Genomic DNA, 115,343 nt, shown 5'->3' with positions numbered 1-115,343 from the left:
TAAGTATCGATCTCGGCCTGATCGGCCATGTACCAGCGCGGGAAGAAGGTCGTGAGCGCGAGCTCGGGATAGACGATAAGATCGCAGCCATTGGCGTGCGCCTGGCGCATCAAGGCCGTCAGCCGCGCGACGACCGCGTGGCGCGGCTCGCTTCTGGCGATGGGGCCGAGCTGGCCGATGGCGACGTTGACGAAGCGCGGCATGATCGGTTCCTCATGTCGGAACTGAGTTGTTGTTCTGGGCGCGCAGCTCTTGCACTGATCATGCCATGGAGCGGCGCCCGCGCAAGCGATCTCATTCGCGCAGGCCCGGCGCGTAGCCGAACGCCACCGCCGGTTCGGCCGCGGTCTCGACCCATACGCTCTTCACCTGCGTATATTCATACAACGCCTCGACGCCGGAGGAGCGGCCGTGACCGCTGTGATGATAGCCACCGAAGGGTGAGGCGACGTTGATCGTCTTGTAGGAGTTGATCCAGAACGTGCCGGCCTTGACCTGCGCGGCCACGCGATGCGCGCGCGCGACATCCCTCGTCCACACCGCGCCGGCGAGGCCGAACTCGCTGTCATTGGCGATGGCGATCGCCTCCTCTTCGGTCTCGAAGCGGATCGCGGCGACGACGGGACCGAACACTTCCTTGCGGGCGATGCCCATCGCGTTGGTGACGTTCTTGAGCACGGTCGGCTTGACGTAGTAGCCGCCGGGCGTGCTCTCGCCGTTGCTGCCGGCGACGATCGCTGCGCCCTCGTCCGCGCCCTCGCGGATCAGCGACAGCACGTGATCATATTGCCTGACGTTGTTGATGGGACCGATCTCGGTCTCGGCCGACAGCGGATCGCCGCATTTGATCTTGGCCGCGCCCTGCGCGACCAGATCGACGAAGCGGTCATAGACCGCGCTCTGCACCAGCAGCCGGGAGCCCGCGACGCAGCTCTGCCCGGCGCCGCCGAAGATCGCCGCCTGCGCGCCGATGGCGGCGCGTTCGAGATCGGCATCGGCGAACACGATATTGGCCGACTTGCCGCCGAGCTCGAGCACCGACGGCAACAGCCGCCGCGCCGCAGCCTCGCCGATCAGCCGCCCGGTCGGCACCGAGCCGACGAACACCACCTTCTTGACCGCAGGCTGCGCCAGCGCCGCCTGCCCCGTGCTGTGGCCGAAGCCGGCGAGCACGTTGACGACGCCTTTCGGCAGGCCGGCGCGCTCGGCAATCAGCGCCAGCGCCAGCGAGGTCAGCGGCGTCAGTTCAGAGGGCTTGAGGATGACCGCATTGCCCATGCTGATCGCAGGCGCGATCTGCCAGCCGGCGGTGAAGATGGGCGCATTCCAGGGCGTGATCTGCAGCACCACGCCCATGGGCTCGCGGCGGGTGTAGTTGAGATGGCTCGAGGGCACCGGGATGACCTCGCCGTGGAATTTGTCGGCCCAGCCGGCATAATATTCGAACATCTCCGCGACCTTGGCGACCTCGCCTCGGGTGTCGCGGATCGGCTTGCCGGCCGACAAGGATTCCAGCTGCGCCAACGGCTCGGCGGAGGCGAGGATCGCGCGGGCGATCGCCTGCATCACGCGGCCGCGGCCGGCCGCCGTGAGGCGCGCCCATTCGGCCTGCCCCGCCACGGCCGCCGCCACGGCCTTGGCCGCCACGTCGGCGCCGGCATCCGCATAGCTGAACAGCAACTGGCCGGTGGCGGGATCATTGACGGAGATCGTCGCGCCACTGCCGATGACGAGATCACCGGCGACATGCGAGCCGATGCTCGCGACGCCAGGCCAGAACGGCCGCGCGGCGTCGCGCAAGCGGGGATCGATGAAATGAGTCATGGCTGCTCTCATGGCTTCGCAATCGGACCGAGCTGCAGCTCGACGATGCGGTTGAAATCCTCGGGATCGCCGATGCTGGCGGCGCTCTCCGCCCAGATGCGCGCGGTGTCGGCAGCCATGGGCAGAGCCAGGCCCAGCTCGCCGATGAACTGCGCCGCGAGCCGGACATCCTTGCGCATCAGCTGCATGGTGAAGCCGGAATCGAAGGCGCCGTTGAGAATCCAGTTGGACACATTGACCAGCGTCACGCCTGATCGCCCCGAGCCGGCATTGAGCCCTTCGAGCAGCCGCCCAGCATCGACGCCGGCGGCCTTGGCGATGCGCAACGCCTCCGCGGCGGTGAGCAGATGCGCCGCGCACAGCAGGTTGTTGACGATCTTGGCGACGTTGCCCGCGCCGACACCGCCGACATGCACGCGCTTGGCGCTCATGCGCTCCAGCACCGGCAGTACACAAGTGAGATCGGCGTCGTCGGCGCCGATCACCATGGTCATGGTGCCCGTCGCGGCGCCCTTCGGTCCGCCGCTGACGGGCGCATCGACGAAGCCCATACCGCACGCCTTGAGCAGGGTCGCCAGCCGGCGCGAGGTGTCGGGATGCGAGGTCGAGGTGTCGACGATGACGACACCGGCCCGCGCATGCGCAAGAATGCCGCCGGCGCCTTCCACCACGCGCTCGACGATCTCGGCGGTCGGCAGCGAGAGGATCACGATATCCGCCGCGGCGACCACCGCGCCGATACCGTCGGCGATCGCGATGCCCTCGGCCGCCAGCGTCTCCCGCGTCGCCGCGGCTGCGTCATAGCCGCTCACGGGAAAGCCCGCGCCCTTGAGCGTCAGCGCCATGCCCCGCCCCATATTGCCTAGTCCGATGATGCCGACTGCGGTCACGACGCCTCCTGCCGAGATTGCCTGCGAAGCGTAGCCGCCTCGATTTGCGGCAGACATCAGCGGCGCGCCGCGCTAGTGTTGACTGCAGGTCAACACTCTCGACGCATCATGTCCGCTGTCCTGCTCGACCATCATCGTCTGCAATATCTCCATGAAGCGGTGCGGCTGGGCTCGGTACGCGCCGCCGCGGAAGCGCTCGACATCAACGCCTCGGTGGTCAGCCGGCAGATCGCGCTGTTGGAGAAGGAGCTGGGGCTCAGCCTGATCGAGCGCCTCAGTCGCGGCATTCGCGCCACCGAAGCCGGCGCGCTGCTGGTCGAGCGTTTCCGGACATGGCAGGCCGACCAGGCCGACACGGTTGCAAAATTGCGCGAGTTGCAGGGGCTCAGACGCGGCCATGTCGACATCGTGCTCGGCGAAGGCTTTGTCAGCGACCTGATGTCGGGCCCGCTCGGCCGCTTCTGGCAGCGCCATCCGGACCTGACCATGGCGTTCGATCTCGCCGGCACCAATGAGGTCGTCAACGCCGTGGCGGAGGACCGCTATCACATCGGCCTGGTGTTCAACCCGAGCGCCGATCCGCGCATCCGCGTCGCCACCGCAAGCCGGCAGCCGCTCTGCGCCATCCTGCCGCCCGGCCACGCGCTGGCCGGCCTGAACCGTCCCTTGCGGCTGCGCGAGCTCGCCGACCACCCGCTCGGCCTGATGCATCCGAGCTATGGCACGCGGCAGATCGTGGCCATGGCGGAAGCGGCCGAACGGATCGCCCTCTCACCCAAGCTCACCACCAGCTCCATCAATGTGCTCCGCCATTTCGTTAAGAGCGGCCTCGGCCTGACGCTGCTGCCGGCGTTCTCGATCGCCGCCGATCTCGCCGACGGCTCGCTTGCAGCGATCCCGATCGACAACCGCCTGCTGTCATCGAGCGAAGCCTGCGTCATCACCCGCCGCGGGCGCGAGCTGCCGCATGCCGCGGGTCAGCTGCTGCGCTTCCTGAGCGGACAGATGCGGGCCTTCCAGGCCGGCGAGCCGGCCGCCAAGATGAAGCCGCGCACCCGCCGCCGCTGACAGCGGCTGCCGACCGTTTTTCTGTTGCGCGCTCGCCGAGGTTGCGTTTTGATGCCGCAATCCAAGGAAATTCCTCGATGCGCCATGTTCTCGCGATCGCCGTCAGCCTGTCGATGACAACCGCGGTCATGGCGGAGAATTGCCAGCTGCTCGGCCATCAGATCATTTGCGACAACGGCGTTTCCGGACAGCGGATCGGCAACAACACCTATTGGAGCGACGGCTCATCGTCGCGGGAGATCGGGCCATACACCTACAACAGCGATGGCTCCAGCTCGCAGCAGATCGGCAATCACACTTATTACAGCGATGGCGTGTCATCCCAAACGATCGGGAATACGACCTATTTCAGCGACGGCCGGACCTGCCGGCGGATCGGCAACAACATCTATTGCGATTAGCCGGCCGAATGGCGGACTCGTAGCCGAATGCCCCTCCGACGACGGAAGGGGATGGAGCGGGTGAAGGGAATCGAACCCTCGTATTCAGCTTGGAAGTCGGAAAATTTCCGGAATGTTTTCAAGAACCCTTCCGACATTTCGCAGCTTTCTGGGCGATTGAGATCGCTACGGAATTTCTCTTTGTCGGAATGGTGGTTGCGAACCCCATAAACGTCCATTTCAAGCCATTTGTCGGAGGCTACAAGCTGATCAAGAGTCAATTTGGGATCGATCAAGAATCAATCGGGCGGACTCGATTCCCGAATAATTACAAGCATTGAACTTTCGCCACCTCGCCGCCGCGCAGAACTTATAGCTGGCATCGATGACTAGCCTTTGCTTTGAGAGCGTCCGTCGTAAACCCAGTCAACCTCATCGAGAGGTTTTACCCTTTGTCATGGCAGACATCTCATGAATCGCCCCAGCAACTCAGTCTGTCCCGCAGCGGTCTCGGGGCCTTGCTGAACCACCCGACCTCCCTGGTGAGCGAGCTGCAAAAATGGAGTCATGGCCGACTTGGTTACGACGTCTGCGACGAGCGCGTCGGCCCGGATTGTCGCGATCGCTAGCGCCGGGATTGGCAATTCCTCTACTCCTTCCATGCCTATCGGAGATGCATTGGCGACGAGGTCGAAGCGACTGAGATTGTCATCGGCCGCAGCAGTGACAGCAACACGCGGAAATGCCGCCCTAGAACGCTTGCCAACCAGGCGGCACGTTCAGGATCAACATCCGTAACCGTCAGGTGCCGGATACCGTTGTCGCAGAGGATCCATTGGCCGCGCTCGATCCGCGCTGGACGGTGGACGACTTGCTGGAAGAGCCGCTGCGTGTCCATCGGATCGGCACGCGCGCCGAGCGGCGGGCGCGGGTCGCCGATCTGCTCGACAAGGTCGGTCTGTCGCAGGACGCCGCTCGGCGCCATACGCACGAACTCTCCGGCGGCCAGCGTCAGCGTGTTGGCATCGCCCGCGCCCTCATGCTCGGCCCAAAACTCGTGGTACTCGACGAGCCGGTGTCGGCGCTCGACGCCTCCGTGCAGGCGCAGATCCTGAACCTGCTGGTCGATCTGCAGACCACATTCGACATCGCATTCCTGTTCATCAGCCACGACCTGTCGGTGGTCGAATACGTCTCGCACCGGGTCGCGGTGATGTATCTCGGTCGCATTGTCGAGATCGCGGATCGACGGACGCTGTTCCAGGCGCCGGCGCACCCGTACACCCGCGCCTGCTTGATTATGTACAAGCCTCCCACATCCACATAGCGGTCGTGCGGCTCTGAGAATAATTAGGCAGCTTGATCGACGTCGGCGCGAGAAAAAATCTGTCAACGTAACCCGTTAATTCTGGGATGGTACGCGGTCTCTGACATTTTCGCTCTATAGAGGCTCTACAGCGTCATTCTCAATTCCGCGGCTTCACTCCTGAAGCGAGTGATCGACAATTCCATCAATTCCTGGGTTCGCGGATCATTGTTGACGCTGTGGGAATACAGGATCGAGGCCCCGCGGGACACCCGCAGCATCTTGCAATCAATGCTTGTCGCGCGATCGGCCCCAACGAAGGTCTCAAGCCGTTGAGGACTGACACCGAACTTCTCGCGCATCCATTCATGGACAGACGTTCCGCTGAAGCCCTCCATCAGCCACTGCGCATCAAGCCCGAATAGCAAATGCCGGATCCAGCAAACGGGCTCGTCATCCACATACCGAACGGTGGTGATCTCGCCGGTCGCGTCCCTTTGCAGCACGCGGCGGCAGATCTGGAGTGAGGTGCGGGACGGAAGATCCGTTGCCGAAATCAACTCAGTCCTTGGAGTAACGCCTGCTGCCAGTGCGGACGCGGTGAAGCTCGTATTGAAGGTGATACGATGATTGAGCCGCTTCTTCGTCACGACACTTCGGGCGCCCCAGGTCGTCGAGATCGTGCCAGCCCTGTTCAGCGCTTCGATCGCCCGCCGGATCGTGTTCCGGTGCACCTTGAACTCAAGCGCCAGGGCGCGCTCTGACGGCAATCGGTCGCCCGCATTGTAGGAGGTGCGGATTTGCTGCTGGAGCTGCCTAACGATGTGAAGATACACACTGCGGTCTTCATGATCTGACCGTCGTCGGATCTCTTGCTGTTCGCTCATGTTGATGCCATGTGCCGGCTGACAACGCTGGGAGCCCGGCTCCTGTCGCGCTGGAAAGGATTCGAAATTCCCGAGAGGACGGACTGTTGGGCTTGCCTACCGTAACTGAATATTTTGTGCCCGGCATTTGTCCCGCCGCCAAGGCATTTTGCAACTAGCGACATCAGCTCGAAATTGCAACTGGTCTAAGCCAATCGCGCCGCAACGGATCCACTTGCATCGAATCTTTCGGCGCAAGAGCGATTGTCTTTTGCTTGTAACAAACAGTACACATGCCTGTCACCGCATCGGACTAACACCGCCAAAACCTCAATCAGGTGACGGCGTGTCGCAACTCAACATCGTTCAACTCACGAAATCGTTCGGCCCGACGCAGGTTCTGCGTGCGGTCGATTTGAGAGTGGAGCGCGGGGAATTTATCACCCTGCTCGGCCCCTCCGGCTGTGGCAAGACAACGCTGTTACGCATTATCGCCGGACTGGAATCGCCCGATCAGGGCGATGTGCTGGCGGATGACATTTCGATCCTTGGTACGGACGCCAAGGACCGAAATCTTGCCATGGTTTTCCAGAACTACGCGCTCTATCCGCATTTGACCGTCGCTCAGAATATCGGCCTGCCGCTAACGATGCGGCGGCTCACGCGGTTGCAGCGGATGGCCGGACGCTTCGGCATCAGCAGGACTGCGAGAGAGGTGCGAAGGCAGATCGGCGCCGACGTCGGGCGGGTGGCCGACAGCCTCCAGATCGGCAGCTTGCTGAACCGCCTTCCTTCGCAATTGTCGGGCGGTCAGCGCCAGCGGGTCGCGCTCGGCCGCGCGATGGTGAGAAACCCCCGGATCCTGCTGCTGGACGAACCTCTTTCCAATCTCGATGCGCAGCTTCGCGTCCATATGCGGATGGAGCTGACGGCCCTTCACAGACAATCCGGCGCGACCTTCATCTTCGTCACCCACGACCAGTCGGAGGCCATGACGATGTCCGACCGGATCGCCGTCATCCTCAACGGCAGGGTGGCCCAGGTCGCTACGCCCGGAGAGCTCTACGACAATCCGGCGTCGCTGGACGTCGCACAATTCGTCGGCACTCCGAAAATCAACAGCATCGATACTCACATCGGACCGGATGGCTGGCTCCTGTTCAAGAACCAGCCGCTTTGTCCCTTGAATGGCGCTCTTGCCTATGCCGGCCAGCCGGTGACTGCAGCCATTCGCCCGGAACACATCGTGTTGACACGCGGCATCCACGGCAACGTTCCTGTCGGCGAGGTTGTCGCTGTCGAGAATCTGGGGCCCGAAAGTCTTGTACACGTTCAGCTCAAGGGGCTTGGCCACCCTCTCATCGCCCGGATGAACGGCGAGCAAAGCCACCTGCCTTACCGCGGCGACAGTGTGGGCCTCAAACTGGATCCCCAGAAAGTATTGCTCTTCGATGACACGGGAGACCGCCTGACGTTGCATCACGGCCGCCAGCCGGTCCCCTCCTATGCATAGCCTCGCGATCGCCGCACCCACGCGCACTCGCGCGGTCAGCCGCGCAAAACGCGATCGGCGGTGGGCAGCCGTGTCGATGGTCTTGCCGGCGTCGATCTTGCTGGTATGCCTGATCATCGTGCCGCTGATCGCGGTTGTGGTGATCGCCTTCACCAACTGGCAAATGGGATCTTCACGGATAGCCTTTGTCGGTTTGAGTAATTTCATCGAATTGCTCTCGGACCGCCAATTCCAGACCGCGCTTCTCAATACGCTGATCTATGTCGCCACCGTTGCACCGCTGACGGTCGGGATCGGGCTGGCCGTGGCGCTGTTGATCGCCGGCAGCCGGATCGGTCAGAACTTCTACCGCACCATCTACTTTCTGCCGACCATAGCGACCCTGGCTGCCGCGGCCGTGGCCTGGCAAATGCTGCTGCATCCCACCAGCGGTCTGTTCAACCAGATGCTCCGCGCCATCGATGTCTCCGGCCCGAACTGGCTCAAGGACTCCAACTGGGCGCTGCCAACCCTGGCAATGATCGGTGTGTGGGAGCGCATCGGCTTCAACACTATCTTCTATATGGCTGCCCTTCGGGATGTCCCTCAGAGCCTGATGGATGCAGCCAAGATCGATGGCGCCGGCGGCTCATGGGATCGATTCTGGCTTGTCGTGTGGCCCCAGCTTGGTCCGATGACGTTGTTTCTCGTGATCACCGCCGGCATCCACGCGTTTCAGGCCTTCGAAACGGTGGCGATCCTGACTCAGGGCGGCCCCCAAAAGGCGACCCAGCTGCTGCTCTATACAATCTACCAGGAAGGCTTCGTGTTCTTCCGCACCAGCTATGCGGCAACGGTGACCGTCGCCTTTCTGCTGATACTGATGGTCTTTAGCGCCACGCAGTTCAGATATGTCAGCCGCCGGGTGCATTACACATGAAGATCCGTGCAGCCTTCACCGAACTACTGCGCCATCTGGTGCTCTGCGCCGGTGCGCTTCTGATCCTGGCGCCGTTTGTCTGGGCGATTGCGGTATCGGTTCGTGCGCCCGAGGAGATATTCACCAAGGACCTGCATCTGTTGCCCCAGACATGGGCTGCGGCCCGGAACTACGGATTGGCGCTGACCCAGATGCCGCTGATGCTGTTTCTGTGGAACGGTCTGATCGTCTGCACCGCCATCCTGCTCTGTCAGCTGGTTATCCTGGTCCCGTGCTCCTATGCCCTGGCCAAGCTGTCTTTTCCGGGCCGCACGACGCTTTTCGCGCTGGTCATCATCGGGATGATGGTTCCGTCGACCGTGCTGTCATTGCCGCTTTTCCTGATGGTCAGCAGCGCCGGGCTGATCGACAGCTACACCGCACTCGTGCTGCCTTGGACAGTCTCGGTCCTCGGCATCTTTCTGGTTCGCCAGGTCTTCATGAAAGTGCCCGATGAGATCATCGAGGCGGCGCGGCTGGACGGACTAGGCGAAGGTGAGATCCTTCTCCGTATCATGCTGCCGATGGCGCTACCGGCAATCGGCGCCTTCAGCATCTTCTCGTTCGTTCGTCACTGGAACGATCTGCTGTGGCCGTCCGTGGTTGTGCGCTCGGTCAGCATGGCTACGCCACCCTATGGCGTGATGCTCTTTCAGAGCGAAGAAGCCGGCTCCGACTACGGGGCGCTGATGGCCGGAGCGGTCGTCATCGCCATTCCCATGATCATCGCATTCTTCATCGCCCAGAAGCGCTTCCTGCAAGGCGTGTCACTGGGCGCGGCCGGGTAACAGCAAAGGACACAATCATGCGCAGACTTCTCCTCGGTGCCTCCCTGGCGATGCTGGTCGGCTGCGGCGCCGCAGCCGCCACGGAGATCAATGTTCTGTACGGACTTCCCTGGCTGTTCAAGGAAACCCAGGAAACGATTGCCCGGGAGTTCATGGAAGCCAATCCCGGCATCAAGGTAAACTTGCTCGCGCCGGCAAAATCCTACGAAGAAGTGACAACCGCCGTCATGCGCGGCGCGATGGCGGGTTCAATCCCGGACGTCGCCTTCTGCGGCACCAATCTGATGGGTGTGATGGTCGACCGCGGGCTTGCGGAGCCGCTCGACCGATTCATCAAGGATGAAAAAGACTGGAGCAGCAACGGCTATATTCCCGGAATGCTCGCGACCAGCCAGGTCGACGGCAAGCAATACGGTATGCCATTCGCGCTTTCGACGCCGATCGCCTACTACAACATCGACATTATCAAGCGCGCCGGCGGCGACCCAAATAACCTGCCGAAGAATTGGGAAGACATCTTTGCGTTGAGCGACAAGATCAACAAGCTCGGTGACAACACCAAGAGCTTGTTCATCCACTGGCAGACCACAGGAAACTATCTGTGGCAGGCGATGCTCTTTACCCACGGCGGCAAGCTTCTGACCGACGACAAAAAGAGAGCGGCCTTTAACTCTCCCGAAGGCATGCAAACCCTGACGTTGCTGCACGATTTCACTGCCCGCGCAAAAATGCCCAACTACACCCGCGAGCAGGGGCGCCAGGACTTTACGGCCGGACTGCTGGGCATGCAGTTTTCATCGTCTGCCGAGCTCGCCCTGGTCACCAAACAGATAGGTTCGAAATTTGAGCTGCGCACTGCGCCGTTCCCCACACCTCGGCTGGACACCAAGATCGTGTCGGGCGGTGCCACCGCCATGATGTTCGCCAAGGACCCGGAAAAACAGAAGGCCGCGTGGGCCTACATGAAATACATCAGCGGGGCAAAAGCCCAGGCCCTCATGGCGCGCCTGACCGGCTACATTCCCAGCAATCAGATTGCGATCGATACGCCGGCGATGCTCGGCGACTATTACGCAAACTCCCCCAATGCGCGCACCAGCCTGCAGCAATTGCCGCGGGCCACTGCCTGGGTCGGATTCCCCGGCGACAACAGTATCAAGATTGTCGACGTCATCACCGACAATCTCGAATCCGTGGTCGCGCTGCGGGCCGAGCCGAAGGACGCGATGGCTCGAATGGAAACCGAAGTCAACGCACTGCTGCCGAAGTAACAAGAACCTCAAACAGCGAAGGATATCTAATGTTGGACGTAATTGAAAAAGCAGGAAAGACCGAATACGCCCCTGGGCCGGTGGGCGGCTCCGTTTGCCTGGAAGTCAGCCGACCTGCAGAAGGACGAGCGCTGGATTCATCGGCTGAACGACGAAGACATCGCCGAAATTGAGGAAGCGGCCGCGGTCTCGCGCCAACGCGGGTTGGATATCATCGACATAACGAGGGATGATTTTCCCCTCCCCAATCTGACTGCCAAGATCCAGCTGATGCGCAAGGATATCTTGGAGCATATCGGCTTTGCCTATCTCCGTGGTCTGCCCGTTCGCAAATACGACCGCGAAACCTTGACCCGTATCTACTGGGGTTTGTCGCGGCATGTCGGAGATCCGGTTGTGCAGAATCGCAACGGCCATATGCTGGGGCATGTTATCGATATCGGAACCTCGGTTAATGACTACAATAAGCGAATCACTCAGACCTCGGCCGAGCTGCAGTTCCATTCCGATGCCTGCGATGTAGTCGGCCTGGTGTGCATCAATACGGCGATGGAAGGCGGCGAAAGCACGCTGGTCAGCGCCGCTGCGGTCCACGACGAGATGTACCGGCGCCGTCCGGAATTGTGCCATGCGCTTTACCATCCGCTGACCATCGACCGCCGAGGTGAAATCCCGGCTGGAAAGCACCCCTGGATGAGCGTCCCGGTATTCAATTGGCACAAGGACTCGTTGATCGGGTACGCGCCGCTCAAGACCTATGTCGAGTCGGCGGAGCGTTTCGAGGATGCTCCCAAGTTGACTGAGGAGCAGCGCGAGGCTTTTCGGCTGTTCCTCGAGATCTGCAACGACCCGGAATTTTCACTGCGGATCCCATTTGAACCGGGTGACTTCCAGTACCTTCATAATCACGTGGTCTTCCATTCCCGAACCGCCTTCAAGGACTGGCCGAATGCACCGGAAAAGAAACGCCACCTGATGCGTATCTGGCTGTCACTTACCGACGGTTTCGATCTGCCTGAGGCGATTGCCGACCGCTGGATCAATATCGAACTCGGGACTGTACGGGGCGGCGTAAATATCCCAAATCGCAAGAATTTAACGATCGCGCTGGAGCCAGAAACTCCCGCTTTCGACTGAGTGCTCAGGCCCCCTCGCGATCAAGCGTGGGGGCCTTGCCTGTTCTTGCATCAGACCAGATTCGCGTTGGCTCGCACGCTCTGAAGCAGCGCATCGCTCAGCGAACGGTATTTTACTGCGAAGATATCGAGTAAGTCTCGCAGGGCCTGCTCGGAACAACAGCTCCGGACATTGTCGATAAACGCGGACTCTTCGGTCTTGGAAAAGATGGAGAAGCCGTCGATTCTTAGGTTATTCCGAACGAGCGTTTCAAAAGCCGCTTTCTGGTCGGCCAACAACGTCTGACCAGACGTTGTCGTCCAGAGGGTACTGTAAGAGTCATCGCTCGGCGTCCCGGAGAGTTCCGGGGGATGGGAGGCTTCTGGCTGATTATCGGTAGACCGATGCATGCCTTGCAGGAGCGAACGAAAAGCCTGGAACTCCGCGGACCTCTCTACGGATTTGGCATTGAAGCCAAGTCCTCGCCGGCAAAGTTCTGCAACGAATTCGAGCATCGCGAAAATAGCCACTGTCACTTATGTGAAAACGATATCAAGGAAATACTTCGCGGCGATGACAAAACGACAGTTCGCGGATTCTGATAAATTTGGTAAAGATATCTCCATTCCACGCAAGTGAGTGCGTCCATGACTAATATCGAATTCCGTCTCGCTGCTCTCGGCCTGGTTCTGTTGTCAACCCTTTGTCTATTGGCGTGCTTATTCATAGATCGGTACCAAACGTTGGATTCCGCTCTTCTTCTGAGCTATGAAGCGAACGCATTGTTTTAGATCGAGTAAGGTTATCTTCGCCCGTCACTCGGATTAGAATGCGTTGCGTGTACTGCTCTCTTCACTCGCTGAACAAGATGCTCGTCGTTCGACCCGATCTGGTAGAAGCCTGCAATACATGACGAAGCAACGCTATGCCCCGCTTGAGGGAAATCTTAGTGCGCAGCGAATGCTGCGTGCGTCGAGAATAGTGGGTCTACATTCGGTCTGACCTCGGAAGACAGGTATTGGGTAAGAAACGGGTCGTTGCCAACTCCGAAGGAGTGCCCGCTATCTAGAGACTAGCTAGTAGCTCAGCCAATCTGGTTATGATGGCGCTGCCGACACCGCCCAGCGCGCCCGCTACGAGAACTGTCCTCATCGTGAAATCCTTCTCCGGGAGTTAACCTATTTTGCGAGAAGCGCATTCGATTGGCTCACAGCCAGTGACAGCGCCTTGGGCGGGTCGAGTTTTTTTTCGAAACCACTCCCTCAAGGGCGTAGATGGCATCGACGATCTTGATTCCATTGTCGCCCGGGAAAGCCTTGCCACTGTGTTGCACAGGGGAGCTGGGCGAGGTTCGTCCTCGCATTTGCGTTGCGCCGATAGAAATCGGCGAGTGTTGCTGGGCAATAGCGCGTCAGGTCAGACCGTCCCTCGCCTGGTAGTCCGCGCCTGCGGGGCGCACGGCAATCGGGTACACTTTTGTTCCGACCTGCCGATGCTAAATCACTCCGCCGTTCGAGTGCGGGCGGAAGGTGGGCGAACACCCGCGGCATGTTGCCGAATGGACCGCACCCCGCCTGCGCGCGCTGATAGATCGTGCGCGCCTGGCCGGAGAGGTCCGTCGCTTCGAGGTCGGTCATACGCGCCAAATTATCCTCGCTGCTGGTGAAACGTGGTGCCGTCGTCCGCAACGACGGTTTCAGCCAGATGGCAGCTGGCCTGGTGGCCGTCGGCAAGGGTCCGCAGCCGCGGCTCCTCATTGCGGCACCGAGCGATCGTCAGCGGGCACCTGGTATGGAACCGACAGCCAGGCGGTGGCGCATAGGGGCTCGGCAGGTCGCCGGTAAGCACGCCACAGCGCTTCGCCAACTTTCTATCGATCCGCGGCACAGCATCAAGCAATGCGCGGGTGTACGGGTGCGCCGGCGTCCGGAACAGCGTCCGCCGATCGGCGATCTCGACGACGCGACCGAGGTACATCACCGCGACCCGGTGTGAGACGTATTCGACCACCGACAGGTCGTGGCTGATGAACAGGAATGCGATGTCGAATGTGGTCTGCAGATCGACCAGCAGGTTCAGGATCTGCGCCTGGACGGAGGCGTCGAGCGCCGACACCGGCTCGTCGAGTACCACGAGTTTTGGGCCGAGCGTCAGGGCGCGAGCGATGCCAATACGCTGGCGCTGGCCGCCAGAGAGTTCGTGCGGATGGCGCCGAGCGGCGTCCTGCGGCAGGCCGACCTTGTCGAGGAGATCGGCGACCCGCGCCCGCCGCTCGGCGCGCGTGCCGATGCGATGGACATGCAGTGGCTCTTCCAGCAAGTCGTGCACCGTCCAGCGCGGATCGAGCGAGGCCAACGGATCCTGGAACACCATCTGCACCTTCCGCCGGTCGGCGCGCAGTCTCGCCCGCGAACGGCCGGTTAATTCGACGCCGTCGAGTACCACCGAACCGTTCGATGGCTCGACTAGGCGGACGATGGCGCGGCCGAGGGTCGACTTGCCGCAGCCGGATTCGCCAACGATGCTGAGGGTCTCGCCGGGAGCGACCGCGAGGGTGACACCATCGACGGCCTTCACGGTGCCCCGAAAGGTTGCGAAGCGCACCGTGAGGTTCTCGACAGCGAGGATCGGGTCACGTCCCGGTAACGGTCTAGGCGGGCTCTGATGGAACACGGAGATCTCCGATGCGAAGACAGGCGGCATGGCCGCCCGAGCCGAATGGCAACAGCGGCGGCGGCTCCAGCCGGCAGACATCGACAGCGAAGCTGCAGCGCGGCGCGAAGGCGCAACCGGCCGGTATGGCTCGCAGCGACGGCACCACGCCCGGGATCTCGGCGAGCCGCTGACGCCCTTCGGCGGTCGCCTCGAGCCGCGAACGCGCAGCGATCAGTCCACGTGTGTAAGGATGCAGCGGCTCGGCGAACAGCGCGTCGACTGGACGCTCCTCGACCTTGCGGCCAGCATACATCACCAGCACCCTGTCGGCATGCTCGGCGACGACGCCGAGGTCGTGGGTGATAAGCACGACGGCGGTGCCGCTGTCGCGCTTCAGCTCGTCGATCAATTCCAGGATCTGCGCCTGGATGGTGACGTCGAGTGCGGTCGTCGGCTCATCGGCGACCAGCACGGCGGGCTCGCAGGCGATCGCCATGGCGATCATCACCCGCTGCCGCATGCCGCCCGAGAGCCGATGCGGGTAATCGGAAAACCGGCGGACCGGATCCGGAATTTGCACCCGCTCCAGCAGCGAGAGCGCTCGCTTCCGCGCGGCGCGGGCGCCGATCGGCTCGTGTGCGAGGATGGCCTCCCCGACCTGCTCGCCGACCGTCAGCACCGGATTGAGCGCCGTCATCGGCTCCTGGAAGATCATTGCGATGCGGTTGCCCCGCAGCCGGCGCAACTCTTCGCCCGCCAGCCGCAGGATATTCCGCCCCTCCAGCCGGATGGCGCGGCCATCGACCCGGCCGGGCGGCGGGCACCAGGCCGAGCAGCGAAAGGGCGGTCAGCGACTTGCCGCAGCCGGATTCCCCGACGATGGCCAACGTCTCGCCGGCCGCCACTTCGAACGAGAGATCGCGCACCGCATGCAGGCCTTCGCCGCGCGCGACGAAGCGAACGTTCAGGCCCTCGACCGAGAGGACGGGGTCACGTACCATCAGCGTGCTCTCTGCTTGGGGTCGAGCACGTCGTTCAGCGCATCGCCAAGGAGATTGAGCGCGAGTACGGCAGCGACGATCGCGAGACCAGGGCTCGTGGCGATGTGCCAGTCGGTCCTGACCACCTCGCGGCCCGCTCCGACCATGCCGCCCCAGCTAACGACGTTGGGATCGCCGAGGCCGAGAAAGGCGATGCTCGATTCGGTCAGGATGGCGCTTGCCACCATGATCGACGCCGAGACGATGACCGGCGCCAGCGAGTTCGGCAGAATGTGCAGCAGGATGATGCGGGCATCGGATGCCCCGATGGCGATCGAGGCCTGGACGAGTTCACCGTGGCGCAGCCGCAGTACCTCCGCCCGCACCAGCCGGGCGAGGGCCGGCCAGGCCGTAATGCCAATGGCAACAACGATCGTAGCGATCGACGGCTGCAGGATCGCGACGATGGCGAGCGCAAACAGGAACGGGGGAATGGTCTGGAACAGCTCGGTGACGCGCATCACGGCGTCGTCGATCCAACCGCCGTAATAGCCGGCGACCGCGCCGATGGTCACGCCGATCAGGATCGAGACCAGCGTCGCAACCGCCCCGATCAGCAGCGACACTCGCGCACCGTAAAATATGCCAGCCGCGAGATCGCGGCCCAGCATATCGGTACCGAGTGGGAATGCCGGGTCCTGCCCCGGCCACACGAACGGCTGACCGACCATGTCGAGCGGATCCGCCGGAAACAGAACAGGGGCCAGCACCGCCATGGAGATGATCGCCAACAGCAAGGTCGCGCCGGCGATCGCCGATGGCCGGCGCAACAGTCGCACCAGCAGGTGTCCGCGGCCGGGTGCGGACAGGGCTAGAGACGTCGGCGAGATGTTGAGCAGAGCCATGGTCAGGACAACTCGATGCGCGGATCAATCCAGGTGTAGATCAGATCGACGGCGAGATTGACCACAACCACCACCACCGACGAACACAGCAGAATGCCGAGAAGCAGGTTGAGATCGCGTTGGCACAACGCCTCGAAAGCGAGTCGCCCAAGACCCGGCCAAGCGAAGACCGTCTCGACCAGAATCGCCCCGCCGAGTACCGAGCCCATCTGTACGCCCAGCATGGTGACGACCGGCAGCAGCGCGTTGCGGAAGATGTGCCGGATCGCGATCCGGCGTGGTCGTACGCCCTTCGCCTGAGCCGTGCGGACAAAGTCCTGGCCGGAAGCCTCCAGCATTGCCGCCCGCATTAGCCTTGTATAGATCGCGAGGTAGAACAGACCGAGCGTTACCGTCGGCAGCACCAGATGGCGAGCGACGTCACCGATCAGGGCGAGACCCTGATGCCCGGCCTCGATGCTTGCCATGCCCCCGACGGGGAACCAGTCGAGCCACACCGAGAATACGACGATCAGCATGACGCCGATCCAGAATACCGGCGTGGCGTAGAACAGGAGCGCAGCTGCCGACACGGCGGCGTCGATAATCCGCCCTGCCTCCCGCGCAGCAATGAACCCCAGGAGACATCCGAACCCGACCGCGAGGCTGATGCTGGCACCCATCAGCAGCAGCGTCGGCAAGAGCCTTTGCCCGATCAGCGCTGCCACCGACATGCCGTACCGGAACGACCAACCCAGGTCGAGCGTCAGGACGTTCTTCAGGTAGGCGAGGAATTGCACCAGCAGCGGCTGATCCAAGCCGAACTGCTTGCGCAGCGCGGCCATATACTCAGGCGTCGCCGAACCTGACTCGCCGGCGATGACCTGGGCGGCATCACCCGGTGCCAGATGCAATAGGAAGAAGTTCACGATCGCAATGCCTAGCACCACGAAGGCGATCTGCCCCAGCCGGCGGCGCCAGAACCGGAAGTTGCTCGCCAGAGCGCTCAATTCTGCTCCGCCTTCGCTATCCAATAGTCGCGGAACGAGCCGAAGACCTGATCGCCGTGTGGCCGCGGATGCTTCAGGCTAGCGGCCTCGACGGTGAAGAACTTGAGCTCGACCAGCGGCAGCGACGGCAGATCGGTCATCGCGATCTTCTGGAAGGTCTTGAAGATCTCGATCCGCTTCTTGGAATCAGGCTCGCCCTGGGCGTCCGCGATCAATTTATCGACCTCCGGATTGCGGTAGCCCGAGCCGTTGGTCCAGGGCACATTCTTTCCTATCAACCCCGACCAATAGGCCCGGGTAACGCCGATCTGCGGATCGGAAAGAGCCGTGAACCACGTGATCGAGATATCGAAGTCGCGATCGCCGTAGATCCGCTTGGTGAAGGCCGCAGTGTCTTGGCTCCGGATATTGACCTCGACACCGATACGCTTCAGCGCCTGCTTGATGTACTCGCCGGTGCGCTTGTAGTCATCGCCATAGGGAAGGTAGTCGAGGTCGAGGGCAAACCGCACACCGTCGGCGCCACGTTTGAAGCCGGCATCGTCGAGCAGCGCCTCAGCCTGCTTTGGGTCGAAATCGTATTTCGGAACGTCCTTGTCGTGGAACTGGGCAACCGAAGACGGCACCGGACTTGTCGCCGGCGTGGCGAAGCCGAGCCAAACGACATTGGCGATCGCATTGCGGTCGATTGCATGCGCGAGCGCCCGGCGGACCCGCACGTCCTTCAAATACGGACGCTCAACGTTGAAATCCGCGAATAGCCAGGGCGAGAGCCACTCGTAACCCTGGGTGTGGACCCGTACGTTCGGCAGCTTGCCAAGCCGCTCGGCTTCCTTCAGTGGCACCGGGCTTAAGACGCCATATTGCACCTCACCCTTCTCGAATGCTGCGGAACGCGCCCCGGCGTCCGGGATCACCTTGAAGATGACACGGTCGAGATAGGGCTTACCCTTGTCCCAGTAGTTCGGGTTGCGCTCCAGCACGATGTAGTTGCCCTTGCTCCATTCCTTGAAGACAAAGGGACCGGTGCCGACCGGCTTGTTGTTGTAGGGATTGCTCAGGATGTCAGTGCCCTCATAGAGGTGCTTTGGCAGCACCTGGGCGCCGTTGGAATTGACCGAGCTCAGGATCGCGATCGACGGCTCGCTGAGCCGTAAGATCACGGTGTGATCGTCCGGCGTGTCAACGGCCGTGACCTTGGCGAAGGTCGCCTGGTTGCGTGGATGAAGCTTCTTCCACACGTTTTCCAGGGTCCACTTGACGTCGGCGGCCGTGAACGGCTTGCCGTCGTGCCAGCTGACGTTCTTGCGCAGATGGAACGTGATGGTCAGGCCATCCGGCGCCGTCTCCCAGCGCTCGGCGAGCGCGGGAATCGGTTTGAGATCGCCATCGTAGTCGATGAGGCCGTCGAATATGTTGCCCGTGACCGTGCCGGTCGGCGCTGCCGTATTCAGCGCGGACGTCAGGATCACCGGCTCGGGCTGGATAATGGCGGTCAGCGTGCCGCCGCGCTGTGGTGTCTCGGCAAAGGCTGAGCCGCAGGCGAACGCCGTAAGCGCGAGCGCATTGGCGACGAGTGATACGAGCTTCATGGCAACAAGGCTCCATGTTGGGGATCTGAATGTTGGGGATCTGAAAGGTAGTCGAGGTCGAGGGCTAACCGCGCACCTTCGGTGTCACGCTTCAACCCGGCCTCGCCGTGCATCGCCTCGGCCTTCTTCAGGGCGAGTTCGTATTGTCGCTGGTGGTTCATACCGCCGCCCAGCCTCCGTCGATGCTGAACATCGAACCAGTAATTGAGGATGCACGTTCCGACGCCAGGAAGGCGGCCATTTCGGCGATCTCTTCGAGCGGGATCATGCGACCATTGGGTTGCTTCTCCTCAACCAGCGCGCGCTTGGCATCGCCCAGCGAACCGCCGGTCGACTTTGCCTTATCGGCGAACTCGCCCTTGATGTTCATATTCGTGTCGACCCAACCGGGACAAATGGCGTTCACTGTCACGCCGGTCTCAGCCACGTCGAGAGCGACCGCCTTGGTGAAGCCCACCAATGCGTGCTTGCTCGTCACGTATCCAGAGCGGTTTTTCGAGCCCACGAGCCCGACGACCGAGGAAATGTTGACGATACGCCCCCAGTCGTTCTTGAGCATTCCGCCGACGACGCCCTTCGTCAGCAGATAAGGCGCGGTCGCATTGACCATCATCTGTTCATCCCAATCATCATCGTGGTGATCGAGGATGTGGGCGCGATGTATCAAGCCCGCATTGTTGACCAGGATATCGACCGACGAATATCTGCCGAGGATGATCGCCATCAGATCGATGACATCCTTGCGGTTCCGCAGGTCGCATGGGATGTATTCCTTGATGGTCTCCGGCTGGAAGGACGTGGCAATGACGCTTTCGGCCTGTTCGGCAGGAACCCTGTCGGTCGCGATGACTGTGTTGCCGAGCTCCGCCAATCTGGCGATGATGGCGTTTCCGATGCCGCCCAGCGCGCCCGTTACGAGAACTGTCCTCATTGTGAATCTCCTCTCCAGGATGGATCTATTTCGCGAGAAGCGCGTTCGACTGGCTCACCGCCTGCGATAGCGCTTTGGATGGGTCGAGTTTTTTCGAAACCACTATGGCCATCACGGCAAGCACGTCGATGCTCGGAAGGAACGCATCTGCACTCGCAGTTTCGCGTCCAGACTCTATCCTCGGCGTCGGTATCAAGGATGGAAACGTCATCCGCCAGCATGTCGCCCTGATCGGAAGATTCCAGCCCGGCGATAATGCGCAACAAGGTTGTCTTGCCGCAGCCGGAGGGGCCGCGCAGCGTGATAAATTCCCCGCGTTCAACCCTCAGATCGACCGCACGCAGGACCTGTGTTGCGTCGAACGATTTCGAGAGCTGAACGATGCTGAGCTGAGACACACGCCAGAACCTTATTTTTTCCGGTTTCGACGGTGTTAGTCCGGCGCGGTGACAAGCGCGTGTATTGTTTGTTTCAAAGATAAGACAAGCACTCTAGCGTCTAAAAAATAGGATGAATTTGAAGCGTTGTTGCACGACTGGCTTAGACCAGTTGCATTTTTGTCAGAGTTTGTTGGCGGTTTCGCTCGAAGCGGCGCACGAGGCGCGATGCATGGGCATGACCGTGACGATGATAAACGTCGTTTGTGGAGGATCGCCGAGTGGAAATCTGCATGCATTGAAGCGATCAAGGCGGGCGTACTCAACGCCCTTTGCGCCGATTACTACATACCGTCTTTGATCACCGCTGTTTTTCGCCTCGTGCGCTGGACCGAAGGCGCCTTGATTGGCAAGGCTGGAGGACCCCGGAAAATTCCAGCATCAGCTGGCCTAGTTTTGGGGAGCACTTCAAGCTGCGGATTTACTTGCGCAAAGCGCGGGGTGGTCACGTGGAGGCGCTCCAATTCTACCGCTCAGCGCTGACTTTTTACGAAGGGGCACCCAACGGCGAGTCCGATCGTCACGCGACGCTGTATCTGATAGCAAAGTTGGAAAGATATGACCCACCGGCCCAGTCCCCGTGAATACGGAGGATACTAGATCTCACTGTTTTTCGAGGATTGCATCGATGTTGCCCCGCTCTAATTAAAGGCTTCTATGAAGGGCTTGGTCCAATGCATGGCACGCAGACCGCCGTAAAGCATTGAAATGCTTAAGAATACCTTCGGCGGGGGTTGGAGGATTCCTTATTGACATCATGAAACCGTCCCAGACTACGAATCTGGGAGGCAGGAGTTCGAATCTCTTCGGGCGCATGCAATTGGAATTGCCGTATAATTCCGAAAGCAAATTTGGGCTCGATTCTGTAAGGATCGGGTTTTGCGTCACAGTTGGGCAGTCAGGGCCCCGCAGTTGCACCTACGCATCCCCAATGCATATAAACCGTCGCTGATCCAGGAAGACACCGGCGGCCGCCCGTTCAATCTGGGTGAGATGTTTGTTTCCGAGGCTCACATGCGGGTCTCAGGCGAGCCTGCCCAACATGATGACGTGGCAATGTCAATGACATGTTGATTGCGATCCTCAGCTTGGCCCGACCGTCTTGCGGCAGGCCGCATTCTCGGGTTTGATGACTTTCCTACCTTTCGTCATCTCCGGCGCCTCGACGACGGCAGATGAGCCCGAAGGTTAGAGCGGCCTGGGAAATGACACTGACAACAGCCTCTCGCGCTACCTCGCTCGCGAACAGTCATCGCTGGCAGGACATCAAACAGAAGCTAGAAGAAGCGATCGTTTCAGGCGAGATCGTTGAGGGCGATCGCCTGCCGAACGAGCACGCGCTTGCGGCATCGTTCACTGTGCACCGTCACACCATCCGGCGCGCGCTGGCGGAGCTTGCCGCCGACGGCCTTGTGCGGATCGAGAAAGGTCGCGGCACCTTCATCGAGACCGAACAGCTTGAATATCGCATTGGGCGGCGGACCCGATTTAGCGAAAATGTGTTGCGGTCCGGCTTGGAGCAGCACGCACAATTGCTGAACTCAGCGCAGGAGAAGGCAACGGCTGAAATTGCCGGGGCTCTCGGCCTCAGGCGCGGTCAGCAGGTGATCGTGCTGCATACGCTGCGCCATGTGAACGGTCGCCCCACGAGCTACGCTTCTCACTACGTTGCGCGCGATCGCTTCGAGGGCATGCGGGAAAGATTCCTGATGACGGGATCGATTTCCCTCGCGCTTAAGGAGTTTGGGATCGAGGATTACCTCCGAAAGACGAGCCGCGTAACCTCACGTCTACCCTCCGGGGACGAAGCGCGGATATTGAGCCAACCGCGCAGCCAACCGATCTTGGTGATCAACAGTATCAACGTGGTCCCTCAGGGGGCGCCCATTCTTTTCAGCATTGCGCGGATGTCGGCGTTGAGAGTTCAATTGATATTCGATATTGACGATCGCTGATTATTGTGCCGCAGCTCAGGAGGGGCACCACAGAGGTGATGCCATCTTGTCGGTGATCGCCTCGAAGAGAGGTCTGCAGATTGGCCTCGAGCACATCACACCAACAACGGCTCACCGCGGAATAAACACCTCATTCTTCGAGTTTTCAGCGGGCCGCTTGTGGTCTCCCGACGCCGATCCGCGCACCTTCGATCTCAAAAGGTGACCTCCATTCCATCCTCCGCGGCTTCGGCTCCATCCACCGGCAGGCGATCGAGCATGTCGCGCGACATGTGGGTGAGAATCGTTCGCCGGGCACCGACCAACGGTAGTTTCCGCTTGAGCGTCCACCAATTGAGATGATTGGGGATCTCGCGATCGAATGTATAAGCTTCCGCAATAAACAAGTCGGCCGAGCGTGCTGCATCGATCAGCGCATCGACCCATCCAGTGTCGCCGGAATAGCAGAAGATCCTGTCGTCAACCTCGATCCGAAGTGCAAGCGCGGGAGCGCCGCTCGGGTGCTGGACTTCATGTCCGGTGACTTTCACGCCAGCCAGCGGTGTCGTCTCATGGCCCGGAATGAGTTCGATCACCTCGACGTCGAACTTCCTCTGGACCTTCGAAGAGCCGGGAAACATGCTTTCCATGGCATCACGCAGGCGTCCGCCGAGAGACGGAGGCCCGACGATGACGAGCGGCTTCACACGAGCGCTGATCACCTGCGCATCCAAAATGTAGATTGGCAGTCCGCCGAAGTGATCGCCGTGAAGGTGTGAAATCAGGATTGCATCGATGCTGTTGGGGTCGATGTCGAACCGGCGCATGGAAACGAGCGCGGTCGCACCGCAATCGATGAGCAGATTGGAACCCCCGTCTCGGCCGAGCATAAAGCAGGTATTGAGCCGTCCGCCACTACCGAACGCATCGCCGCAACCGAGTACTTTCAATTTCATCGAGACTTCTCCCTGTCCGGCTGGTGTCGGCACTTCATACGGCTGCCCAGCCCCCATCGATGCTGAAGATCGAACCGGTGATCGAGGACGCGCGTTCCGACGCCAGGAACGCAACCATCTCGGCAACCTCTTCGGCGGGGATCATGCGACCATTGGGCTGCTTCTCCCCGAGGAGAGCGCGCTTGGCATCGTGCAGCGAGCCGCCGATTGCTTTGGCCTTGTCGGCGAACTCGCCCTCGACGTTGAAATTGGTATCGACCCAGCCCGGACAGATGGCGTTGGCCGTCACCCCGGTCTCGGCCACGTCCGCGGCGACTGCCTTGGTGAAGCCCACCAGAGCATGTTTGCTGGCCACGTATCCGGAACGGTTCTTCGAGCCGACGACGCCGATGACGGAGGAGATATTGACGACGCGCCCCCAATCGTTCTTCAGCATCCCGCCGACGATGCCCTTCGTCAGCAGATAAGGCGCGGTCGCATTGACCGTCATCAGTTCATCCCAATCGTCGTCCTGGTGATCGAGGATATGGGCGACGTGCTTCACGCCTGCATTGTTGACCAGAACATCGATCGACGAATACCTGTCGAGGACGATTGCCACCAGATCGAGAATTTCCTTGCGGTTCCGCAGGTCGCACCGGATGTATTCTCTGATGGTACCGGGCTGGAAGGATCTGGCGATGGCGCTTTCGGCCTGCTCAGCAGGAACCCTGTCAGTTGCAATGACTGTGTGACCGAGTTCCGCCAGCCTGGCGATGATGGCATTGCCTATGCCTCCCAGCGCACCCGTCACGAGAACTGTCCTCATGGTAAAACTCCGCAGCTTGTGTTCGCCGTTCTATACCGTCGTGACGCGCACTCAAAATACGACGACCGAGCGCCGTACATCTATTTTCACCTGGGGACCCTGCGTCAGGGTCGCTTGAGCAAGCCAAGCGCGACGCCTGCCTCCTCAATGAGAGCGAAGTCGCTGTCCTTGGTGGGCGCGAATCCGGTGTAGTGTTCCGGCATGAGCGCCTTGGCTTGCTCCTCGCTCAGATCGAGCAGGAGCTGCCGCACGGTATCCACGATCGAAGGATCGAGATCAGCCCGCGCGGCGATCAAGGAGTTCGGGATCGGATCCGACCGCCAGACAATGTTCGAGGCCTCCGGCTTCAATATGCCCTTCTCAATCATCAATTGCCGGTTGCGATCATTGTCGGTGGCGACATCCACCTGGCCATTGGCGACGGCTGTCTCGTTGGCGGCGTGCGTTGCTCCGTCCCGGTATTGGAAATAACTCTTGGGATCGATGCCGCGTTGCTTGAACCAATAAGCGGGAATCAACCAACCGGATGTCGACGCCATGTCGGCGAAAGAGATCCGCAGCCCTTTTGCGTCTTCTGGCCATTTGGTTATGGACAACCCTGGTCGCGCCACGACGATCGCGTGATAATAGGTAAGTCCATCCAATTTCAGCATTGCCAGCGGGATGGCACCGCCCTCGCGCTTGGCAAGCACGTAGCCCCACGGGCCGACGAAGGAAATATCGACCTGTCCGCTGGCCAGGGCCACAGCAGTCCCGGCCCAGTCGGTGGTAGCGGCAAGCGTGTAGGGCCGGCCAAGCTTTTCTGCGATCTTCTTGAACAAGGGGTCCCAAGCGCGCCGCGAGTCGTCCGGTGTGGGTAGCGTGGGACCTACGGCAAATCGAATCGGCTCGCGCGACGACGCGGCCCGGGCTCGCGCCGTCAGCAGCGATCCGGCCGTCGCGAGGAGTCCGAGATGAACGGCGCGCCGGGAGATCGCCGTGCGTTTGGAACATGATTGGCGCACGGGGACGAACCTGATCGCGTCATGCGGATTGTCCGCGCCGCTGTGGCCGCGGGTTTCGGCGGGAGCGTTGCTCGGAAGGGACATCTGCTTCATCGCTTTCTCCATGCGTCGCATTCAATGAGAGGTGGCCAGGATGGCTTGTCCGAATTTCGGACGCGGTGCCGATCGCGAGGATGGTTGGCGGACAGGCTTGCCGTAGATTGCATCAAGCCAGCCGGCGTTCACGTCGCAAACGGGAGCATCGATGACGACACGTCCTTCGCGCAGGCCGATGACGCGATCGGCATGGTCCAGCGCGAGGTCGGTCTGATGCAAGCTGCACAGCACCGCCAGCCCGCGGTCGTGGGCCACGGCACGAAGCGTCTCAAGCACATTACGGGCCGATTCCGGATCAAGGCTTGCGACAGGTTCGTCGGCGAGGATGAAGCGGCACTCCTGGGCCAGCGCCCGCGCGATCGCGACGCGCTGTTGCTGCCCTCCGCTGAGGCAATCGACACGTTGATGACGAAAGTCGGCAAGACCGACCTCATCGAGCGCCGCTTCGGCGCGGGCGATGTCTTCCGGCAGGAAGTGCCGCAACAGCACGCGCCAGGTGGATGTATAACCCAATCTCCCGACGAGAACATTTTGCAGGGCGGTCATACGTTTGATCAGGTTGAACTGCTGAAAGATGAAGCCGATCTCGCGCCGCACCTCGCGCAGCGCGCGGCCCTCCAGCTCGTCGAGGCGCGCCGCGCCTGCAAAAGTGAGCTGCCCGGCGTCCGGCGGCACAAGGCGGGTGATCACCTTGAACAAGGTCGTCTTGCCGGAACCGCTCGGACCGAGGAGCACAACCAGTTCACCGGCTCCGATGGAGAAACTCAGATCCTCGATAACTCGCCTTTCGCCATAGCGTTTCGAAAGGTTTTCCACCTGGAGGATCGGCGCCCCCATGGTCGTGGCAGTTGCGGCTCTCATAACATCCTCCGGCGGATCCAGGCGCTCAGTTGATCGACGACCGTGACCATGGCGAGGATGATCACGAGGATCGTCAAAATGCGGGGGAAGAAGAGGAGATCGACGCTGTTCTTCAGCTCCTGACCGATCCCGCCGGCGCCAACGAGACCCAATACCGTTGACGACCGGATATTGAATTCGAGGGCATAGAGGGCAACCGACGTGAGGCTCGGCATGATGTCCGGCAAGAGCGCGTAGGACATGACCTTGACGCGGGTGGCGCCGGAGAGAGCGGCGGCGTCCAACGGTCCCTGTTCGACGCCCTCGATCGCCTCGGACCACAGCTTTGCGATGACGCCGGCGGTATGGATACTAACGCCAAGCACACCGGCGAATGGGCCGAGGCCGACCGCGACGACGAACAGAATTGCGAAAATGAAGGAGTCGATCCCGCGCAACGCATTCAGGAGCCACCGTGCAGCGAGATAGAGCCATGCGAGCGGGTTGAGGTTGCGCGATGCCATGATGCAGAGCGGAGCGGCAATGACCACGCCCATGGTCGTGCCCACCAGGGCCATCGCCGCTGTCTCGGCGGCGCGCAACAACAAGAGGTCAAGACCCTTGAGGTCGGGAGGCCACGCCCTTCCCACCCAGGACAGCATTCGCGGAATGCCTTGGGCGAGCCTCGGCAAATCAAAATCGACGAGGTCGAAACTGGCCCAATAGAGCGCGACGATGCCGACGCCGATCGCAAGCCGGCTCAGACCGCCACGAAAGCGGCTGCGGTAGCTCGAGGATGGACGGAGCGCCAGTGATGCGGACTCGTCAGACATGGTGATGGCTCGCATGCGACAGGGAAACGGCAGGCAGTGCGCCCCTTCGTCGGGCAGCCTTGTCCGCGGCACAAACTTGATGAGATGAACGACCCATGCGCTCAGGCCGGAATCGGCGGCGTGCCTTTGGTTGTGATTCTATACATCCGTCGAACCTCCGTGCCCGGCAGCTGGTCGGTCGTCGCGCGATGGTTGGTGCAGCGGTTGTCCCAGACAACCACGTCGAACGGCTTCCACACATGCCGATAGACGTATTTCGGACTGATGATGTGCTCACCGAGTTCTTCGATGAGCGCCAACCCCTCGCTTTCGTCCATGCCCTCGACGCCCTTCAGGCCCGCGAGCAGGCAGGGCGCGATGAACAGGGACTCGGCGCCAGTCTCGGGATGCCGCCGCACCAGCGGGTGGAGCACTTCGGGCGTGGCCTGTTGCTCGGACTCCGTCAAAACGTTCCAGCGCGCGCCCGGATGCGTGCGATCAGGCATCCATCGATGCTGGTGGCACACCCGGAAACGTCGCAACTCGGCTTTGCGCGTCTCGGGAAGATCGGCAAATGCCGCCGTCGCGTCCGCAAACAGCGTGTCGCCGCCATGGCTCGGCACCTCTACGCCGAGGAGGAGCGTCGCAGCCGCAGGAATCGCCTTGTATGAATAATCCGAGTGCCAGCCGGAGCCGAGTGTCTTCAACTGCGGATTGCGGCCGATCTCATCCTGGTTCGATACGATGGTGAGTTCAGGCTGGTCCGGATGACGCATGGCGACGATATGATGCGGATCTGCCTCCCCGAAGATTGCGCCCAAGGCTGCGAACTCGGCCGTCGTCATGCGCTGATCGCGCAAGACGACCACTCTGTGTTCGAGATAGGCCCGATAGACGGCGTCGCGGTACTTAGCAACCGACGCCTCGGAGATCCGGAAATTCTCAATCTCGCCGAAGAAGGTCCGGCCGAGACGGCGAACCGGGAGAGCACTGATAACGTCTGGCAAGGAGCACCTCTTGCTTGCGGGTGGGAGTCGTCCAGACAGCACCATCGCTGATAACATGTCTGTACATCTACCCGAGACCTTAGTGGGCTGCGGTGAAGCTTTAATGACATAACTATAACTGGCGTTATGATACGCCCTTCAGCGCCGCCAAGTCCACTTTGCGGGAGCTTTCCTTCCATTTACCGCGATGATGTCTAGACACCATGACGCAGCCTCCGGCTCACTCGGGATCAAAAATGTTGACGCTAGCTGACATCGATAGCGAATCGATGATTGCTGATCGTCGCAGCCGAATAACCTCTCGGATTGCATCTGCATCATTCGCTTACCGGAACGATCGGCATTCAAAATTCCTGCCGATTCAGAAGTTGCGGCTGAAGGTCAAGGCTGCACTGATGTACGATGGCTGTGTCGCCGGCGACAAATTGCGGATAGTCATGCCCTTAATCATGCGATGGTACAGAGGGCTTATCGAGGCCATCTAGAACACCCCTGTCTAAGAGTGGCTGAAAACGCCAGCATTCTCTCGGCCAAGAAGCCGTCTATGGACCTCGCCGTTCACGACACGACAGTGGCCTCGTTCAATCCCCTAGCTGTGAACAAGCCCTAGACTAGTTGCGTCTTCATCTTGATTTCCGCAGCCATCTTGGAACCCGCTTCTTCAGAGAAACTGCCGTCCCACGACCCAAATGTTGCGGATCACGGGCACACCTTCGATGACACGCACGCGGAGAAGGTCGGCGCGCAGGCCCGCAGCGATCCGGCCGCGATCAACAAAGCCGAGCAGATTGGCCGGGTTGGCCGTTACCATAGCGACGGTCCGTGCAAGGTCGAAGCCTCTTTCCGCAAGAGCGAAGGCGGCATGCAGGAGGCTGCCGGGGACATAGTCCGACGTCAGGATGTCGAGAAGTCCCTCTTCGGCAAGCTCCAAAGCGCTGACATTTCCGGAATGAGAGCGCCCTAGAATGACGTTCGGCGACCCCATGGCGATCTTCATCCCGAGCTGACGCGCGCGGCGTGCGGCTGCAACGGTGGTCGGAAACTCGCTGATGGTGATGCCGTGAGCGTGGGATTCATCGACATCGGCGACCGTGGTGTCGTCATGGCTTGCGGTGGGAATACAACGCTCCTGGCAGAGCTGGCCAATTCTAGTCCGGCTTGGCGGAACGTGCCGGCGCTGACGATCACGGCGTTCGGCGAGGTAAAGCGAGAATTCATCATCCGTCCAAACTCTGGCATTCCTCTTGCGCCGGAACTCGCGAAAGAGCTTCAGGTCGTGCCATTGGCGCTGACCGGGCGTGTGGTCCATCAGGCTGACCAGCCGCAAGCCCGGATTGTTCATGTGGCGCTCGACGATAGGGAGCAACACCGGGTCTGATAATTCGCAACGCAAGTGGAGATAATGATCCGCCTTGAGAAGCCCTTCCGAACGTGCGTGGCTCAAGCCGTCGATCGCGGCGTCAAGCATTGCCGTGCGTACTCCGCCGCTGTCGGCATCGCCGAGCGAGAGTGCATCCAGCACGGTGGTAATGCCACTGCCCAGCAATTGCCAGTCATGAGCTAGCACTGCAGCGAGCATCGACGGCCACCTGACACCTGGGCGCGGCTGAACGTAGTGCTCGACATCGTCCGTATGTACGTCGATGAGACCTGGAACGAGAAAGTCGCCCTCGCAGTCCAGTACGTGGGTCGCGACATCTGGGGCTTCGCCGACGTCTTTGATCACGCTTCCCAAGATGGTCAAATCGCCTTCGACGACGCGGTCTTCGCGAACAATCCGCGCATTGACAAGACGTGTGCTCATTTGCCTTCCACGTTCGGCAGACCCATCGTTCCCAGCTTCCTGCTCTCTTCGTGGCTGAGCAGGAGCACCGCGACGTCCGCCTTTTCCAGCCTGCGCGGAAACATTCTTCACCGTCGATTAATTTGCCATTGATCAAAGCGCAGATCGGGTGCCTGTGCGCGCGAGATCGTCACCCCCAAGATTGGGGAGCAACTCGCTAGCGGCGGTTATATTGGCCACCTCGCTCGTCCGGAGCGCGATATCCCGGTCGATGAGTGCCGTGACGTCGGCGGGGTGGTGAAAGACGCCGAGCATCGCGACGCCTTCGGCTTTCAACTGCTCAAGACGGCGCACAAGCGCGCGGCGCGCAGTTGTGTCGAGCGAGGCGGTCGGCTCATCGAGAAGCAGAAGGCGGCGCGGCATTATAAGCTCGCGGGCGAGGTTCACCTTCTGCTGCTCTCCGCCTGAAAACGTAACCGGATAGGCCGCCCATAGTTCAGGTTTCACGCCGAAATCAGCCAGCCTCCGTCGCGCCTCATCGCGCGCCTCCGCGGCCAAGCGTCCGGCCCGGCGCAGCGGCTCGGCCACCAGGTCTTCAGCGGAGACCCGCGGCCGGGCGGAAAGGAACTGCGTCACGAAGCCGATGTCGCGGTTACGAAGCCGCGCGATGTCCACATCCGCGGCGGTCGCGAGGTCGATGTCGCCAAAGGAAGATCGGAACCGCGCCGTGCCGCCGAGCGGCCGGTAGGTTCGGTAGATCGTTCTGAGCAGCGTGGACTTGCCCACACCATTTGGACCGGTCAGCAACAGGAATTCCCCTGCAGAAAGGTCGAAGTCGATGCCGGCAAACGCATCGATCCAGCTGCCGAGATGATGGACCGCAAAGCCCTTGACGAGGCCGCGGACCGAGAGGAGCGTTGAGTTGTTCATTTCTTGATCAGAGCTTGGCGAAGACGAGTTGCTGGGAATAGGGGTGCTGTGGGTCCTGAAAGACCTGGTCGGTGAGGCCGCGCTCGACCACCCGACCGTTTCGCATGACCATGACCCGATCGGCGAGCGTCCGGATGACGCCGAGATCGTGGCTGACGACGACCATGGTAATGTTCCTTTCCTGCTGAAGCCGCTTCAGAGTATCAAGCACGAGAGCCTGCACTGAGACGTCGAGCCCGGTCGTCGGCTCGTCGAGCAGGAGAAGGGCCGGCTCCAACGCAATTGCCTTGGCAAGCTGGACGCGCTGCTGCATGCCGCCCGACAGCTCCATTGGCGGCGCATCGATCCGGTCGAGCGGAAACTCCGATGCAGCAAGCGCTTCCCGGGCCCTTCCGCGCAGCACCGCAAACCTCCGCTCGCCGGCGACAACGAGGCGTTCGGCCACGTTGCCGCTGCTTGAATGGCGCATCAGGAGTCCCTGGTGCGGGTTCTGATACACTATGCCGATATGCCTGGCGCGAAGCATGCGGCGGGCGAAGCGGTCGAGCGCGAAGAGGTTACCATCGTCGCGACCGGTCAACCGCATCCGGTAGTCGCCCGTATCCGGCAATTCCTCGAGGTTGAGCAGGCGCATCAGCGTGGACTTGCCCGAGCCGCTCTCCCCGACGATCCCCATCACCTCGCCGGGATAAACGTCGAAGTCTACGTCCGCGAGTGCGCTCACCCGCCCGAACGTCTTCGAGACGCTCCGGACGGTGAGAAGCGGTGGCTCCGTGGTCAGAACCGGTTGATCGAGCGGCATAGCTTCGCGTGTCAAGGTTCGAGCCTCCCATTCTTGTACCAGGTGTCCCCGATCGTGACCGGATGGCCGTCGCGTGCGTTGATGCGCTTCACCGCATAGTCGGAATCGGAGAGCTCGTGCGCCGAACTCCCGTCGTCGAGTGGTATTTCGTTCATGAAGAACCCGGAGACACCCGACCGGTGGCAGACGAGGCCGGCATGGTCCTCGACTTCGTAGGGCACATCATCGAACACCAAGGGCTCGACACGGGTGAAGGGCGGCACGGCATAGATCCGCTTCTCCCGGCCCGCGGAGAGGAAGGTTAGATTGTGCGCCATGTTGAGTTTCTGCACGTCCCAGCGGGGGATTGGCGAGGGGCTGATGATGTGGCGCCCGTTTACGAGCGAAGGGTAGGACGCGCCTTGAGTAATCCGGCCGGAGAGGACGATTTGCTCGTAGAGCCTCAACCACATGCGACCGTAGTCCGCGTCCCCGTGCATGATCCGGGCAGTCGAGATGTCGGGCTCGACACGGCGCAGCGGTTCGGGGTCCGGCACCTGGAGGACCAGCACCTGGCCGGCGGCGAGCCGCTCCTCCGGGATACGGTGGCGCGACTGGATGATGTCGGCCAACAACGCATCGGTCGTCTCCGCGACCGACGCGACGCGCGCAACGAACCTGCGAAGGTTTACCGCGTTCACGCTGTCGTCGGCGCCCTGGTCGATGACCTTGAGGGCAAGATCGGGCCGGACCAACGTCAGCGTGACCTGCAGCCCGCCCGTGCCCCAACCGCGGGCGATCGGAACCTCGCGGCTCGCATATGGGACCTGATAGCCGGGAATTGCGATAGCCTTGAGGAGCGCGCGACGGATCTCGCGCTTAGCGCTCTCGTCGAGAAAGCCGTAGGAGACGGCGACCCAGGGTTGGACAAGGTTTGCGAGGCTCATCTGGATTCCTTCTCCGCGCGAGCGGTGCGGACGGCAGCTTCCCGGGCCACGTCATCCGCGGTCAGCCGACCAGTCTCGGTGTCCGGGCGGACGATGCCGCGCAGGGCATCGAGACTCGACTGGAACGTCACGTAGTGAGGCAGCTTCAGGTGGATGCAGAACCCTGAACTCTCCACCGGCTCCGTGTGATAAAGTACGAATTCTTGCCGCTCGGCCGGCTGCTCGCCCCCGAACTGTGAATTGAGGTCGAGTGTGGAACCGGCGATGACCTTGACCTCGTTCCAGCCGAGCGTCGCCGCGAACCCGAGGTGCAGTGCCTCATCAGCTCCGTCCTTAGTGACCGATTTGGCTATCATCTCACAGGTCGACACTCGTACCCGACCGATCGAGAACTCGGTGCCGCAGGGATGGGCGACGCGAACCTCCGCCTCGCCGAGCCGAAGCTCGTTCACCGTCGGGTGCGCGGATCCATATCCGCGCAGGAGAGAGTAGCCCAGGGCGAGAAGCCCGCCGGTGTCGGCCCTCGCGATGCTCTGGAGCCAATGCGCCCGCGAGGCTGGAAACAGCAACGGCTCGCGCGTGATGTCAGGAATGTCGTCGAGTGCAACCTCTTCGGGTGGAGGAGACGGCACCAGACCTACAGTCTTCTGCCACGCGGCCAGCGAAGGAAGGGTGGGAGCCACCACGTCCTCGGTGATAGCGACAGTCGCCGGCGCAACTATCACAGTGAGCGCCTCCGTCTGAAGCATCCGATGCGAATAATCGAGCGTCGCGCCAAGGATCTGGCCACCGGGGATGTCCTTGAAGGCGGCCGAAATGCGCCGATGGGTCCGGATTACGTCCGGCGCCAGTGGGCGGGCAGTGTGAAGACGCGGCTGGGTCGTGCGCCAGGCGCGAAGCAGAAGCACCGCCTCGTAGAGATCTCCCCCTGACTGCGCCAGCGCGAGAGCGGCAAGCTCGGGCGAATGGAGCGAGCCTTCGCCGATCACGCGATCGATAAGATACGGCATCGTCGTCTGTATCGTGGTAATCCGCTCCGGGTCGAGCGGCGGCAGTCCGTCGCGATAGAGGCGCTCTGCCTGCTCGATCGCATGCTCGCCTCCACGGGTTGCTACATAAGCCATCAGATCACGTTCACCTTGGTGGATCGGGGAAGGGCAAGCACGACATCGTCGTCGACGAGCACGATATCGAATCCCAGCGGATAGGCGATGCGCTCTCTTCTAGCTGCCCAGACGGCAGGATTTACGCCACCAAAGGTGACTTCGCGCATTCCGTCGATCCCGGGTCCGGTGAGCCGCAGCCGCGCTCCCTGCTTGCCGATCCGTGCTGGCGCGAACAGCGTCGCGCCCGTGTCGGGATAGGCCAAATCGCCGATCGAAATCCGCGCGATCAGCCGATCGGAATCGACCGCCCCGAGGTCGGCGAAAACAAATCCGGCGGTCTCGACCGGCAACGGCCGCGCGCCAAGGGCGAGGAGCCGGCGGCTCATGTCGGCGTCGTCGGCGTGGACCGTACATCCGCGGTCGACCAGGGCCTCGGCGACCACGAGGACACCCGGCGCGGGAAGGCAGCGGGTCTCGCCCGGATGAGCGAAGGCCCACATCGTCGCGTCGAAGGCGGCGGCCGTGCGGGATTCCGCAGCCGTCGGCAATATCACCCTCTCCATCAGAACGTCTCCATCGCAACACGCGTCGCCGCAACCTTGCGCATAGCCTCGCGGTCAGCCTTGGTCTGCTCGGCCTTCTCCGCCTCCAAAAATACAGCTATCTGCTCCGATCTAACCTCGAGTGCGCCAGCGAGATCGACGACTGCCATCGCCATGGCGTGTTCGAGATCGCGGCCGATCACCAAGCCGTATCCCTCGAACTCATCTCGCGCCCCGGCACGACGGATCCGCGCCTCGGCGACGAGCACCTCGCCAAGGTGAAAATCCGTCCCGCGCACCGTATCGGTCATCGGCAGCAGAACGAGGCCCGTACGGCTTTCGAGGACATCGAGGGGCTCGAGTTCAAGCAGCACTGCCTCGGCAAGCACGGCGAGACGGTCGGGGCGTGCCCGGGCGACGATGCTGAGCGCCGCACCATGTTCCCAGCCAGCAATGGTGCGCGGTCTCGTCATGAAGGCGCCCCTCGGAAGTCGTCCGGTTGCCGGGCAGACAGCTGCTGCTCCTTCTGTCGCATTCCTGGATCCCCTTTTCATTTTAGCGCAGTAAGCGAGCCGCGCGAGGCGAGTCGGACGTCTTCCGGACGAACCCCGACGCGCAGCTTGGTGTCAACGGTTTGAACTTCCACGCCGGTTGGACACGGTCCGATAAAGACCCGTGATCGATTGTCTCTTTCCGCTGCGAGTAGATTAATCTGCGGGGCCCCGACGAAGCCGGCATGTCGGCGGTCTCTGGATCGCGGTAGATATCGCGTGGTGGCGCGATTTGCGCAATTTCTCCCTCGATCATCACCGCGACCCGATCCGACATCGTCATCGCTTCGACCTGGTCGTGGGTGACATAGACAAAGGCCGTCCCTGGCCGGCGGTGGAGGGCGACGATCTCGGAGCGCATCTGCACCCGCAATTTCGCGTCCAGATTCGAAAGCAGTTCGTCCATCAGGAACAGGCGCGGCTCGCGGATCATGGCGCGAGCGAGCGCGACACGCTGGCGTTGACTACCGGAAAGTTCATGTGGTCGTCGATCAAGCAGCGACCCGATCGCTAGGATGTCGGCCACGGCTTTGACTTCACGAGCAATATCCAAGCAAATTCGCCGCGCACGAGAAGTGAGGCGGAGCGGTGGGAACGCTCGCGCCAGCCGCGTTAGGCGGCGCACTCGCAAGGGCATCGCAATATCCTGAGCGACCGTCAGGTGCGGATTGAGAGCATAGGATTGAAACACCATGGCAATGTTTCGTCCGGCTGGACCGATGTCGCCCGCAATCCCTCCGTCGATCAGGACTGAACCGGAATCGGGTCGCTCAAGCCCGACAGCGGTGCTCAGCAAAGTGGATTTACCGCATCCTGAGGGGCCACGAATCGTCAGAAACTCTCCGTGTCGAACATCCAAAGAAATATCCTTGGGCACCTCTGTCTGGCCAAAGCGCTTGCTGACGGAACGAAATTCGAGACTGTGCATCGTGCCCGCCGCTCTTCTAGATATCGAACACGGTAAGAGAAATGGCAATCAATGCGCCCCTTCGTCAGGTGGCTTTGCTCGCGTTCTCACACAAACTTTGCTAAAATTGATAGTTTGTACGCTAGGCCGGAATCGGTGGCGCGCCTTTGGTCGTGATCCGGTACATCCGACGCACTTCCGTGCTCGGCAGTTGATCGGTCGTCGCGCAATGATTGGTGCAACGATTGTCCCAAACCACCACGTCGAACGGCTTCCACACATGCCGATAGACATACTTCGGACTGATGATGTGAGCGCCGAGTTCTTCGATGAGTGCCAAACCCTGGCTCTCGTTCATGCCTTCGATGCCCTTCAAGCCCGAGATCAGACTGGGCGCGATGAACAGGGACTCGGCACCAGTTTCGGGATGTCGTCGCACGAGCGGATGGGTTACCTCTGGTGTGGCCCGCTGCTCGGATTCCGTCAAAACGTTCCAGCGCGCGCCGCGATGCGAGCGATCCGGCATCCACCTATGTTCGTGGCGCACTCGGAAGCGCCGCAACTCGGCTTTGCGCGCTTCAGGAAGATCGGCGAACGCCGCCGTCGTATCCGCAAACAGCGTGTCGCCACCATGGCTCGGCACTTCTGTGCCGAGGAGAAGCGTCGCAGCCGAGGGAATCGCCTTGTATGAATAATCCGAGTGCCAGCCGGCGCCGAAAGCCTTCATCTGAGGATTGCGGCCGATCTCATCCTGATTCGACAGGACAGTGAGCTCAGGCTGATCCGGATGACGCATGGCGACGACATGATGCGGATCCGGCTCTCCGAAGATTGCGCCGAAGGTTGCGAACGTGGCTGGCGTTATGCGCTGATCGCGCAACACGATCACTTTGTGATCGAGATAGGCCCGATAGATGGCGTCACGGTGCTCAGCAACCGACGCCTCGGAAATCTGGAAATTCTCAATCTCGCCGATGAACGTCGGGCCAAGACGACGAACCGGGAGAGCACTGTTAGCGTCTGGCAAGGCGCACCTCTTGCTTTTGGATAAGAATCGTCCAGACAGCGCCATCACTGTTAACTTGTCTGTACATCTTGGCGGGACGTTAGTGGTTCGTCATGAAGCTTTTATGACACAACAATAACTAGTATTGTAAGACGCCATTTAACGCCATCTGATTCCACTTTTCGGTGGACCTTTCTTCACCTTATCGTAATGATGTCTAGACATCTTTACACAGTCTCCAGCTCGCTCGGGATCAGAAATGCTGACGCCAATTGACGCCGACAGCGAGTCGATGATTGCTAAACAGCGCGGGGGCGAGCAGTGAAGGATAATGCCTGCAAGTCGAAATATGCCTCTCTCCCCAACAGAGCATCTTCCGTCGATCTGCAGCATCTTCGATACGCTGTGGCGGCAGCGGATTGCGGTAGCTTTCGACGAGCGGCGGAGGCTTTGCTGCTCCGGCAATCCACACTCAGCCGTTGTATTCGTCAGCTCGAACACTCGATTGGTATGACTGTCTTCGAGCGATCAAGGAGCGGTGTTCAAGCGACCCCGTTCGGTCGCGACTTCCTTCGGGCGGCCCGGTCGATTCTCGATCAACTGGAGACGCTGGTGACCAATTCACACAACGCCGGTCGCGGAGAAGCCGGCCGTCTGGTGATCGGGTTCTATACATCGCTTTCGGCCGGGAATCTGCGTGCCACGCTTATCGAGTACGTGCAAAGATTCCCGCAAATAGTCATCGACATGATCGAGAGCGCTCGAGTGCGTCTAGTCACAGAACTCCGGAACGGAGCAGTAGACCTCGCGATCGTCACAGGAGAAGCGCCCCTTCTTGACAACAAATCTATGCCACTCTGGAGCGAGCGCGTCTTGATCACATTACCTGAAGGCCATCGACTGGCTGCCAGCGAGACCATCTATTGGACTGATCTGAAAGGCGAAACGTTGTTGTTGAGCCGGCTTGATCCGGGGCCAGAAATTCAAGACCTCTTGGTTGCTAAGCTCGCATCGCCCGAAGACCGGCCGAAAGTCGTGACTCATGATGTAAGCAGAGAGAGCATCAGAAGTCTCGTTGGAGCTCGCTTCGGCATTGGCCTCACAATCGAAGCATCTCTCGGTGCCAATCTCGCCGGCGTGACATATCGAGAGGTACGGGACGGTACCGGACCGAGCCGGATCGGCTATTCGGCGCTTTGGAGAGCCGACAATGACAATCCAGCTCTTGCAAGCTTCCTGAAGCTTCTGGGAGAGCGCTATCCCTTGCCTGCAGCTTGATCCATGCAGCGAGCCTTTCTGAAGGCGCGATCAGTCGCCATGAACCGCGCCAGCATCGGCGCGATGAGTTTCGAGGGCTCAGATATCGGCTGCCCGGTTTCCCGTGCGAGCACCTCGCATAAGAAATCAAATCACGATGCACGCCTATGGGAAGCTCGACAGTCAGCTCCACCAGCTATAGCTCCAAGCTTCAGCTTTGCGATGAGCGGCCCTAACCTTTGTAAGGCTCCAGCACCAGATCGCGATTGACGACGACCCGCACCGGAAATCCCGGACGGATCGTCAGCGTCGGCTGGATGTTGAGATTGCGTTGAACGACTTTCTGTCCGGTCTGATTCAAGCTTTCGCTGGATCCATGACGGAGCGCCCGGAGAACATCGCTATTGCTTCCAGTACCGGTCGTGGATCCGAGTTCACTACCGACCCCAAGCAGGGTCGATAGAGCTGCCGCCTTGAACAGGGGGCCCCAGTGGTTATCGACCTCGTCCTGAAGGCCGGCATAACCTGATGTATCGGCGCCGGTCTGACGCTCCAGCACGATGGAACGACCGTTCGGCATGATCAGGCGCGTCCAGACCAGCAGCACACGCGATTGCCCGAACGCAACCTGGCTATCGTAGACGCCCATGAGTCTTGACCCTTGGGGAACAAGCAGGAAGCGCCCGGTTGGGCTGTCAAAAACGCCCTCTGTTACCTGCGCCGTAATTTGCCCGGGCAAATCTGACCGGATACCTGTTATCAGCGCCGCCGGAATGATGTTGCCGGCCTGCACGACGTAAGGCGATGCCGGTGCCGCGACGCGATCGGGATTCGTGGTGCGGCGATCGACCGAGGCGTTGACGAAGGCAAGTTTGCGGTCCTGACGGTTCTGAACGAAGGTATCGTCGGGTGCCAGCAGCACTGGCTCGTTCGCCAAGTTTGGCGCGCTCGAGGAGGCACCAACAGGAACAGCCTGCGCAATCGAAGACGCCGCCTCCCGAATACCAGTCGATGCAAACAACCGGCTCAAGTGAGCTGCTTCGGCTTCCTGCCCGAGACGTTGCTGCTCGGAACCAACTACGGCTACACCTATCGATGAGGCGTTTTGCGCGTTCAGTATCGGACGTCCGAGATCGCCTGGCAGCGCCGGTCCAAGCGGCGGCACCTGTCGAGGCACACCCGCATAGTCGCGCGGCAGGCCGGCCAAGCCGTCGGCCACATTGCGATGGTCGGTCGTGTAGAGTTCGGCGGGGGCTGTCGATCGCGACCGGTCGTTCTGCAGCGCCCACAGCACTGCACCCGATATCGCGACCAATCCAATCGCCGCCCCGCCCGCCAGTACCTTGCGCGACAACCTCGTTACACGCGGCCGCTCCGCGCGCAAACGCATCGATGCCACCCGGTCTGGTACATCGTCGCGCCCCGGGCGAATGTCGGGTTCTGGCTCCATGCTCACCGCGCTCTCCCATCGGTGCGGTTGATCCGAACAGTCTGCTGGTGCTCGCCACCCATGCGCAGTTCGGCCGCGGCAAACAGGCGGTCGACGATGTAATAATTCTGCCGCACGCGATAATTGACGAGCTGGCCGTCGCCTTCGGGGCCGATGACGAACAGCGGAGGCGCCTCACCCTGCGCGATACCACCGGGCATTTCGATGTAGACCTTGGAACCGTCATCGAACGCGGAGACTGGCCGCCATGGCGGATTGTCGCCTTCAATCGCATAGCGGAAACGCAACCGTGAGATATCGACACCGGTGACGATAGGGGTTGCGGCCTCCGCGCTCGTATTCTGCCGGCGCAACGCAATCAATTGATCTTCTGGATACTGCCAAGAAACGGAAGCCATATAGGTCTTCTCCGCGGAGCGAAGTTCGAGTAGATAAGTCCGGCGGTCCGTATTGATCACGAGGTTTGAAACGAGTTCAGGTCGTGTCGGCTTGACGAGGATGTGGATACGCTTGCTTGAGCCTGTTCCGCTTTCGGTGTCGCCGATAATCCAACGCACGGTATCCCCGGCGGCAACCGGTCCGGAGCCCACGAGTTGCTCGCCTTCCTGCAAGGCCACGTCGGTCACCTGCCCCGGCGCGGCATAGACCTGATAGAGTGCCCCCGGCGCAAACGGATAGACCTGAACGGCATTGATGTAGCCATGGCGGCTAGGCTGTATGCGGGCCGCAGCGTTGGCTTTCTCAACGCGTTTGCGCGGATCTGCGGATTCCGGCTTAGATTTTGCTTCCCGCAGCGGCTTGAGCTGACCGGGAAGCGGCAACAGTTTTGGCATTTCGACGACTTCGACCGGCTTTGGCGGATCGGCAAGCAGTACGGCGGGCTGCGCCTCATCGTCATAGGAAATCTGCGGCGGCGGCTTTAGCGGAATGGCGCACCCGGCAATCGTGGAAACAAAGAGCAGCAGAACCGACATGGCGGCTTTGCGGTTGCACGACGGCTTCATTGTCCCAACTCCCTGGACCAGTTGATGGCGTTGACGTAGACCCCAAGGGGATTTTTGCGCAGGCGGTCAGCATCGCGCGGGGTGTCGATCACGACGGTAAGGATTGCCGTCCATCGTTCGGTCGCGCTCAGGCTGCCGTTCTCATAGGCCCGCTGAATCCAGGCGACGCGGAACGATGTCGGCGAAGCCCGGATGACGCTGGAGACCTCGACCGAAATCTGCTGCTTGCCTAGATTGGCGAAGGGATCATTGGTGCGCGCATAATCGTTGAGTGCCGCGGCACCTCGATCCGTGGTGAAATCATAGGCACGCAGCCAGTTCTGCCGCAGCACGATCCCGTCGGCCGACAATCCCCTGACATCCTCGATGAAGCGCGCGAGATGGAATGCAATCTGCGGATCGGTCGGCTGATAACTACTGTCAGCAGGTGCCACGGCCTGGGCCTGACCGACGTGATCGACCTGCACCACCCAGGGCGTCACCGTGCCCCGGACAGACTGCCAAACGAGACCAGAGGCGAGACCACCAGATAACAGCAGGCAGCCGAACGCCATCAGCCGCCAATTGCTGGCTTGAACGCGGGCCGAACCGATCCGCTCGTCCCAGACTTGCGATGCTTTTTGATAGGGAGTTTCGGGTTCGGGGGTGCGACCGTAGCGCACGGATGACCTCTTGAACATCAGCGTTCACCCTCGGAGAGATCGACGGAGGCGCCGCCGCCGCCATGATCGGCGGAACGGACCGCATGGGTTGCCACGGAGGCCCCATGGCTTGCGGTTTGCGAACGCTTCATGCGCGCCGCCCATGCCGGTGGTTCGGCGGCGGATGACGAACCGGGTGAAGCCGCGCCCTGCCCGGCATTCGCAGCATTCGATGCCGCAGCACCAGCGGACCGACGGAGCGAACCCGCGATGGCAGAACCTCCGGCTTGCGCAACACCCGCAATCCCACCTCCGCGGTAAGCGGCAGAGGCACCGGCGGCAACCGAAGCGCCACCTCGGGCTGCACCGGCGAGTGCGCCGGTCGCGGCCCCTACCCCCATGCCGGCGCCGCCCGCACCGGCGGCGACAATGCCGCCCGCCGCAAGACCAGTCCCAACGGCGGCGCCGGCGCCGAGTTGGGGACCGCCGGATACAATGCCGTTGGCGATGCCGGGGCCGAAGATGCCGAGACCCAATAGCGATAGCGCACCCAGCACCAAGGCCATGGCGTCTTCGATAGTCGGCTGGTTGCCGCCGAAGCCGGCCGTGAATTGTGCAAACAAGGTCGAACCGATACCGACAACCACGGCCAGCACCATCACCTTGACGCCAGAAGAAATGACGTTGCCGAGCACACGTTCGGCGGCAAACGCCGTCTTGCCGAAGAGGCCGAACGGAATCAGCACGAAGCCCGCAAGCGTTGTCAGCTTGAACTCGATCAGCGTCACGAACAGCTGGATCGCCAGGATGAAGAAAGCGAGCAGCACCACGATCCAGGCGAACAGCAGGATGGCGATCTGAACGAAGTTCTCGAAAAAGCTGATGTAGCCCATCAGCGCCGCGATCGAGTTCAGGATTGGGCGTCCGGCATCGATGCCGACCTGAGCGACGCGGCCGGGACGCAGGAGATCGGCTGTGGACATGCCGGTGCCGGAAGCTTTCAGGCCAAGGCCTGCAAAACTCTCAAAGACGATGCGAGCGAGATTGTTCCAGTTACCGATCAGATAAGCGAAGACGCCGACAAACAAGGCCTTTTTGGCGAGCCGGGCAATGATGTCCTCGTCAGCCGCCCAACTCCAGAAGATGGCTGCGAGGGTAATGTCGATAGCGGCGAGCGTGGTGGCGAGGTAGGCGACCTCTCCGCCGAGCAGGCCGAAGCCCGAGTCGATGTAGCCCGTAAACACCTCGAGGAAGCGGTCGATGACCCCGGTGCCGCCCATCAGCGCACCCTGGGTTGGCCGACGTCAAGCGACGGGACACCATACCGCGCCGCCCCCGGTCCGAGGGGAACATAGGGGGCCGGCGCCGCTGGTGACGAAGGCGATTTCGTCGATCGGAAGAAGTGCAGACGATTATCGGCCCATATGTGGCGGCAGAACTCGAGTAACCCGAAATCATCGGGCAAAATCGTCCGGCAACGCGCAAGTCCGCGCTCAAGCACATCTGCCTTGCCAGTCTCCGTGGGCATGAGGCCGGCCGCGTCCCCGCCGCGCCGGCTCCGCAGCACGGCCACAGCGATGGCCAATACGACAAGGGCCGTCGCCGCGGCCCGTGCGAATTGTCGAGGAGTAAGGTATGACTTCATCAGTGAAACATCCGAACGCTTGCGGGCTGATAACCGGTTCCAGGTGTCAGGAAACGCCGAAGCTGCTCCCTGCCCTGGTCTTGCGCGGTGGTACGTTGGGCTGCTTCCAGACTCCGAGCGCGACCCTCCGCAGCAACCGTTGCTGTCAAGTCAGCGAGTTGCTGGGCCTGCAGCGCGATGAGCTGATTGCCAGCTTGCGTCGCCTGCAGCGCCCCTGTTGCCGATTGGCTTGACGTCACCAGCATCGACGTTTGGATACGATTGGTATCGAGATTGCCGACCACGCCGGCCTGTACCCTCAAGGTATCCTGCAGCGCCGCGACGGAGGTCTGCCAGCGCGCCTGCGCATTCGCGATCAGCGCCTGGTCCGTTGTTCCTGCGGATGCCGGGGCATAGTTCGTCGAGAACGCGCGGTCGATCTGCTGCACGTCGTACGCGATGCGCTGGGCCTGGCCGAGAGCCTGCTGGGTACGCTGGATCGAGGCTTGTAACTGCTGCAGCGACGAATATGGCAGGCTCGCGAGATTCCGGGCCTGATTGGTCAACATCTGCGCCTGATTCTGTAGCGAGGTGATCTGGTTATTGATCTGCTGCAGCGCGCGAGCGGCGGTCAGGACGTTCTGCGCATAGTTGTTGGGATCGAACACGACGAGCTGTGCCTGACATGGCGCCGGGAAGCCGATCAAGACGGCGACCGCACTCGCGGCCGCGAAGCGACGGATAGCGTTCATGACTTCTCTTTCTTGGCGGGAAGATCGGGAATGATGTCGGCGGCCCAGGCGAGGCCGCGATGCCTCAGCCAGGCGGCGACAAACCCCTCGCGACCACACGCAGCAAGAACTTCGGCAATCGCCGATTGGTCCGATTTCGAGGATGCCGCCGTAAAGGCGAGCGCGACGTCGCCGAGACCGAGTTCGAACAGCCGGTTGCCGCGCCGCGATTGGCAGTAATAGTCGCGTTTTGGGGTCGCGCGGGCGAGGATCTCGATCTGGCGATCGTTGAGGCCGAAGCGCCGGTAGATCGCCATGATCTGCGGCTCGATCGCGCGCTCGTTTGGCAGGAACAGCCGGGTCGGACAGCTCTCGATGATAGCGGGCGCAATCGCCGAGCCATCGATGTCGGACAGCGACTGGGTCGCGAAGATCACCGACGCGTTCTTCTTGCGGAGTGTCTTCAACCATTCCCGCAATTGGCTCGCAAAACCCTGGTCATCGAGCGCAAGCCAGCCCTCATCGACGATCAGCAATGTCGGCCGGCCATCGAGCCGGCCTTCAATGCGATGAAAGAGATAGGCCAGCACCGCAGGCGCAGCGGAGGTGCCGATCAGGCCTTCGGTCTCAAAAGCTCCGACTTCCGCCGCTCCCAAGCGCTCGGCTTCGGCATCGAGCAGACGGCCGTAGGGTCCGCCAAGACAATAGGGTTGCAGCGAACGCTTCAGCGTCTGCGATTGCAACAGCACCGACAGACCGGTCAGGGTCCGCTCAACTGGGGGTGCCGATGCAAGCGAAGTCAAAGCCGACCAGAGATGATCCTTAGCCTCGGGGGTGATGACGATGGTTTCGCGGGCCAGGATATTGGCGATCCATTCCGCCGCCCAGGCGCGTTCCGCGGCATCGTCAATTCCGGCAAGTGGCTGCAGCGCGACCGGCTCGGCCGCATCATCCGACAAGGCGCCACCGAGATCGTGCCAGTCGCCGCCCATGGCAAGTGCCGCCGCGCGGATAGAGCCACCAAAATCGAAGGCAAGGACCTGCGCACCCGGATAACGGCGGAACTGCAGCGCCATCAGCGCCAAAAGCACTGATTTGCCAGCGCCGGTCGGCCCCACCACCAGGGTATGGCCTACGTCTCCGACATGCAGCGAAAAGCGAAACGGTGTCGCTCCTTCCGTCCGCGCAAAGAATAATGCCGGCGCGCCCAGATGTTCGTCCCGCGCGGGGCCTGCCCAGACCGCGGACAGCGGGATCATATGGGCGATATTGAGGGTGGAGACTGGCGGTTGCCGTACATTGGCGTAGACATGGCCGGGCAGCGATCCGAGCCAGGCCTCCACCGCATTGACGCTTTCCACCATGCAGGTGAAGTCGCGTCCCTGGATGATCTTTTCGACCAGCCGCAGCTTCTCATCGGCAACTATGGGATTTTCATCCCATACGGTCACGGTGGCCGTGACAAATGCTTGCCCGATCGCGTCCGACCCGAGTTCTTGCAAGGCGGCGTCGGCATCGATGGCCTTGTTGTGGGCGTCGGTGTCGAGCAGCGATGACGCCTCATTGGTCATCACCTCCTTCAGGATGGCTGCCACCGATTTGCGCTTGGCGAACCATTGCCGCCGGATTTTTGTCAGCAGCCTCGTCGCATCCGTCTTGTCCAGCATGATCGCGCGGGTCGACCAGCGATAGGACATGGGAAGCCTGTTGAGCTCGTCCAGGATCCCCGGCGTGGTCGCCGTCGGAAAGCCGACGACGGTCAGCGCCCGCAGATGGGAATTTCCCAGCATCGGCTCGAGGCCGCCGATCAGGGGTTGATCCGCCAGCACGGCGTCGAGGTACATGGGAATCTCGGGAACACGGACGCGCTGACGCCTGGTCGAGACGGTAGAATGCAGATAGGTCAGGGTTTCCTCATCATTGAGCCATCTGAGCTCGGGCATAAAGCCTTCAAGCAATCCCAGCACGCGGTCGGTGCGGTCGACGAATCCGCGCTGGATTTCGTGGGCATCGGTATCTCCGCTGCGGTCGCGTCCTTCGTAAAGAAGCCGCTCGGCTCGCCCCACTTCTTCCGATGGCGGCAAATAGAGAAAGGTCAGGAAATAGCAGGACTCGTAGTGCGCGCCCTCCTGTTCGAACTGGGCGCGACGCTCGACATCGACCAGGGCTGAGGCCACATCCGGAAAATGTCCTTCCGGATATTGGTTGGCCTGATACCGCTGTGCCTCGACAAAGACGGCCCAACCGGAACCCAGCCGCCGCAACGCGTTGTTCAATCTCCCGGCCACGCCAACGAGTTCGGCCGGCACCGCCGAATCCAGATCCGGCCCCCGAAACCTTGCCGTCCGCTGAAACGAGCCATCCTTATTGAGGACGATGCCCTCATCGACCAGCGCCGCCCATGGCAAGAAATCCCCAAGCTGCGTATTCGAGCGGCGGTATTCCCTGAGATTCATCATCGCTTCAAACTCCGAGATAGCTTTGGATGCGCAGATGCCGGCGCACGACCTCGACGAATTGAGGGTCACGCTTGGCGGCCCATACCGCGGCGGCCTGGCCGAGAATTCCGAGCAGGAGACCGGCAAGCCATAGCCGTAAGCCAAGGCCGAGCGCCGCGGCCAGGGTACCGTTGAGGATCGCGATTGCCCGTGGGGCACCACCCAACAAAATCGGCTCGGTCAGCGCGCGATGCACGGGAACGGAGAAGCCGGGGATGGAATCAATATCTTCCATCACACCACCACCCCGCCGCCGAAGGAGAAGAACGACAGGAAGAAGGAGCTGGCCGCGAACGCGATCGACAGGCCGAATACGATCTGGATCAGCCGGCGGAATCCGCCTGAGGTGTCGCCGAAGGCGAGCGTCAATCCCGTCGTGATGATGATGATCACAGCCAGAATCTTGGCGACGGGACCCTCGACCGATTGCAGGATCTGATTGAGCGGCTGCTCCCAGGGCATGTTGGAGCCGGCAGCCCGAGCGGGGCCGGAGACGAGCACCTGAACGCCCACAGCGACGGCCAGAACGACGTCCCGCCGAAAGAGGAATCCCAGTCTTGTCATGGCCGATCTCCGGTCGCGCGAAGAACATAGTTGCCTTGGGAATCAAGCCCCTCGACACAGGCGAGCTCAGCGAGCCGCCGATCGGAACCTCGGCCTGCCAGGACCGCAATGAACTGGATGGTCTCGGCGATCAGGGCACGCGGTACCGTGACGACGGCTTCCTGGATCAACTGCTCCATCCGGCGGAGCGCGCCGAGTGCCGAGCCTGCATGGATGGTGCCGATGCCGCCGGGATGGCCAGTGCCCCAGGCCTTCAGGAGATCGAGCGCTTCGGCGCCCCGGACTTCACCGATCGGAATGCGATCCGGCCGCAGCCGCAGCGCGGAGCGAACGAGATCGGAGAGCGAGGCGACGCCGTCCTTGGTGCGAAGTGCGACCAGATTGGGTGCCTTGCACTGGAGCTCGCGCGTATCTTCGATCAGAACAACGCGATCGGTAGTTTTGGCCACTTCCGCCAGCAGCGCATTGGTCAGCGTGGTCTTGCCGGTCGAGGTGCCGCCGGCGACCAGGATATTGCGGCAGTCGGCAACGGCCGCGCGCAGCGTTTCGGCCTGAGAGGAGTTCATGATCCCAGCGGCGACGTAGTCGTCCAGGGTAAATACGGCGACCGCAGGTTTGCGGATCGCGAAGGCTGGCGCTGCCACGACTGGCGGCAGCAAACCCTCAAAACGCTCCCCGGTCTCGGGCAATTCAGCCGATACCCGCGGCGAACCCGAATGCACGTCCGCGCCGACGTGATGCGCGACAAGCCGCACAATGCGCTCGCCATCGCTGGGCGACAAACGCTCGCCGGTATTGATGAGACCGCCTGCCAGCCGATCGATCCAGAGCCGGCCATCGGGGTTGAGCATGACCTCCACGACGGAGGAATCTTCCAGCCAAAGCGCTATTGCGGGCCCCAACGCAGTACGCAGCATGCGTGCACCGCGCGACGTAGCCTCTTGATTGAGGTGATGGATCGCCACTTTCGTCCCCCAGCGCGACGACTGCTAATTGCGGTCGTGATGTCGGGGATCAGTAGAAAAGGCAGGATGTCCGACCACGCAACAAGATCAGATCAGGCGTAGCGCTCCGGCGTAGAAAGACCGGCAAGCGGCGAAGCCGTTCATGAAGAGCCGTCGATCTGATCAGATGTCCCGTCCTTGGGAATCACGTCCCGGGAAATCTCCTGAGCCAGGCTTTGTCCTTTCGCCAGACGCCGCCCCAAGGCCTCGAGAAATCCGTCGTAACGCTCCCTTCCCTTGGCTTGAGCGGCGGGTTGCGCGGTATCGGGTAGCACCGGGGTGACCGTAAGCCAGAAGCGGACAAATAATGCGAGCGCTTCGTTCGATATCGTGACGTGGCGTTCCAGCCGTTCGACCTGTCGCGTCAGCCGGTCGAGCCGGCGTCCAAGTGCAGCTTCCATTCGTTCCGAATTATCCGGCGACAGGAACGATGACAGCGCGGTCTCGACCACCAACGCCTGAGGCACGCGCTTGCGACCGGCGTAATCGGCGAGTTGTCCGGCAAGGTCGGGCGGCAGGCGAAAGGTGTGCTTGGTCCGCATCGGCTACTCCCCGAGTTTCATGCCATCGCCAGGATCCATCGCCACCTGACGAACGAGACTGCGGCCTTGTTGTCGCAGTGCTCGGGCACGTATGGCATCGTCGTCGGGGTCTTCCTCTCCGAAAATAAATTCCGGCGTGACCTTCGCCTGCTCCGGAACGATTTCCTCATGTCGGGGCAATTCCGGCTCCCGGCGAATGCCGCCGTTCGCGGGATCGCCGATCCGCGGGCTGCCGGGCACATTCTGTTTTCCGTTTCGATCAACAGCGACGGGGGCAAGCACGGTGGGAGCAGGCAATTGGCTCCAATCATCCGATGATGCGGGCTTGGGATGATGAGCGATCGGTTGGGCTGGCGGCAGTATCCGCTCCGCCAGCCTGATATCTTCGTAATATCGCGCCTTCCTGGCCCGGATCGGCGGGACACCGGAAACAAGCACCAATTCATCCGCGGGCGGCAGCTGCATTACTTCGCCCGGCGTGAGCAACGGCCGCGCTGTCTCCTGGCGCGAGACCATGAGGTGGCCGAGCCAGGGGCTGAGCCTGTGGCCGGCATAGTTCTTCATGGCGCGCATCTCGGTGGCGGTGCCGAGCGCATCCGAGACGCGCTTGGCGGTCCGCTCGTCATTGGTGGCAAAGGACACGCGGACATGGCAATTGTCGAGGATGGAATTATTGGCGCCATAGGCCTTTTCGATTTGATTGAGGGATTGCGCGATCAGAAAACTCTTCAGGCCATAGCCGGCCATGAACGCGAGTGCCGATTCGAAGAAATCGAGCCGGCCAAGTGCCGGAAATTCGTCGAGCATCAGCAACAGACGATGCCGACGTCCCTTCGCGTGCAGGTCTTCCGTCAGACGCCGGCCGATCTGGTTAAGGATCAACCGCACCAATGGCTTGGTCCGGCTGATGTCGGAGGGCGGCACGACCAGATAGAGTGTCGCGGGCCGCTCGCCTTCGACGAGATCGCGGATACGCCAGTCACAATGATGGGTCACCTTCGCGACCACGGGGTCGCGATAGAGCCCGAGATACGACATCGCGGTGGAGAGCACGCCGGAGCGCTCATTCTCACTCTTGTTGAGCAATTCTCGTGCAGCGGAGGCGATGACCGGATGCGGCCCGGCTTCCCCAAGATGCGCTGAGGTCATCATGGCGCGAAGCGTCACCTCGATCGGACGTCTTGGGTCCGATAGGAAACTTGCAACACCGGCGAGTGTTTTGTCCCGCTCGGCATAGAGAACATGGAGGATAGCGCCGACCAGCAGCGCATGGCTGGTCTTCTCCCAGTGATTGCGGCGTTCCAGCGACCCTTCCGGGTCTACCAGCACATCCGCGACATTCTGCACGTCGCGCACCTCCCATTCGCCGCGGCGAACTTCCAGGAGAGGATTGTAGGCTGCTGAGCCCGCATTGGTCGGATCGAACAGCAACACGCGGCCGTGTCGGGAGCGGAATCCTGACGTCAGGGTCCAGTTCTCACCCTTGATGTCGTGGACGATGCAGCTGCCCGGCCAGGTCAGAAGGGTCGGCACCACAAGCCCGACACCTTTGCCGGAGCGGGTCGGCGCGAAACAGAGCACATGTTCGGGCCCATCATGCCGCAAATAATCTCGCTCGAATCTGCCGAGCACGACGCCGTCAGGCGAGGTCAGACCGGCGGCGCGAATTTCCTTTGCCGAAGCCCAGCGGGCTGAACCATACGTCGCCGCTATCTTGGCTTCGCGTGCCCGCCAAACCGACATGCCGATGGCAACCGCAATGGAAAGAAATCCACCTGACGCAGCGATGTAAGCGCCCTCGACGAAGACATGCGGCGCATAGGCGTCGTAGGCGTACCACCACCAGAAAAACGACGGTGGCAGATAAATGGGAACCCCAGAGCCCAGCTCGAACCATGGCCGCCCAAGCTGCGGTTGGAAACCCAGCTTCCAGGCCACCCATTGGGTCGCCGCCCACATGGTGATGAGCACGACCATGAAGACAACGACGATCTGGCCCCAGTTTATTTTGGTCGCGGACATCGAGTTGGAGCATCAGGTGGTATCAGCCCCGAGCGCAAGCGCACTCCTATGCCAGGCGTACATACGGCGGCGGCCGGCCAGGAATCGGACGGAGGTGGGCGGCTTTTCCTCGATGAAGGAACCCTCGTGGCATCACAAACCATATCCACGCGGCGATTTGGAATATCAGGTTGACGGCAAAGGCGGTCTGATAGGCAATTGCAGGATAATGCCCCGCTTCAAGCGTCCATTGATGGACCACGACGCCGGTCCCGTATTGCACGGCGAAAGCCATGCCGATGTGGAATAGATTCAAGGCTCCGTTGGCACGCCCGGCCAGCTCCCTTGGAAAATAATCGGCCAAAATCGCAAAACTGAGCACGGTTGCAGCTCCCACCGCGGCCACCACCGTCCACGGAAAGAACGATGGCACGGGCACACGGAGGATCAGCGCCAGTTGAGCTGCAATAAAGACTATCGCGACAAGTCCCAGCAACATCTCCGGTCCAACACCGCGCTTGCGCAACCGACTGGCAATCGTCCCGAGCAGGATCGCACCGAGGCCAAGCGCAACCGCCATGGCAAACAGATGCTGGACCACCCCTTCCCTTGCGAAGCCATCGACGCCGGTCCCGTATTGCACGGCGAAAGCCATGCCGATGTGGAATAGATTCAAGGCTCCGTTGGCACGCCCGGCCAGCTCCCTTGGAAAATAATCGGCCAAAATCGCAAAACTGAGCACGGTTGCAGCTCCCACCGCGGCCACCACCGTCCACGGAAAGAACGATGGCACGGGCACACGGAGGATCAGCGCCAGTTGAGCTGCAATAAAGACTATCGCGACAAGTCCCAGCAACATCTCCGGTCCAACACCGCGCTTGCGCAACCGACTGGCAATCGTCCCGAGCAGGATCGCACCGAGGCCAAGCGCAACCGCCATGGCAAACAGATGCTGGACCACCCCTTCCCTTGCGAAGCCATCTGGAATAGATTCAAGGCTCCGTTGGCACGCCCGGCCAGCTCCCTTGGAAAATAATCGGCCAAAATCGCAAAACTGAGCACGGTTGCAGCTCCCACCGCGGCCACCACCGTCCACGGAAAGAACGATGGCACGGGCACACGGAGGATCAGCGCCAGTTGAGCTGCAATAAAGACTATCGCGACAAGTCCCAGCAACATCTCCGGTCCAACACCGCGCTTGCGCAACCGACTGGCAATCGTCCCGAGCAGGATCGCACCGAGGCCAAGCGCAACCGCCATGGCAAACAGATGCTGGACCACCCCTTCCCTTGCGAAGCCATCGACGTCGGCAAGCCATTGCGCCGCCCAAAGTCCCTGAAGCGCCCAGGCCGTTCCGATGCAGGCAGCCGATAGCGGCGCCACACGCCAGAAGCGCGGATCGGCGTAAACCTTCCTTAAGCCGTCCGGAATCGCGCCACTTGTCATCCTCTCCTTCTCGGGCACGACCATATAGACCAGTACCGCGGCGGCGACACTTAGCGCCGCAAACAAGCCAAACAGCTCTCGCCAGCCGATCGAGGCAAGTAACATGTCCGCCGGCAATGTCGCGGTTACCGCACCCAGCGCACCGAGCATGACCATCAGTCCGTTGAGGAGCGGCACGCGTTCGCCGGGAAACCAGAGGACGAGCGCCTTCAATCCCGCGGTCAAGGCAGAGGCGACCCCGAGACCGATCAACGCCCGGCCGGCCAGAAGCAGCCAGAATTGCTCCGATATCGCGAACAGCGCAGAACCGAGCGCCGCCACCAACAATAGCGCACTCTGAATCCGCCGCGGACCATATCGATCGAGTAGAATTCCGATCGGTATCTGGGCTGCCGCAAAGGTCAGGAAGTAGACGGATGTGAGCAAACCAAGGTCGTCGGCACCCAGTCCCAATTCCGCGGCCAGTGGCGCGGCCATGACCGCATTGATGGTCCGGAAGAGGTAGGCGATGTAATAGCCGGCGACGAACGGCAGGAAGACGCGCAGGATCAAGGATCGGCGTTCAACCTGCTCTTCTATCCGCTGTCTCGGTGCCGTAAGCCAGGACGGCACAGGTCGTCGCGAGGTTTCCGCCGCCTCGCCTTTCTCCTCAATGGAGTGCGCCGCCGGTCCGTTCGGGAAAGCCACTGCTGCTGCCGTCCTCCCGGACGGCAGCAATATGCGTGGATGCTTCGTCAACCGACATCGATGAGCGGACATCTCGTTCGCGAGGGGGAGATCCGGGGCTTGACGGATCGCCATCCGCGGGATCGCTAGCCAGAGCATCCGCCCTTCTCGCGTCGACCCTCTCGATCGTCTCCTCGACAAGAGAGACCCCGAGGTCGACGCGCCGTCCGACCTGCGCGGCAAATTCTTCAAACCGCTCTGCTCCGAGTTCGCATGCGGCGCCTTGCGTGGCGGCCGGCAATATCGGGGTTATTGCCAGATGAAACCGCGCATGAAGTGCTGCTGTCTCATTGGCAATCCTGAGATTGCGGTCGAGTTGCTCGATCTGGCGGCTCAATCCGGCGAGGTGGTGTACGACCGTAGCCTCATCCCCGACATCATCGTCGGAGCCAAGGAAGCGATCGAGGGCTGCCTCGACGAGCGCCGATTTTGTCGCACCGGGACGCCTCGCCGCCTCCGCCAGCCGTGCGGCCATGGCTTCACTGAGATAAATGCCAACTCGGGGTTTCATGGTGGCAACTCGTTTGAAATCGTTATTCGCGAGAACGATTGGTGGTCTCAGCCGTGTCGCACTTGAAGTTCCTGATCCTGATCCTGATCGAGCCTGTCGGCTGAACTATCCTTACAGGAGGACCGTTGCCTAACGGATTCAGGAGCGCCTCGGCCCGGCAGATATCGCCGGCGCCAGCTTCCGCGCTCGACGGCATTGAGAAAGCTTGCGACCTGGGCGTTGAAAGTCGCGGGCTCTTCCAGATTGATCGCATGGCCGGTGTTTTGGCTGATCCAGAGTCCGGCATTGGGGAGCGTGGAATTTGAGGAGCAGGTTGGGCTCCAGGCAGCGGGCATCCTCATCGCCCACGGCGAGCAAGACCGGAATTGTCATCTTTGAAAGCTGGTTGCACATTTCATCGAGTGAAGGCCGTAACGCCTGACAGCGCGCCATGGTGTTCGACATTCCCTGTGGCGAATACCGACGCAAACGCTCGATAAATTCCTGCCAGCCTCTCGGGTCCTTGTACCTGAGCTGGATGCGGGCCGGACCTCGCGCCATCCGCTCGGCCAGGGAGGCCATTCCATGCTCGCTGAAGAGGCGTGCGAGAACGGACGTCTCCTTCAACCAGGCGTCGCGGTGGGAGAGATGCGAGCCGGACCCGACGGAGGCAGCGACAATCGCGTTCACCTTGTCCGGATGGCGCAACCCGAACTGCAGGGCGGTATAGCCGCCCATGCTCAGGCCAACCAGATGGGGGCGCTCGATTTCAAGCCCCCGCATCAGGGCCGCGACATCGTCGACCGCAATTTCCCAACCATAGGATAAGAGATTTTCGGGCACATCGCTCGGCGGATATCCCCTCGCATTGAAGGCGATGCAGCGGTAACCCCGGCAAAAGCGGCTGACCTGGGCATCCCATCCGCGCATGTCGGATGCGAATTCATGGATGAAAATGATAGGATAGCCGTAACCGCTTTCTTCAAAATAAAGCCTTGCGCCGCTTGCTTCGATATACGGCATCGCTTCTCGCCTCCATCCTCGATTGTGCGTGTCCGTGTGCAGAGACAGAAAAGCTAATTCCGTTGCAACCGCTCAATCCCCGGCCTCGTGTGCAGGCGTAGTGTGGCGTGGAATCACCGATGCCCACCGAGATCATCCTGCCGATAGAGCTCTGTCACCAGATGTCAGAGCTCGAGCCCACGCTTTCGACCAAAACTCCAGTCGACCCCGCCGCTCGGCAACATGACGCCGGAGACGTGACGGCTAAGCTGCTGTTCGAGTGCCGGGCGCCAGGGTACGAGTTGAAAGCCGAGGCCGTCATCGATCATGGCGAACCGGCCGGAACTCAAGGTGACCCGCTGCCGGAAGATGCCGGCGACGTGTTCCCCTTCCGCCGACGCCCGATAGACAAGCCCGGTCTCGGTGGCGATCTTGCCGGCTGCATCGTTCAGTTCGCGCCTCCGCAGGGTATCGAGCAGATCGCGCACGAAGATAGTCCGCTGGCCCTGCCGGCGCGCAAGCCCCTCACCGGCGAGATGTTCCACGCGACGGTCCATGGCTTCCCGAACCTCCGCGCCAAAGCCGCTGCCCGTCGCGACAGGCTCACGCGCAAGAAGCTGACGGTCCAGCCACGTTGCACCTGGAGCTGCGATCTGCTGCTGCAGGGAAAGGTCCGACCGGATCGCGAGCGAGAGCCGCTTCCGGCCCTGCGCATCCTCATAGGCGCGCGCCTCGACGATCGCACCTGGCGCGGCATCGCCTGTCAGCTCAAGATCCGAGAACTTCAGATGATGCGTCCTGCCGTCGACCCCTCCGACAATGGCATAGGCGGACCCCGTCAACTCATCATGCAGACCACGCTGTACCAGGCGGCCGAGCACGGGGTCTGCGGGGTCGTCGCCGTGAAGGGCAAAACCGGAAATATCCGGCTCGCGCCCAGCTCCGGTCATGGCCCGGTGCATCGTCTTGATGATGTCGCCGCGATTCTCGAGTTCGCGAAGCGTTTGTTCGAGGCCAGGCGTCAGGGCGAAGCAGGCCGGTGCCACCCGTTCGGCCAGGCCAAGGCGCTCGAGTTTAGCGGCTCGACCGAGCATGAGGCGGCGCAACTCGGCATCCGTGTCGGGCGAGCCAGGACGTAGATCGGCAATGCCGGCGCCTTCGTCCGCCATGTGGCGCAATGCACGGTCAAGGCCGGTCCAGCGTTCGGCTTCGACCTCCTTCTCCATGGCGGACTGGATCTCATGCTCGCTGCGCGGCCCGAGCTCAAGGGTGGCGCGCTCCTCGGCGCGGGCTCGGAAACCCCGGCTGATGTAGTCACGGCTGATGACGAGATCCCGGCCGTCGTCGGCGCGTCCACGAACCAGCACGTGAATATGTGGATTGTCGGTATTCCAATGATCGACCGCCACCCAGTCGAGTTTGGTGCCGAGGTCGCGCTCGGCATCGACCATCAGCTCACGGGCAAAGGCGCGAAGGTCTGCCATCTCGGCCGCATCCTCCGGCGAAACGATAAAGCGGAAATGGTGGCGATCCTCCTCGCATCGCTCAGCGAAGGCGCGTTCATCGACGGCGTCGGACCCTGTATCGAACATCCGGGCGTTCACGCCATCGCGGGTGACGCCGTCCCGCTTCAAATAGGCGACGTGCTTGGAAAGTGGCGCCGGGCGGAATTTAGTTCCCCGATGCCGAACCACGCGCGCCTTGATCACAACCCGGCGGGACGGCGAGCGGAACGACAGCGCCAAGGCCGCGGACCGGCCCCTGCCGAAGCTGGAACCGCTACCTCGCTTTTCCCGACCAAAGCCCTGGCCCGAATATCCGGCCTTCCTCGCAGCCCGCATGACCTCGCCAACGAAGGACTTTGGCTTCGCAGCACCCCGTCCCCTGTCGCGGATACGACCCGGACGTATCCGCAGTTCATCATCGCGCGGCTTCATCGTGGTCTCCATCGACTTGAAACGAGGGATGGCGCTGGCAGTGTTGATTTGCTTGCTATTCTTGAGAAAATGTCGGCTACCGATTTGTTGAAAAGCCCTACTTCTCTCACTGCCCCAGCCATATCAGCGCGACGGCAGTCGGCGCTTTTATCTCGCCATCCGTGTCTGATATCTCTCTGCACCGACTGCCTCACACCAAAACATGCGACACGCCGCGACGCAGTGCGATGAAGCGCGATCTCGATCATTGCGATCTGATTCCTCTGGTGAGACGCACGAACAGGTTGCCCGACTGCGGCACGAGGGCCGATAAATCGACAACGGCGTGGGTGCGCGGTGAAGGGTTCTGACGCATGTCAGCGGATGATTTACTATCGGTTAAGGTGCCCGCGCTGCGCGCCGCGAATAATGATGAGTTGACCCAGGCAAACGAACTTTCGACGGCAGCAATCTGCACCTCGGTCCGCGTGCTCTTAATCATCGGCGCGAGTGTCGCAACATAGGCCTGCGTCTCAGCCGGCAGCGGTCGACCTGTCGCCAGATGACGTTCGTAGCGTCCTGGTCCGGCATTGTAGGCGGCAAGGAACCCCGGCGCGCCGTAACGATCATAGAGTCCCCTGATGTAGGCAGCGCCGGCCAGAATATTGTCGTGGGGGTCGTAGGGATCGGCGCCGAGACCGTAGCGAGCACGCAATTCGGCCCAGGTTTTCGGCATGATCTGCATCAGGCCCGTGGCGCCCTTTCGCGACCGTGCTCGTGGTTTTTCACCACTCTCGACGCGCATCACCGCGCGTATCCAATGTTCTGGGACCGCGAAACGCCTGGATGCTTCGGTGACAAACTCTGCAAAGGGATGGAACGATTTACCGCTCGCTCGATGCGTCGCCGGCGATGCTTGGCCGGCATGCGCCGCTCCGCTCGACAGCACAAATGCTGCCATGATCGCGAAGATCCACAGCATCTTCCCGAGAGATCGCAACGCTGCCATCGTGCTCGCGGCCGTCAAGGGTGAAGCGCTGGCGCGCCGGTCTGATGGCCGCCCTGGACCGCCGCCGCGCGCGATGGCGATGCGAACATCAGCCGGGACGGAGGAATGGTCCGCGTTTTGACCGAACAAAGGAATGGCAGAACGCTTACAGTTTTGCGTCACGATCATTCCTCCTCGCCAGTCCAGAGAGGCTCCGCCCGTCCGATGATCGCGCTTGTCGGAAGCACCCCGAAATATCGCCCGTCGAGGGAATCCGCCGACTGCCAGTTCATGAGGAACACTTCGCCATCGGCGATTTCGCGACAGCCCTGCCAGATGGGAAGCGGGCGACCGCGGCTGTCACGCTCGCGCGCCACCCCCATCTCGATCTTGTCGATGGTGATCCTGACTTCCTCCCTGCACACGGTCTGCCCAGGAAGCGCCAGCACGCGCTTCAGCATGGGAATGCCGCGCGGCAAATAATGGCCATCGGCCAGGAATGTCGTTGTCGGTTCGGGCGGCAGGACCGCGACGAGTTCGGTGACGAACAATCGGCCGGTCGGCTGCATCAGGTAGAGGCCGATGGGCACGCTTTCGGAAGCGTTCCATAGAAACCGGGGAACCGGTCTCGCCGCGATCGATGACAGCACAGCGGCTGCAGCCACCAGCGTTGTCAGGAGCGTCATCACGCGGCCCGTCAAAGCGCGATCCTCCGACGATGCAGCCAGGCCTGATGGCGCGAGCGCGTGTAAGCGCGAGGCACTTCATTAACGGATACACGGTTGTGGACGTGGTGCCAGTAATCCGGGGCCACGTCGGCCGGGTCGATGCCGAGCGCCTCGATGGCGTCGACAATCTGCAACACGCGTTCGACCTTGGGCCAACCTGACAGGCGCAACAGCGGTTCGCCGCCAGGTCGGACATAAGGCACGGTCGCGCAGCGCTGGCCGGGTGCGACAGCCCGCAAGATATCGACGCGTGAGATAACGGTGCCGAAGTCGTTGGAGGCCCAGCGCACGAACGCAAAACTGCTGCCGGGCGCAAACGAAAGGATTCGCCGCCGCTTATCGAGAATCTGTTCCTCGGCAGCATGGCCGAAGCGAATCCAGTTCTCGATGCGCTTCTCCAGCCAAAGGAGTTCGACATGAGTGAGGTCGCTCATGGTGCTTCTCCCTGGTGAGAGAAGTGTCGAGCCGGGGCGTCTGTAAAGTGCTGCGAAAGAGCAGCGTTATTGCCCACTCCCCCTTTACAATGTCGGGCAGCGATCGTCGTGCCGGGGAAGGATGCTGGACACGACTCTGGAAATGAAAAGCTCAGAGGCGTATGTTTTTTGTTGGGCCTGCTCGTGATTCGGCTGCTGGAAAGTGAATCCGGCTCGAGAATCCTAGAGCCGCTTCGCGAAACCTCGCAGCCGTTCCCGAAATTTCGCCGGCTGACCGCTGTGGAAAACGCGTGGTCCGTTAGAAAGAATCCGCAGGATTCAGGGTTAGTAAAGTTACGAGCGCGAAAAGTATTTGAGCGCCAGAACGTTACGTTCGGTTTCGGTCCCCGAAAACACGAGGATCGGGTCCCCGATGGCACGCGAGTTCTCGTCCCCGATAGCACGAAATGATTCACAGCTTGTCCACCGATGCGGTTGCGAGCCCGCGACGGCGCCGAGCGGCCGTGAGCGGATCGACAGGAATGGGTGTGAAGTTGAGGCGTTCAGCGCCGCGAAGACTGCGATCGATGACGAGTCGATAGCCAGGCAAGGTCTGGCGGCGGACGATCTCCCGGAGATCGTAGGCAAAATGCTTCAGCGGCGAGAGGCTGCCAGACTTGGCGTGCAGATGAACGAAATCAAAACTCCAGCCGCCGGTCTGGCGTCCGCCGTGCTTGCGCACGAGGCGATAGAGCCAGCGCTCCAGGCCACCGGTCAGGTCGAAATACGCTCGGTCGATGGTGAGGACGAGCGCTTCGTCCAGCACACCGGCGTAAAACCAGTCAGCCAGGATCAGCTCCAATCCGCGTGGTCGGCCGTGTGCATCGGCCGTCTCTTTCCATTCGTTGATCCAGGAAAAGCGGTGCCGCCGGCGCTCCGTCGGCTGGCGGATCGACGTCATGACGGTGGTCGATTGCAACCGATCGAGCGCAGCTTTGAGCCGGTCGTAGTCGCGGGCGCTGGTGCCGCGGCCGACGAAGGTCAGGATTTCGTATGGCGTCGCGGCCATCAGCCGCGATGTCTTCAAACCGGCGTCGCGGGCCTCGACGATCTGGGAAGCCGCCCAGATCAGAACGTCCGCATCCCAGATGGTCGCCATGCCGTGCTCCGGCACGGCCTCGACGCGAATGGCGATCTTGCCGGCGCGAAAGTCGATCGGAACGATGCGCCTGGATTTGGCCAGCGAGAAGAAGGGATAGGCCATGTGATCCTGGGCATCGCGGGCTGCGAGATCGCCGGGAAGCGCACGGAACAGGTCGAGCTGCTCGCGTTCTGAATGGGGTCTGCGTCGCATCGTCACTACGCTCCCGTGGCGATCAGCGGCGCGTCTGGCCGGCATAGGGGCGCAAAGCCGCGGGATGGCGTTTGGCGGGCAACACGGTCCCGGCGCCGGAATCGGAGGTTGATTCGCGGATCCCGCGTTTGGCCCAGGCTTCCAGATCGGCGATCGCATAGACGACGCGACCGCCAAGCTTTCGATAAGTGGGACCGGTGCCGTAGGTCCGGTGCTTTTCCAGTGTGCGGCCGGAGAGGCTGAGGAATCGCGCGGCTTCGGGCGTGCGCAGGTATCGCGGCGGCAAGCCGGCGTTTGGATCGGACATCTGGAAAACTCCGTGAACTCATGGAGCGCCCGCGAGGTTCGCGGCGCATCAGGGGTCACGATGGCGGAGATGACGTGCAAAGGGGGATGCCGATGATGGGGTGACGAATTTCGGCACCCCCTCCACACAGACATCATCCGCTATTTCTTGCGCCGGCTCGGACGGAGCAGTTCGCGATAGCCGCCGCGCATCAGCGCAAGCCCGGTTTGTACCAGGCGGATGGTGCGGTTCCGCAGATCGTGGGTTTTCCATGCCCGTTCGGAGATATCCTTGGCGCCGAACAATCCCTCGGCGATGGCGCGGTAGGTGTTATCTTCACCCCAGGCGTCGAGCGCACGCAACGCAAGCGCCAGCCTCTGTCGCCGCTGTAGGGACAGTTCTTGAAATGTGGGACCGGCAGGGTACCCACTGAGCGCGCGCCAGAGACGGCCCGCCGCATGGGCGCGCGACTCGAAATCTTCATCAAACGGCAATTCGGCGGCGTAGGGCACGCCAATTACCGGAGGCTCCCTCAGCCACAGCCGATGTTCGACGCCGTTCAGACGCAGCAGCAGATGCCAGCCGTCCGCGGCCTGCCGGCATTCCGCTGTCGACAGCTCGACGAGGCCGAGGCCATGGGTACTGAAGGCAGCTGTGCTTCGAACAACCGGAACGATGTCCGGCAAAACTTCCGGAGCCCAGAAGATGACTTGATCCTGCGACGACCCCGCCGGGTCAGTCACAAAAGCAAAGGCCCCATCTCCTTCTAAACGCTGTGGTCACAGAAGCATCAGGTTTCGAATGCGCGAGCGCACGACAATCGCGGCGATAGGCCGGATTGCGGCGAACGTATTCCCAGGCAAAGCCGGGGCGATCATACGCCGCAGTTGATCGCCAATCAGAATGAGACATCGCATCGTTTCCCCTGTCACGTGCGCCGGTCAGGAAGAACGCGATATCATCTTCACAATCGAAGGTTGTTGATAGACCCATTATCCGCATCACGCGATGCGCATACGCGGTCACGAGAATCCGAAAGAACATTCGCTCTGCGAGGGCCCTAGATTGAAGTAAGTTATTTCATTTACGGGTTGCCGGCACGCAGCAGATGCCGGTAGCCATGCTCCGTCATCCATTTGGCGCGGGCCAGATGACTATCCAACGCATGCCGCGCGCGATCCGGCTCACGCTCGGCATCGAGATGCAACACGATCCGCGCGACTTCACGCCAGTCGGCACCTTCCGAATCGGCATCGAGCAACCGCAAATAGGTCACTAGATGCTCCATGTCATAGTCCGTCAGTGTGGGGACAGATGGCGCCATGTCTGCCACATCGGGATCGAGTGGGGGTTTTTGAAGTGTCATCCTGGTGCTCAACGGGTGACGTCAAAGGTATAACGTATGCCTCCAAAGACAGGCTACGCCATTGTTTTGCCCTACTCCAGATGGCAGAACCGAATAGCCGCGAATACACATTATAAGGGATAAACCTGATAATGTGTAAAGACGCAATTTGCGCATATGGATATGCGCAAGCTCGTGGGCCGGAATTTCGGGAAGCTACGGAGGGAGAAAGGCTTCACCCAGGAGCAATTCGCCGAGATCTCGGGCTTCACCCAGCAATATGTAAGTGATCTCGAACGAGGGCGACGCAATCCGACGGTCGTGACCCTCTTCCATCTCGCTGCTGCCCTTGGCATCAGCCACATCGATCTCGTGCAGCCGGACGATGAAGCGCGTGGTGAACGAACGAAAGCGCCAAAACGAAAAGGCTGAAGCCTGCGTTTCGGCCGATGCGTATCCGCGAAAATGTGAAGCCGCGATGGCGCGGAGCGCGGGGATCGCAGGACGCTAGCTGGCGCCGCCATCAAGCAGATGGCGAAACGCCCCGCTCGGATGAGCGGGGCGTTGGCTCGCTGACCTGGTTCAGTCGCCGTTCTTGCGCGACCGCGACCAGATCAGGGTGAAGGTCTCGGCGTCTTCGTCGTCGAAGAGGTTGGCGTAGATCGGAGCGTTGAAGCTCGGATCGTCCAGCTTGACCGAGAGATAATCGCGACCCTCGGTGGAACGCTTCGGCCAGGCGGCCCCTATCTCGGCTTTATGCGGTGCACCGCATAAAGCCGATTATGCATAGCGCGGGATTATGCGGAGCGGTGTTGTCTGAGTGCAGGTTTTCCGCGGGTTTCGGGATCGCCGCGCTCCACATAATCCCGAGGGAAGAGCCGCGACGGCTCGGCGGGCGAGCCGTCGCGGCAGCGGTCGGTCAGCGCGACCAGACCAGGGTGTAGTCGGTCTCGCCCTTGAAGAGGTTGGCGTAGATCGGCGCCGGGAAGGAGGGATCGTCGAGCTTGACCGAGTGATACTCGGTGTTCTCCTTCGAGGTGCGGTGCCACGCGGCCCCTATCTCGACGTTGCCCACCAGCACCCGCAGGTCGGGGGCCTTGTCGTTGGTGGATGCATCGGCGGGGACGAGGCGCGCCTTGATGTTGAGCGAGAGCGTCTTGATGGTGCCGGCGAACACGCCGTCTTCGCTGCGGGTGAAGGTACCGATCTGGGCCATGATAATCTCCGTTTGCTGTTTCAAGCCCGCGACCATCGCGGCCTTGATGGCGATCCGAAGCACCGGGACGGCCGACCCGCAGCCTTAAGGCCCGCAGCGCAGCGCAGGACGGCTGAAGGCAACTTGTTTGTCGCGCGAGGAAGCTGCGCAGCAGCGGGGAAAGAAGTTGCTGCAAGCCGTTGCGGGGATCAGGCCGGGGAGCGAAGCGACCGCATCCTGGGGCGTGATCCGACATCAAAAAGGCCCGCGATGTTCGCAGGCTGGACAGCATGAAGGAGATGCCGGCTCAGAGCACCGCCGCGGCGATGACGACATGTCACCGGCACCAGACCGCTCTGCGAGGCACAAGCGCATCATCGAGCGATTCACGACCGAACCGTGAGGATCTGGACTGCCTGGGCAACTCATGCGAACGAGGGGCTGCACCGAGAGAACCTCGACGGATCGCGACCACTCGGTGCAGCTCGGCTTTTTCACGCCGGCGGCGGCGATGTGTCCGCTAACAGAGAGGCGATCAACGCATCCGGAGCTTTGAACCGCCCGCGCCGCAGCTCCGGCGGAATGACCGCTTCAACCGCCTCCAGCTTTTCGGAGGGATCCATCCGCAGGTAGACCTCCGTCGTGCGGATATCGGCGTGCCCCAGCCAAAGCGCCACTTTTCGAATGTCGTGCGTGGCCTGCAACATGATCACCGCGCAACTGTGCCTCAGCTGATGAGGCGATATCGAACGGTCGCGTAACGACGGACACGTCTCGGCCGCCGCTTGAGCATGCTTCGCCAGCACATATTCGAAGCCGGCTCGCGTCATCGGCGCTCCCTCGGCATTGACGAAGAGCTCGGGCACACGAACGGATCCCCGCAGCGTCAGCCACGCCCGCAGATCGGCCGCGGTTTCTTTCCAGAGTGGAAGACATCGCTCCTTACGCCCCTTGCCCAAGACCATAAGGCTCGGCGGACTCTGCAGAGATAAATTAGCCATCATGGCTCCCACCAGTTCTGAGACACGCAGTCCGGCCGCGAAGCAAAGATGCATCATCGCCCGATCGCGTACGCCCAGACGTGTCGTGAGGTCCGGCGCATTCAGGATCGCGCGCACCTCCACCATGACCAGGTGACGGATAAGCTTCTGATCGTGGCGCTTGACGGGGATGGCGTGGATCTGACCGATCTGCTCCAGAGCCGAAGGTACCTGGTATTCGACGTAGCGCATGAACGTCTTGATCGCGGCAAGGCGCAGATTGCGGGTGGCGACACCATTGCCACGCTCGCGCTCGATGTGACCAAGAAAGTCCAGGATCAAAGGCGCGTCCAGCTGTTCGATAAGAAGCTGCGACGGTCTTGTCCCGATGCGCTTAGCCGCGAAGGCAAACAAGAGCCGGAAGCTGTAGGCATAGGCTTCGCAGCTATGCGAGCTATAGCCCCGCTGTCGGGGCATGTAGTCGCGTAGGAAGCCGGTGATCAGAGGAGCAAGGAGGGTCATATGGGCTCCCCCATGATCAACGTTTCGGCTGCGGCGGCGATGTCGATCATCAGCTCCGGTGTCGCCTGTAGATACCAGTAAGTGTGCTTGATATCGACGTGGCCCAGATAGGTCGCCAGCGCGACGAAGTGTCGGGCGACCGCGTCGCGCTCGGTATTGCATTGCTCCAGAACATGCGTCGCGAAGCTATGGCGAAGGTCATGAATGCGCGGCCGCCGGGGCCGCTCCGGAGCAATATTCGCAAACCGCAGGACACAGCGGAATGTATAGTTCACCGTGCTGGAGGCGAGTCTCTTGCCCTTCGCCGAGGGGAACAGGTGATCGTCCGATCCCGCGACAAGGCGGCGCCTGTCGAGATAGCAGGCGAGAGCCTCCACCACGGTCGGGTGCAACGGCACCAGCCGGCTTTTGCCGAACTTGGTGTCGCGGATATGCAAGACTCCGTCGGCCAGTACGTCGTCGAACCGAAGGTCGAGCGCCTCGGATACGCGCAGCCCCGTGGCGGCGATCAATCCGAACAGCATCACATAGAGCTGCTGACGTAAGGGGTTGGGTTTTTGCCGGCGGAGTTGGCCGGCGCCCTCAAGGATCCGAGTCAATTCATCCGGCGTGTAGATATACGGAACAGGCCGCGATGCGCGTTCGGCGAAGAGAATGACCGGCACTTCATGAGCGGCATTCTCGGCCCGCAAAAAGCGCGCGAACCGCACCACGTCACCGAGGCGGCGATGCCGGGTGCACCGAGTTGGCGCCATCGTCGCCCATTCCAACGCTGTGGCGGCGCTGACATAACTCTCGCCCTTTTCCGTCGCAAAGCGCGCAAAGGATTGAAGGTGTCGCGACGGCTTTCGGAGCTTGAAGCCAAGCGTCCGGCGAAGCTCGATGTAACGTTCCGCGTCGTCGCTCAGCATGGCAGCCTCCCGATCCAGGGCTGCGCGATCTCCGACAAGAGGGCGAAGTCCACCTTGGCGTAGTGCATCGTCATTGCCAGCGATCGGTGACGCAGGACTGCGCCGACGCCTGTCAAACTGACGCCGTGCCGAAGCATCGTCGTGGCTGCGGAATGGCGCAGCACATGGGCTCCTTGATGGGCACTTTTGATCCCGGCTCGGAGCAGCGTGCGACGCACGATGCATTTGATGGCGATACGGGTCAGCGGTCGAACCGGGGCGGCTTCGGTGATGAACAAACGGGGCGTCGACAACGGTGGCCTGACTCGCTCGATGTAGGCAATCATCGCATCGCCGACCTCTTGGGTCAGCGGAAGCCACTCCTCGCGTCTGGATTTTCCGGCGACGGTAATGCGCCCATTCCGCCAATCGACGTCGGCCAATTTCAGGTTGGCCACTTCACTGGCCCGCAGCCCAAGACGGGCAAGGAGCAAGATAATCGCCTTGTCGCGCAACCGGCCTTCGCCCTCGCAAGCGGCGATGGTGCGGTCGATATCATCGGCACCAAGGAACCTCGGGGTCGATGCCAATTGCCAGTTGGCGAAGCCGGGAACGGCGTAATCCCGTCCTACCGGGCATCGTCCGGTCGCCACCAGGAATCGCAGGAACGCGCGCGTCGCAACTGCAATCGATTGGGCGCGCCCACGGCTGTGCGGCCTGGCCCGTTCAAGGACAAAGGCCCGGATTGCATGGGCGGTAAAGGCTGCCGGGTTGTCGCCGAGCGCTTCGAGAAGATCGACCAAGGTCGACTGATAGGTATCGAGCGTCGAGTTGGCGACACCCCGTTGGTCACGCATCCAGCGCCGGAATGCCGCAAGCAGTGGCCAGATCTCTGTCGGCAATGGCGGTGGTGCCGATCTGGGAAGGGTTTCTCGATCTTGAAGATAGCGGATGAACAGCCGACCTGCGCCGGCGTATGCGCGGATGCTCTTCTTCCCTTTGAAGACCGCCGCGGACGCAGTGAGCCCGTCCAAAGCATCGTCAAGCGTAAAACCTGCCGCATGCATCCAGTTGGTCCAGCCTGCGAGTAGCCGCACCTTCTCTTCAATGGTGCTCGGCGTGTATCCATGATCTTGAAGCCAGTTCTCGAAGCCATCGACGTACGGTTTTGCAAAGTGCAGCCGACTCTCTACGCTGTTCCAATGCCTGCGTTTCTGCTTCAGCATGATTGCCTCCTTTATTTGCTTGGAGGCCACAGCATGAGGTGTCTCACGTCCTGCGGATCGCGGGATACCGAGACAAATTCGTCTGTCCACAGAAGATCGGTGCCATTTTGGATTCAGTGCGCATCTCGCTCAGTGTTCCCTCGGTCGCTTCCGAGCGCGCTTCGCGATTGCCCCGGGCACGGATGCGGCCGGACCTTCTCGTTCGCTCGGGTGCCGGATGGGTGCGCTTGTGCCTCGCAGAGCGGTCTGGTGCCGGTGACATGTCGTCATCGCCGCGGCGGTGCTCTGAGCCGGCATCTCCTTCATGCTGTCCAGCCTGCGAACATCGCGGGCCTTTTTGATGTCGGATCACGCCCCAGGATGCGGTCGCTTCGCTCCCCGGCCTGATCCCCGCAACGGCTTGCAGTAACTTCTTTCCCCGCTGCTGCGCAGCTTCCTCGCGCGACAAACAAGTTGCCTTCAGCCGTCCTGCGCTGCGCTGCGGGCCTTAAGGCTGCGGGTCGGCCGTCCCGGTGCTTCGGATCGCCATCAAGGCCGCGATGGTCGCGGGCTTGAAACAGCAAACGGAGATTATCATGGCCCAGATCGGTACCTTCACCCGCAGCGAAGACGGCGTGTTCGCCGGCACCATCAAGACGCTCTCGCTCAACATCAAGGCGCGCCTCGTCCCCGCCGATGCATCCACCAACGACAAGGCCCCCGACCTGCGGGTGCTGGTGGGCAACGTCGAGATAGGGGCCGCGTGGCACCGCACCTCGAAGGAGAACACCGAGTATCACTCGGTCAAGCTCGACGATCCCTCCTTCCCGGCGCCGATCTACGCCAACCTCTTCAAGGGCGAGACCGACTACACCCTGGTCTGGTCGCGCTGACCGACCGCTGCCGCGACGGCTCGCCCGCCGAGCCGTCGCGGCTCTTCCCTCGGGATTATCACACCGAGCACAGTAGCGTAGCGCAGGTAGCTGCTTGGACGTTATCTTCTCGATCGGCTATTCGATCGCATAGCCGAGCGCTCTGTATCCGGTTCGCCGCTTTGCAGCCATGCGAGCCAGAACCGGCACAGCGCTATCGACGTAGTCGACAACGAGAACGTCTGTTTTCCCGTCATGTTGACGATGGAGCCGGCCAACGTACTGGGCCAATGTTCCTTTCCAGGAGATAGGCATGGTCAGGAACAACGTATCGAGCCTGCCGTCATCGAACCCTTCCCCAATATACCGGCCTGTGGCTAGTATCAGGCGCTCCTGATCGTCAGATACACGCAAAGCCGCTTTGGCGATTTTGCGCTCGGCAGCCGACATGCCGCCACGCAGAACGACGAGATTCTTTACAAACGGTGAGAACCGATTCCGAAGGTATTCGAGGTGATCCTTCCGCTCGGTCAGAACAACCGGCGAACGCTTTGCCTCCAGCGATTTCAGGACATCATCGAAGATGAGATCGTTTCTCCGGCTGTCCTGAGCCAAAGCGGCGTAAATCGCTGGCATAGACGGCCGTTCCGCCGACGCCAGCAATGCCGGCAATTCAAATTTCGTCGAGCGATCCCGCGCGCGGTGATGAATGCCACGTTCGAAAGCCTGCTGCCTGGCATCAACTCGATGACGGACAGGGCCGCATTGCATGAAGATGATCGGATGATGCCCATCCTTGCGCGCGACGGTCGCAGAAAGACCCAGAACAAATCGTGCTTTTGATCGACGTGCCACCAGTTCGAAGCTCGCGGCAGACAGATGGTGACATTCATCAACAACGAGGTGACCGTAATCGGCTACGAGATCCGAGACTTCACGGTTTCGGACAAGGCTCTGGATCAGCGCGACATCGATGACCCCGGTCGGCTTCCGCCGCCCGCCGCCGATAATTCCAATCTGTTTCAGATCAATGTTCAGGAAGGATCGCAGCCGTTCGACCCACTGATCGAGCAATTCGCGCCGGTGAACAAGGACAAGCGTATTTCGGGCGCGTCGAGCGATGAGCGCCGCAGCCACAACGGTTTTTCCAAATGCGGTCGTGGCAGCCAGCACGCCATGATCATGAGGAACAAGTGCGTCGAAGGCTTTCAACTGTGGCCGTCGCAATTCTCCCTGGAAGGACAGTTCCATAGGCAGCGGCTTGCCGATTTCACGATGATCTTCCAAAATGCCGGCGGCGCGGTGGATTTTGAGGAGCTCGATTGCTTCATCGAGGCAACCCCGAGGCAGCGCCACGTGCCGCGGATGAAGCTCCGCACATGAGATGATCCGCGGCTTGCCGAAGGTCGGCAAGCGCATGGCCTGGGCACGATAAAATTCGGGATTCTGGAACGCTGCCAGGCGAATGAACTGTGCAGTCAGGGCCGGCGGAAGCTCGGCTCTGTCAATGTACACCTGATCCGCGACCACGACTTTGATACTCTCCGGTATCGCAGCCTCTATCCGGCGGGGTTCGCTGCGACGGGACGGCGTCATTCGCCAGGGCTCGTCAGCATGCTCGTCTTCCACGGGCATCCGGACCCCGAGAAGCCGACCCGACCGTTCCGCCTCGCCGGCGATCCTGAACGCCGCATCAGCCGAGAGCCTGGGCAAGGATGACAGAAATGCCCACTGGTCGTCATACGGCAGTAAATTCCCGTCGACGAAGACGCTATTGCCATTTTCCCGCGCCCTTCTTTGCAGGGGAAGAGCAATCAGATTGCCGAAGCCGCCGATCGGCATCGTATCCTGATTGGGAAACAAACGATCATAAGAGGTGAAGCCGATCTCCGGACGATTTTCCATCGTTTCCGTGATCAGGGCGGCGCCGAGTTGACGTGCGGTCTTTGCCGGAACGGGTTCGGAGAAGAATATCCAAACGTGGCCCCCGTTGCCTGATCTCGATCGTTCGAGAGCGGCAGGAATTCCCTTTGCAAGACAGGTATCAAGCATCGCCCTGGCATCTTCCGTCCAGCTTTCCTTGTCGAAATCGGCCGCCAGAAACCAGCATGTTTCATCCTGCAGCAAGGGATATACCCCAGCGACGAAGTCGCCCTCACGCAGATTGCCGCCACCGCGAAGGTGTTTTTCGATAATGTCATCCGAAGTCGGAATGAACGCCTGATGAGGACATTCCCCGCATTTTACCTTCGGCTTGCCGCATATTCCCTTCGCCCATTCGTTGGCGCAAGCAGGAGAATATCCTGCGCGGCCCGCCTTTCTGTTTTCCCATCGAACCGGGAAAACGTTGGGGCGCCCGGCGAACAGATTGCGGAACAACGCGACCTTGTCCGCCGACGGCGAATTATTGGTGACCGGCGCATCCACAAAAAGCGACGGTTCATCGGAAAGCCTGACAGACGCCAGCTTTTGCTCAAGCGTGGCGAGCGCACTTTCAAGCTCAGCCCGCTCAGCATCCAGGGCTGTCAGGCGCTGACGAATACGAGCGATTTCTTGTTCAGCTTCTTTCTCGTCTACCAAAATCAAAGTCCATGCCGGCGGCGAACGCGTCACCGGTCAGCATAGCCCAAAGAACCTTCAAGCTTAAGGTGGCGAGCACGGAACTTGGGCCGTTCCGCAGGTCAACAGGTTGGGATTATGCAGAGCAATGAGGCACAAAACGCCCGGAATCCAACGCTGATTTACCCAGAACTCCGCATAATACCTCACTCCGCATAATCGGCTCGGCCGACGTAGACCCGGTGGCTCGGCGCGTTGTCGTTGGTCCGGTCTGTCTCGGGGACGATGCGGACGCCCCTGGTCTGAAGGCTCAGGGTGACGATCTCGCCCTGGAATTCCTGGCCGGACTTCTTGAATGAGCCGATGTTAGCCATGTCACTTCTCCTTGCTGTTTTCGAGCTCCGCGACCACCGCGGCCTCGATGGCGATCTGAAAGCCGAAGGCGATCGACGCCGCACCCGCTTGGGCCGAAGCGCAGCGGAGGATGGCGGCGGTGAGACTTTCTTGTCTCGCGAGGAATGGGCGCTAGCCCAGGGGAAGAAAGTCTCACCGCCGCCGTTGCGGTTCAGGCGATCGAGGCGCAGCCGGCCTTCGGCTAGATCAAGCCAATGAGAGGTGAGGTGCTCGCGTGCGCTGAACAGCATTTTGGAGAGGTGCCAGCTATCGATCGGCCCACGCAAGAAGCCCCACATTCCCGGCGAAGGAAAAGAAAACCTGGCGTACAGAAGGGCGACCCCGTTGTCGCCGGGCAGACAGAAGACAACGCAGACGGCGCGAGACACTCGATCGTAGTCGGCTAAAGAGATCGACCGGCTCCATCGAAGTGTCAGAGAGGGCTACGATGTCTCGGTCATGCCTGACGGCCGGATATCCGCGCCGATCCCAACCGACAGCGATAGACCCGCAGGCGTCACCGGCCCGCGGTCGCCGCTCCATTCGGTGACTGATTAGGGCTGAGTGCAACCCCCGGTCCGAGAGCGGGGTCGGTCTGCATCGACATGCGCGCCCAGGCGGTGCTCCCGATAGCGACGGCGCCAAGCATGGCGACCGGCTCCTGCCACCATTCCGAGGGAATGCCGACATGCGCAAGGGCAAGGGCCACATGATATCCGGCACACGCAGCCGGAGCCGCGAACAGTAGCCCGATGAGAAGGCGGACAACGGGACCGCGAGCGATAGAGAAAGCGTACCGCCCGACCGCGAGTATGCAACAGGCTACGATGAAGCCAATGACGATGGCCCCAAACGAACCCATCGCGGCCTGAAATGAATGGATCCCTGCGGTCATGCCGACGAAAAGCGGGAACGCATGGATAGCAAGCGTGAACAGCGCCCAACATAGGACACCTATTCCGACGACGTTGAGCAGAATGCCGATAATGAGCATGGTGATGGCTCCCGTGACAGGGTTTCAGGGATCGCGCCTTCCACCACCACCACGGCGCTATCTCCTAGGGTAGCCGATCCCGCGGGCACCTGGAATCCCCTGCGGTGCTGATGGTGAGAAAAATTCCGGCATGGATGCGACGTGACGAGCGTGCCCCACTGGGATCGCCGTTGGGCGTAGAGCGGAAAAATCGGTGCCGCTCTATTGGTGATGATTTGCGTCCGGTTGAAGCAGTGGTAGCGGCGCTCACGCGCCGCCGTTGCCGAATTTCCAGACGGGGATACCGAGCTTCCGTGCCTTGTCGGCCAGGTTTTCCTGAATGCCGGTGCCGGGGAAGACGATGACACCGATCGGCAGCACGTCGAGCATCTGATCGTTGCGCTTGAAGGGGGCTGCCTTGGCGTGTTTGGTCCAATCTGGTTTGAAGGCGATTTGCGGAACTTTGCGGTGATCGGCCCAGCGGGCGGCGATACGTTCGGCGCCCTTCGGTGAACCGCCGTGCAGCAGCACCATGTCGGGATGCTTGGCATGGACCCGATCGAGCTTGTTCCAGATCAGGCTGACATCGTTGAAGTCGAGGCCGCCCGTGAAGGCGATCTTCGGACCGGGAGGCAGCATGACTTCGGTGTCGGTCCGGCGCCTGGCGGCGAGGAAGTCGCGGCTGTCGATGACGGCGGAAGTCAGGGCGCGGTGGTTGACCTTCGAACCGCTACGCGGGTGCCAGTGCGACCCGGTCTGGCGGGCGAAGTGTTCGGCGGCGTGGTCGCGGAAGAGTTCCATGACATCGCGGCGTTCGATCAAACTCATGCCCTCGGCGGTGAGACGCTCCAGTTCGACCGAGCGGATCTCGGAGCCATCCTGGTCCCGCTGGCTGCGCTTCTGCGCCTGTTCGTTGTCGTCGAGCTCACGTTCGACCCGCTCGTTGGCACGGTGGAAGAGATTGACGGTCGACCACAGGAGGTCCTCGAGGTCGGGTTCGAGGCGGGTTTCGCTTAAGGTCGCGGTGAGTGCGTCGAAGATGTCGGCGACCGCACTGGTGACGGTACGGACTTCCGGCAGCGGTCTGGGGTCGGGCTCATCCTGGAAGGGTCGATAGCCGTGGAGCTGGAGCTCGGTGAGGATGTGATCGGTCGGGGATGTCGCCTGCGGCGGCTCATAGGCCTGTTCGTCGTGGTCGATCGTCATGGTGGCGTCCTTTTGTCGGATCGGCCGCGCCCATCGCGGCCTTCATGGCGACGAAAGGCGGCGGGCGGACCGGACCTGCACCGCCGAGCGAAGCGACAGCGGCCGTAGCGCAGCGGAGGATGGCGGGAGCCGGCTATTTTGTTTCGCGATGTAAAGCGGCCCCCCGGGGTCCCCATCGCGCTCGCGCGATGGGGTGGGCCTTGGGACGCGACGGAAAATAGTCGGCGGACGCCATTGCGTGGCCGGACCGCTTGCCGCAGGGTCGCCCTCTCAAGAAGGCCGTGGGCGCGGTCCTCTCCGCCAACAAGGAAGCGCGCAAGTCGATTGCACCTCGTCAGCGCGCAGCACCCGCCTCATCCCCTGTTCCCGTCTAAACTCCCGTGCTCAAAAACCGGCCAACGTCCTCCGGGCTGAGCTGGATCCGCAACGCTGCCCGTAGCGCGTCCACGTCAAAATTCCGCAGATCCTCGTTGAAGTCTCCACCCTGCGGCGACAGCACCATCGCCTCGATCCCGGCCGACTGCGCCCTGTCGAACAGTCCTGCCACCGCACCATCGCCCGCCGGATCGTTGTCGCGGACGATATAGAGACGGCGTAGCGTTGCCGGGAACAGGATGGCTCCGAGATGCGCGGCCGAGAGTGCTGCGACCATCGCCATATCAGGCATGACGCAACGAGGCGACAGCATGGTCTCAATGCCCTCGCCGGCCGCCATCACGTCGCTTGCCGGACCGAAACGAACCGCGTGCCCGAGAAGGTGACCCATCGCGCGGCGTGGGGTATCGACTGGCGCCTTGTCGCGGCCTGACGGATCGAGCCAGGTGCGGTGCGCGCCGGTGATGTGGCCTCGCAAATCGGTCACAGCCGCGATCATTGCGGGCCAGATTTCGGTCGGCGCGTCTGCGTCGGGACGATAGTAGCAGCGCGGATGGAATCGCAAGCTGTCGATGCCATGCAGGTCAGTGATGCCGCGTCCCCGCAGATAGGTTTCCACGACCGTCCCGGCAATCGATTTCGACATGCCGAACAGACGCCGTGACGATTCCGGTGAGCCGGTCGGTACTGGAGACCAGCGCGGCCGATAGTCCGACTCCGGCTCGGATCGCGGCAGGCTCAGGAAGCGTCGTGCCTCCTCCATGACATCGCGGAAATCGACCAGACCGCAACTCTCGCGGATGATATCGAGGAGATCGCCATGTTCGGCCGAGGCGGCATCAGTCCATTTTCCGGCCAGGCGCCGACCACCGTCCCTGCTTTCTAGGCGGACGAACATCGATCGGCCCGCCGTGTTCTTGACGTCGCCGACCTGCCAGTAATTGCCGACGCGACGGCCGTTGGAGAGATAGTGACGGCACACCGCCTCGGCCTCGCGCGCGAGGCGATACGCCAGTTCTGCCGCATTGCGCGGCATGTCACGCTACCGCCCGATCGGCGATGCGCGCAATCGGATAGCACTCCAGCACCTTGGCGAGGATCGCAGGCCCCGTCGCATCGACCGGGACAAAGAAACGCAGCTTCCAGGAGATGATCTCGCCGAACAGGCCGTAGGCGCGCAGCCGATCCCGCATCGGTTCGGTGAAGCCGGTCAATTCGACCCGGTTCGCACCCATCACGCGGACGCGCCTGACCTGAAGACCCTCGGTGAGATCAAGGATGGTCTTGCCATCGATCAGCACGGCGAAGGCGACGTCCGGCGAAAGATTGGACGTCCCGGCTTCCAGCGCACCGGCGACCCACGCGGGCGACACCTTGCGGCCGATGATGCGCTCACCGGTGTCGGTCTGGAGCCGATACACCCGTGTCGATTCGTTCGGCAGGCGCTTCCAGATCGGCAGCAGTAAACCAGCGACAATGTGGATCTCGCTGTCGGTGAACTCCGGAATCTCGGCGACTTCGGCCTCCCAGGCGCGGGCGAAGCTGTCGCGGTCGACTTCCCGCCAAAGGGTCTGCGGCATCATTGCCAGCGGGATGGTCGGATGTTCCATCGGACGGATCAGGCGAACCCGGCGTTCGACTTCGCCGTCGTCGAGCATCAGACTTCGGGCCGGAACCTGCACGGCGGCGCGGCCCGACTGGCTGTTGACCAGAGGAACCGCGCGCGGATCGGAGAGACGCGCCAGCGCCTCATCTGATGTGACCGGCCGGTTGCGCTCGCGCTGGGTAATGATCAGCAGCCTTGTCTCTGCAGACGTGCCGGGGTGGGTGTAGATCGTCTGCCGGCCGGCGACCACAAAACTCTCGGCCGTCAGCGTTTCCAGTCCAACATCATATGTGCCGGACGCGATGGCGCCCTCGATCCGCGCCGTCAGCAACTGCTCGAACGCGGTGAACAGAATATTCTGAAGATCGATGGTCAGCGCCAGAAGACGATTGAGAAATGTCGTGATCGGCGGCAGCTCATCCCGAATGCCGTTGGAGTCCATCAGCTTCAGCCCGGTCGCGTCCTCGAACGCACCCAGCGAACATCCCTCGATCTTGCCCATCACCAGCAAGAGATAGAGTTGGCGCAACGCATCGCGCGCGTAATGACTTTCGAGATTGTCTTCAGGCCGGAACAGGCCCTGCCCGCCGGTCTGGCGCTGCCCCTTGGTGATGGCGCCGAGCGTGTCGAGACGACGCGCGATGGTCGAGAGGAAACGCTTCTCGGCTTTCACGTTGGTCGCGATCGGCCTGAACAGCGGCGGTTGCGCCTGGTTGGTGCGGTTGGTGCGGCCCAATCCCTGGATCGCGGCATCGGCCTTCCATCCGGCTTCCAGGAGATAATGGACTCTGAGCCTTCGGTTCTTTGCCGCGAGGTCAGCGTGATAGGAACGCCCGGTGCCTCCAGCGTCGGAGAAGACGAGGATGCGTTTCGTGTCATCCATAAATGCCTGGGTCTCGCCAAGATTGGCGGAGCCGGCGCGGTTCTCGACAACCAAGCGATCGATTCCGTCCGCCCCTCGCTTGCGGACGATCCGCCGCGAACGTCCAGTGACTTCCGCCACCATGTCGGTGCCGAAACGCTGCACGATCTGATCGAGCGCGCCGTGCACCGGTGTCAACGACGCCAGTTTCTCAATCAACCGATCGCGCCGCGCGACGGCGTCCCGGCATTGCACGGGTTGGCCGTCACGATAGACCGGACGCGACGACAGGTTGTCTTCGCTATCGGTAAACGGCTCGTAAAGCTGGGTCGGAAAGCCGTGTGCCAAATAATCCAACACATATTCGCGCGGCGTAATGTCGACCTGGACGTCGCCCCATTCCTCCGTCGGGATTTCGGCAAGGCGGCGCTCCATCAACGCCTCGCCGGTGGAGACGATCTGGATCACGGCGGCATGACCGTCCCCGAGATCGCGATCGACGGATGCGATCAGCGACGGCGTCTTCATCGCCGTGATGAGATGGTTGAAGAAGCGCTGTTTTGCCGATTCGAACGCGGACCTGGCCGCGGATTTTGCCTGCGCGTTGAGCGTGCCCGTTGCGCCCGTGATGTTCGCCGCCTGCATGGCCGCTTCGAGATTGTTATGGATGATCGAGAAGGCGCCAGCATAGGCATCGTAGACGCGGATCTGTTCGTCGGTCAGACGGTGCTCGACCAATTCGTAGGCGACACCCTCATAGGAAAGGGAGCGGGCCGCATAGAGGCCAAGCGCCTTCATATCGCGGGCGAGCACTTCCATTGCCGCGACACCGCCAGCCTCGATCGCCTCGACGAATTCCGCGCGTGTCGCGAACGGAAAGTCCTCGCCGCCCCACAAACCGAGGCGCTGGGCGTAGGCGAGGTTATGCACCGTGGTGGCGCCGGTCGCCGAGACATAGACGATGCGCGCGTTGGGCAAAGCATGCTGCAGGCGAAGCCCGGCGCGGCCCTGCTGCGAGGCCGCCTGGTCGCCGCGTTCGCCCTTGCCGCCTGCGGCGTTCTGCATCGCATGAGACTCGTCGAAAACGATCACGCCGTTGAAATCGGCGCCCAGCCATTCCACGATCTGTTTGACCCGCGAAACCTTCTCGTCACGCGCGTCGGAGCGCAGCGTGGCGTAGGTGGTGAAGAGGACGCCCTGCTCCAGACGGATCGGCGTGCCCTGTCGGAATCGCGACAACGGTGTGACCAGCAACCGTTCCGGACCAAGCGCCGACCAGTCGCGCTGGGCGTCCTCGATCAGCTTGTCGGACTTGCTGACCCACACCGCACGGCGACGGCCCTTTAGCCAGTTGTCGAGCAGGATGCCGGCGACCTGACGGCCCTTTCCCGCGCCAGTGCCATCTCCCAAAAACCAGCCGCGCCGGAAACGCACGGCATTGTCTGCGTCCTCGCGCGCCGCGCAGACGAGGTCATAGGTCTCGTCAACAGTCCAGGATCCCGCAAGGAACTGAGAATGCGCCTCGCCGGCATAAATGACGGACTCAAGCTGCGCGTCCGACAGCAGGCCGTTGGTGATGACATCAGTCGGAAGGTGCGGCCGATAGGAAGGGAACGGCGGCGCCACCGACGCCATCGCGGCTGACTGTACCAGCTTGGTGGGATGTGGCTGAGCGCCGGGAATACGGATCGACTGAAGTGCGTATTCTTCATAAAGCGCTTCGGTGATCTGGCCACCCTCAACTGGAGTCCATACGACGGTCTCATAGGTGAGTTCAACGGCCGCAGGATCCGACGTGGGAGCCACGATACCGGAGGGACGCATGACGTAGGCGCGGACTGTTCGCGGAATGGCCGGACGCACGATCGACGGAGCGGCAACAGCCCTCGCGATCGGCAACCGTGCTGGAACGTGCTGCGTGACCCAACCAAGCAGCGTGGCTACGCCCGGCGCCACGCCAAGCGGCGGCGGAAATGCCGTCGCATCGCCCGCGGGCAACCGGTCGATCACCGTTAGGCGGGTCTCGATGGTGGTACCGTGCTTCGCGAACACCGCGCCGGCGATGGCTGCGCTGAAGACGACGCGCCCGCGCTCCCCTAACCGGATAAAGGCATCGCGCCAGACCGGATTGTCCGGGGAACAACTGGCCCCGGTGATGGCGACCAACCGCCCGCCCTCGGGGAGCCGCGCCAGGGCCGACGCCATATGTCGCAACGCGGCGTCGGCCATGCGGCGATCGACGTTGGCGATGACCGAGAATGGCGGGTTCATCAGCACGACGCTTGGCGTGACGCCAGTGTCAAGATGATCGTCGATATGAGCGGCGTCGAAACGGGTGACGGCGACGCCGGGAAAGAGAAGCGAGAGAAGCTCCGCGCGGGTCTCTGCAAGCTCGTTGAGAACGAGCGGCGCGCCCGACAGCTCGGCCAGGATGGCGAGCAGACCCGTACCGGCCGAAGGCTCCAGCACAATGTCATCAGGCGTGATCGCAGCCGCGGCGCTCGCCACAAGCCCAAGCATAATGGGCGTGCTAAACTGCTGAAGCGCCTCGCTCTCTTCGGAACGACGGGTGTGGGTGGGAAGCAGGCCGGCGATCTTCGCCAGCATCGGCAGCATCGCGGCCGGGGACGCAGCACGCGTGCGCATGGCCGGCCCGAACTTGCGAACGAACAGAACGGTCGCTGCCTCACAAGCGTCGTAGGCCGTCTTCCAGTCCCACCCGCCATCGGCATCGGAGGTCCCAAAGGCGTTTTCCATCGCCATGCGCAGGACCGACGCATCGACGCGCTGACCGCGCTCAAGATGCAGAAGTAGATGTTGCGCGGCCCTGGCGATCGCGCCGGCCTTGTTCAGAGAACCGGAGGCAGCGGAAAGCGGCGCGGCCGCGACAGCGGCCACGGAGACGGAAGTCGATGTCATGGGAAGAACCTCGAAAGAGCTGGGGAAGGATCAAGCCGCGGGGCGCTCTCTCGACCGCGCCGGCTCAAACCCATCCCGGCCAAGCTCTTCCTCTCAAAGCCCGGGGTTACGGACGGTGTCACGTCCGAATTGAGTTCGGCGCCCGGCCTAACCGCACCTCCATGCCCGATGGCCGGTTTGACCGCGCCACCACGCGATCCTGTCTTCGCGGGATGCGTTGGCGAGCCACAGCAAGAGATCGCCATGGCATGCGAGCGGTGCGCAGAAGCAGACGAGGTTGTGCCCGCGCAGCTCGTCGAGCGCGCGTAGCAGATGATGCTGATCGCCCAGCCAGCGATCATGCCTAGCGATGACGCTCGCGCGGTCGCCGTCAGGGCCTATCCTGAACGGATTGCCCCATTTGCTGCCGCGGCCGATGTAGATGGCACCTGCGGGAATGCCCGACTTGCGCTTGTTGAGAACCCTGCACATCGCTATCGCCTCCTGATCTTCCCGTTGCGGTGAAGAGGTCGGAAGACGCGGTTCAGGCTTCGCATGTCACGCAACGCCGAAGGCGAAGCGGAAACGGCTTGCCCGTTGACATGCGAGCCGCCGCGGCCAGACCCGGTTCACTGCAACGGGATCAGGTCGGCGATTGTCCCGGCAGGGTTTCGGCAGGCGGCAGATAGGCGTCGTAGGGATTGCCGTCGACGAGATGGCCAAACGGCGTAAAGACGTAATCCGTGCCGTCACGCCCGATAGCGCAGATGACATATCGGGCTTCACCAGTGACCGCGTCGATGCATTCCATCAGCGCAAGATTGCCGTCGGATGCAGCGTGCAGCAGGCTGTCGAAATTCTTGCTGATATAGTCGGGGATACTCATGGCGGGACTCCAAATAAAAGCGCCCGGCGGAGGGCCGGGCGACGATGCCAAAAAGTGAGGAAGGGATGGTCAGGCAGGGTTCGCCTGCCGCCGTTCGGCTTCGCGTATCGCGGCCATGGCGGCTCGGTAGACCGCCGAGCCCCGCTCTTCTCTGAGATCGGTCTGCTCCACCACGAGGAGGCAGCCGGCGCGGATGTCGGCGTCCGTGACGGCACCGGCGGCGATCGTTGTCAGTGTCTCATCGGCTTCGATTATTCGACCGATCTCCGGGCGGACATGCTCTTCACTGAGGCACAACAGGACATGGTTGCCGAAGCCCGGGGCGGCTGCAGCCACGCCGTGCGTGGCCTCGTCCATGAAATCGGAGAGAATATCCTCGGTGCTTTTACCCCTGATGGCGTCGGCGGTAATGAGAATAGCCATACCACCGAAGCCATCAGGCCGCATCCTGGTGCAGGTGAACGCGGAGACTACACTGACATGGTCCAGCGTCGTCGATCGTTTGACGATGTCCTGGAAGATGAAGTCCCATGACGTCATGCTGAGATCGAACTCTACATCGGAGTCATCCTCCCCGATGTTCTTTATGTGGTCGAAGACGAAGGTAGCGGTCTCGCTCGCAACGCCGTCCGACTCCGCGAGCGCGTTGCGGAGGGTTTCGATCGGCAATTCGATCTGTTCGGCCGGCATTATCTCCGCGAAGAAATAGAGCCCGTCGCCGTCAGGTTCACTCTCGAAGATCTGCATCAGCAGCAACCGTTCGAGCGGTGTCATGTCGGCGTTCGGAATGGTGGGTTGAACGACTGTGGGGGAGAAGTAGTCGGCCATATCGGATCTCCGGAAATGCGAAAGCCCGACACGAAGCCGGGCTGATCGGGTGAAGGGTGAGAAGGTGGTCAGGTGACGGACGCAAAAGGATCGACCTGCCGGTGGATCGGCTGGGCCCGGCCCATCCAGGGTTCGGGGCGGATGCAGCGCACCCAGTCGGCGAAACCAGGGATGAACCCGAGGTCCTCGATAACGTGCTGCTCGCCAATCAATCTGACCGGAACGACACAGCCGGTCGATATCGTAATCGTCGCGCCGAAGAAGCGCTCCAGCATGAAGATTCCTTCGGCGTGATGACGCAACGCGCGATGACGGAAGTCGGCGGTGATCGCCTTCGACTCGTCGAACCATTGATGCAGCGGTAGATAGTCGTCGGCCTCCCCGCCCCATTTGCGCAGCGAGGACAGCGCATGGTGATAAGGATGTCCCATTGTCGCCTCCTCAAAATTCGTTGGTGAAGTGTTCGGATGACGTGTATCGCTCGTTGTAGTCGAGCTTGATCGTCCGCTCGGCGACGTCGAAGGTGAATGCGCCATAGGCGCCGTCGTCGATCTCCCAACCGGAGTGAACCTGTCGGAGGAAATCATAGACCAGCGTTTCGATGGCCTCGCGAACGGTCAGGGTCTGGCGCTCGATCTCGGGGCTTTCCCAGATCGTACGCGCAATCTCGATCCGGTCGGAGGGCAGCAGAATGGTTCCTTCCCCGGGCTCGACGTCAATGCGTTCGATCTGGCCGCTGTCGCCGTAGCCGTCGAACAAGACGGTGACGGTCTCGATTCCAGCGGCAGCGAGCGAATCGAACAAGACGGCCTTGTTGGCAGATCGAGTTTCCTCGGCGCGGTACACGTATTCGCGCTGCTTCTGGTCGAAAGCAGCGCCGTCAGCGGCTGGCTCGGGTGTCGATTGCAGGTCGGTCATAGTGGTTCTCCTGATACGGAAAAAGCCTGGCACGGTGGCGGGCTCGTCAGTGAAAATGGGAATTGCGGGGCGGCCGAAGCCACCCCGCAGGCGTGGACTATTCGGCAGCGACGACGTGCGGCTGTTCATCGTCGGCGTCGGCGGCAGCCTCATCGTCATCGGCGAGGAATTCAGGCAAGGCCTCGACTTCACCGTCGGCGTTCTGCTCCACGGCACCCACCTCCATGAGACGGAGCGGCTCGGGTAGCCAGCCCGTACCATCGAGCAGCCGTTCGGCCTCCCGGGCCATGTCGCCTTTCTTGAGGTGGTCGATGAGCTGCACGGATTGCTCGCCTTTGGCCTCGCGCACGGCTTCGAGGATGCGAGGCTTGGTGACTCGGCCGAGATAGTTGTCGACGTTGGGCTTCCAACCCGCCGCCACCATGTCGAGTCTGACGGCACGAGCCAGGACATCGGCCTGATCGAGTCGGCGGCGGACACTATGCGCGGAGACGTGACCTCCATTATAGCGATTGGCCGGCTCATGGAGTGCGTTGACCGCGGACGATGCGCAATGTGCGAACAGCGCGGCTTGCTCCTTGCCGTCAAACGCCGCCAGGACGTCCCACAAGTCGCCTTCGCCCTTGGGCAGCCGGGCTTTCCATCCATCGTGCCTGATATCGATGGCTTCTGCCGCTGCGCTCTCCTTCAGACCCGGCGCTTGTGCCGGGAATGTGGGCATCCGGATCGAGATCTCCAGGCAGCCGCTCATTGAGGCGAAGCGATAGAACGTCGCCAGCACGAAATTGTGCAGCACCGCCTGGAAGGCGACGGCCGGATCGTTTGCCAGTGCATTGCGCAGTGCCAAAGTCCGATGTGCGGTCAGCTCGATGACGAGCCGATCCGGCAGCGGCCTGATGGTGTCGTCGTCCTCCTCGTCCTCGACAGGTTCGGCGGGTGCACCGCCAACGGTGATGACTGCACGCTGGACCGAACCATTGGTCCTTGGTCCGGCGCTAGTCTCGCCATCGCCCGATGGCTCGCTCTCGGGATCGACGACGGTGGGTGCCTCATCCTCCGGCCGCACGTAGCCGCGGTCGATCGACAGCAGCCCTTCGGCATCGATGCTGACGAAGACGCCGGCGCGGGCGACCTCGGCCGGATCGTAGACGAGCGATCTGGCTTCGAAGATGGACCGCGCCGCTTCGATTTCTCCGAGACGCTGATCGATTGCGTCAGGGAATTCGTCGGCATCCTGATAGTCCGCCTCGATCTTGGCATACTCGGCGTTGAGGGCGTCAAGCGTCGCCCGCTCGTCCTCCGTCAGATCGACCGGCTCGCCGCCAAGCTCCCGCAGGCCGCTGGTGTGACCGAAGGGGAAGTTGAGGGCCAGCGATATCCACTTCCAGCCTTCGGCCGCGATCGTCTCAGCCTCCGCCTTCAGTTTCTCCGTGACCAGACGTTCGAGGAGCGGCACGTCCTGGAGCCAGCCGCCATCGTCATGCTCGAACAGATCCCGCATAACGGTGCCGCCGGACTGCTCATAGGCATCGAGCCCGATGAATTGAGCGCGGCGGTCCGAGGCGCGGACGGTGTTCTCCGTCAGCATCCGCCGGATCTGGTACGGCTCATCAAGCTGAGAGCGGTTTACATTGTCCCAAATCTGCTCCTGTCGCGCCTGATCGGCGGTCACGGAGAAGGCCATGAGCTGCTCGAGGGTCATGCCGTCGTCGGCGTAAACCTCATGCAGCTTCGGGGACACTGACGCGAGGCGCAGGCGCTGCTTGACGATCGCCGGCGTCACAAAGTGTCGAGCAGCAATCTCTTCCTCACTCATGCCGCCGTCGCGCAAACTCTGAAACGCGCGGAACTGATCGAGCGGATGCAGGCCGACCCGCTCGTCATTCTCGGCGAGGGAATCGTCCTCGGCGATGCCACCGTCCCGGACCACGCACGGCACGGGCTGGGTCTTTGCCATACGCTTCTGCTTCACCAGCTGTTCGAGCGCGCGATACCGCCGCCCGCCCGCCGGCACCTCGAACATGCCGGTTTCCTGGCCGTCGGCATCGACGACCGCACGAACGCTCAGGCTTTGTAGCAGCGTGCGCTGAGCGATGCTCTCTGCCAGTTGATCGATCGAGACGCCGGCCTTCACACGGCGGACGTTGGACTGGCTGAGCACCAGCTTGTTGAAGGGAATATCGCGGGAAGGACTGAGCTTGATCTTCGAAACGGCGCTTGCCATGTCGGATTCTCCATGACGGGCGGCCGGGAGACTCTCTCTCGACCTCCAACCCGTCACGAATTCTCCGCGCCCCTCTCACTCTCCGAGCGCAGAAGACCGAGCAAGCGCAAGGGCTCAGGCGGGCGCCAGGAGGGCCGAAGGCCCTTGGCTTTCGATGAAAAGAGGGCGTCTGTGCCGCAGCGAAGCGAAGGCCAGTCGGCAGTCGCGAGACCGGTTAAAAAGGCACCCGAGCTCGGGGCAGTGATAGCGACGCCGGAATGAAATGACGGCGGGACCCGAGAGCGAGTGCCTCCGGCGAGCGACACAATATCGCGCGAGGGATCGTCACCCGAAGGGCCGAGACAGACGTTCCGCGCCTTCGCGGCAACCGGCTGGCTCGGTGAGCGGCAAGCGAATAGAGCCCGGTCGGCAAGGCCGACGCGCCAAATATCATATTGAAAAACAGACGAATTTTGTCCGTTTTTGCTTATGACGCTTTGCATTCCAGAGTTTCATATCCTCACCAGTCGACGGCCCACTCTATTTCGCCCATTATTTTGGACTTCGCGTAATGAACCTTATGCGAACCTGCTCGATGCGGAAGATCTCGGGCTCCTTGCTGTAGCGGTCGGTGAATTTCCTGTAGTCCGTGAGGAGGATTCCTGCATTGGGCTCAACCCCCGTCAAGTAACCTTCCTTCCAACTCGCGGGATCGGCGGTGCCGGGCGTGCGGCCGGCCGCGGCCGGAGAAGCGTCTAGGACAGCAAACGGTCGATCTCGGCGACCCTCTGCCTTTTAGTTTCTGTCGTGGAGCCAGTCAGGCTGTCACGCACCCGTTTCAGGTACTTCGGCCCGCGCCAAAGGTCAGCAACCCTAACCGCCAGTTCTCGCCAAAGAGCCGGATCATCGACCACGGTGCCGAACTCCAGCGGATCCAAATCGCGCTCGACAAATCGCTCAGCCACAACCTGTCGAACCCTCCAGCACCGATCCCATTCGCGCCAAGGCGCCACCCAAGGCAGCCTTTGGTACAAAAGCCTCCAGCCTGCAGCGGGCATCCGACCGTCGGCCAAGGCTCTGTGCACCGTTTCCAAGGAGCACTTCATCAAAGCGGCTGAGGCTTCGGATTGCCAGCCCAGTGCGCGCGTCAGCAGGAAGGCTCGCAGATAGTCCTCATCCTCGGGGCCAACTCTGCCCGTCGCGCGCCTAACTGCCTCAACCCACGGATCAATCCCGCCATCGTTTCCTGCGGCGTCCGGATAGGTTGCGCGCGCGAGAGTAACCAGAAGCGGCATGAAAGTCAGCTCTCGGGACAGCAGGGCCTGGGTCAGGTCGCTCTTCTGGTTGCTCAAAGCGCGTAGCCATGAACCGAGCTTTTCCTGCTCGAGCCCCGGCCCTATTTTCTCTAGGGCCTTGATCAGTGGACGGGCACCAAACTTCTTGAGCGCTGGATCAGCCTGGACGACCCCACAGGCCATCATGCTGGCTACGATGTCGTCAGCGCGGTCCGCCGCTGATGAAGCCAACACTTTCTCGACGTCTAGTCCCGAAATCGCCCAGAAACGCTCGGACCGGAATAGATCCTGACGCCGCATTGTGATCTCGGCCGCGACGGAAGGCTGTTTTTCAATGCCGGCCAAAAGAGCGCTCTCATCCAGCGAGGCGAGCGTGGCTTCCATAGTGTCGGCCAATGGGTCATTTTCTGAAATTGCATCCACGAATGAGGCAGGCTGCCGACGCCAAAGTTCCGCGCCTATTCTCTCGGCGATCGACTTATCAATGCCCGCATCTGAGCGAGCACTGCTCAGCACCAACTGAAAGCTTCGGTCGTCAATGTTCTCGATTTCCTGCGCCAACCTACCCACAATCAACTGCCGGGCTGTCACGGCTTGAGACGGCCCGATCTCTTCCAGCGCGGCGATGGCGCGTGGAACCTCGGCCACCGACGATTGCCGATGCACGAAAGCGAAAATTCTGCTGAGAGGACGCATCGCGCTTCGGCCTCCGGCGACTTCCCCTCCACTCTCCCGCAGAAAACGGCGGAGACCGAGGACATCCGGATTCAGTAGATCATCGACGACGGGATCGAGGTCGGCTTCTAGGGACTCTGATGTAGGCACTTCGACATCAACGATCCTCATGCGCGGAATCCGATCGGCGCTCGGGACGAGTTGGACGTCGAAGGTTTCGGTAGGAGTCGAGCGATCGCTCGACGTAAATGTGCAGAACCTGAAACTTCTGCGAAGTCTTGGCCATTGCTGCATCCAAAGCTGAATGACCAAATTTTCGTCGAACCCGGAGTCGAGCCCCCCCACAATCTTCCGTTTTGGATGGCCATAAACGGCGCCCGCAAGTTCGCCTGCAGCTATTGCATCCGAGACACTCGGATCGACTGACGTCGAGTCGGTGACACGCAAATCCTTGTCGTAAGGTCCCCGCGTTTTCGATTCCGGTCGCTTGAATAACGACAAGATCGGCGATGCGGAGCGCAGCGCTGCGAGATCTGAAAAGTCTATGAGGATCGAATGGGTCCATACGCAGCCGGGACGAGACATCTCCGGCGCCGGCCAAGTCCGCGCGACCACATACTTGGCGGATTCGGACAACGGATATCCTGTGAGGTATCCGTCGATCGGAAGTTTGGTTCCCCCGCCGGAGGAATCGCTGAGAATCAACATCGTTCTGACGTCGCGGGCTGGCAACGACGCCGACCCTGCAAGAAGTCGATGTCCTTCCCCGTAGCCGTGCAAAGTCTGCTGAAACGTGAAGGCGGACGCTAGTTCATCAGCCATTCGAGGGGCTCTGTCAGATCGTGGGTTTCGGAGCCGGCGAAAAGCAAGCGGATTCGTTTCGACGCCAGGTCGATTTCCCTCAGACGCTCCGTGTCCTGGCGCGGCTTCGCAGACGGATTGTTCTCATCGTTCTCGTCATAGTCCCCACCTTGAGCACTTAGGCCATATGTGCGGAACTTCCAGCCGTCACGGCCACTTTTGAGATATTGGTCGAACATCGGCAGCTTAGCGGCCTGAAAATCGACTGGCGAGAGGTTCTCTCCCTCAACTTTATCCCAGGCGCCGATCATGACAGCGACACGGCGCGGGCCCCGGTCGAGCGGCGTTCGCATGAAGTGTTGCAGCAAGTCGATCAATTGGACCTGGGTCGGAGCATGCTTGGGCCTCCATTCAGTCGGCTCCTCCTCCACCGGCTTGTCTCCAATTTTTTCCTTCAAGGCCGCCCGTTCCGTGATCCAGGCAGGCGCACGGATCTTGTCACCATTCAGCAAAAGCATGATGTTTCCGGAACTCAAATTGTGGGCCAGGCCCTCGTCTAGTTTTCGTTCTTCCCACATCCGCCGGTATTCCTCGCCCGGAACGTCGGGGAACGCCACGCTGATATTGCGGGGTTGGCCGTCCAGCAGATTCATGCTGACCGACTTCATCCCTGCGATCTGCGTCCGGCCCTGCTCCTTGGCGTTCCGCCATAGCTTTACGATCTTGTTGAGATAAGCGTAGTCCTGATTACTCATCGAGCCATAGCGCAGCCTTGTTTCCATTTCTCCGCTCTGGATGAGATGCCAGAGGGCCGCAAGGAAAGTGGTCTTGCCGGATCCCGGCAAGCCGACAATCGAAACGCCAGGCCCATTATCCGGAGTATTCATTATTCTTCCCTCGCCGTCAGTTCCGAGAAGACGCGACCGTCCGGCGCCGGACGCTGCGGGAAAGGTTCCGGTTGTGACGCCTGTAGCCAGAAACTGAGCAGTTGCGCCAGTCCATCACCCCGCTTCACCGTCATGTTCTTTGGTGAAGCCGTCGTGATGAACTCCCGGATTTCGCGAAAATCACCCGCGAACTTCTGCTTCAGGGAAGCGACGAGCCTCTCGAAGTCAGAGGCCGCAACCGCCGCCTTGTCCGAGCTGCAAACGGCGTCGTTTTTCGTCAGGACGATCGCCATCTGGGGGCGACGAACGAACGTACCCGCTTCCCGCAGCGCCTGGACGATCGGCGCGACGGCGCCCAGCACATCATGCCTGGTCTTTGGGTCGCAAAGTCGGCTTCCATCGACCAGGACTGTCACGGTGTCGGCGCGACGCAGTTCGAACATCGGTAGCGCATTGGATATTTCATCGGCGACCTCTTCGTACTCCTCGCCTGATCGGTCGGCGAGCAGCAGCGCGACGGAATCGTCATTGCCGGGCATCTTGACGTCGAGGTGATAAAAAGCCACCTCCCCTCGCTCTGTGCGGGGAGAATGGGCGACACCGCGCTTCGAAGCCACCCTCGAGTCGTGACAGACTTGTTCGAAGCCGTGCAGCGTAGACGAACCGGCAAATGAAACGCCCGCGACCAGTCCTTCCTGAAACAAGTCGTAGATGCCTGCCAACATGCTGGTTTTGCCGCAGTCGAAGCCACCGATGATTGCAATGACGCGGGAGTGGGTCAGCCGCAGCACGCTGGAGGCTTGAACTGCATTTAGTGTCGCGCCTGTTTCCAAATCGATGCCGGCCTTCGCCGGCGAGGCCGCTTGCGTTTCTTCGCTGGAAGCCGACTGGGCTTGAGGCTGTTTGCCGTAAAACTGGCACTTGTCAAAGGCGAGACCTTCGACGCATTTCTTGTCTACGGAAATCCGACAATCTGGATTGGAACACGTTAATTCCACCGTGCTCATCGTCGGACTCGCCTCATTCGTAGGTCAGAAAAAGGCGTTCGCGATAAAACAGTTCACCGAGCAATAACGGCGACACGCCCTCGTCCTCGCTCAACCCGGTTACCGCCGACCAACTCTTTGCCCAAGCGTCACGATCACCGGTCTCCACCCGCTTGTCCAAAGCAAAGTGGATGGGGGAAGTGACGGGCGACGCTGAAATTGGACTAATCGTTGACGCGGCCCATTCGTCTGAGACGGCGTTGGCGGCGGCAACAACGGACAATTTGCCGCGGGACTTCAGGCCCGCCCGCGACATTAGCGCTCCGATGGCCAACGGACCGGGACTTGCTACCGTTCGCCCAATCAGTTCTCGGGCAAAAACGAGCGGCTGGATTGTATGATCGACCTTATCGAACGGAAGATTCAGATCGATACTGCGTTCACCCAGAAGCCACCACAGCATCTGCAACTCTTCATCCGCCACGCGCATGTAGCTGCCCATCTTGTCAATCGACGAGTTGAACCCAACGACCGTGGTTCTCAGGGCGAGGTCGGCAGCATCCTTTAGGGTCGTAAACAGCGGTTCGAACGATGGAGGATTGTTAGGCTGTGCGGCGGTCAAGTCCGGCTTATAGGCGATTTCAGCAATGGCAACTTTCAAGGCCGCGAGGTCCGGCCGTGCGCGGCGAGCGGCGCCCAAATCCTTGATCGCCTGCTCTGCCAATCCCACCAAGTCCATCGGAAGCTGGGGCTTGCGAGCGCCGCCGAAGGCTGTGGTTGTGACCGCGAGTTGCGCGAGTGAGTAAGACTTGAACAGTTGGACGAGAGTGCACGCAGCAAGAACCTGGTTTTCCCGTCCCGCTCCGGGATCATAATTATCATCGGCCTTCTTAAACGCGTTGTGGAACGCCTGGAGCTTTTCGGCCAGTTTTGGGTCCTTGTGCCCGGCAGCCGATGCCTTGGTGTCGAAGGCGAGTCTAACCAAGACCTCGATGGTCGCCCTGGTGGGCGATGCGGCAATCTGGTCGATCCCAGTCCATCGCGCTTCTGTTGATCCTTCGACCAGCGAAACCTCGCCATACCAGCGGGCAAAGTCTGGATGCATATCAGCGACCTTACGTTCGGCCATTATCTACCCTCCCTCTCGGCAACCAATTCGGCCAGTCGTTCCAAAAGGTCGCGTTCCTTTGCCCGTATCAGCGCTTTGCCATATCTCTCCGGCTCCGGGAGAGAAATCTCGGCCGTGCTGATAAGCCCTAAATCGAGCGCAATGCGCCGTCTGTCGCTGGAATCCAGATCCCAGAAGCGACTGACGATGTTGCGATTGACCTCGTTTCCCATCGCGGCCTCCGCATCTGTTGGAGTAGAAATCGCCGGTATCGGTTGAACGCCGGCCTGCCCGCCCGATGTCGCAAGACCAAACGTTGCAACTGCATCTTCAGGGAAAGCAATGGTGTGCCGGAAGACGTCTTCGTTACCCGAGGTCTTGATGGGGCGGAACCCTTCCGGATTTGACTGGTACGTGAACTGGTGCGTTTCAATCGACAGCTTCCTGTCTTTAGCGGCGCCCAGGACGTCGATGCGGACCAGATTGTAACCCGGCTCGTACTGTTTCTCATGCCTGGATGGATTAACGGCGCCTGCGCCCCATCTCACGAAGTCGGTGTCTTGATGCACGCGCTGGCGGTGCTTGTGGCCAAACACCTGGAACGTGGCCCGCCGGTTCAATGCGTCCTCAACCTCATCACCATCAATCAACCAGTCGCAAGGGTGGTGACACATGATCATGTTGACGACGTTCGGAACGGGATCCAGAGCCGTCTGCAAGGGACTGACGTACAGCGAAGGTCTATCGTCGTCGTTGCCGTCCCGGCCAGACAATATGGTCGACGTCAAACCGTGGATCCGAAGCTTGACCGTGGGGGAGAGATCGAGATCCTGCTTCCAATAGAGACGCCCGGGATAGATCTGGCATTGCATCGGCGCGGCGAAGTCATTGTAGGCGGCGTGGCCATGCAGAAGCGCCGCGGCAGTTTGAGCATCAGCCAGTTGCGCTGAAAGAGCGCTCTCACGCCAGTCCGGCTTCTCATCCGCAATGGCCCGCTGGGCATTCCGGGTGCTCATCGCCCGTGAGATCGCGACACGATCGATATCGTGATTGCCAGGTATGACCAAAATCGGGCCGGTGACACATCCGCCGTCGTTGGCCAACTTGAGCAGCCACTTCTTTGCCTCTCCATATTCCGCGGGGTCGCCCTTAAAGGCCACGTCACCACCAACCAGTATGGCATCGACCATTCCGAGCAACGCAACCTGAGACGCCAAATGTCGCTCGAGACGCGTCCGGACGCCCCTATCAGGATCCATATCTGGATTCAGGCATTGCGGAGCTTGAAAATGGATGTCTGAAATATGCAACAAAAGCATTTTCTTACAATTCCTGAGGCGCTTACCCAATTGTTGAAACAAACCTGATGAAGTAGGGCAAGCCTCCCAAATTCGGGCAGCCGACGTTCGCACAACTCACTGGGATTCATCACAAAATTTGGATCTTGACCGTGATGGCCGTGTAGAAAGGGGCCGCCAGCGAACATATGTTCCACTACGGAACATACAAGATCTGGATCAATACCTCAGGTTGTTTAGCGTCCTATCCCGTCTTTCCACAACCGCGAACAGTCGACGCTTCAACCAAGCGGGCCGGAGCCGTGGGCTTGCGTTTCCATACCCGGCGGCACGACACCGCAACGGGGCCCTAACGCCCTCGGACACGGTCGCGGCGGGTGAACACCCGCACCTTGCCCCGATCGACGTGCACCTACACCCGGTAGCCGTCGAACTAGATCTCATGGGCCCACCTGTCGCTGGCCGGGGCCTTGGCCTTCAGGGTCGGGAGCAGGGGCTTGATGAATCTCGGCATCTCGGCGGCAGGCGTCGCGCTCGGCACCAATGCGGGCCGAAAACCGGGTACTCGTCCTGCGCTTACGCAACGCCATCTGGGACTCAGATTCATTCGGGCCCGGTCGGTTCCGGCCCGAGGTGCTAAGATGGCATGGTTTCCTCAAGGATTCGTATGCTGCAGACCGTACTCGACCACCTGGACAAGATCGTGCGCCCGGCCATCCGCGACTACGTGGCGGCGGAGAAGGCGCTGGACGTCGCGCACGCCTCGAAGGACCAGTCGGCCATTGCCGTCACCCGGGACAACGTGATGCGCCTGGCCAGAACGGCGGCGATCGAGACCCACCACCTGCAAGACGTCATCCTTTCCAACCTCAGGCCGCAGTACGCCAGGATCGAGGACGTCAGGAACGCCGCGCGGTCCGTATGCGTTTTCGCCCGCGGCACGATCGCCGTCACCGACACCGATTTGCTGAAGGACACGGCCGACGCCATCAAGCATTTCGAGATGAGCCGGATTAGCTCGGATGTCGCCCGCGCCGATGACGTGCTGTCGATGAGCAACGGCTACGGCGAAATGCGCTACGGCGAGCAAAAGTTCGGCGGCAAAGAGCAAGTGAGCATCAAGACCAAGGACGGCCATAAATACTCGCTGCTGTGGGTCATCCACAACAGCTACGACGCCTACATGAAGATCCTCGGCCAGCCGGAAAAGCCGCTCGGCCAGTTTTAGAAGAAGTCGAAGAAATGACGGAGACCGACGAGGCCCCGCTCCCGTCGCCCGACGACCTGGAAGCCGAACTCGAGACCTTCCGGATCGACGAGGAGACCGCGCAGCAGTTTTTCTTCGCCTACCTGGGCGTCAGGGATCTGACCGCCAGGCGGCCCGACGTGCTGGCGGCAGTGAACCGCAACCCGATGTTCTGGAAGACAACGCACTACTCCATGTTCGTCTCGACCTTCATCTGGCTGGGCCGGATGTTTGACCAGCAGTCGGCGCACAACGTGAATCTTCTGCTCCGCATGGTCGAGCGCAACCTGCCGACGCTGAATCGCGACGCTCTACGCGACCGCAAGGCCAAGGTCATCACGCCTGAACAGGCGGCCGAATACGTTGCCTCGAAGCACGAGATGACGATCGACGATGTTCGAGCCCTCCGGAAAGAGGTCGCCGAGTGGCGCAGGATCTACGAACCTGTCTACCGGCACATCCGGGATCACCTGGCCCACAACAAAAAGGGCATCTCTGACCTGGATGCTTTGCTGGCCATGACCAACATCCAGGAGATGAAGCGAATGTTTGGGTTCTTCCACGCGCTGCACGAAGGGCTGGTCGAGCTCTATCTGAACGGCCGCAATCCACTGCCGCTGCCGGATGTCACCTTCGTCCTGCCGCCGGACCCCAAGCCGCAGCGACAGTATCACCCCGGTGAGAAAGCCTTCCGCGAGGCACAAGACGCACTGCTGTCGATGCTGCCGCAGGCCGGCTAGACCGCCGCGCTTCGCGTCGCGATCTCGGTGACCATAGCCTGGATCTCGTCGATCTGCGTCCGGTCCGTCTTGGTGCCCCAGAAGTGGTCAGCCCAGTCTGCTTGCGCTTTCAGATATGAGAGCATCATCTGGTAGTCGAGGAGCGTCTTTTCCTCGAAAAAGCGGAACTGCGCGCCGGCCTGCATCATGATCTTCGCGAGCTCCGACAGCACGGCGTCGAGGGACTTTAGCTCGAAGAACGGCCCCACGATGCCGAGGTCACTGCCGGCGGCCGTCAGCAACTGGAATCCCTTGTAGGTCGGATGCGACCCGAGCTCGCACAGCAGCCGGTAGGCCGCCTCGCGCTTGCCCTCGGTGAACCCGTCGCGCTCGTCGAGGGCCGTGCGCACCTTCCAGGCGCCGAACATGTTGTTGCGCTTGCGCTCGTCGCATTTGCGCCAGACGGCGATCTGCGACCGGTTGGAGTGGAAGTAATCCAGCAGGAACGTGGTCTCGAGGATGTCGCGCATTACCATAACAGTCGACTGGTAGTAGCCGGACATGAGCAGCTTCATGGCGGACGATCCGGAGTTGAAGAGCCGGATCCCGAGAAACTGGATGGTGAGCTCGTCCTGGTTGGTGTGGACGTGCCGCTTGACCAGATAGTTCAACATCGTCATCGACTGCTCGATCATGGTCGCGTGCCGCGACAGGTCCTCGAACGCACATATCGAGGCCTTGCTCATGCCTCGGATCGCGTTCTCGCCGACCAGCAGGTCGTCGAAGTTCTCTAGAAACGTGGGATTCACTGCGGTAGCTCCGTTGCCGCACGGCATTTTGCACCCGCCGAATGAAGCCGGACAGCAAAAAGCCGCCTCACCCCTTGGCGCTGCGGCTTTCCCCTCTTTAGAGGGTGGTTGCTATCAGATACGCAATGGCCAGGACGACCTGCGGATCAACGGTTAGTTCGAACTTCAAGCGAAGCTCCTTTCTATCTGGAAGCTTGCAAGCTAATTGCGATTGGCATCGCGCGATGCCGGCTATTTTCGGTGACTTGCGGCCACAACTCGTCTGAAACGGTGCGTTGTCCAGCAAACGCGCTTTGCGGCGTTGATCAGCGCCTGCGCTCCAGAGTTCATGCCCTCTGGTCGTCGGTGAAATTACGCAAAGATTCCGGCGGATCGAAGGCGTGTCTCAAGCTGCCATCACTACCTGAAGTCCGGCCAGCAGCCGTCGTCCTCATGGCTTCCCGTTCGGACCTGACATCCGCTGTCGAGCAGCCGGTTCGCGACATCTTTCCAGGCGGCGTGCGACCCCAAGAGCTTGACCGCGTCGAGCCGCTGGATCTCGATTGTCCGGAAACGCCAGAGGCATTCGCCCCTGAGAAGTTCACGCGGGAATTCGCTCAGGCGCATCTGACCAATGGATAGCGGTGGCTTCCCGGCGGCGCACGGATCTCGGAGAAGGGCGTCTCCAGAGGAGGGATCGTCGATTCTGGGACCCGCAGTCAAACAACCGGAGCAGTCGCCCCGCCCATCGGGTAGCGAAAACCCGCGTAGACAAACGCCTTGCTGATCGTGTGGCAGTCCTGCTCCGAAAGGCCCTCGCGGCGTGCCACCTCGTACCATGTACCGCGCACCTTCGCTTCCATATCGGCTACGATTTTCTCCGCTTCGCCTTTCTCAAGCAGAAAGCGCAGGCTTTGAGAAACAATGTTTTCGGCATTGGCGTAACGCCCAGCGTCCCCGCAGATCATCGCAAGGTCGCGGCGCTCCTCACTAACAAGCGGTGTGGGCGTGAGATCGTATGCCGGCGAGAGCTTCCAATCCACGTTCATAGCCATGAGGGCGTGATTTCGCGGATGATCGTCGGTGTTCGAAATCAGCGCGTTAAAGCACATTCTCCGGAACAGCTCGGCAGCGTCGGCACGGGGAACGGCGGAGACCCGCCGCAGATCCTCGGCCAGAAGCACATATGACCATCGATCGCGCGTGTCATGCCCCTCTTCTGCCCGCAGAAGGGTCAACCCACTCAGCATGCGCGCCCGCAGATATCCGGCGTCAGTGCGCTCGCGATCAAAGCGCTTGACCATCAGTACGTCGCGGTCGCCAACCTTGACCACCTTGCTTTCCGCGGTCGTGATGCCGCAGGCGCGCGCGAGCACGAGCATCGCATGCTCAGCTCGTGCACTATTCCACTTGTCATCGTTCCGGTTGAATTTGGCGATCCACAATCCTTCCTTATCTTCGACTACAGCCTTGGGACGCGCTCCGCCCATTGAGGTACCGACCAGCATCAGTTCCTCGATCTGCGCCGCGTCTGCGTCGTTCTGCACGTCTTCCTTGGCGACAATGGCATCCGCAGCTTCCTGAAGGCGAGCCAGTTGAAGCGTTTTGTTGAAGTCGCGCTTGGGCGCGGGCGGTTGCTGGTTCAACCCGAAGCCCAGCGCGCCGGCCCGGTCGTCGGGTGAATGCAGGAGGTAATCCATTTCGTTCAACTGCGCTGCGCCGACATGTCGCTCAATAACTCGGCGGCCCCAGTAGTCGGGGCTGGCATCGCGTAACGCACCGAATATGCCCTTCATCCCGGTTGTCTCGTAGGTCCGATCTGACAGCTTCAATTCGATTGGATCGATGGGGACTGCGTCGGCGCGTGCGAGATACGTACGGCCGTACACGAGGCGGCCGGTTGCGATACCGCGTCGGTCCGCAGTCAGCTCAAAGCGGGCTGCGGTTACCGGCGTGGTCTGCCCGGGCAGCGTGATGTAGACGAAGCATTCGGTCGGCGTGGGTTTAGAAATCATTGTCCAACCCTTTCTGACGGCGGGCATGAACGCGGTCGCGCGTCAACGCAAGGCGCTGGCCTTCCTGATCGAGAGTTGGATCTGCCAGTTCGCCGAGGCGATCGACGAGACCTAAAGCCCACAGCAATCCTGCATAGACTGCGATCTGGGTCGTGACCTTGCCTTTCTCAGCATCCGCGACGGCGCGCCGGCCGGTGCCGATCTTGGCGGCGATCGCATCGACGGTCAGGTTTCGGCGCAAGCGAGCGGTCCGCAAATCGGCCCCGAGCTTCTTCACGGCCTGTTCGACTTCGTAGGGTGTCGCCTGGACAAGGGGGTTCTTGGCGGTCATATGCTCTTAAGGGCTCCAAATCCCGGTTTTTGTGCTCTTGAAAGCATATAGAGGCAAGTTTCTTGAGAACAAGTTAAATTGCGCTCTTAAGGGCACAGAAAGTCGGCTTATATGCTCTTAAGAGCATAAATAGCGCATTTTTCCCCGGAGACCCCAAGCTCCGGATCATGATCGTGCCGCGACGAACTCAACCGCCATGATCGGCATCATCGTCGACTACGCAACACCACCAACATGTTGATCATCGCTACCGGCATCATCAACGCCGGCGGCGGCGGCGGCGGCGCCGTCGGCATGATCGTCGACGTCGATCATGATCATGATCGGCATGATCGGCGCCGACGACAGCTTCGCAGGTGAGCCTCCCGACGAAAAACGCAATGCGGGATTGGTAGAATTACCCGCACTCGTTCCGCCCTATTTCTCCGCCAGGACCGCCAAATTCCGAATGTTTGTGAAACACCTCTTCCACAAATCGGGATCTGCGGCTTTGCTGGCGAAAAGCTCGCTCGACCCGCGAGCGATATCGTGGGCATGGATGAACTTTCGCAATGAACGCCGTACTCCTTCACATGGCGCGGTACCGCAGCGCGCAGCGGCGCCTCGACCGGGTCGAACACCCACGGAGACCGCGCGCGGATCAGATCCGCCATCGAGCCAACCTCGATTGGAGGCGACCCTCACCTGATCAGGCATTCCGCCACATGCGCGGAACCGGCTGGCGAGGCCGCTGATGCGTCGCCACGCCGGACGCCCAAAAAGGGGGCCGCCTGACTCGCCCCGCCGCTTCAGGCGTCTGGAAGCGTTCTCACGGGCATCACTGGGCGGGCAAGCCACTCGCGGGCCCTGGATTTCCAGACGAGGGTTGGCAAGCCGCACTTCGGTCGTGGCTAGAAAAACGACTGAAGAGCGAAACTCACCAACTCCAAGTACTGCGTGGCAATCATGTCGAAGGCCAAGTTCACGGAGGCTGACGTTAAGCGTGCCGTCAAGGGCGTCATCGACGGCGGTGGCACCGTCGCGAGCGTCGATATTTGGCCCGACGGGCGCATATCTGTCACAGTCAAGGAGGACAAACATCCCTCGATAGACCCGGAAGATGATCCGGAGGTGTCGCGGAGGCTTCTATGAAAATTGGCCGATCCACCCTGCCCTTGCCGCGCTACACAAGGCGCAAACGCCTCAAGAAGGGCGGTTTCGGATATTTTTTCGACGTGCCGACGTGGGCACGTAAGAGAGGTTGCCCAGTCAAGAATGAACCGCTCGATACCAATTACGACCTGGCGGTGCAGCGCGCCGAAAAGATATTACTGCCTGCGTTCGATAGCTGGCTGAGCGGCGGCGAGGATGCAAATCCGATCAGGATCGGCGTGGTGATCGGAACGCTGGACTGGATGTTTCACGAATATCGCCGAACGTGGAAACAGAAAACTGCGAAGCGCTTGCAGCCGTTGAGCCCCGGACAATGCCGCGTGCATGAGACCGGCATCAAGATGATCTGCGAATATCTGTTGCAGGACGGCAGGCGTCTAGGCACGCGCCGGGTGTCGAGCATCGACACGGCGTTTGCGGACGATCTGTTTGAGAAGCTGCTCCACAAAGATGTCAACGGCGAGAAAATCGAACGCCGCACTACCGTCAACCACGCCATGAAAACCGCACGCGGCGCATGGAACACGATCTCACGGGCCCACCCTCTCATGTTTCCGCCGAAAAACCCGTTCGAAAAAATGGGCCTGCAATCGACATCGCGCGAAACGCCGCATGCGAATTTTGCCGAGTTGGCGGCGTTCCGCGCCACAGCCATCGAGATGGGCTATCCGTCACTGGCAACGGGCGTTCTGATCGGCTGGGAATGGCTCCAGCGCAAGGCTCATATCTTCATCCGGTTCATGGCCGAGCACTACCGTCCAGACAGCCGTCCAAACCACGTCTATGTCATCAACTACAAGACCAGCACTGGCTCATGGGAGCCGCTGTTCGATAAGAAGGGCAAGCCGCTCTATCCCCTGCTGATGGCTGAACTAGATGCCATGAAGGCGCTGCGGCCAACGGGCGGCCTGATGCTGCGCCGTGACGGCAGTGGCCTGCCGTGGGGCGGCAAGGGTGAGATGCTGACGCAGGTCGAGCGCATTTCGAAGAAGATCATCATCGCGGCGGGCCTGCGGCCTGAGCTCACGTTCACTTCGTTTGGTCGGCATGGCGGGACCACCGAAGCGAGCACGTCTGGCCTAACGGAAACGCAGTTGATGAAGAAGGGCCAATGGTCATCGACTAAAGCGATGGCGCACTACCTACACCATGACGATGAGGCCAAACAGGACGCGCAGATAAAGCGCATCAAGCGGCGTCAGAAAGCGACCAGAAAGTGAACGTTTGTCGGAATGAAACAGCCCGACTTGTCGGAATGGAAATTAACGAATCCGATAAGTGCCTGAAAACACTGGAGCGGGTGAAGGGAATCGAACCCTCGTATTCAGCTTGGAAGGCTGCTGCTCTACCATTGAGCTACACCCGCATCGGGGCGTTCCCTAACATGGTCCGCGCCGGGTCTCAACCTCTTCGGGGCAGGTTGGCAAACGGATCCGCTCGGATCCAGTGTCCGCAATGGACGGCCGAATCAGCGGTCGCGCCGACCAGCAAACCGCAACGCAGCACGGAGGGGGAGGGGCGGTCATCGGGTTCCGTAATCGTCCCCCCTACCCAGGCGGCCGGGAGCGCCCTATACTGACTTCATCGTCAACAACGAAAGGAGGTGATCCAGTGTCTTTCACCAAGCGCTGTCACCTCGCTGGGATCGCCCGCTGAGCAGCGGCTCTCGATGAGCAGTGTGCGATGAGCGCGTGATTCGTCAGCGTCGCGGCGCCATCGCGGCTCGGCAACGGGGCGGTCTCAGCCCTGGACCAGCGAGTTCAAGATCGGAAGCGCGGCGGGTCCACGGCCCGCCGCGTTTTTTAATGAGGCGTTTTCTCGGCCGGCTTTGCCGGCGCCGGGCGCACCCAGCGCCGGGCGAGGAACCCGCCGAAGCCGAGCATCCAGAAATACTGCACATAATCGGGCGAGAACGCCGCGATCACGATCCCGGGCACGAACACGATGACGGGGAAGACGGCGCCGACGATCTCGGCGGAGCGGGCGCCCGGAAGAGCAAGCCACCACAGCGCGGCGTTCAGAGCCGCGATGATGGTCAGGTGAGCACCGTAGAGCACGGCCACCGCGCTCGAGAGACGGTAGCTGCCATAGAGGCCGTTGGTCACCGGCAGCAGCACGATCGACAGCAGGAAGAAAAGATTGAGGATCACGATGAATCGGCTGCCGAACGGCTGCCGCGCCAGCCTGCGGTGATGGCTGATCCAGAACACACCAGCGATGATGAAGCTCAGGACCAGCCCGGCCAGCCGGCCCGAATAGGTGTGCGCCAGCTCCGTCCAGCCGGGCAGCTGGGCGAAATTCGGCTTCGGCAGGTCGTAGGCCAGCAGCGTCATCGCCACACCGAAAATGGTGTTGGACAGCGATTCCAGCCGGCGCATCTCGAACAGGTCGGATTGAGGATCGGTCATGTCAGGTCGGCAGACGCACGCAGGAGGCAATCGGTTCCGGTCTATAGCACGTCCGGCGCCTGCTTGCCGACCAGCAGTGCGCCGATGCCCAAGCAGCATTCCCCTTAACGCAGGGCGATCGCATATGACGGTGCAGCAGTTCGGGGCCTCATGGTTCGAGGCGCGCCGAAGAGGCGCTCCTCACCATGAGGGGCCAATTTCGTGCCGTAAAACAAGCCCTCATCCTGAGGGACCACCGGAGGCGGGTGTCTCGAAGGATGGCCGCCGGAGACGATGTCGGTTGTCTAAATGCAATCGCCCTGCCCTTTAACGGGCCCGCTGGAGGAGCCGCGGCCTAGCCGCCGGTTTCACTTGCACTCATAGACATGGCCGTCGAAGCCGCGATAGCTCCGCGTCGTCGGATTATAGCTGCGGAACTGGACACAGGCCGGCATGCCGGCGGTGCGCAGCCTTGGCGTCTCCTCCGCTTGGCGGCGCCCCGCCACCGCCGTGGTGGCGGCGACGGGTTTGGCCATCACGATCATCGGCTTCTTGTCGGACGCTGTTGTGCGCTTGCTCGCCTCCTTGCCCTCGCTCGCGGCCCCCTTCGGCGTGGCGGGCTGGCCGCCCTTGACCGACAGGTCCTTGATCGCAGCGGCCGTCTTGCCGGATGCAGCCCTGCCCGGCTGCATGTTGCTCGGCGTCGAGTGGCTCGCCCCCGCATTGTCCGGCATCGTCTTGCCGGACGCAGCCTTGCTCGCGGCAGTCTTGCTCGTGGCCGCCTTGCCCGTCCCAGGCTTCGCCCCTGCGACGGAATCGGCAGCGGCCTTCTGGGCCGGCCCGGCCCTGTCGGACGTCTCCGGCGGCTTCGATTCGGAGGGCGTCGCGGGGGCCTGCGCGGTTGCCTCGCCTGCAGGCTTCGTCTCGGCAGTCGCCGGCGTGTCGGCCACGCCAGCTTGGCTCGGCAGATTCGGTTTAGCATCCGTGGACGCCGCCGTCTTATCGTCCCCCGGCGGCTTGTCCTCGGCCACCGGCGCCGCGGCCGGCTTCTTGATCGCCTTCTTGCAGTCGAGCGGAAACACCAGTTCGCCTGAGGCGGTCATGCCGATCGGCTCGCAGCCACCGAATGGGCCACTGTCCTTGAGCGCATCCGTCGTCGTCGCGTCCCTGGCGACCTCACCCACGGGGGCGGCGGCTGCGCCTCCACCGGGTTCCGCGCCCTGCGCTTGGACGGCCGCGAAAGCAACCTGAAATAGAACAACGCCGCATAACAAGCCGGCATAACCGGCCGTCCGCCCCAATGTACGCATGACACGCTCGCTCGACGCACAAACTGCAACGAGGCCACCACGCCATTGAGGCAAGTCTGTGAAGGCAAGCTGCAGAGGCCCGCCACCCCGTCAATTCATCGGCATTGTGGCTTGATTGCACGATCCGGGAGGCCGAGGGACATCTCGCATTGCGGTTGTGATCGGCGCGTGCCAGGGTCCGCCGGCCTGCGGCAACCAGTTCGAACAAATAGCCGCGGCTCGTGGATAGGATTTTGAGTTCGACCGACTATCGTCCCGACATCGACTGCCTGCGCGCGTTTGCCGTGTCGTCGGTAATCGCATTCCATTACGACATCTCGCCGTTCCGGAGCGGCTATGTCGGTGTGGACGTCTTCTTCGTGATCTCGGGCTTTCTGATCACCCGGATCATCCACGCGGAGACCCGTGCCTACACGTTTTCGATCGCGGCCTTCTATCGGCGTCGCGCCCGCCGCATCTTGCCGGCCGCCTTCGCGATGCTGTGCGCCACCTTGCTGGCAGCGGGCGTCATCCTGCTGCCGCAGCAGACCTTGTCCGCGGCGCAGCAGGCGCTTTCCGTCCTGACGTTCAGCTCGAACATCCTGTTCTGGTCCCAGCAGGGCTATTTCGACGCGGCCGCCATCACCAAGCCGCTGCTGCACACCTGGTCGCTCGGCGTCGAGGAGCAGTATTACTTCATCTTCCCCGCGCTCGCGCTGGCCATCTTCGCACGACGGCGATCGCTGATGCTGGCAAGCCTGGTTGCGATCTGTGTCGCCTCGTTCCTGCTCTGCGTGGTGCAGACCCGGATCCAGCCGGCGGCCGCCTTCTATCTGCTGCCGGCGCGCGCCTGGCAGCTCGCGCTCGGCTCGCTGCTCGCGGTCGAGATCGTGCCGCCACTCCGAAGCCAGCGACTCCGGATTGGCGCGGCGACCCTGGGATGGATCGCGCTCGGCGCCTCCGTCAATGTGTTCTCGCCGCGCACGCCCTACCCTGGCGTCGCCGCGCTGCTGCCCTGCCTCGGCACGGCCGCGGTGATCTGGGCCCAGCCGACCCCGAACAAGATCGTCCTTGCGGTCACGCGCCCGATGATCGCGGTCGGCCTGTGGTCCTACTCGCTCTATCTCTGGCACTGGCCGGTCGTCTCGTTTGCAACCGCCATCTGGGGTCCACCGAGCTCGGCGATGGACAAGCTCGGTCTGCTCGCCGCCTGCACCGCGCTGGCGCTGGCGAGCTTCTATCTGGTCGAGCAGCCCGCACGCCGCGCCGAATGGCCGGTCACGGCGCGCCGGCTCGCGGCAAGCGGCGCCGCTGCGCTGCTGATTGCGGTCATCACGATCTGGTCCGCCGGCTTTCCCGGCCGCTTCTCGCCGCAACAGCAGGCTTTGGCGGATTTCATCAACTACGACCACAGACGGCGTCTATGAGGAAGGCACCTGCTTCCTGAGCCCGGGTCAGACGTTTGAAGCGTTGCAGCCGGCGTGTCTGGCGCGCGGACCGGGCGCCGACGTCCTGCTGTGGGGCGACAGCCATGCCGCGCACCTCGTTGACGGGCTGAAGCGGGCCATGCCGCAGGCGACGTTGCGTCGCGCCACGATGGCGCAGTGCGTGCCCTATCTGGAGCGCGGCCAGTCGGCGGCGTGCGGCGAATTCAACCGCCGCCTGCCTGAGCTGCTGCGCGACAACGCGCCTGAGGTCGTGATCCTCTCCGGCAATTGGACGCGCAGCGTAATGGCGCCGGCCGCACGCGCGGATCTGCTTGCCACGATCGCCGCGGCGACCGCAGCCGGCAGCCGCGTCGTGGTGATCGGGCCGAGCCCGCAATTCGACCGGCCGTTGCCTCATCTGTTGATCGCGGCATCGCGCTTCGGCGTCGACAACGACGGCCGTGTGCCGGCCATGTTCTTCGCGGTCGACACGTTCCTTCGCGACCTGCTGAAGAGCGTGCCGCAGACGGACTACGTGTCGCTGCTCGATCTGCTTTGCCCCGACAAGCACTGCGTGCTGCAGACGGCGGACGGCGCTCCCCTCGCCTGGGACGACGGCCATTTCACCGCGCAGGGATCGGAGCTTGCGGCCACACGCATCGTCGCGGCGTCGCCGGCGCTGAGCTCGGCCGGCCCCATGTCGCGCATCGGCGAACAAGACGCCGCGCAACAGCGCTAGTCGTCTGCCAGGAACCGCGCAAAGATCGGGGCGGCGCGCTCGCCCATGCGCTGCGCTCCTGCCACGGTGAAGTGACCGGCATCCTGAAACAGCCACACTCCGTCCTGCACGACCGGACAATCCTGGTCGCAATAGACCTCGGACGGCCTGAGCAGCGCCACCTTGGCCAATGGCCTGATCGCCTGTGACAGCACGGCATCGATGGTGCGATTGGCGTTGACAGCTTCGGCCTTCGGCACGGGATCACAGGGCTTGGCCGGCGCATGCCAGCGCGGTCCCGGCAGCATGCGCAGCTGATCGAAGCCGCAATTCACCGGCCTGACCTGGCCGCCGATGACGAGGAAATGCCGGCCCGGCCGGTCGAGCAGACGAATCGTCTCGACCAGATCGGCCGCGACCTCGGCGTTGCGGGCCTCGGCCACCGGGCCGTCACCGAGATCCAGATAGTTCTGCCAGGCCTGGCCGATCACGACGTAATCGGCTTGCGATTGCTGGACCCGCGGCAGCTCGCTGTCGCGCAGCTCCGCGCAGACCCGTGCGCGCGCTCCCTCGGCGCTCAGACCCGACAGAACCGGACAGCCACTCATCGTCGAGACATGTCCGATCATGCCGCGGGTCTTGAGGGTCGTATCGAGTGCGGCGACATATTGCTGCACATAGGAATCGCCCAACAGCTCGACGCCCCGCGTGCCCGCGAGGTCGCCAAATACGCAGATGCGATCGACCGCGCGGCCACATTTGTTGAGACCGAAGCCCTGCAATTGGAACAGCGCAAGCTGATCCGCCGGCAGCCGCGAGACGACGCCATGGGCGCGGAACGTCAGATGGGTGACCGCAGTGACGACGATCAGAACGGACGCGAAGCCGGCCACCTGCTTCCAGCGCGGCCAGCGCAGCCGGCGCATCGGCTGCTCGACCGCAACGAACATGAGCGCCGCCAGTGCCGCCATCAGCGCGAGCTGGGCGACAAGTCCCGCGAATGTCTGCGCGGCGTCGCCGAAGATGAAGCCGGCGAAAAAGATCACCGGCCAATGCACGAGATAGAGCGAGTAGGACGCCGCGCCGATGGCCCGGACCGGACCAGCCATCATCAGCGATGTCGGCGCGTTGGCTGCGATGATGACCATGGCCGCGAGGCACGGCAGGATCGCGGCCACGCCTGCATAGGCCTGATAGCGCCCGATCACCGCGAGGCTGCCGAGCAGGACGACATCGCCGCAGGCCGCGGCGACGGCGCGCGCCCGCGGTACGGATGCGAGACGCGCCTCCAGCGGAATGGCGAGCGCCCCGAGCGCGAATTCGAACACCCGGAATGGCGTCAGGAAGAACACGGCGTCGGAATCATAAGGCAAGTACAGGATCGCCAGGACAAAGGACGCCAATCCGATAGCGGCGATGGCGCGAAACACCGCCCGGCCATGGCCGATCCACATCAGGAGCAGCGGCGCCAACGCATAGAACTGCACTTCCAGCGACAGCGACCACAGATGCAACAGCGGCAGCTGGTCCGCATTCGGCGCGAAATAGGCGCTCGCCTCGCGCCAATATTGAACGTTGGCGATCGACAGCAGCCCATGCGTCGCCTCCTTCGCCAGCTGGCGCAGGGCTTCGGGCGACAGGAACAGCCAGCCGACCGCAAAGCTCGCGGCAATCGTTGTGATCAGCGCCGGCAGGATGCGCCGCGCCCGCCGCAGATAGAACTCCGGCAGCGCGAAGCGCCCGGCGCCGAGATCGCGCAGGATCTGGCCGGTGATGAGATAGCCGGAGATGACGAAGAAGATGTCGACGCCGGCGAAGCCAGCCTCGAAGCCCGTGATTCTCAGATGGAAGAGAATGACGATGACGACGGCGATGGCCCTGAGGCCATCGATGTCAGCACGATGATTGCGTTGCAATGTGGTCCACCCCGCGCATCCTTCGAGGCGGACGAGATGCGCAGACACGAATGGCAACAGCAGGAAACAGTCATGACGCGATCGGACCAATGTGGTGTCGGACAACAGGCGGGTCTGGGGCAGAGCCGCCGCGCATAAGAGCGGCCTTGGACACCAGAAAGGCTGTGGCGATCGGCGGCCGCAGCTCCGCGCGATGGCCGGCGATCGTCAGCTAGGGTTGCGACACGCCGGACAAGACATGGGAGATCTGGGCGGCCGCCCGTTGGCCCATCAGCTGCGCGCCCGCCACGGTGAAGTGGCCGGCATCGAGGAACAGCCACACGCCATCATCACGGACGATGGGGCAGCTCTGGTCGCAATAGATCTCGGCCGGCCGCAGCAGCTCGGCATTGCTGCGTTGCTCGAGCGCCGCCGCCAGCACGGCATCGATGTCGCGGCTGTCCGCACGCGCGCTGGCTGATGCCAACGGCCGACATGGCGCCGGCGGCGCGTGCCACAACGGGCCGGGCAGCATGCGCATCGAGTCGAAGCTGCAGGCCGTTGGCCGCACCTGGCCGCCGATGATCAGGAAGCGCCGCCCCGGCCGATCGAGCAGGCGCAGCAGCGCCTGCAGGCCGTCGCGAATCTCTGCGGCCTTTCGTTCCTTGTCGGCGCCGTCCAGATACAGGTGCCAAGCCTGCCCGACGACGACGACATTGGCGGACGACGCCCTGACGCGCGCCAGTTCGCGGTCGCGCAGCGCCACGCATTCGGCGACACGGGGCGGAAGCGGAGCGAGGCCGGGAAGCATCGGACAGCCGCCGACGGTCGAGGTCGTGCCGCGGATGGCATGCAGCTTGAGTGCGTCGTCCAACGCGGCCACGTAGTGATGAACGTAGGAATCGCCCAGCAGCTCCAGCCGGCGCGCCCCTGCGGGATCGCCGAACTGGCAGAAGTCGCTTGTCCGCGTACACGGGCTCATGCCGAAGCGTTGCAGCTCGAGCCGGGCGCGCTGCTCCGCGGGCAAGCGCCAGACCACGCCATCGGCCTTGAACGTCGCATGGGTGGCCGCAGCGCACATCACGATCACCGCCGCGAAGGCGCTGGCCTGCTTCCACGGCGCGCTCCGCATCTGCCGAACCGGCCGTTCGACGGCAAAGAACATCGCGGCCGTGAGCGCCGCCATGACCAGCAATTGCGTCACCACGCCGAGACCGCTGCCGGCTGGCTCGCCAAAAATGAAGTGGGCGAAATAGATCACCGGCCAATGCACCAGATAGAGCGAGTAGGACGAGCGCCCGACGGCCAGAACCGCGCGATTGGCGAACAGCCGCGTCGGCCGGTTGGCGGCGATGATGACCGCGGTCGCGAGGCTCGGCGGCAAGGCGCCGAGCCCGGCCTCGCGCTGGAACCGCTCGATGACCAGGAGGCTTCCGCCGAGCACGGCATAGCCCAGCCATGCGGCGACGGTCCGGGCGGTCGGCCAGGTCGCGATCCGCCGCTCCAACACGATCGCCAGCGCGCCGAGCACGAATTCGAACGCGCGGAACGGCGTCAGGAAGAACACGGCCTCGGGATCTCTGGGCAGCCACAGGATCGCCGCCGCGAGCGACACCGCTCCCGCCAGCGCGATGCCCGCAAACACGTGCCGGGTCCGGTGCAACAGCACCAGCATCAGGGGGCTGACGAGATAGAACTGCTCCTCGGCCGACAGCGACCACAGATGCAGCAGACCGAGCTGGTCCGAAGTCGGAGCGAAATACTGATTGGCCTCGCGCCAATATTGGATGTTGGCGATCGACACCAGGCCGTGCGTCGCCTCCTTGGCAAGCTGACGCAACGCGTCCGGCGGCAGCCACAGCCAGCCGATCGCGATCGTGAGCATGATGGTGGCGATGAGGGCCGGCAGAATGCGCCGCGCGCGGCGCGTGTAGAATGCGGCAAAGGAGAAGCTGCCGCGTGCGAGGTCACGCAGGATGTGTCCGGTGATCAGATATCCGGAGATGACGAAGAAGATGTCGACCCCGGCGAATCCGCCACCGAAGCCGCTCACTTTGAGGTGAAACAGGACGACGACGGCGACGGCGATGGCGCGCAGACCGTCAATATCGGCGCGATACGCGCCAGAGCTCTTTACGGCCATATCAGCATCGATCGAACAGCCGCGCCCCCAGCGCTGGCTGAGCCTTCAGGCCGCCGGGCAGCGCGACATCGACCAGATCGGCCCGCATCATTGGTGTCGCGTGGCAGGACATTGATCGGGCGGTGCTGACAAGATGGCGGGAACGGCTATGTGTGGCCCAACGTCCAGACGTCATGGGGCCGGCCGCGGCCGCGGGATGGGTGAAGCAGGACTTGAACCCGCAACGCCATGAGGGCGGATTCCACGACGACGGATTTCATGAAGGCGGATTGGCCGTCGGTCCATGTCCCAATTCTCAGCATCCTGATGCACGGTCCTCGGAAGCTGAATGCGTTGAGCTTCTCCCGGAATTTCGGCCATCTACCACGGTTTCGGCGGATTGAGGAGGCCGGAAAACCAGTCCCCGGCCGATGCGCGCCGAGGCGCCTGCCGCTTGCGCCGGGGCGACGCGGACCCGCAGTCGACTAGGCTGTGCGTGCAGCGTCCTCCAGGATCACCTCTGCACAATCGCGCGCGATGCGCACGGCCCCGCCATCCTGATAGATCAGGATCTGAGCGAGCGCGCCATCATACAGCAGATTGAGCCGCGCAGAGACCTTGTCACGATGCGACCAGGTGACCGGAAGAAGATCAGAGAAGATCGCCCGTACCGCGTCCTTGTGCTCGCGCGCGATCTTGCGCACCGTCTCCGAGCCACCGCTCTCCGCCGTGGCGATCATGAATGCGCAGCCGCGGAACGTGTCGGATCGCGCCTTGACCGCGAGCAGGTCGAAGATCGTGAGGACCTTGTCGATCCCCTTCGCGCGCGAGCGACGCAACCCGTCCTGGAGGGCCGCGACGACGGCCGCATGGCGGCGGGTCAGGCAGGCCGCGATCAGATCGTCCTTGCTCTCGAAATGGCGGTACATCGTGGCCTTGGCCACATCCGCTTCGCGGATGATGCGATCGATGCCGACGGCGTTGATGCCTTCGCGATAGAATAGGCCGCCGGCGACGTCGATGATGTGCTCGGCGATCGGAGGCAAAATGTCTCGGGGCATGAGCGGGTCCAATGGTGACGAAGCTAGCCTCTCAGGACGGGTTCAGGCGCGGACGCCAGCAAGGTCCGCGTATACGCCACCCGCGGCGCATCGAGAACCTCGCTTGCCGTTCCGGATTCCACGATCGTTCCCTGATGCATGACGGCAATCCGGTCAGCAAGGTAGGACACAACCGAGATGTCGTGGGTGATGAACAGAATGGCGAGGCCGCGGCGCAGCAGCAGCTCGGCGAGGAGGTTCAGGATCTGCGCCTGCACCGACAAATCGAGCGCGGAGACCGCCTCATCGCAGATCAGGACCTCGGGATTGCCCGCGAGTGCGCGGGCGATCCCGACGCGCTGGCGCTGACCGCCGGAGAGTTCATGCGGACGCCGCCCCAGCAATGCGCCGGACAGACCGACCGCGTCGAGCAGTTCCTCGGCCGCGCCCTTGCCCGCGTCGCCGCCGAGCAACCGGATCGGTTCGTTGAGGATCCGTGCCACCGAGAACCGTGGATTGAAGGCGGCACCGCTATCCTGAAACACCATGCCCAGCTTGCGACGCTGAGCCCTGCTGCGCGCGGTGACCGCGAGCGGCACCACCTCGCCGTCCAGCCGCAACGTCCCGCTGTGCGGCGGGGTCAGCCCGAGAATGGCGCGGGCCAGCGTCGACTTGCCGGATCCGGACTCCCCAATCACGGCCAGAACCTCGCCGCGGTGCACCGCGAGCGACACGCCGCGGACGGCCTCGACGCGCCGCCCGGCCGTGGCAAACGTGACCGACAGATCGTCCGCCTGCAGCAGCGGCTCGCTTCGCGCCAACGCCAGGGTCATGGCAGGGCAACCTCCCGGCTCGGTGCAAACGGATGGTGGCAGGCGACACCGGCATCGCCGAGGCACTGCATCTCCGGCGCTTGCCGGCGGCACAAGGCGGTCATGGCGGCGCAACGGTCCGCGAAGGCGCAGCCGCTGATCGCCTCTCCGGGAAGCGGCACGCGGCCGGTGATCTCCGCAAGACGGGGTCGCGGACCACGCAGCGGACGGCGGCGCGGCCGGGCCGCCAGCAGCGCGCGGGTGTAGGGATGCGCGGCGTCGGCAAGCGTCGCGGCCGACCGGGTTTCCACGGCGCGGCCGGCATACATCACCGCGACCCGATCGGCCCAGCGCGAGACAAGGCCGAGATCATGGGTGATCAGGACCAATGCCATGCCGCTGTCGCGTCGCAATTCGTCGAGCAGCGCCAGAATCTCGGCCTGGACGGCGGCGTCGAGCGCTGTGGTCGGTTCGTCGGCGATCAGCACGTCAGGCCGGTTGGCGATCGCGATCGCGATCAGGATCCGCTGTCGCATCCCGCCCGACAGCTGATGCGGAAAGGCCTGCAACAATTGCGCGCCCTCGCGGAGCCGCACCCTCGCGAGCAGGCTCTCCGCCTCGCTCCGCGCCTGCGCGCGCGAGACGCTGCGATGCGCACGGATCGCCTCGACGATCTGTTCGCCAATGGTCAGCACCGGATTGAGCGCCGCCATAGGATCCTGAAACACCATGCCGACGCGCTGCCCGCGCAGACGGCGAAGCTGCCGCTCCGGCAGCGCTTCGATGCTGACGCCGCCGAGCACGATCGTGCCGGACCTGATCCGCGCACCGTCAGGCAGCAGGCCTGCGAGCGCGAGCGCCGTCAACGATTTGCCGCAGCCGGACTCGCCGACCAGCGCCAGCGTCTCGCCGCGGACGACGTCGAGATCGAGACCACGCACAGCGTCGACCTCGCCGCGGGCGCCGCGCACGCCGACCTTCAGATCGCGCACGCTGAGAACCGGAGCCGCGTTCACGCGCCGTCTCCGCGGCGCAGCAGCGTGGTCAAGCCGTCGCCGATCAGGCTGAGCGCCATGACGGTCACGACGATGGCGAGCCCCGGAATCAGTGTCATATAGGGTGCCGTCAGCAGCGCGTCGCGCGACGCGCCGATCATCCCCCCCCCAACTGATGTGATTGCTGTCGCTGAGACCGAAGAACGCAAGTCCGGCCTCGGTCAGCACGGCGAGCGCCGTGAGGATGGAGGCCGCCACGATGATCGGCGGCAGCACGTTGGGCAAAATATGCGTGAGCATCACGCGCACCGGGCCGCCGCCCATCGCCACGCAGATGCGGACATAGTCGAGTTCGCGAAGCGCCAGCGTCTCCGCCCGCACCAGCCGCGCCACCATCGACCAGCTCGTCAGGCCGATCGCCAGAACGATGAATTCGATCCGCGCCCCGAGGATCGCGACCAGGATGATCGCGAGCAGAAAATGCGGGATCACCTGGAAAAGCTCCGTCACGCGCATCAGGACATGATCCACCCAGCCGCCGAGATAGCCGGACAGCAGCCCGACGGTCGTTCCGACCGTCACCGCCAGCGCCGTGGCGGAAAAGCCGACGATCAGCGAGATCCGCGCCCCGTGCACCAGCCCCGCGGCAATGTCGCGCCCGAGAATGTCGGTGCCGAGCGGAAACTGCGGATCGTCGCCCGGCGCAAGGAACGGCGCACCGGCTAGATCGAACGGGTCGCCGGGATAGAGCCAATTCGCCAGCACGGCGATGACGACCTCGGCGGCGAGAATGACGAGGCCTGAACGCAACGCGCACGGCAGCCGCCGTAACGTATCGAGGCGCAGCAGCGTCCGTCGCGCAGCGATGTCGGAGATCAGCGTCATCGCAGCCGCACACGAGGATCGAGCGTTGCGTACAGCAGATCGACGATCAAGTTCGTGATCACGACCAGTGCGCCGGTGCACAGGACGAGACCGGACAGCAAGTTATAGTCGCGCTGCTGCACAGCCTCGAACGCCAGACGTCCCAGACCGGGCCAGGCGAACACGGTCTCCACCACGATCGCGCCGCTGAGCAGCGAGCCCGCCTGCAGCCCAATGATCGTCACCAACGGCAACAGCGCATTGCGCACGCCGTGCCGCCACGCGATGCGGGCGGGACCGAGGCCTTTTGCGCGCGCGGTCCGGATGTAGTCCTGGGCATAGATCTCGATCATCGCGCTGCGGGTGAACCGGCTGTAGATCGCCGCATACAGCATCCCGAGCGTGACCACGGGGAGCACCAAATGGCGCGCCACGCTACCCGCATGGGTCCATCCCTCCGCAGCTCCGTTCGCGTCGGCATAGCCGCCGGTCGGCAGCCACAACAGCACCACGCCGAACAGGATCATCAGGCCGATGCCGAGCAGGAAGCCGGGCGTCGCATAGAGCAGCAAGGCGACCGCTCCGATCAGCCTGTCGGCCAGCCGGCCCCGCGTCAGCGCCGCGGTGACGCCGCCGGCGACGCCGAGCAGGACGGCGACCAACAATGCGAGCCCGGTCAGCAGCAGCGTCGGCACAATTCGCGCGACGATCAGCTCGGCCACGGGCATGTTGTTGCGGAGCGAGAACCCCAATTCGCCCGAGAGCACATTGCGCGCGTACAACAGGAGCTGAACCGCGATCGGCTGGTCGAGCCCGAAGCGCTGGCGCAGGGCGTCGAGATAGGCAGCATCGCCGCCGCCGCTGTCTCCCGCCAGCACCTGAGCCGCATCGCCCGGCGCGAGCTTGAGCAACAGGAAAGCCGTGACCAGAATCAGCAGCAATGTCGGCACCATCTGCAGCAGACGCAGGCCGACATAGCGGCCGGTCGAATGCGGCCGCACCGATGGTCCCGCCGCGACCGGCGCTCCGGATGTCATGGCGCCAGCCACGTGTTCTTGAGCGAATCATAGATGCCGATCACCCCGGTATCCAGGTCTCGGACCCGGGCCGACGCGATGGTGTACTGCCGGTTTTCCGCCAGCGTGAACCGCGGGAGGTCAAGCTGGGCCTGCGCCTGCACCTGCTTGTAGAGCGCGACGCGCTGGTCTTCCGTCGCGGCGATGTGCGCGGCCTCGATCAGCCGGTCCATGGCCGGGCTGGCATAGCCCGATCCGTTCGACCACGGCACGTCCTTCAGGATCGCCTTCGACCAGAACACGCGATCGAGCCCGATCTGCGGATCCCCGAAACCGGAATGGTGCGTGACGATGAAATCGAAGTCGTTGAGCGAATAGACCCTGCGGAAGAACTGCGGCAGATCCTGGCTGCGCAAGGTCGCCTCGATGCCCACCGCCTTCAGCGACTGCTTCAGGAACTCGCCGAAGCGCTGGAAGCTTTCGCCGAACGGCAGCCAGTCGAGCGTGATCTCCAGGCGCTTGCCGTCGGCCTTGCGCGGATACCCGGCTTCGTCCAGCAGCGCCTCGGCCTTGGCGCGGTCGAACGGATAGCTCGCAAGGCCGCTCTCGACGAAGAATCTGGTTTGCGACGACAGCACGGGCGACGTACCCGGCTTGCCGATGCCACGCATGGTCACGCGCGAGAAGGCCTGCAGATCGATCGCGTGCACCACGGCCCGGCGGACCCTGACATCGTCGAACGGCGGACGGCGCACGTTGAACTCGCCGACGATCGACGAACCCAGCCATTCATAGCCGCGAAACTCGACGCGCAGCGCCGGGTTCTTCTCGGCCCGCGCCAGATCGTTGATCGAGATCGGCGAATGCACTCCGAGATGCACCGCCCCGGATTCGAACGCGGCATAGCGCGCGGTCGCGTCCGGAATCATGCGATAGACGACACGATCGAGATAGGGCTTGCCGGTGTCCCAATAATCGGGGTTGCGCTCCAGCACGATGCGTTCGCCGCGCACCCATTCGACGAACCGGAACGGGCCGGTGCCGACCGGTTTGACGTTGTACGGATTGGTGAGAATGTCGGTGCCTTCGTAGAGATGCTTCGGCAGCACCGTGGATTCGGTGCTGTTGAGCGCACTGAGGATCACGCCTGAGGGATTGCGGAGCTTGAACACCACGGTCAGCGGATCGGGCGTTTCGACCGCTTCGACCGCGGCAAAGGTCGCGCGTGCACGCGGATGGACCTTCATCCACACCTGCTCGAAGCTGAACTTCACATCGGCCGACGTGAACGGAGCGCCGTCGTGCCAACGCACGTTCGGCCGCAACGTGAAGCGGATTTCCTTGCCGTCGGCGCTGGTCACCCAGGCGGTCGCGAGTTCGGGTTCGAGTGCGAAGTTCTCGCCGTAGCGGAGCAGCCCGTCGAAGATCTTCGAGGACACCGCGAGGACCGCTCCCGCCTGGCCAACGCCGGTGGTCAGGACATTCGGCTCGCCGGGATTCGACACCGCGACAAGGGTGCCGCCCTTGACGGGAGTCTCCGCTCGCGCCAAGGCGGGCGCGAGCGCGACGCCGATCAGCATCGCACACACGGTTCGCCGATCCGTCCACGCACGAAAGCAGGCAGTCAAGGCCATGATGGGACTCTCTGGAGATGAAGCGGAATGTCAGGCCGCCAAGGCGGCGCGTCCGGCATTGGTGAGGATGGAATCGGATTGCGGCGCATGCACGCGCCCGCACAACGCGTCGCGGTAGTGCCGCTCCAGCGGATTGGCGCGGTCGAGGCCGTGATTGCCGGTGATGCTGAGCGCGAGTTCGAGCGCGCGCACGGCATTGTTGGTGACCACATGCTTGACCAGCTGCGCGCGAAGCTGATCGGGCGCCGATGCGGCCTCCGCGCGCAGGATGGCGTCGTCGATCAGCGAGCGATTGATCAGCAGCAGCGACTCGATCTCTCCAACCACCCCCTGCAGGCGCGGCACGGTGGCGAGCGGCTGGCCGAGATTGCTGGGAACACGCGAATGCAGGAAGTGCAGCAGCCAGTCCCGCCCCGCCTTCGCGATGCCGTCGTACAAGGCCGCCGTGAGCAGACAGAACCATTCGTCGACCAGCGCGCGACCGGCGATCTGTTCCGGCGAACCGACCGGCAACAGCGCCTGATCGGCGCCCGCGGGCAGGACCACATTGTCGAACCGAAGTTCATGGCTGGCGGTTGCGCGCAGGCCGGCGTGATTCCAGCTCGGCACCACGCTGATGCCTGGCGAATCCGCGGGCACGATGACGGTACCCACGCGCGGCGTATCCTCGTCGGTGCGCACCAATGTCAGCCACCATCCGACGATCGGACTGCCGGTCGCGTAGGATTTGCGGCCGTTGATCCGCCACGTCCCGTCGGCGGATCGCGACGCAACGGTACCTGGCAGTCCGCCGCGAACCACCGAGCCGAGGTCCGGCTCGGCCTGAAGCGCGTTGACCGTGCCGGTGCCCGCGACAGCCGCGCGCGCGATCGCGTCGTAGCCGGGCGGCTGACGCTGCCCGAGCAGATAATGCATCATGCAGTTCATCTGCAGCACGAGCCCTGTGGAGGCCTCGCCGGCCCCGACCGCGGCGACCAAACGCGCGGCTTCGGAGATTCCGCCGCCGAGCCCGCCGAAGCTCTTGGGAACGGTCAGCGCCAGCAGCCCGGCCTCGGCCAGCCTCTTGAAATTGGCGAACGGAAAACTTCCGTCCGCGTCGTGCTTGGCGGCGGTCGCGGCAAACTCCTGACGCAGTTCGGAGAGCAACTGATCGGTCAGGATCGGTTCGGACGACGTGCCGGATAGTGACAGCATAGGTGTATTCTTTCGGAACTGAACTGAAGACATCAAATCGTCAGGCCGCCGGGACTTGAGCGACGCGATCGCCGAGCGACGGGTAGTCGATGTAGCCTTCGGGGCCGTTGGTGTAGTAGGTCGCCGTGTCGGGCTCGGCGAGCGGCGCGTTCAGCCGAAAGCGCTCCGGAAGGTCGGGATTGGAGATGTAGAGGCGGCCGAACGAAATCGCGTCCGCGGCGCCACTGTGCACGGCCTGCTCCGCGCTGTCGCGCGTATAGCCGCTGTTCAGGATCAGCGCCCCCCGGAACAATGGCCGCAGGATCGGCGCCAGAAACGGCTCGCCGCTGCGCGGCCCTGCCCCGCCGCCGGCCGACGGCTTCTTCACCAGACGCTGATACAACGGAATATCGCCGGAATTATCGTAGCCGCTGCCTTCCAGCAGATGGATGTAGGCGATGCCGCGCCGGTCCAGCTCCGACACGACATAGGAGAACGTGCCTACGGGATCGGAGTCGTCGATATGATCCGCGCGGAAATGCGGTGACAGGCGGACGCCGATGCGGTCGGCGCCGATCTCGGCGATCGCCGCATCCACCACTTCGAGCAGGAAGCGGGCGCGGTTCTCTTTCGAACCGCCATAGCCGTCGGTGCGCTTGTTGGTGGAGTCGCGCAAGAACTGATCGATCAGGAAGCCATTGCCCGCGAGGATTTCCACGCCATCAAATCCCGCCTCACCGGCGCGGCGCACCGCGCGGCGATGGTCGTCGACGATCGGCGCAATCTCATGCAGCGCGAGCGCACGCGGCACGGGAAACTCTTCGAGGCCATCCTCCTTCATGATCCCGCCGTAAGCAGCGATCGCCGATGGCGCCACGGGCTGCTGCCCATTGGGCATTCCGGACAACAGTGATTTGCGGCCGACGTGATAGATCTGCTGGAAGATGACCCCTCCCGCCGCATGCACGGCGTCCACCACCTGCGTCCAGGCTAGCGTCTGATGGGCGTCGTGGTTCGCGGTGGCGCGCGCACGGGTGGCGCTCGTCGGCGAGACATGACAGGCCTCGGTGACGATCAGCCCGGCGGTCGCCCGCTGACTGTAATACGTGCCGACGATGTCTTTCGGCGCGCGATGCTCGTCTCCCCGCGCACGGGCGAGCGGCGCCATCACGATACGGTTTTTCAGCAGATGCCGGCCGATCCGGACGGATTCAAGCAGCTTCACGATGCCCTCCAAAAGTAGACAGACCATTCTTTCTCTTTCGGACGGCTTCTGAAAGTGGAGGAGGATTTTTATTTGCGAGACGCCTGCAGAAGATATGACCTCCGAGACCCGGCTCGTACGACGAATTCTCTCTCCATGCATGCGAGCCCGACGAGCCACGGCTCTCGCATATGAGGACACAAGCTGTGAGGAGCCGTCGTTTCGCGGCCATCCTTCGAGACGGCCGCCCGAGGCGCCCCCTCAGGATGAGGGTCCCTTTCGCAGCCCAGTCCAATCTTGATGTGAGCAGGGCCGCTGTTCGGCGCGGTCGGGCGATGCGCTTGCATCGCCCTGAGAACCACGTGGCCCTGGGTGGCTCCGCCGCGAGAAGGCCATTTGCGATGGCGCTGCCCGGTCGGAGCAGCCGAACGGCCTGACCCTGCGATTCACCTCGGGTCTGTCCGATGAGTTCCGAACGACGACACCACGGCCTAGTGCCAGACGAGAACGACCGGCAGGTCGGACGCACTCACTGAGTCGTTGAGACCGCCCGCCAAGCATGAAGGCGATGCGGCTTCGGGGACACTCACCACCGACGCGACTGCTGTGTCCGCGCGGATCGCTAGCCTGCCCCCACGCCGCCCCTGAAAAGCCCTGCCTGGGAGAAGGTCTCGCTGAGAAGGCGCCTCCTGGACGGCGCTCGGTGCATGTATCGAGGCGCCACGCCACCAACGCATTCGCGGGCGGCGTGGAGCAGCGCGTGTCGACCGGCGGGAGGCCTCGCGCGCTATGCCGCCAGCCGAAGGATCTCGACGACGTCGTCCGGTCCCTTGATCGCGCGCGGGTTGGCGCGCGTGAAGACGGAGAGCATCGCATTGTTTCCGATCAGGCCGAAGCGATCCTCGGTGACACCGACATCGGCCAGGCGCGTCGGCAATCCGAGGCGGGCGATGAAGCGTGCGAACACCTCGCTGGCGTCGGCCTCCGGTTCGTGCCACGCCTCCGCAAGCAGCTTCTGCGCGGCGCCGGTCGCCGGCTTGTTGTATTTCAGCACGCTCGGCATCATCACCGCCGTGCACAGATAATGCGGCACGTCGCAGGTGCCGCCGAGGACGTGCCCGATCGCGTGGCTGGCGCCCATCGGCACACGGCATTGCAGCCCGAAGGCCGACAGCCACGATCCGAGCTGGCACATCTGGCGGGCATCGAGACTGTCCGCGTTGTCGGCATAGGCCAGCAGACCATCATAGAGGTAGCGGAGACCGCGCAGGCAGACGCTCTCGACCAGCGGATTGCCGCCGGGTGAGCAGACCGCCTCGATGCCGTGGTCCATCGCACGCGTGCCCGAGCCGAGCCAAAGGGTTCTCGGCGTGTGCACCGTGATGGCCGGATCCAGGATGATCGAGATCGGCATCATCAGCGGATGCACGAAGATCTGCTTGAGCTTGCGACGCGTGTCGGTCACCAGCGTGCCGGCATTGTACTCTCCGCCCGACAGCGTGCTGGGGATGGCGATCATCCTCACCTTGGGATTGCGGAATGGCCCGGGACGCGGCCCTTGGGGGGTCGAGACCAATTCGAAACCATCCAGCCCGGACGCATCCGT

General features: G+C 62.2%; 105 protein-coding genes, 2 tRNA genes and 5 pseudogenes (2 of these 112 running past the window's edge). 20 read left to right on the top strand and 92 right to left on the bottom strand.

Translation table 11 applies throughout. From position 1 onward, the window contains the following. The 3 genes from ACVIJ6_RS25530 to ACVIJ6_RS25520 all read right to left on the bottom strand — a co-directional run. Positions 1-203, bottom strand: the start of a protein-coding gene (locus tag ACVIJ6_RS25530) for an N-carbamoyl-D-amino-acid hydrolase (RefSeq protein WP_456774972.1). Its footprint begins 754 nt before the window's first position; only the first 203 of its 957 coding nucleotides appear in the window; it begins with the start codon at positions 201-203; the stop codon falls past the left edge of the window. 91 nt (positions 204-294) lie between these two features. Further along, positions 295-1,824 (bottom strand): aldehyde dehydrogenase family protein, encoded by a 1,530-nt coding sequence (locus ACVIJ6_RS25525; RefSeq protein WP_456774971.1) that lies wholly within the window; start codon positions 1,822-1,824, stop codon positions 295-297. Positions 1,825-1,832: 8 nt separating this feature from the next. Continuing rightward, positions 1,833-2,714 carry an NAD(P)-dependent oxidoreductase gene (locus ACVIJ6_RS25520; protein WP_456774970.1) on the bottom strand — a complete coding sequence of 294 codons (882 nt, stop codon included), beginning with the start codon at positions 2,712-2,714 and terminating at the stop codon, positions 1,833-1,835. Positions 2,715-2,822: 108 nt separating this feature from the next. On the opposite strand from ACVIJ6_RS25520, the gene ACVIJ6_RS25515 reads away from it, so the two are divergent. The 3 genes from ACVIJ6_RS25515 (at position 2,823) to ACVIJ6_RS25505 (ending at position 5,489) form a co-directional block, all read left to right on the top strand. Next, positions 2,823-3,782 carry a LysR family transcriptional regulator gene (locus ACVIJ6_RS25515; RefSeq protein ID WP_456774969.1) on the top strand — a complete coding sequence of 320 codons (960 nt, stop codon included), beginning with the start codon at positions 2,823-2,825 and terminating at the stop codon, positions 3,780-3,782. A 77-nt stretch (positions 3,783-3,859) separates the two neighbouring features. Continuing rightward, complete coding sequence (locus ACVIJ6_RS25510; RefSeq protein ID WP_456774968.1) at positions 3,860-4,183, top strand: hypothetical protein; 324 nt, start codon at positions 3,860-3,862, stop codon at positions 4,181-4,183. Positions 4,184-4,997: 814 nt separating this feature from the next. After that, entirely contained in the window at positions 4,998-5,489 is a 492-nt protein-coding gene (locus ACVIJ6_RS25505; protein ID WP_456774967.1) for an ATP-binding cassette domain-containing protein, read from the top strand. Between the two features lie 125 nt (positions 5,490-5,614). On the opposite strand, the gene ACVIJ6_RS25500 is transcribed toward ACVIJ6_RS25505, so the two are convergent. Further along, positions 5,615-6,355, bottom strand: a complete 741-nt coding sequence (locus ACVIJ6_RS25500; RefSeq protein WP_456774966.1) for a GntR family transcriptional regulator — start codon at positions 6,353-6,355, stop codon at positions 5,615-5,617. A 325-nt stretch (positions 6,356-6,680) separates the two neighbouring features. On the opposite strand from ACVIJ6_RS25500, the gene ACVIJ6_RS25495 reads away from it, so the two are divergent. The 5 genes from ACVIJ6_RS25495 (at position 6,681) to ACVIJ6_RS25475 (ending at position 12,001) form a co-directional block, all read left to right on the top strand. Beyond that, positions 6,681-7,847, top strand: a complete 1,167-nt coding sequence (locus tag ACVIJ6_RS25495) for an ABC transporter ATP-binding protein (protein WP_456774965.1) — start codon at positions 6,681-6,683, stop codon at positions 7,845-7,847. 76 nt (positions 7,848-7,923) lie between these two features. Further along, entirely contained in the window at positions 7,924-8,766 is an 843-nt protein-coding gene (locus ACVIJ6_RS25490) for a carbohydrate ABC transporter permease (RefSeq protein WP_456777083.1), read from the top strand. Next, a complete protein-coding gene (locus ACVIJ6_RS25485) occupies positions 8,763-9,593 on the top strand; it encodes a carbohydrate ABC transporter permease (protein WP_456774964.1) in 831 nt (276 codons plus the stop codon). Before ACVIJ6_RS25490 ends, ACVIJ6_RS25485 begins: the two co-directional genes overlap by 4 nt. Positions 9,594-9,610: 17 nt before the next feature. Further along, positions 9,611-10,864, top strand: a complete 1,254-nt coding sequence (locus ACVIJ6_RS25480; protein ID WP_456774963.1) for an ABC transporter substrate-binding protein — start codon at positions 9,611-9,613, stop codon at positions 10,862-10,864. A 42-nt stretch (positions 10,865-10,906) separates the two neighbouring features. After that, positions 10,907-12,001 carry a TauD/TfdA family dioxygenase gene (locus tag ACVIJ6_RS25475; RefSeq protein ID WP_456774962.1) on the top strand — a complete coding sequence of 365 codons (1,095 nt, stop codon included), beginning with the start codon at positions 10,907-10,909 and terminating at the stop codon, positions 11,999-12,001. 50 nt (positions 12,002-12,051) lie between these two features. On the opposite strand, the gene ACVIJ6_RS25470 is transcribed toward ACVIJ6_RS25475, so the two are convergent. The 8 genes and pseudogenes from ACVIJ6_RS25470 to ACVIJ6_RS25435 form a co-directional block, all read right to left on the bottom strand. Further along, entirely contained in the window at positions 12,052-12,510 is a 459-nt protein-coding gene (locus tag ACVIJ6_RS25470) for a hypothetical protein (protein ID WP_456774961.1), read from the bottom strand. A gap of 1,117 nt (positions 12,511-13,627) precedes the next feature. Further along, positions 13,628-14,557 carry an ABC transporter ATP-binding protein gene (locus tag ACVIJ6_RS25465; protein WP_456774960.1) on the bottom strand — a complete coding sequence of 310 codons (930 nt, stop codon included), beginning with the start codon at positions 14,555-14,557 and terminating at the stop codon, positions 13,628-13,630. Positions 14,558-14,630: 73 nt separating this feature from the next. Further along, positions 14,631-15,636 (bottom strand): annotated as a pseudogene (locus ACVIJ6_RS25460) (ABC transporter ATP-binding protein). Then, a complete protein-coding gene (locus ACVIJ6_RS25455) occupies positions 15,636-16,520 on the bottom strand; it encodes an ABC transporter permease (RefSeq protein WP_456774959.1) in 885 nt (294 codons plus the stop codon). Before ACVIJ6_RS25455 ends, ACVIJ6_RS25460 begins: the two are co-directional and overlap by 1 nt. Positions 16,521-16,522: 2 nt before the next feature. Then, positions 16,523-17,509, bottom strand: coding sequence for an ABC transporter permease (locus tag ACVIJ6_RS25450; protein ID WP_456774958.1), 987 nt, complete (start codon positions 17,507-17,509; stop codon positions 16,523-16,525). Further along, positions 17,506-19,101 (bottom strand): ABC transporter substrate-binding protein, encoded by a 1,596-nt coding sequence (locus ACVIJ6_RS25445; protein WP_456774957.1) that lies wholly within the window; start codon positions 19,099-19,101, stop codon positions 17,506-17,508. Before ACVIJ6_RS25445 ends, ACVIJ6_RS25450 begins: the two co-directional genes overlap by 4 nt. 157 nt (positions 19,102-19,258) lie before the next feature. Beyond that, the gene (locus ACVIJ6_RS25440) at positions 19,259-20,032 is read right to left on the bottom strand and encodes an SDR family NAD(P)-dependent oxidoreductase (RefSeq protein ID WP_456774956.1); all 774 of its coding nucleotides are present in this window, start codon (positions 20,030-20,032) and stop codon (positions 19,259-19,261) included. Beyond that, positions 20,029-20,430: an ATP-binding cassette domain-containing protein gene (locus ACVIJ6_RS25435; protein WP_456774955.1), complete on the bottom strand. Its 402-nt coding sequence runs from the start codon at positions 20,428-20,430 to the stop codon at positions 20,029-20,031. The genes ACVIJ6_RS25440 and ACVIJ6_RS25435 overlap by 4 nt, the downstream gene beginning before the upstream one ends. Positions 20,431-21,196: 766 nt before the next feature. Here ACVIJ6_RS25435 and ACVIJ6_RS25430 point away from each other — a divergent pair. Beyond that, positions 21,197-21,284 (top strand) — tRNA-Arg (locus tag ACVIJ6_RS25430). 360 nt (positions 21,285-21,644) lie between these two features. Continuing rightward, positions 21,645-22,424, top strand: coding sequence for a phosphonate metabolism transcriptional regulator PhnF (gene phnF, locus ACVIJ6_RS25425; RefSeq protein WP_456774954.1), 780 nt, complete (start codon positions 21,645-21,647; stop codon positions 22,422-22,424). A 194-nt stretch (positions 22,425-22,618) separates the two neighbouring features. Here the strand turns inward: phnF and ACVIJ6_RS25420 are convergent, their stop codons facing one another. The 6 genes from ACVIJ6_RS25420 to ACVIJ6_RS25395 form a co-directional block, all read right to left on the bottom strand. Next, on the bottom strand, positions 22,619-23,359 hold the full coding sequence (locus ACVIJ6_RS25420) for an MBL fold metallo-hydrolase (protein WP_456774953.1): 741 nt from the start codon (positions 23,357-23,359) through the stop codon (positions 22,619-22,621). A gap of 34 nt (positions 23,360-23,393) precedes the next feature. After that, positions 23,394-24,167, bottom strand: coding sequence for an SDR family NAD(P)-dependent oxidoreductase (locus ACVIJ6_RS25415; protein ID WP_456774952.1), 774 nt, complete (start codon positions 24,165-24,167; stop codon positions 23,394-23,396). 104 nt (positions 24,168-24,271) lie between these two features. Next, the gene (locus ACVIJ6_RS25410) at positions 24,272-25,264 is read right to left on the bottom strand and encodes a phosphate/phosphite/phosphonate ABC transporter substrate-binding protein (RefSeq protein WP_456774951.1); all 993 of its coding nucleotides are present in this window, start codon (positions 25,262-25,264) and stop codon (positions 24,272-24,274) included. A gap of 21 nt (positions 25,265-25,285) precedes the next feature. Further along, a complete protein-coding gene (gene phnC, locus ACVIJ6_RS25405) occupies positions 25,286-26,128 on the bottom strand; it encodes a phosphonate ABC transporter ATP-binding protein (protein WP_456774950.1) in 843 nt (280 codons plus the stop codon). Then, positions 26,125-26,940, bottom strand: coding sequence for a phosphonate ABC transporter, permease protein PhnE (gene phnE, locus ACVIJ6_RS25400; protein ID WP_456774949.1), 816 nt, complete (start codon positions 26,938-26,940; stop codon positions 26,125-26,127). The genes phnC and phnE overlap by 4 nt, the downstream gene beginning before the upstream one ends. Positions 26,941-27,041: 101 nt before the next feature. Further along, positions 27,042-27,983: a TauD/TfdA dioxygenase family protein gene (locus ACVIJ6_RS25395; RefSeq protein ID WP_456774948.1), complete on the bottom strand. Its 942-nt coding sequence runs from the start codon at positions 27,981-27,983 to the stop codon at positions 27,042-27,044. 179 nt (positions 27,984-28,162) lie between these two features. Between ACVIJ6_RS25395 and ACVIJ6_RS25390 the strand changes: the two genes are divergently transcribed. Continuing rightward, positions 28,163-28,411 (top strand): hypothetical protein, encoded by a 249-nt coding sequence (locus ACVIJ6_RS25390; protein WP_456774947.1) that lies wholly within the window; start codon positions 28,163-28,165, stop codon positions 28,409-28,411. A 176-nt stretch (positions 28,412-28,587) separates the two neighbouring features. Here the strand turns inward: ACVIJ6_RS25390 and ACVIJ6_RS25385 are convergent, their stop codons facing one another. From ACVIJ6_RS25385 to ACVIJ6_RS25345, 9 genes are all read right to left on the bottom strand, one after another. Beyond that, positions 28,588-29,730 carry an alpha-D-ribose 1-methylphosphonate 5-triphosphate diphosphatase gene (locus ACVIJ6_RS25385; protein ID WP_456774946.1) on the bottom strand — a complete coding sequence of 381 codons (1,143 nt, stop codon included), beginning with the start codon at positions 29,728-29,730 and terminating at the stop codon, positions 28,588-28,590. A 132-nt stretch (positions 29,731-29,862) separates the two neighbouring features. Further along, the gene (locus ACVIJ6_RS25380; RefSeq protein ID WP_456774945.1) at positions 29,863-30,639 is read right to left on the bottom strand and encodes a phosphonate C-P lyase system protein PhnL; all 777 of its coding nucleotides are present in this window, start codon (positions 30,637-30,639) and stop codon (positions 29,863-29,865) included. A 7-nt stretch (positions 30,640-30,646) separates the two neighbouring features. Then, complete coding sequence (locus ACVIJ6_RS25375; protein WP_456774944.1) at positions 30,647-31,456, bottom strand: ATP-binding cassette domain-containing protein; 810 nt, start codon at positions 31,454-31,456, stop codon at positions 30,647-30,649. After that, positions 31,453-32,367, bottom strand: coding sequence for an alpha-D-ribose 1-methylphosphonate 5-phosphate C-P-lyase PhnJ (locus ACVIJ6_RS25370; RefSeq protein WP_456774943.1), 915 nt, complete (start codon positions 32,365-32,367; stop codon positions 31,453-31,455). Before ACVIJ6_RS25370 ends, ACVIJ6_RS25375 begins: the two co-directional genes overlap by 4 nt. Continuing rightward, a complete protein-coding gene (locus ACVIJ6_RS25365) occupies positions 32,364-33,491 on the bottom strand; it encodes a carbon-phosphorus lyase complex subunit PhnI (protein WP_456774942.1) in 1,128 nt (375 codons plus the stop codon). Before ACVIJ6_RS25365 ends, ACVIJ6_RS25370 begins: the two co-directional genes overlap by 4 nt. Continuing rightward, positions 33,491-34,021, bottom strand: a complete 531-nt coding sequence (gene phnH, locus ACVIJ6_RS25360; RefSeq protein ID WP_456774941.1) for a phosphonate C-P lyase system protein PhnH — start codon at positions 34,019-34,021, stop codon at positions 33,491-33,493. Before phnH ends, ACVIJ6_RS25365 begins: the two co-directional genes overlap by 1 nt. A 14-nt stretch (positions 34,022-34,035) precedes the next feature. Next, positions 34,036-34,488, bottom strand: coding sequence for a phosphonate C-P lyase system protein PhnG (locus ACVIJ6_RS25355; RefSeq protein WP_456774940.1), 453 nt, complete (start codon positions 34,486-34,488; stop codon positions 34,036-34,038). A gap of 82 nt (positions 34,489-34,570) precedes the next feature. Next, complete coding sequence (locus ACVIJ6_RS25350; protein ID WP_456774939.1) at positions 34,571-35,494, bottom strand: ABC transporter ATP-binding protein; 924 nt, start codon at positions 35,492-35,494, stop codon at positions 34,571-34,573. A 121-nt stretch (positions 35,495-35,615) separates the two neighbouring features. After that, positions 35,616-36,545 (bottom strand): TauD/TfdA dioxygenase family protein, encoded by a 930-nt coding sequence (locus tag ACVIJ6_RS25345; RefSeq protein WP_456774938.1) that lies wholly within the window; start codon positions 36,543-36,545, stop codon positions 35,616-35,618. Positions 36,546-36,800: 255 nt separating this feature from the next. Between ACVIJ6_RS25345 and ACVIJ6_RS25340 the strand changes: the two genes are divergently transcribed. Continuing rightward, on the top strand, positions 36,801-37,757 hold the full coding sequence (locus ACVIJ6_RS25340; protein ID WP_456774937.1) for a LysR family transcriptional regulator: 957 nt from the start codon (positions 36,801-36,803) through the stop codon (positions 37,755-37,757). Here the strand turns inward: ACVIJ6_RS25340 and ACVIJ6_RS25335 are convergent. The 26 genes and pseudogenes from ACVIJ6_RS25335 to ACVIJ6_RS25210 form a co-directional block, all read right to left on the bottom strand. Continuing rightward, positions 37,736-37,932, bottom strand: a pseudogene (locus ACVIJ6_RS25335) (DUF2274 domain-containing protein). The gene ACVIJ6_RS25340 and the pseudogene ACVIJ6_RS25335 overlap by 22 nt on opposite strands. A 36-nt stretch (positions 37,933-37,968) precedes the next feature. Beyond that, positions 37,969-39,186: a TrbI/VirB10 family protein gene (locus ACVIJ6_RS25330; RefSeq protein WP_456774936.1), complete on the bottom strand. Its 1,218-nt coding sequence runs from the start codon at positions 39,184-39,186 to the stop codon at positions 37,969-37,971. Between the two features lie 2 nt (positions 39,187-39,188). Further along, the gene (trbG, locus tag ACVIJ6_RS25325) at positions 39,189-40,190 is read right to left on the bottom strand and encodes a P-type conjugative transfer protein TrbG (RefSeq protein ID WP_456774935.1); all 1,002 of its coding nucleotides are present in this window, start codon (positions 40,188-40,190) and stop codon (positions 39,189-39,191) included. Then, the gene (gene trbF / locus ACVIJ6_RS25320) at positions 40,187-40,870 is read right to left on the bottom strand and encodes a conjugal transfer protein TrbF (RefSeq protein ID WP_456774934.1); all 684 of its coding nucleotides are present in this window, start codon (positions 40,868-40,870) and stop codon (positions 40,187-40,189) included. Before trbF ends, trbG begins: the two co-directional genes overlap by 4 nt. Next, positions 40,870-42,111: a P-type conjugative transfer protein TrbL gene (gene trbL / locus ACVIJ6_RS25315; RefSeq protein ID WP_456774933.1), complete on the bottom strand. Its 1,242-nt coding sequence runs from the start codon at positions 42,109-42,111 to the stop codon at positions 40,870-40,872. Before trbL ends, trbF begins: the two co-directional genes overlap by 1 nt. Next, entirely contained in the window at positions 42,111-42,476 is a 366-nt protein-coding gene (gene trbK-alt, locus ACVIJ6_RS25310; RefSeq protein WP_456774932.1) for a putative entry exclusion protein TrbK-alt, read from the bottom strand. Before trbK-alt ends, trbL begins: the two co-directional genes overlap by 1 nt. Next, entirely contained in the window at positions 42,476-43,207 is a 732-nt protein-coding gene (trbJ, locus tag ACVIJ6_RS25305) for a P-type conjugative transfer protein TrbJ (protein ID WP_456774931.1), read from the bottom strand. The genes trbK-alt and trbJ overlap by 1 nt, the downstream gene beginning before the upstream one ends. Next, the gene (trbE, locus tag ACVIJ6_RS25300) at positions 43,204-45,645 is read right to left on the bottom strand and encodes a conjugal transfer protein TrbE (RefSeq protein ID WP_456774930.1); all 2,442 of its coding nucleotides are present in this window, start codon (positions 45,643-45,645) and stop codon (positions 43,204-43,206) included. Before trbE ends, trbJ begins: the two co-directional genes overlap by 4 nt. Before the next feature lie 4 nt (positions 45,646-45,649). Then, positions 45,650-45,919, bottom strand: a complete 270-nt coding sequence (locus ACVIJ6_RS25295) for a VirB3 family type IV secretion system protein (RefSeq protein WP_456774929.1) — start codon at positions 45,917-45,919, stop codon at positions 45,650-45,652. Beyond that, positions 45,919-46,248, bottom strand: coding sequence for a TrbC/VirB2 family protein (locus ACVIJ6_RS25290; RefSeq protein WP_456774928.1), 330 nt, complete (start codon positions 46,246-46,248; stop codon positions 45,919-45,921). Before ACVIJ6_RS25290 ends, ACVIJ6_RS25295 begins: the two co-directional genes overlap by 1 nt. Continuing rightward, complete coding sequence (trbB, locus tag ACVIJ6_RS25285) at positions 46,245-47,165, bottom strand: P-type conjugative transfer ATPase TrbB (protein WP_456774927.1); 921 nt, start codon at positions 47,163-47,165, stop codon at positions 46,245-46,247. Before trbB ends, ACVIJ6_RS25290 begins: the two co-directional genes overlap by 4 nt. Before the next feature lie 188 nt (positions 47,166-47,353). Then, positions 47,354-47,794, bottom strand: coding sequence for a CopG family transcriptional regulator (locus ACVIJ6_RS25280; protein ID WP_456774926.1), 441 nt, complete (start codon positions 47,792-47,794; stop codon positions 47,354-47,356). 3 nt (positions 47,795-47,797) lie between these two features. After that, on the bottom strand, positions 47,798-49,816 hold the full coding sequence (locus tag ACVIJ6_RS25275) for a conjugal transfer protein TraG (RefSeq protein ID WP_456774925.1): 2,019 nt from the start codon (positions 49,814-49,816) through the stop codon (positions 47,798-47,800). A gap of 46 nt (positions 49,817-49,862) precedes the next feature. After that, positions 49,863-50,654, bottom strand: a complete 792-nt coding sequence (locus ACVIJ6_RS25270; RefSeq protein ID WP_456774924.1) for a hypothetical protein — start codon at positions 50,652-50,654, stop codon at positions 49,863-49,865. Beyond that, positions 50,630-51,820, bottom strand: coding sequence for an MFS transporter (locus tag ACVIJ6_RS25265; RefSeq protein WP_456777082.1), 1,191 nt, complete (start codon positions 51,818-51,820; stop codon positions 50,630-50,632). The genes ACVIJ6_RS25270 and ACVIJ6_RS25265 overlap by 25 nt, the downstream gene beginning before the upstream one ends. Positions 51,821-51,890: 70 nt before the next feature. Next, positions 51,891-52,478: a ribbon-helix-helix protein, CopG family gene (locus ACVIJ6_RS25260; RefSeq protein ID WP_456774923.1), complete on the bottom strand. Its 588-nt coding sequence runs from the start codon at positions 52,476-52,478 to the stop codon at positions 51,891-51,893. Positions 52,479-52,616: 138 nt separating this feature from the next. Next, on the bottom strand, positions 52,617-53,480 hold the full coding sequence (locus tag ACVIJ6_RS25255) for an alpha/beta fold hydrolase (RefSeq protein WP_456774922.1): 864 nt from the start codon (positions 53,478-53,480) through the stop codon (positions 52,617-52,619). A 164-nt stretch (positions 53,481-53,644) separates the two neighbouring features. Continuing rightward, positions 53,645-55,396 carry a relaxase/mobilization nuclease domain-containing protein gene (locus ACVIJ6_RS25250; protein WP_456774921.1) on the bottom strand — a complete coding sequence of 584 codons (1,752 nt, stop codon included), beginning with the start codon at positions 55,394-55,396 and terminating at the stop codon, positions 53,645-53,647. A gap of 244 nt (positions 55,397-55,640) precedes the next feature. Then, a complete protein-coding gene (locus ACVIJ6_RS25245; protein ID WP_456774920.1) occupies positions 55,641-56,552 on the bottom strand; it encodes a lytic transglycosylase domain-containing protein in 912 nt (303 codons plus the stop codon). Next, positions 56,549-57,064, bottom strand: coding sequence for a S26 family signal peptidase (locus ACVIJ6_RS25240; RefSeq protein WP_456774919.1), 516 nt, complete (start codon positions 57,062-57,064; stop codon positions 56,549-56,551). The genes ACVIJ6_RS25245 and ACVIJ6_RS25240 overlap by 4 nt, the downstream gene beginning before the upstream one ends. Then, positions 57,061-57,525 carry a DUF2840 domain-containing protein gene (locus ACVIJ6_RS25235; protein ID WP_456774918.1) on the bottom strand — a complete coding sequence of 155 codons (465 nt, stop codon included), beginning with the start codon at positions 57,523-57,525 and terminating at the stop codon, positions 57,061-57,063. The genes ACVIJ6_RS25240 and ACVIJ6_RS25235 overlap by 4 nt, the downstream gene beginning before the upstream one ends. Positions 57,526-57,976: 451 nt before the next feature. Continuing rightward, positions 57,977-58,858: a replication initiator protein A gene (locus ACVIJ6_RS25230; RefSeq protein WP_456774917.1), complete on the bottom strand. Its 882-nt coding sequence runs from the start codon at positions 58,856-58,858 to the stop codon at positions 57,977-57,979. 22 nt (positions 58,859-58,880) lie between these two features. Continuing rightward, positions 58,881-59,165 carry a helix-turn-helix transcriptional regulator gene (locus ACVIJ6_RS25225; RefSeq protein WP_212236871.1) on the bottom strand — a complete coding sequence of 95 codons (285 nt, stop codon included), beginning with the start codon at positions 59,163-59,165 and terminating at the stop codon, positions 58,881-58,883. Positions 59,166-59,305: 140 nt separating this feature from the next. Then, positions 59,306-59,887 (bottom strand): DUF2285 domain-containing protein, encoded by a 582-nt coding sequence (locus ACVIJ6_RS25220; RefSeq protein WP_456774916.1) that lies wholly within the window; start codon positions 59,885-59,887, stop codon positions 59,306-59,308. Continuing rightward, entirely contained in the window at positions 59,880-60,056 is a 177-nt protein-coding gene (locus ACVIJ6_RS25215; protein ID WP_456777081.1) for a transcriptional regulator domain-containing protein, read from the bottom strand. The genes ACVIJ6_RS25220 and ACVIJ6_RS25215 overlap by 8 nt, the downstream gene beginning before the upstream one ends. A 172-nt stretch (positions 60,057-60,228) precedes the next feature. Beyond that, positions 60,229-60,510 carry a DNA -binding domain-containing protein gene (locus ACVIJ6_RS25210; protein WP_456777080.1) on the bottom strand — a complete coding sequence of 94 codons (282 nt, stop codon included), beginning with the start codon at positions 60,508-60,510 and terminating at the stop codon, positions 60,229-60,231. 156 nt (positions 60,511-60,666) lie between these two features. On the opposite strand from ACVIJ6_RS25210, the gene ACVIJ6_RS25205 reads away from it, so the two are divergent. Further along, the gene (locus ACVIJ6_RS25205; RefSeq protein ID WP_456774915.1) at positions 60,667-60,921 is read left to right on the top strand and encodes a helix-turn-helix domain-containing protein; all 255 of its coding nucleotides are present in this window, start codon (positions 60,667-60,669) and stop codon (positions 60,919-60,921) included. 150 nt (positions 60,922-61,071) lie between these two features. Here the strand turns inward: ACVIJ6_RS25205 and ACVIJ6_RS25200 are convergent. From ACVIJ6_RS25200 to ACVIJ6_RS25180, 5 genes and pseudogenes are all read right to left on the bottom strand, one after another. After that, a pseudogene (locus ACVIJ6_RS25200) lies at positions 61,072-61,245 on the bottom strand (DUF736 domain-containing protein); the annotation flags it as partial. 163 nt (positions 61,246-61,408) lie between these two features. After that, positions 61,409-61,705, bottom strand: a complete 297-nt coding sequence (locus ACVIJ6_RS25195) for a DUF736 domain-containing protein (protein ID WP_456774911.1) — start codon at positions 61,703-61,705, stop codon at positions 61,409-61,411. A gap of 473 nt (positions 61,706-62,178) precedes the next feature. After that, the gene (locus tag ACVIJ6_RS25190; RefSeq protein WP_456774914.1) at positions 62,179-63,186 is read right to left on the bottom strand and encodes a tyrosine-type recombinase/integrase; all 1,008 of its coding nucleotides are present in this window, start codon (positions 63,184-63,186) and stop codon (positions 62,179-62,181) included. After that, positions 63,183-64,097, bottom strand: coding sequence for a tyrosine-type recombinase/integrase (locus tag ACVIJ6_RS25185; protein WP_456774913.1), 915 nt, complete (start codon positions 64,095-64,097; stop codon positions 63,183-63,185). The genes ACVIJ6_RS25190 and ACVIJ6_RS25185 overlap by 4 nt, the downstream gene beginning before the upstream one ends. Next, positions 64,091-65,302, bottom strand: coding sequence for a tyrosine-type recombinase/integrase (locus ACVIJ6_RS25180; protein WP_456774912.1), 1,212 nt, complete (start codon positions 65,300-65,302; stop codon positions 64,091-64,093). Before ACVIJ6_RS25180 ends, ACVIJ6_RS25185 begins: the two co-directional genes overlap by 7 nt. Before the next feature lie 575 nt (positions 65,303-65,877). On the opposite strand from ACVIJ6_RS25180, the gene ACVIJ6_RS25175 reads away from it, so the two are divergent. Next, a complete protein-coding gene (locus tag ACVIJ6_RS25175) occupies positions 65,878-66,174 on the top strand; it encodes a DUF736 domain-containing protein (protein WP_456774911.1) in 297 nt (98 codons plus the stop codon). Between the two features lie 117 nt (positions 66,175-66,291). Here ACVIJ6_RS25175 and ACVIJ6_RS25170 read toward each other — a convergent pair whose 3' ends face one another. From ACVIJ6_RS25170 to ACVIJ6_RS25090, 17 genes and pseudogenes are all read right to left on the bottom strand, one after another. After that, entirely contained in the window at positions 66,292-68,733 is a 2,442-nt protein-coding gene (locus ACVIJ6_RS25170) for a TOTE conflict system archaeo-eukaryotic primase domain-containing protein (RefSeq protein WP_456774910.1), read from the bottom strand. A 197-nt stretch (positions 68,734-68,930) separates the two neighbouring features. Then, positions 68,931-69,170: pseudogene (locus tag ACVIJ6_RS25165) on the bottom strand (DUF736 family protein); the annotation flags it as partial. A 452-nt stretch (positions 69,171-69,622) separates the two neighbouring features. Beyond that, the gene (locus ACVIJ6_RS25160; RefSeq protein WP_456774909.1) at positions 69,623-70,099 is read right to left on the bottom strand and encodes a hypothetical protein; all 477 of its coding nucleotides are present in this window, start codon (positions 70,097-70,099) and stop codon (positions 69,623-69,625) included. Between the two features lie 246 nt (positions 70,100-70,345). Continuing rightward, on the bottom strand, positions 70,346-71,284 hold the full coding sequence (locus ACVIJ6_RS25155; RefSeq protein WP_456774908.1) for a DUF2493 domain-containing protein: 939 nt from the start codon (positions 71,282-71,284) through the stop codon (positions 70,346-70,348). A gap of 370 nt (positions 71,285-71,654) precedes the next feature. Further along, positions 71,655-72,695, bottom strand: coding sequence for a DUF7146 domain-containing protein (locus ACVIJ6_RS25150; protein ID WP_456774907.1), 1,041 nt, complete (start codon positions 72,693-72,695; stop codon positions 71,655-71,657). Position 72,696: 1 nt separating this feature from the next. Beyond that, positions 72,697-77,046: a strawberry notch-like NTP hydrolase domain-containing protein gene (locus tag ACVIJ6_RS25145; protein WP_456774906.1), complete on the bottom strand. Its 4,350-nt coding sequence runs from the start codon at positions 77,044-77,046 to the stop codon at positions 72,697-72,699. 147 nt (positions 77,047-77,193) lie between these two features. Continuing rightward, positions 77,194-77,517 carry a DUF4326 domain-containing protein gene (locus ACVIJ6_RS25140; protein WP_456774905.1) on the bottom strand — a complete coding sequence of 108 codons (324 nt, stop codon included), beginning with the start codon at positions 77,515-77,517 and terminating at the stop codon, positions 77,194-77,196. Positions 77,518-77,668: 151 nt separating this feature from the next. Then, entirely contained in the window at positions 77,669-77,911 is a 243-nt protein-coding gene (locus ACVIJ6_RS25135; protein WP_456774904.1) for a DUF6117 family protein, read from the bottom strand. A 69-nt stretch (positions 77,912-77,980) separates the two neighbouring features. Continuing rightward, positions 77,981-78,739 carry a hypothetical protein gene (locus ACVIJ6_RS25130; RefSeq protein WP_456774903.1) on the bottom strand — a complete coding sequence of 253 codons (759 nt, stop codon included), beginning with the start codon at positions 78,737-78,739 and terminating at the stop codon, positions 77,981-77,983. Between the two features lie 68 nt (positions 78,740-78,807). Then, positions 78,808-79,170 (bottom strand): DUF6915 family protein, encoded by a 363-nt coding sequence (locus tag ACVIJ6_RS25125; RefSeq protein ID WP_456774902.1) that lies wholly within the window; start codon positions 79,168-79,170, stop codon positions 78,808-78,810. Positions 79,171-79,180: 10 nt separating this feature from the next. Beyond that, positions 79,181-79,786, bottom strand: a complete 606-nt coding sequence (locus ACVIJ6_RS25120) for a DUF6878 family protein (protein WP_456774901.1) — start codon at positions 79,784-79,786, stop codon at positions 79,181-79,183. After that, entirely contained in the window at positions 79,755-81,881 is a 2,127-nt protein-coding gene (locus ACVIJ6_RS25115; RefSeq protein WP_456774900.1) for a ParB/RepB/Spo0J family partition protein, read from the bottom strand. Before ACVIJ6_RS25115 ends, ACVIJ6_RS25120 begins: the two co-directional genes overlap by 32 nt. A 734-nt stretch (positions 81,882-82,615) precedes the next feature. Further along, positions 82,616-84,652: a GAP1-N1 domain-containing protein gene (locus ACVIJ6_RS25110; protein ID WP_456774899.1), complete on the bottom strand. Its 2,037-nt coding sequence runs from the start codon at positions 84,650-84,652 to the stop codon at positions 82,616-82,618. Continuing rightward, entirely contained in the window at positions 84,637-85,518 is an 882-nt protein-coding gene (locus ACVIJ6_RS25105) for a TRAFAC clade GTPase domain-containing protein (protein ID WP_456774898.1), read from the bottom strand. The genes ACVIJ6_RS25110 and ACVIJ6_RS25105 overlap by 16 nt, the downstream gene beginning before the upstream one ends. Next, the gene (locus tag ACVIJ6_RS25100) at positions 85,518-86,525 is read right to left on the bottom strand and encodes a TRAFAC clade GTPase domain-containing protein (protein ID WP_456774897.1); all 1,008 of its coding nucleotides are present in this window, start codon (positions 86,523-86,525) and stop codon (positions 85,518-85,520) included. The genes ACVIJ6_RS25105 and ACVIJ6_RS25100 overlap by 1 nt, the downstream gene beginning before the upstream one ends. Positions 86,526-86,538: 13 nt before the next feature. Continuing rightward, a complete protein-coding gene (locus ACVIJ6_RS25095) occupies positions 86,539-87,633 on the bottom strand; it encodes a hypothetical protein (protein ID WP_456774896.1) in 1,095 nt (364 codons plus the stop codon). Then, positions 87,633-88,931: a metallophosphoesterase gene (locus tag ACVIJ6_RS25090; protein ID WP_456774895.1), complete on the bottom strand. Its 1,299-nt coding sequence runs from the start codon at positions 88,929-88,931 to the stop codon at positions 87,633-87,635. The genes ACVIJ6_RS25095 and ACVIJ6_RS25090 overlap by 1 nt, the downstream gene beginning before the upstream one ends. 646 nt (positions 88,932-89,577) lie before the next feature. On the opposite strand from ACVIJ6_RS25090, the gene ACVIJ6_RS25085 reads away from it, so the two are divergent. Continuing rightward, positions 89,578-90,138, top strand: a complete 561-nt coding sequence (locus ACVIJ6_RS25085; protein ID WP_456774894.1) for a hypothetical protein — start codon at positions 89,578-89,580, stop codon at positions 90,136-90,138. 14 nt (positions 90,139-90,152) lie between these two features. Beyond that, a complete protein-coding gene (locus tag ACVIJ6_RS25080) occupies positions 90,153-90,896 on the top strand; it encodes an AbiU2 domain-containing protein (protein ID WP_456774893.1) in 744 nt (247 codons plus the stop codon). On the opposite strand, the gene ACVIJ6_RS25075 is transcribed toward ACVIJ6_RS25080, so the two are convergent. From ACVIJ6_RS25075 to ACVIJ6_RS25065, 3 genes are all read right to left on the bottom strand, one after another. Further along, the gene (locus tag ACVIJ6_RS25075; RefSeq protein ID WP_456774892.1) at positions 90,893-91,684 is read right to left on the bottom strand and encodes a hypothetical protein; all 792 of its coding nucleotides are present in this window, start codon (positions 91,682-91,684) and stop codon (positions 90,893-90,895) included. The two genes, ACVIJ6_RS25080 and ACVIJ6_RS25075, sit on opposite strands and share 4 nt — an antisense overlap. Positions 91,685-92,382: 698 nt before the next feature. Next, complete coding sequence (locus ACVIJ6_RS25070; protein ID WP_456774891.1) at positions 92,383-93,678, bottom strand: type II toxin-antitoxin system HipA family toxin; 1,296 nt, start codon at positions 93,676-93,678, stop codon at positions 92,383-92,385. Beyond that, positions 93,668-94,009: an XRE family transcriptional regulator gene (locus ACVIJ6_RS25065; protein ID WP_456774890.1), complete on the bottom strand. Its 342-nt coding sequence runs from the start codon at positions 94,007-94,009 to the stop codon at positions 93,668-93,670. The genes ACVIJ6_RS25070 and ACVIJ6_RS25065 overlap by 11 nt, the downstream gene beginning before the upstream one ends. Before the next feature lie 945 nt (positions 94,010-94,954). On the opposite strand from ACVIJ6_RS25065, the gene ACVIJ6_RS25060 reads away from it, so the two are divergent. Together ACVIJ6_RS25060 and ACVIJ6_RS25055 are read left to right on the top strand one after the other, a co-directional pair. Continuing rightward, positions 94,955-95,140 carry a hypothetical protein gene (locus ACVIJ6_RS25060; protein WP_456774889.1) on the top strand — a complete coding sequence of 62 codons (186 nt, stop codon included), beginning with the start codon at positions 94,955-94,957 and terminating at the stop codon, positions 95,138-95,140. Next, positions 95,137-96,381, top strand: a complete 1,245-nt coding sequence (locus ACVIJ6_RS25055; RefSeq protein WP_456774888.1) for a hypothetical protein — start codon at positions 95,137-95,139, stop codon at positions 96,379-96,381. Before ACVIJ6_RS25060 ends, ACVIJ6_RS25055 begins: the two co-directional genes overlap by 4 nt. A 72-nt stretch (positions 96,382-96,453) precedes the next feature. Here ACVIJ6_RS25055 and ACVIJ6_RS25050 read toward each other — a convergent pair. The 3 genes from ACVIJ6_RS25050 to ACVIJ6_RS25040 all read right to left on the bottom strand — a co-directional run bounded on the left by ACVIJ6_RS25050 (position 96,454) and on the right by ACVIJ6_RS25040 (position 98,732). Next, positions 96,454-96,527: transfer RNA gene (locus ACVIJ6_RS25050), tRNA-Gly, on the bottom strand. A gap of 436 nt (positions 96,528-96,963) precedes the next feature. Further along, on the bottom strand, positions 96,964-97,569 hold the full coding sequence (locus tag ACVIJ6_RS25045; RefSeq protein ID WP_456774887.1) for a TMEM175 family protein: 606 nt from the start codon (positions 97,567-97,569) through the stop codon (positions 96,964-96,966). A gap of 347 nt (positions 97,570-97,916) precedes the next feature. Then, positions 97,917-98,732, bottom strand: a complete 816-nt coding sequence (locus ACVIJ6_RS25040) for a hypothetical protein (RefSeq protein WP_456774886.1) — start codon at positions 98,730-98,732, stop codon at positions 97,917-97,919. Between the two features lie 359 nt (positions 98,733-99,091). Here ACVIJ6_RS25040 and ACVIJ6_RS25035 point away from each other — a divergent pair, with 359 nt between their 5' ends. Next, complete coding sequence (locus ACVIJ6_RS25035) at positions 99,092-100,264, top strand: acyltransferase family protein (RefSeq protein WP_456774885.1); 1,173 nt, start codon at positions 99,092-99,094, stop codon at positions 100,262-100,264. Between the two features lie 43 nt (positions 100,265-100,307). Next, positions 100,308-101,003, top strand: coding sequence for an SGNH hydrolase domain-containing protein (locus ACVIJ6_RS25030; RefSeq protein ID WP_456774884.1), 696 nt, complete (start codon positions 100,308-100,310; stop codon positions 101,001-101,003). Here the strand turns inward: ACVIJ6_RS25030 and ACVIJ6_RS25025 are convergent. The 11 genes and pseudogenes from ACVIJ6_RS25025 to ACVIJ6_RS24975 form a co-directional block, all read right to left on the bottom strand. Beyond that, entirely contained in the window at positions 101,000-102,898 is a 1,899-nt protein-coding gene (locus tag ACVIJ6_RS25025) for an acyltransferase family protein (protein ID WP_456774883.1), read from the bottom strand. The genes ACVIJ6_RS25030 and ACVIJ6_RS25025 overlap by 4 nt on opposite strands. A 211-nt stretch (positions 102,899-103,109) precedes the next feature. After that, complete coding sequence (locus ACVIJ6_RS25020) at positions 103,110-105,020, bottom strand: acyltransferase family protein (RefSeq protein WP_456774882.1); 1,911 nt, start codon at positions 105,018-105,020, stop codon at positions 103,110-103,112. Between the two features lie 464 nt (positions 105,021-105,484). Continuing rightward, a complete protein-coding gene (locus ACVIJ6_RS25015) occupies positions 105,485-106,060 on the bottom strand; it encodes a TetR/AcrR family transcriptional regulator (RefSeq protein ID WP_456774881.1) in 576 nt (191 codons plus the stop codon). Between the two features lie 23 nt (positions 106,061-106,083). Further along, the gene (locus tag ACVIJ6_RS25010; protein WP_456774880.1) at positions 106,084-106,872 is read right to left on the bottom strand and encodes an ABC transporter ATP-binding protein; all 789 of its coding nucleotides are present in this window, start codon (positions 106,870-106,872) and stop codon (positions 106,084-106,086) included. Then, positions 106,869-107,867 (bottom strand): ABC transporter ATP-binding protein, encoded by a 999-nt coding sequence (locus ACVIJ6_RS25005; RefSeq protein WP_456777079.1) that lies wholly within the window; start codon positions 107,865-107,867, stop codon positions 106,869-106,871. The genes ACVIJ6_RS25010 and ACVIJ6_RS25005 overlap by 4 nt, the downstream gene beginning before the upstream one ends. A 234-nt stretch (positions 107,868-108,101) precedes the next feature. Continuing rightward, positions 108,102-108,362: pseudogene (locus ACVIJ6_RS25000) on the bottom strand (ABC transporter permease subunit); the annotation flags it as partial. A 365-nt stretch (positions 108,363-108,727) separates the two neighbouring features. After that, positions 108,728-109,747, bottom strand: coding sequence for an ABC transporter permease (locus ACVIJ6_RS24995; protein WP_456774879.1), 1,020 nt, complete (start codon positions 109,745-109,747; stop codon positions 108,728-108,730). Beyond that, on the bottom strand, positions 109,744-111,306 hold the full coding sequence (locus tag ACVIJ6_RS24990) for an ABC transporter substrate-binding protein (protein ID WP_456777078.1): 1,563 nt from the start codon (positions 111,304-111,306) through the stop codon (positions 109,744-109,746). The genes ACVIJ6_RS24995 and ACVIJ6_RS24990 overlap by 4 nt, the downstream gene beginning before the upstream one ends. Before the next feature lie 84 nt (positions 111,307-111,390). Beyond that, positions 111,391-112,554: an acyl-CoA dehydrogenase family protein gene (locus tag ACVIJ6_RS24985; RefSeq protein WP_456774878.1), complete on the bottom strand. Its 1,164-nt coding sequence runs from the start codon at positions 112,552-112,554 to the stop codon at positions 111,391-111,393. A gap of 40 nt (positions 112,555-112,594) precedes the next feature. Next, on the bottom strand, positions 112,595-113,758 hold the full coding sequence (locus ACVIJ6_RS24980) for an alkene reductase (protein WP_456774877.1): 1,164 nt from the start codon (positions 113,756-113,758) through the stop codon (positions 112,595-112,597). A gap of 766 nt (positions 113,759-114,524) precedes the next feature. Continuing rightward, positions 114,525-115,343, bottom strand: the 3' portion of a protein-coding gene (locus ACVIJ6_RS24975) for an iron-containing alcohol dehydrogenase (RefSeq protein WP_456774876.1). It continues 351 nt past the right edge of the window; only the last 819 of its 1,170 coding nucleotides appear in the window; its start codon lies beyond the right edge, outside the window — the gene reads right to left on this strand; it ends in the stop codon at positions 114,525-114,527.

This window comes from Bradyrhizobium sp. USDA 4369 (assembly GCF_054056435.1).
The sequence above is the reverse complement of the archived record's forward strand: the minus strand, read 5'-3'. Positions and strand labels throughout refer to the sequence as shown.

Coding starts and splice junctions, on each gene's coding strand:
- ACVIJ6_RS25295 (WP_456774929.1), bottom strand. CDS start 45,919: ATGGAAGATATTGATTCCATCCCCGGCTTCTCCGTTCCCGTGCATCGC.
- ACVIJ6_RS25280 (WP_456774926.1), bottom strand. CDS start 47,794: ATGCGGACCAAGCACACCTTTCGCCTGCCGCCCGACCTTGCCGGACAA.
- trbG (WP_456774935.1), bottom strand. CDS start 40,190: ATGAAGCCGTCGTGCAACCGCAAAGCCGCCATGTCGGTTCTGCTGCTC.
- trbF (WP_456774934.1), bottom strand. CDS start 40,870: ATGTTCAAGAGGTCATCCGTGCGCTACGGTCGCACCCCCGAACCCGAA.
- ACVIJ6_RS25185 (WP_456774913.1), bottom strand. CDS start 64,097: ATGCTGAGCGACGACGCGGAACGTTACATCGAGCTTCGCCGGACGCTT.
- ACVIJ6_RS25455 (WP_456774959.1), bottom strand. CDS start 16,520: ATGGCTCTGCTCAACATCTCGCCGACGTCTCTAGCCCTGTCCGCACCC.
- ACVIJ6_RS25205 (WP_456774915.1), top strand. CDS start 60,667: ATGGATATGCGCAAGCTCGTGGGCCGGAATTTCGGGAAGCTACGGAGG.
- ACVIJ6_RS25380 (WP_456774945.1), bottom strand. CDS start 30,639: ATGAACAACTCAACGCTCCTCTCGGTCCGCGGCCTCGTCAAGGGCTTT.
- ACVIJ6_RS25215 (WP_456777081.1), bottom strand. CDS start 60,056: ATGTCTCATTCTGATTGGCGATCAACTGCGGCGTATGATCGCCCCGGC.
- ACVIJ6_RS25180 (WP_456774912.1), bottom strand. CDS start 65,302: ATGCTGAAGCAGAAACGCAGGCATTGGAACAGCGTAGAGAGTCGGCTG.
- ACVIJ6_RS25130 (WP_456774903.1), bottom strand. CDS start 78,739: ATGGCCGACTACTTCTCCCCCACAGTCGTTCAACCCACCATTCCGAAC.
- ACVIJ6_RS25440 (WP_456774956.1), bottom strand. CDS start 20,032: ATGAGGACAGTTCTCGTAACGGGCGCGCTGGGCGGCATCGGAAACGCC.
- ACVIJ6_RS25345 (WP_456774938.1), bottom strand. CDS start 36,545: ATGGCGCTGTCTGGACGATTCTTATCCAAAAGCAAGAGGTGCGCCTTG.
- ACVIJ6_RS25525 (WP_456774971.1), bottom strand. CDS start 1,824: ATGACTCATTTCATCGATCCCCGCTTGCGCGACGCCGCGCGGCCGTTC.
- ACVIJ6_RS25250 (WP_456774921.1), bottom strand. CDS start 55,396: ATGAAGCCGCGCGATGATGAACTGCGGATACGTCCGGGTCGTATCCGC.
- ACVIJ6_RS25365 (WP_456774942.1), bottom strand. CDS start 33,491: ATGGCTTATGTAGCAACCCGTGGAGGCGAGCATGCGATCGAGCAGGCA.
- phnE (WP_456774949.1), bottom strand. CDS start 26,940: ATGTCTGACGAGTCCGCATCACTGGCGCTCCGTCCATCCTCGAGCTAC.
- ACVIJ6_RS25515 (WP_456774969.1), top strand. CDS start 2,823: ATGTCCGCTGTCCTGCTCGACCATCATCGTCTGCAATATCTCCATGAA.
- ACVIJ6_RS25480 (WP_456774963.1), top strand. CDS start 9,611: ATGCGCAGACTTCTCCTCGGTGCCTCCCTGGCGATGCTGGTCGGCTGC.
- ACVIJ6_RS25275 (WP_456774925.1), bottom strand. CDS start 49,816: ATGTCCGCGACCAAAATAAACTGGGGCCAGATCGTCGTTGTCTTCATG.
- ACVIJ6_RS25065 (WP_456774890.1), bottom strand. CDS start 94,009: ATGACCGCCAAGAACCCCCTTGTCCAGGCGACACCCTACGAAGTCGAA.
- trbK-alt (WP_456774932.1), bottom strand. CDS start 42,476: ATGAAGTCATACCTTACTCCTCGACAATTCGCACGGGCCGCGGCGACG.
- ACVIJ6_RS25385 (WP_456774946.1), bottom strand. CDS start 29,730: ATGAGCACACGTCTTGTCAATGCGCGGATTGTTCGCGAAGACCGCGTC.
- trbE (WP_456774930.1), bottom strand. CDS start 45,645: ATGATGAATCTCAGGGAATACCGCCGCTCGAATACGCAGCTTGGGGAT.
- ACVIJ6_RS25420 (WP_456774953.1), bottom strand. CDS start 23,359: ATGAAATTGAAAGTACTCGGTTGCGGCGATGCGTTCGGTAGTGGCGGA.
- trbL (WP_456774933.1), bottom strand. CDS start 42,111: ATGGGCGGCACCGGGGTCATCGACCGCTTCCTCGAGGTGTTTACGGGC.
- ACVIJ6_RS25060 (WP_456774889.1), top strand. CDS start 94,955: ATGTCGAAGGCCAAGTTCACGGAGGCTGACGTTAAGCGTGCCGTCAAG.
- ACVIJ6_RS25500 (WP_456774966.1), bottom strand. CDS start 6,355: ATGAGCGAACAGCAAGAGATCCGACGACGGTCAGATCATGAAGACCGC.
- ACVIJ6_RS25160 (WP_456774909.1), bottom strand. CDS start 70,099: ATGCTCATTATCGGCATTCTGCTCAACGTCGTCGGAATAGGTGTCCTA.
- ACVIJ6_RS25115 (WP_456774900.1), bottom strand. CDS start 81,881: ATGGCAAGCGCCGTTTCGAAGATCAAGCTCAGTCCTTCCCGCGATATT.
- ACVIJ6_RS25095 (WP_456774896.1), bottom strand. CDS start 87,633: ATGGCCGAACGTAAGGTCGCTGATATGCATCCAGACTTTGCCCGCTGG.
- ACVIJ6_RS25100 (WP_456774897.1), bottom strand. CDS start 86,525: ATGAGCACGGTGGAATTAACGTGTTCCAATCCAGATTGTCGGATTTCC.
- ACVIJ6_RS25395 (WP_456774948.1), bottom strand. CDS start 27,983: ATGTTATCAGCGATGGTGCTGTCTGGACGACTCCCACCCGCAAGCAAG.
- ACVIJ6_RS25140 (WP_456774905.1), bottom strand. CDS start 77,517: ATGTGCAGGGTTCTCAACAAGCGCAAGTCGGGCATTCCCGCAGGTGCC.
- ACVIJ6_RS25260 (WP_456774923.1), bottom strand. CDS start 52,478: ATGAAACCCCGAGTTGGCATTTATCTCAGTGAAGCCATGGCCGCACGG.
- ACVIJ6_RS25175 (WP_456774911.1), top strand. CDS start 65,878: ATGGCCCAGATCGGTACCTTCACCCGCAGCGAAGACGGCGTGTTCGCC.
- ACVIJ6_RS25390 (WP_456774947.1), top strand. CDS start 28,163: ATGTTGACGCTAGCTGACATCGATAGCGAATCGATGATTGCTGATCGT.
- ACVIJ6_RS25195 (WP_456774911.1), bottom strand. CDS start 61,705: ATGGCCCAGATCGGTACCTTCACCCGCAGCGAAGACGGCGTGTTCGCC.
- ACVIJ6_RS25015 (WP_456774881.1), bottom strand. CDS start 106,060: ATGCCCCGAGACATTTTGCCTCCGATCGCCGAGCACATCATCGACGTC.
- ACVIJ6_RS25490 (WP_456777083.1), top strand. CDS start 7,924: ATGGTCTTGCCGGCGTCGATCTTGCTGGTATGCCTGATCATCGTGCCG.
- ACVIJ6_RS25110 (WP_456774899.1), bottom strand. CDS start 84,652: ATGGCTGATGAACTAGCGTCCGCCTTCACGTTTCAGCAGACTTTGCAC.
- ACVIJ6_RS24985 (WP_456774878.1), bottom strand. CDS start 112,554: ATGCTGTCACTATCCGGCACGTCGTCCGAACCGATCCTGACCGATCAG.
- ACVIJ6_RS25020 (WP_456774882.1), bottom strand. CDS start 105,020: ATGGCCGTAAAGAGCTCTGGCGCGTATCGCGCCGATATTGACGGTCTG.
- ACVIJ6_RS25090 (WP_456774895.1), bottom strand. CDS start 88,931: ATGCTTTTGTTGCATATTTCAGACATCCATTTTCAAGCTCCGCAATGC.
- ACVIJ6_RS25155 (WP_456774908.1), bottom strand. CDS start 71,284: ATGACGATCGACCACGACGAACAGGCCTATGAGCCGCCGCAGGCGACA.
- ACVIJ6_RS25255 (WP_456774922.1), bottom strand. CDS start 53,480: ATGCCGTATATCGAAGCAAGCGGCGCAAGGCTTTATTTTGAAGAAAGC.
- trbB (WP_456774927.1), bottom strand. CDS start 47,165: ATGCTGCGTACTGCGTTGGGGCCCGCAATAGCGCTTTGGCTGGAAGAT.
- ACVIJ6_RS25120 (WP_456774901.1), bottom strand. CDS start 79,786: ATGAACAGCCGCACGTCGTCGCTGCCGAATAGTCCACGCCTGCGGGGT.
- ACVIJ6_RS25225 (WP_212236871.1), bottom strand. CDS start 59,165: ATGTCCGATCCAAACGCCGGCTTGCCGCCGCGATACCTGCGCACGCCC.
- phnC (WP_456774950.1), bottom strand. CDS start 26,128: ATGAGAGCCGCAACTGCCACGACCATGGGGGCGCCGATCCTCCAGGTG.
- ACVIJ6_RS25290 (WP_456774928.1), bottom strand. CDS start 46,248: ATGACAAGACTGGGATTCCTCTTTCGGCGGGACGTCGTTCTGGCCGTC.
- ACVIJ6_RS25350 (WP_456774939.1), bottom strand. CDS start 35,494: ATGCACAGTCTCGAATTTCGTTCCGTCAGCAAGCGCTTTGGCCAGACA.
- ACVIJ6_RS25445 (WP_456774957.1), bottom strand. CDS start 19,101: ATGAAGCTCGTATCACTCGTCGCCAATGCGCTCGCGCTTACGGCGTTC.
- ACVIJ6_RS25355 (WP_456774940.1), bottom strand. CDS start 34,488: ATGACGAGACCGCGCACCATTGCTGGCTGGGAACATGGTGCGGCGCTC.
- ACVIJ6_RS25070 (WP_456774891.1), bottom strand. CDS start 93,678: ATGATTTCTAAACCCACGCCGACCGAATGCTTCGTCTACATCACGCTG.
- ACVIJ6_RS25330 (WP_456774936.1), bottom strand. CDS start 39,186: ATGGAGCCAGAACCCGACATTCGCCCGGGGCGCGACGATGTACCAGAC.
- ACVIJ6_RS25045 (WP_456774887.1), bottom strand. CDS start 97,569: ATGACCGATCCTCAATCCGACCTGTTCGAGATGCGCCGGCTGGAATCG.
- ACVIJ6_RS25415 (WP_456774952.1), bottom strand. CDS start 24,167: ATGAGGACAGTTCTCGTGACGGGTGCGCTGGGAGGCATAGGCAATGCC.
- ACVIJ6_RS25105 (WP_456774898.1), bottom strand. CDS start 85,518: ATGAATACTCCGGATAATGGGCCTGGCGTTTCGATTGTCGGCTTGCCG.
- ACVIJ6_RS25245 (WP_456774920.1), bottom strand. CDS start 56,552: ATGATCGTGACGCAAAACTGTAAGCGTTCTGCCATTCCTTTGTTCGGT.
- ACVIJ6_RS25230 (WP_456774917.1), bottom strand. CDS start 58,858: ATGCGACGCAGACCCCATTCAGAACGCGAGCAGCTCGACCTGTTCCGT.
- ACVIJ6_RS25135 (WP_456774904.1), bottom strand. CDS start 77,911: ATGAGTATCCCCGACTATATCAGCAAGAATTTCGACAGCCTGCTGCAC.
- ACVIJ6_RS25080 (WP_456774893.1), top strand. CDS start 90,153: ATGACGGAGACCGACGAGGCCCCGCTCCCGTCGCCCGACGACCTGGAA.
- ACVIJ6_RS24995 (WP_456774879.1), bottom strand. CDS start 109,747: ATGACATCCGGAGCGCCGGTCGCGGCGGGACCATCGGTGCGGCCGCAT.
- ACVIJ6_RS25145 (WP_456774906.1), bottom strand. CDS start 77,046: ATGACATCGACTTCCGTCTCCGTGGCCGCTGTCGCGGCCGCGCCGCTT.
- ACVIJ6_RS25485 (WP_456774964.1), top strand. CDS start 8,763: ATGAAGATCCGTGCAGCCTTCACCGAACTACTGCGCCATCTGGTGCTC.
- ACVIJ6_RS24990 (WP_456777078.1), bottom strand. CDS start 111,306: ATGCTGATCGGCGTCGCGCTCGCGCCCGCCTTGGCGCGAGCGGAGACT.
- ACVIJ6_RS25510 (WP_456774968.1), top strand. CDS start 3,860: ATGCGCCATGTTCTCGCGATCGCCGTCAGCCTGTCGATGACAACCGCG.
- ACVIJ6_RS25125 (WP_456774902.1), bottom strand. CDS start 79,170: ATGGGACATCCTTATCACCATGCGCTGTCCTCGCTGCGCAAATGGGGC.
- ACVIJ6_RS25010 (WP_456774880.1), bottom strand. CDS start 106,872: ATGACCCTGGCGTTGGCGCGAAGCGAGCCGCTGCTGCAGGCGGACGAT.
- ACVIJ6_RS25190 (WP_456774914.1), bottom strand. CDS start 63,186: ATGACCCTCCTTGCTCCTCTGATCACCGGCTTCCTACGCGACTACATG.
- ACVIJ6_RS25270 (WP_456774924.1), bottom strand. CDS start 50,654: ATGTTGCTGGGACTTGTCGCGATAGTCTTTATTGCAGCTCAACTGGCG.
- ACVIJ6_RS25210 (WP_456777080.1), bottom strand. CDS start 60,510: ATGACACTTCAAAAACCCCCACTCGATCCCGATGTGGCAGACATGGCG.
- ACVIJ6_RS25055 (WP_456774888.1), top strand. CDS start 95,137: ATGAAAATTGGCCGATCCACCCTGCCCTTGCCGCGCTACACAAGGCGC.
- trbJ (WP_456774931.1), bottom strand. CDS start 43,207: ATGAACGCTATCCGTCGCTTCGCGGCCGCGAGTGCGGTCGCCGTCTTG.
- ACVIJ6_RS25410 (WP_456774951.1), bottom strand. CDS start 25,264: ATGAAGCAGATGTCCCTTCCGAGCAACGCTCCCGCCGAAACCCGCGGC.
- phnF (WP_456774954.1), top strand. CDS start 21,645: ATGAGCCCGAAGGTTAGAGCGGCCTGGGAAATGACACTGACAACAGCC.
- ACVIJ6_RS25150 (WP_456774907.1), bottom strand. CDS start 72,695: ATGCCGCGCAATGCGGCAGAACTGGCGTATCGCCTCGCGCGCGAGGCC.
- ACVIJ6_RS25085 (WP_456774894.1), top strand. CDS start 89,578: ATGCTGCAGACCGTACTCGACCACCTGGACAAGATCGTGCGCCCGGCC.
- ACVIJ6_RS25235 (WP_456774918.1), bottom strand. CDS start 57,525: ATGAGCGACCTCACTCATGTCGAACTCCTTTGGCTGGAGAAGCGCATC.
- ACVIJ6_RS25370 (WP_456774943.1), bottom strand. CDS start 32,367: ATGAGCCTCGCAAACCTTGTCCAACCCTGGGTCGCCGTCTCCTACGGC.